Source organism: Streptomyces sp. NPDC091376 (assembly GCF_044757085.1).
GTDB classification, from domain to species: Bacteria; Actinomycetota; Actinomycetes; order Streptomycetales; family Streptomycetaceae; genus Streptomyces; species Streptomyces pratisoli.
In genome coordinates this window covers 346,029-460,110 of the sequence record NZ_JBIVUF010000003.1, presented here as the reverse complement: position 1 = coordinate 460,110, position 114,082 = coordinate 346,029, and the positions used below count along the sequence as shown (strand labels likewise).

97 protein-coding genes, 1 tRNA gene and 2 pseudogenes (2 of these 100 only partly in view) are annotated in these 114,082 nt (G+C 71.8%); 52 read left to right on the top strand and 48 right to left on the bottom strand.

Annotated features, from left to right (window positions below):
• Together ACIQMR_RS09820 and ACIQMR_RS09815 are read left to right on the top strand one after the other, a co-directional pair.
• A protein-coding gene (locus tag ACIQMR_RS09820) for an MFS transporter (RefSeq protein ID WP_401384883.1) crosses the window boundary here: on the top strand, positions 1–342 show its final stretch. It extends 1,344 nt beyond the left edge of the window; 342 of the gene's 1,686 nt are visible here — the last part of the coding sequence; its start codon lies beyond the left edge, outside the window; the stop codon is at positions 340–342.
• A gap of 81 nt (positions 343–423) precedes the next feature.
• A complete protein-coding gene (locus ACIQMR_RS09815; protein ID WP_401384882.1) occupies positions 424–1,614 on the top strand; it encodes an acyl-CoA dehydrogenase family protein in 1,191 nt (396 codons plus the stop codon).
• A 39-nt stretch (positions 1,615–1,653) separates the two neighbouring features.
• Here ACIQMR_RS09815 and ACIQMR_RS09810 read toward each other — a convergent pair whose 3' ends face one another.
• Entirely contained in the window at positions 1,654–2,088 is a 435-nt protein-coding gene (locus tag ACIQMR_RS09810; protein ID WP_266375301.1) for a cell division protein SepF, read from the bottom strand.
• 288 nt (positions 2,089–2,376) lie between these two features.
• On the opposite strand from ACIQMR_RS09810, the gene ACIQMR_RS09805 reads away from it, so the two are divergent.
• The 5 genes and pseudogenes from ACIQMR_RS09805 (at position 2,377) to ACIQMR_RS09785 (ending at position 6,760) form a co-directional block, all read left to right on the top strand.
• Positions 2,377–3,615, top strand: coding sequence for a DUF5685 family protein (locus tag ACIQMR_RS09805; RefSeq protein WP_401384881.1), 1,239 nt, complete (start codon positions 2,377–2,379; stop codon positions 3,613–3,615).
• A gap of 105 nt (positions 3,616–3,720) precedes the next feature.
• Positions 3,721–4,120: pseudogene (locus ACIQMR_RS09800) on the top strand (F420-dependent methylene-tetrahydromethanopterin reductase); the annotation flags it as partial.
• Positions 4,117–4,923 (top strand): DUF1684 domain-containing protein, encoded by an 807-nt coding sequence (locus tag ACIQMR_RS09795; protein WP_401384880.1) that lies wholly within the window; start codon positions 4,117–4,119, stop codon positions 4,921–4,923. The pseudogene ACIQMR_RS09800 and the gene ACIQMR_RS09795, both read left to right, overlap by 4 nt.
• 248 nt (positions 4,924–5,171) lie before the next feature.
• The gene (locus ACIQMR_RS09790) at positions 5,172–6,077 is read left to right on the top strand and encodes a S1 family peptidase (protein ID WP_401384879.1); all 906 of its coding nucleotides are present in this window, start codon (positions 5,172–5,174) and stop codon (positions 6,075–6,077) included.
• A gap of 203 nt (positions 6,078–6,280) precedes the next feature.
• Positions 6,281–6,760 (top strand): hypothetical protein, encoded by a 480-nt coding sequence (locus tag ACIQMR_RS09785; RefSeq protein ID WP_401384878.1) that lies wholly within the window; start codon positions 6,281–6,283, stop codon positions 6,758–6,760.
• Between the two features lie 22 nt (positions 6,761–6,782).
• Here ACIQMR_RS09785 and ACIQMR_RS09780 read toward each other — a convergent pair whose 3' ends face one another.
• A complete protein-coding gene (locus ACIQMR_RS09780) occupies positions 6,783–7,685 on the bottom strand; it encodes a DUF4231 domain-containing protein (RefSeq protein WP_401384931.1) in 903 nt (300 codons plus the stop codon).
• Between the two features lie 233 nt (positions 7,686–7,918).
• Between ACIQMR_RS09780 and fxsA the strand changes: the two genes are divergently transcribed.
• The 5 genes from fxsA to fxsT all read left to right on the top strand — a co-directional run bounded on the left by fxsA (position 7,919) and on the right by fxsT (position 16,509).
• A complete protein-coding gene (gene fxsA / locus ACIQMR_RS09775) occupies positions 7,919–8,083 on the top strand; it encodes an FxSxx-COOH cyclophane-containing RiPP peptide (protein ID WP_401384877.1) in 165 nt (54 codons plus the stop codon).
• A 58-nt stretch (positions 8,084–8,141) separates the two neighbouring features.
• Positions 8,142–10,364 (top strand): radical SAM/SPASM protein FxsBH, inactivated beta-hydroxylase extension form, encoded by a 2,223-nt coding sequence (gene fxsBH, locus ACIQMR_RS09770; RefSeq protein ID WP_401384876.1) that lies wholly within the window; start codon positions 8,142–8,144, stop codon positions 10,362–10,364.
• Positions 10,345–11,121: an aminoglycoside N(3)-acetyltransferase gene (locus ACIQMR_RS09765; protein ID WP_401384875.1), complete on the top strand. Its 777-nt coding sequence runs from the start codon at positions 10,345–10,347 to the stop codon at positions 11,119–11,121. Before fxsBH ends, ACIQMR_RS09765 begins: the two co-directional genes overlap by 20 nt.
• Before the next feature lie 80 nt (positions 11,122–11,201).
• Positions 11,202–12,596 carry an FxsC protein gene (gene fsxC, locus ACIQMR_RS09760; protein ID WP_401384874.1) on the top strand — a complete coding sequence of 465 codons (1,395 nt, stop codon included), beginning with the start codon at positions 11,202–11,204 and terminating at the stop codon, positions 12,594–12,596.
• Positions 12,580–16,509 carry an FxSxx-COOH system tetratricopeptide repeat protein gene (gene fxsT / locus ACIQMR_RS09755; RefSeq protein WP_401384873.1) on the top strand — a complete coding sequence of 1,310 codons (3,930 nt, stop codon included), beginning with the start codon at positions 12,580–12,582 and terminating at the stop codon, positions 16,507–16,509. The genes fsxC and fxsT overlap by 17 nt, the downstream gene beginning before the upstream one ends.
• A gap of 148 nt (positions 16,510–16,657) precedes the next feature.
• Here the strand turns inward: fxsT and ACIQMR_RS09750 are convergent, their stop codons facing one another.
• A complete protein-coding gene (locus ACIQMR_RS09750; protein ID WP_401384872.1) occupies positions 16,658–17,542 on the bottom strand; it encodes an alpha/beta fold hydrolase in 885 nt (294 codons plus the stop codon).
• 432 nt (positions 17,543–17,974) lie between these two features.
• On the opposite strand from ACIQMR_RS09750, the gene ACIQMR_RS09745 reads away from it, so the two are divergent.
• Positions 17,975–19,060 carry a S1 family peptidase gene (locus ACIQMR_RS09745; RefSeq protein ID WP_401384930.1) on the top strand — a complete coding sequence of 362 codons (1,086 nt, stop codon included), beginning with the start codon at positions 17,975–17,977 and terminating at the stop codon, positions 19,058–19,060.
• A gap of 32 nt (positions 19,061–19,092) precedes the next feature.
• Here ACIQMR_RS09745 and ACIQMR_RS09740 read toward each other — a convergent pair whose 3' ends face one another.
• Positions 19,093–20,400, bottom strand: a complete 1,308-nt coding sequence (locus ACIQMR_RS09740) for an AI-2E family transporter (protein ID WP_401384871.1) — start codon at positions 20,398–20,400, stop codon at positions 19,093–19,095.
• A 211-nt stretch (positions 20,401–20,611) separates the two neighbouring features.
• On the opposite strand from ACIQMR_RS09740, the gene ACIQMR_RS09735 reads away from it, so the two are divergent.
• From ACIQMR_RS09735 to ACIQMR_RS09725, 3 genes are all read left to right on the top strand, one after another.
• Positions 20,612–24,055, top strand: coding sequence for a DNA polymerase III subunit alpha (locus ACIQMR_RS09735; RefSeq protein ID WP_401384870.1), 3,444 nt, complete (start codon positions 20,612–20,614; stop codon positions 24,053–24,055).
• Between the two features lie 206 nt (positions 24,056–24,261).
• Entirely contained in the window at positions 24,262–25,218 is a 957-nt protein-coding gene (locus tag ACIQMR_RS09730; RefSeq protein ID WP_401384869.1) for a DNA polymerase thumb domain-containing protein, read from the top strand.
• A gap of 218 nt (positions 25,219–25,436) precedes the next feature.
• Positions 25,437–26,297 carry a triacylglycerol lipase gene (locus ACIQMR_RS09725; RefSeq protein WP_266375332.1) on the top strand — a complete coding sequence of 287 codons (861 nt, stop codon included), beginning with the start codon at positions 25,437–25,439 and terminating at the stop codon, positions 26,295–26,297.
• A gap of 90 nt (positions 26,298–26,387) precedes the next feature.
• On the opposite strand, the gene ACIQMR_RS09720 is transcribed toward ACIQMR_RS09725, so the two are convergent.
• From ACIQMR_RS09720 to ACIQMR_RS09700, 5 genes are all read right to left on the bottom strand, one after another.
• On the bottom strand, positions 26,388–27,398 hold the full coding sequence (locus tag ACIQMR_RS09720; protein WP_401384868.1) for a lytic polysaccharide monooxygenase: 1,011 nt from the start codon (positions 27,396–27,398) through the stop codon (positions 26,388–26,390).
• Between the two features lie 374 nt (positions 27,399–27,772).
• Positions 27,773–28,180, bottom strand: a complete 408-nt coding sequence (locus ACIQMR_RS09715) for a hypothetical protein (RefSeq protein ID WP_401384867.1) — start codon at positions 28,178–28,180, stop codon at positions 27,773–27,775.
• Between the two features lie 86 nt (positions 28,181–28,266).
• Positions 28,267–29,430 (bottom strand): hypothetical protein, encoded by a 1,164-nt coding sequence (locus ACIQMR_RS09710; RefSeq protein WP_401384866.1) that lies wholly within the window; start codon positions 29,428–29,430, stop codon positions 28,267–28,269.
• Between the two features lie 149 nt (positions 29,431–29,579).
• A complete protein-coding gene (locus ACIQMR_RS09705) occupies positions 29,580–31,310 on the bottom strand; it encodes a trypsin-like serine protease (RefSeq protein WP_401384865.1) in 1,731 nt (576 codons plus the stop codon).
• A 253-nt stretch (positions 31,311–31,563) separates the two neighbouring features.
• Positions 31,564–32,250, bottom strand: a complete 687-nt coding sequence (locus tag ACIQMR_RS09700) for a response regulator (protein ID WP_401384864.1) — start codon at positions 32,248–32,250, stop codon at positions 31,564–31,566.
• 130 nt (positions 32,251–32,380) lie between these two features.
• On the opposite strand from ACIQMR_RS09700, the gene ACIQMR_RS09695 reads away from it, so the two are divergent.
• The 5 genes from ACIQMR_RS09695 to ACIQMR_RS09675 all read left to right on the top strand — a co-directional run bounded on the left by ACIQMR_RS09695 (position 32,381) and on the right by ACIQMR_RS09675 (position 37,154).
• The gene (locus ACIQMR_RS09695) at positions 32,381–33,364 is read left to right on the top strand and encodes a Bug family tripartite tricarboxylate transporter substrate binding protein (RefSeq protein WP_401384863.1); all 984 of its coding nucleotides are present in this window, start codon (positions 32,381–32,383) and stop codon (positions 33,362–33,364) included.
• A gap of 101 nt (positions 33,365–33,465) precedes the next feature.
• The gene (locus ACIQMR_RS09690) at positions 33,466–33,948 is read left to right on the top strand and encodes a tripartite tricarboxylate transporter TctB family protein (RefSeq protein WP_401384929.1); all 483 of its coding nucleotides are present in this window, start codon (positions 33,466–33,468) and stop codon (positions 33,946–33,948) included.
• A 3-nt stretch (positions 33,949–33,951) separates the two neighbouring features.
• The gene (locus ACIQMR_RS09685; protein WP_401384862.1) at positions 33,952–35,448 is read left to right on the top strand and encodes a tripartite tricarboxylate transporter permease; all 1,497 of its coding nucleotides are present in this window, start codon (positions 33,952–33,954) and stop codon (positions 35,446–35,448) included.
• Positions 35,445–35,891 (top strand): GNAT family N-acetyltransferase, encoded by a 447-nt coding sequence (locus ACIQMR_RS09680; RefSeq protein ID WP_401384861.1) that lies wholly within the window; start codon positions 35,445–35,447, stop codon positions 35,889–35,891. The genes ACIQMR_RS09685 and ACIQMR_RS09680 overlap by 4 nt, the downstream gene beginning before the upstream one ends.
• 99 nt (positions 35,892–35,990) lie before the next feature.
• Positions 35,991–37,154: a methyltransferase domain-containing protein gene (locus tag ACIQMR_RS09675; protein ID WP_401384860.1), complete on the top strand. Its 1,164-nt coding sequence runs from the start codon at positions 35,991–35,993 to the stop codon at positions 37,152–37,154.
• Here ACIQMR_RS09675 and ACIQMR_RS09670 read toward each other — a convergent pair.
• A complete protein-coding gene (locus ACIQMR_RS09670) occupies positions 37,135–37,629 on the bottom strand; it encodes a DUF402 domain-containing protein (RefSeq protein WP_385472448.1) in 495 nt (164 codons plus the stop codon). The genes ACIQMR_RS09675 and ACIQMR_RS09670 overlap by 20 nt on opposite strands.
• Positions 37,610–38,533 carry a GNAT family N-acetyltransferase gene (locus tag ACIQMR_RS09665; protein ID WP_401384859.1) on the bottom strand — a complete coding sequence of 308 codons (924 nt, stop codon included), beginning with the start codon at positions 38,531–38,533 and terminating at the stop codon, positions 37,610–37,612. The genes ACIQMR_RS09670 and ACIQMR_RS09665 overlap by 20 nt, the downstream gene beginning before the upstream one ends.
• A 100-nt stretch (positions 38,534–38,633) precedes the next feature.
• Between ACIQMR_RS09665 and ACIQMR_RS09660 the strand changes: the two genes are divergently transcribed.
• Positions 38,634–39,008: a GntR family transcriptional regulator gene (locus ACIQMR_RS09660; RefSeq protein ID WP_401384858.1), complete on the top strand. Its 375-nt coding sequence runs from the start codon at positions 38,634–38,636 to the stop codon at positions 39,006–39,008.
• Between the two features lie 88 nt (positions 39,009–39,096).
• Here ACIQMR_RS09660 and ACIQMR_RS09655 read toward each other — a convergent pair whose 3' ends face one another.
• The 5 genes from ACIQMR_RS09655 to ACIQMR_RS09635 all read right to left on the bottom strand — a co-directional run bounded on the left by ACIQMR_RS09655 (position 39,097) and on the right by ACIQMR_RS09635 (position 43,687).
• A complete protein-coding gene (locus ACIQMR_RS09655; RefSeq protein ID WP_266375360.1) occupies positions 39,097–40,191 on the bottom strand; it encodes a DUF5925 domain-containing protein in 1,095 nt (364 codons plus the stop codon).
• A 73-nt stretch (positions 40,192–40,264) separates the two neighbouring features.
• On the bottom strand, positions 40,265–41,062 hold the full coding sequence (locus ACIQMR_RS09650) for a polysaccharide deacetylase family protein (protein ID WP_401384857.1): 798 nt from the start codon (positions 41,060–41,062) through the stop codon (positions 40,265–40,267).
• Positions 41,059–42,081 carry a glycosyltransferase family 2 protein gene (locus ACIQMR_RS09645; protein ID WP_401384856.1) on the bottom strand — a complete coding sequence of 341 codons (1,023 nt, stop codon included), beginning with the start codon at positions 42,079–42,081 and terminating at the stop codon, positions 41,059–41,061. The genes ACIQMR_RS09650 and ACIQMR_RS09645 overlap by 4 nt, the downstream gene beginning before the upstream one ends.
• On the bottom strand, positions 42,078–42,959 hold the full coding sequence (locus tag ACIQMR_RS09640) for a glycosyltransferase family 2 protein (RefSeq protein WP_401384855.1): 882 nt from the start codon (positions 42,957–42,959) through the stop codon (positions 42,078–42,080). Before ACIQMR_RS09640 ends, ACIQMR_RS09645 begins: the two co-directional genes overlap by 4 nt.
• Before the next feature lie 326 nt (positions 42,960–43,285).
• Positions 43,286–43,687, bottom strand: a complete 402-nt coding sequence (locus ACIQMR_RS09635; protein ID WP_401384854.1) for a hypothetical protein — start codon at positions 43,685–43,687, stop codon at positions 43,286–43,288.
• A gap of 194 nt (positions 43,688–43,881) precedes the next feature.
• On the opposite strand from ACIQMR_RS09635, the gene ACIQMR_RS09630 reads away from it, so the two are divergent.
• Positions 43,882–44,691: an SGNH/GDSL hydrolase family protein gene (locus ACIQMR_RS09630; protein ID WP_401384853.1), complete on the top strand. Its 810-nt coding sequence runs from the start codon at positions 43,882–43,884 to the stop codon at positions 44,689–44,691.
• On the opposite strand, the gene ACIQMR_RS09625 is transcribed toward ACIQMR_RS09630, so the two are convergent.
• The 4 genes from ACIQMR_RS09625 to ACIQMR_RS09610 all read right to left on the bottom strand — a co-directional run bounded on the left by ACIQMR_RS09625 (position 44,661) and on the right by ACIQMR_RS09610 (position 50,977).
• Positions 44,661–46,394 carry a serine/threonine-protein kinase gene (locus ACIQMR_RS09625; protein WP_401384852.1) on the bottom strand — a complete coding sequence of 578 codons (1,734 nt, stop codon included), beginning with the start codon at positions 46,392–46,394 and terminating at the stop codon, positions 44,661–44,663. The genes ACIQMR_RS09630 and ACIQMR_RS09625 overlap by 31 nt on opposite strands.
• A gap of 58 nt (positions 46,395–46,452) precedes the next feature.
• Positions 46,453–47,964 carry a sulfite exporter TauE/SafE family protein gene (locus ACIQMR_RS09620; RefSeq protein WP_401384928.1) on the bottom strand — a complete coding sequence of 504 codons (1,512 nt, stop codon included), beginning with the start codon at positions 47,962–47,964 and terminating at the stop codon, positions 46,453–46,455.
• Between the two features lie 164 nt (positions 47,965–48,128).
• Positions 48,129–49,448 (bottom strand): tetratricopeptide repeat protein, encoded by a 1,320-nt coding sequence (locus ACIQMR_RS09615; protein ID WP_401384851.1) that lies wholly within the window; start codon positions 49,446–49,448, stop codon positions 48,129–48,131.
• Positions 49,445–50,977: a DUF4331 domain-containing protein gene (locus ACIQMR_RS09610; RefSeq protein WP_401384850.1), complete on the bottom strand. Its 1,533-nt coding sequence runs from the start codon at positions 50,975–50,977 to the stop codon at positions 49,445–49,447. Before ACIQMR_RS09610 ends, ACIQMR_RS09615 begins: the two co-directional genes overlap by 4 nt.
• Positions 50,978–51,256: 279 nt before the next feature.
• Between ACIQMR_RS09610 and ACIQMR_RS09605 the strand changes: the two genes are divergently transcribed.
• Positions 51,257–51,523, top strand: coding sequence for a hypothetical protein (locus ACIQMR_RS09605; protein WP_266375378.1), 267 nt, complete (start codon positions 51,257–51,259; stop codon positions 51,521–51,523).
• Positions 51,524–51,715: 192 nt separating this feature from the next.
• Here ACIQMR_RS09605 and ACIQMR_RS09600 read toward each other — a convergent pair whose 3' ends face one another.
• The 6 genes from ACIQMR_RS09600 to hmgA form a co-directional block, all read right to left on the bottom strand.
• Positions 51,716–53,023: a M1 family metallopeptidase gene (locus ACIQMR_RS09600; protein ID WP_401384927.1), complete on the bottom strand. Its 1,308-nt coding sequence runs from the start codon at positions 53,021–53,023 to the stop codon at positions 51,716–51,718.
• A gap of 134 nt (positions 53,024–53,157) precedes the next feature.
• The gene (locus tag ACIQMR_RS09595; protein ID WP_401384849.1) at positions 53,158–57,060 is read right to left on the bottom strand and encodes a Pls/PosA family non-ribosomal peptide synthetase; all 3,903 of its coding nucleotides are present in this window, start codon (positions 57,058–57,060) and stop codon (positions 53,158–53,160) included.
• Between the two features lie 297 nt (positions 57,061–57,357).
• Entirely contained in the window at positions 57,358–58,581 is a 1,224-nt protein-coding gene (locus tag ACIQMR_RS09590) for a CaiB/BaiF CoA transferase family protein (RefSeq protein WP_401384848.1), read from the bottom strand.
• 111 nt (positions 58,582–58,692) lie between these two features.
• Positions 58,693–59,859 carry a type ISP restriction/modification enzyme gene (locus ACIQMR_RS09585; protein ID WP_401384926.1) on the bottom strand — a complete coding sequence of 389 codons (1,167 nt, stop codon included), beginning with the start codon at positions 59,857–59,859 and terminating at the stop codon, positions 58,693–58,695.
• A gap of 8 nt (positions 59,860–59,867) precedes the next feature.
• Positions 59,868–60,617, bottom strand: a complete 750-nt coding sequence (locus ACIQMR_RS09580; RefSeq protein WP_401384847.1) for a GntR family transcriptional regulator — start codon at positions 60,615–60,617, stop codon at positions 59,868–59,870.
• A 24-nt stretch (positions 60,618–60,641) separates the two neighbouring features.
• On the bottom strand, positions 60,642–61,970 hold the full coding sequence (gene hmgA, locus ACIQMR_RS09575) for a homogentisate 1,2-dioxygenase (RefSeq protein ID WP_401384846.1): 1,329 nt from the start codon (positions 61,968–61,970) through the stop codon (positions 60,642–60,644).
• A 130-nt stretch (positions 61,971–62,100) separates the two neighbouring features.
• Here hmgA and ACIQMR_RS09570 point away from each other — a divergent pair, with 130 nt between their 5' ends.
• The 7 genes from ACIQMR_RS09570 (at position 62,101) to ACIQMR_RS09540 (ending at position 70,988) form a co-directional block, all read left to right on the top strand.
• Positions 62,101–62,709, top strand: coding sequence for a TetR family transcriptional regulator (locus ACIQMR_RS09570; protein ID WP_401384845.1), 609 nt, complete (start codon positions 62,101–62,103; stop codon positions 62,707–62,709).
• 163 nt (positions 62,710–62,872) lie between these two features.
• The gene (locus tag ACIQMR_RS09565) at positions 62,873–65,113 is read left to right on the top strand and encodes a molybdopterin-dependent oxidoreductase (protein ID WP_401384844.1); all 2,241 of its coding nucleotides are present in this window, start codon (positions 62,873–62,875) and stop codon (positions 65,111–65,113) included.
• A 121-nt stretch (positions 65,114–65,234) separates the two neighbouring features.
• Entirely contained in the window at positions 65,235–66,689 is a 1,455-nt protein-coding gene (locus tag ACIQMR_RS09560; protein ID WP_401384842.1) for a CitMHS family transporter, read from the top strand.
• Positions 66,689–67,912, top strand: coding sequence for an MFS transporter (locus tag ACIQMR_RS09555; protein WP_401384840.1), 1,224 nt, complete (start codon positions 66,689–66,691; stop codon positions 67,910–67,912). The genes ACIQMR_RS09560 and ACIQMR_RS09555 overlap by 1 nt, the downstream gene beginning before the upstream one ends.
• Positions 67,909–68,256 carry a hypothetical protein gene (locus ACIQMR_RS09550; protein WP_266375396.1) on the top strand — a complete coding sequence of 116 codons (348 nt, stop codon included), beginning with the start codon at positions 67,909–67,911 and terminating at the stop codon, positions 68,254–68,256. Before ACIQMR_RS09555 ends, ACIQMR_RS09550 begins: the two co-directional genes overlap by 4 nt.
• Positions 68,257–68,421: 165 nt before the next feature.
• The gene (locus ACIQMR_RS09545) at positions 68,422–69,813 is read left to right on the top strand and encodes an aldehyde dehydrogenase family protein (protein WP_401384838.1); all 1,392 of its coding nucleotides are present in this window, start codon (positions 68,422–68,424) and stop codon (positions 69,811–69,813) included.
• 95 nt (positions 69,814–69,908) lie between these two features.
• Entirely contained in the window at positions 69,909–70,988 is a 1,080-nt protein-coding gene (locus ACIQMR_RS09540) for a Zn-dependent alcohol dehydrogenase (RefSeq protein WP_401384836.1), read from the top strand.
• 259 nt (positions 70,989–71,247) lie between these two features.
• On the opposite strand, the gene ACIQMR_RS09535 is transcribed toward ACIQMR_RS09540, so the two are convergent.
• Complete coding sequence (locus ACIQMR_RS09535; RefSeq protein ID WP_401384834.1) at positions 71,248–71,466, bottom strand: hypothetical protein; 219 nt, start codon at positions 71,464–71,466, stop codon at positions 71,248–71,250.
• A 145-nt stretch (positions 71,467–71,611) separates the two neighbouring features.
• Here ACIQMR_RS09535 and ACIQMR_RS09530 point away from each other — a divergent pair, with 145 nt between their 5' ends.
• On the top strand, positions 71,612–72,946 hold the full coding sequence (locus ACIQMR_RS09530) for an MFS transporter (protein ID WP_266378190.1): 1,335 nt from the start codon (positions 71,612–71,614) through the stop codon (positions 72,944–72,946).
• Here the strand turns inward: ACIQMR_RS09530 and ACIQMR_RS09525 are convergent.
• The gene (locus tag ACIQMR_RS09525) at positions 72,909–73,877 is read right to left on the bottom strand and encodes a DMT family transporter (RefSeq protein ID WP_401384831.1); all 969 of its coding nucleotides are present in this window, start codon (positions 73,875–73,877) and stop codon (positions 72,909–72,911) included. The genes ACIQMR_RS09530 and ACIQMR_RS09525 overlap by 38 nt on opposite strands.
• 96 nt (positions 73,878–73,973) lie before the next feature.
• The gene (locus ACIQMR_RS09520) at positions 73,974–74,651 is read right to left on the bottom strand and encodes a TetR/AcrR family transcriptional regulator (protein WP_401384829.1); all 678 of its coding nucleotides are present in this window, start codon (positions 74,649–74,651) and stop codon (positions 73,974–73,976) included.
• A gap of 65 nt (positions 74,652–74,716) precedes the next feature.
• Here ACIQMR_RS09520 and ACIQMR_RS09515 point away from each other — a divergent pair, with 65 nt between their 5' ends.
• Together ACIQMR_RS09515 and ACIQMR_RS09510 are read left to right on the top strand one after the other, a co-directional pair.
• A complete protein-coding gene (locus tag ACIQMR_RS09515; RefSeq protein WP_401384925.1) occupies positions 74,717–75,868 on the top strand; it encodes an acyl-CoA dehydrogenase family protein in 1,152 nt (383 codons plus the stop codon).
• Positions 75,869–75,988: 120 nt separating this feature from the next.
• The gene (locus ACIQMR_RS09510) at positions 75,989–76,612 is read left to right on the top strand and encodes a TetR/AcrR family transcriptional regulator (protein WP_401384827.1); all 624 of its coding nucleotides are present in this window, start codon (positions 75,989–75,991) and stop codon (positions 76,610–76,612) included.
• An 11-nt stretch (positions 76,613–76,623) separates the two neighbouring features.
• Here ACIQMR_RS09510 and ACIQMR_RS09505 read toward each other — a convergent pair whose 3' ends face one another.
• The 4 genes from ACIQMR_RS09505 to ACIQMR_RS09490 all read right to left on the bottom strand — a co-directional run bounded on the left by ACIQMR_RS09505 (position 76,624) and on the right by ACIQMR_RS09490 (position 80,032).
• Complete coding sequence (locus ACIQMR_RS09505; RefSeq protein WP_266375410.1) at positions 76,624–77,085, bottom strand: MaoC family dehydratase; 462 nt, start codon at positions 77,083–77,085, stop codon at positions 76,624–76,626.
• A gap of 111 nt (positions 77,086–77,196) precedes the next feature.
• The gene (locus tag ACIQMR_RS09500) at positions 77,197–77,904 is read right to left on the bottom strand and encodes a YoaK family protein (RefSeq protein WP_401384825.1); all 708 of its coding nucleotides are present in this window, start codon (positions 77,902–77,904) and stop codon (positions 77,197–77,199) included.
• Between the two features lie 159 nt (positions 77,905–78,063).
• Complete coding sequence (locus ACIQMR_RS09495) at positions 78,064–79,164, bottom strand: RNA ligase (ATP) (protein ID WP_401384823.1); 1,101 nt, start codon at positions 79,162–79,164, stop codon at positions 78,064–78,066.
• Positions 79,165–79,420: 256 nt separating this feature from the next.
• Positions 79,421–80,032 (bottom strand): hypothetical protein, encoded by a 612-nt coding sequence (locus ACIQMR_RS09490; RefSeq protein WP_266375418.1) that lies wholly within the window; start codon positions 80,030–80,032, stop codon positions 79,421–79,423.
• Positions 80,033–80,264: 232 nt separating this feature from the next.
• On the opposite strand from ACIQMR_RS09490, the gene ACIQMR_RS09485 reads away from it, so the two are divergent.
• Positions 80,265–83,078, top strand: a complete 2,814-nt coding sequence (locus tag ACIQMR_RS09485) for a penicillin acylase family protein (RefSeq protein ID WP_401384820.1) — start codon at positions 80,265–80,267, stop codon at positions 83,076–83,078.
• A 46-nt stretch (positions 83,079–83,124) separates the two neighbouring features.
• On the opposite strand, the gene ACIQMR_RS09480 is transcribed toward ACIQMR_RS09485, so the two are convergent.
• Complete coding sequence (locus ACIQMR_RS09480; RefSeq protein ID WP_401384817.1) at positions 83,125–84,375, bottom strand: exo-beta-N-acetylmuramidase NamZ domain-containing protein; 1,251 nt, start codon at positions 84,373–84,375, stop codon at positions 83,125–83,127.
• A gap of 168 nt (positions 84,376–84,543) precedes the next feature.
• Between ACIQMR_RS09480 and ACIQMR_RS09475 the strand changes: the two genes are divergently transcribed.
• From ACIQMR_RS09475 to ACIQMR_RS09465, 3 genes are read left to right on the top strand one after another with little or no spacing between them, the layout of a single operon-like run.
• Positions 84,544–85,308 (top strand): SDR family oxidoreductase, encoded by a 765-nt coding sequence (locus ACIQMR_RS09475; RefSeq protein ID WP_401384814.1) that lies wholly within the window; start codon positions 84,544–84,546, stop codon positions 85,306–85,308.
• Positions 85,305–86,960, top strand: coding sequence for an AMP-binding protein (locus ACIQMR_RS09470; RefSeq protein WP_401384811.1), 1,656 nt, complete (start codon positions 85,305–85,307; stop codon positions 86,958–86,960). The genes ACIQMR_RS09475 and ACIQMR_RS09470 overlap by 4 nt, the downstream gene beginning before the upstream one ends.
• A 47-nt stretch (positions 86,961–87,007) precedes the next feature.
• A complete protein-coding gene (locus ACIQMR_RS09465) occupies positions 87,008–87,601 on the top strand; it encodes a TetR/AcrR family transcriptional regulator (protein ID WP_401384808.1) in 594 nt (197 codons plus the stop codon).
• A gap of 51 nt (positions 87,602–87,652) precedes the next feature.
• Here the strand turns inward: ACIQMR_RS09465 and ACIQMR_RS09460 are convergent, their stop codons facing one another.
• Positions 87,653–88,867, bottom strand: a complete 1,215-nt coding sequence (locus ACIQMR_RS09460; protein ID WP_401384805.1) for an acyl-CoA dehydrogenase family protein — start codon at positions 88,865–88,867, stop codon at positions 87,653–87,655.
• 7 nt (positions 88,868–88,874) lie between these two features.
• A complete protein-coding gene (locus ACIQMR_RS09455; RefSeq protein WP_401384802.1) occupies positions 88,875–89,897 on the bottom strand; it encodes a phosphotransferase family protein in 1,023 nt (340 codons plus the stop codon).
• A gap of 135 nt (positions 89,898–90,032) precedes the next feature.
• Between ACIQMR_RS09455 and ACIQMR_RS09450 the strand changes: the two genes are divergently transcribed.
• A complete protein-coding gene (locus ACIQMR_RS09450) occupies positions 90,033–91,328 on the top strand; it encodes an enolase C-terminal domain-like protein (protein WP_401384799.1) in 1,296 nt (431 codons plus the stop codon).
• Positions 91,329–91,471: 143 nt separating this feature from the next.
• On the opposite strand, the gene ACIQMR_RS09445 is transcribed toward ACIQMR_RS09450, so the two are convergent.
• A complete protein-coding gene (locus ACIQMR_RS09445; RefSeq protein WP_401384796.1) occupies positions 91,472–92,383 on the bottom strand; it encodes an MBL fold metallo-hydrolase in 912 nt (303 codons plus the stop codon).
• 75 nt (positions 92,384–92,458) lie between these two features.
• Positions 92,459–92,755, bottom strand: a complete 297-nt coding sequence (locus ACIQMR_RS09440) for a hypothetical protein (protein ID WP_401384793.1) — start codon at positions 92,753–92,755, stop codon at positions 92,459–92,461.
• A gap of 196 nt (positions 92,756–92,951) precedes the next feature.
• Between ACIQMR_RS09440 and ACIQMR_RS09435 the strand changes: the two genes are divergently transcribed.
• Positions 92,952–93,887, top strand: a complete 936-nt coding sequence (locus ACIQMR_RS09435; protein ID WP_401384790.1) for an NADP-dependent oxidoreductase — start codon at positions 92,952–92,954, stop codon at positions 93,885–93,887.
• A gap of 18 nt (positions 93,888–93,905) precedes the next feature.
• Here the strand turns inward: ACIQMR_RS09435 and ACIQMR_RS09430 are convergent, their stop codons facing one another.
• From ACIQMR_RS09430 to ACIQMR_RS09420, 3 genes are read right to left on the bottom strand one after another with little or no spacing between them, the layout of a single operon-like run.
• Positions 93,906–94,211: a DUF202 domain-containing protein gene (locus ACIQMR_RS09430; protein ID WP_401384787.1), complete on the bottom strand. Its 306-nt coding sequence runs from the start codon at positions 94,209–94,211 to the stop codon at positions 93,906–93,908.
• 14 nt (positions 94,212–94,225) lie between these two features.
• Positions 94,226–94,615, bottom strand: a complete 390-nt coding sequence (locus tag ACIQMR_RS09425; protein ID WP_401384784.1) for a YidH family protein — start codon at positions 94,613–94,615, stop codon at positions 94,226–94,228.
• Between the two features lie 10 nt (positions 94,616–94,625).
• Positions 94,626–95,288 (bottom strand): NUDIX hydrolase, encoded by a 663-nt coding sequence (locus tag ACIQMR_RS09420; protein ID WP_401384782.1) that lies wholly within the window; start codon positions 95,286–95,288, stop codon positions 94,626–94,628.
• Between the two features lie 112 nt (positions 95,289–95,400).
• Here ACIQMR_RS09420 and ACIQMR_RS09415 point away from each other — a divergent pair, with 112 nt between their 5' ends.
• Positions 95,401–97,056, top strand: a complete 1,656-nt coding sequence (locus ACIQMR_RS09415; RefSeq protein ID WP_401384779.1) for an FAD-binding dehydrogenase — start codon at positions 95,401–95,403, stop codon at positions 97,054–97,056.
• A gap of 145 nt (positions 97,057–97,201) precedes the next feature.
• On the opposite strand, the pseudogene ACIQMR_RS09410 reads toward ACIQMR_RS09415, so the two are convergent.
• Positions 97,202–97,339, bottom strand: a pseudogene (locus ACIQMR_RS09410) (RNA-binding protein); the annotation flags it as partial.
• Positions 97,340–97,478: 139 nt separating this feature from the next.
• Here ACIQMR_RS09410 and ACIQMR_RS09405 point away from each other — a divergent pair.
• The 4 genes from ACIQMR_RS09405 to ACIQMR_RS09390 all read left to right on the top strand — a co-directional run bounded on the left by ACIQMR_RS09405 (position 97,479) and on the right by ACIQMR_RS09390 (position 101,539).
• Positions 97,479–98,444, top strand: coding sequence for a hypothetical protein (locus ACIQMR_RS09405; protein WP_401384776.1), 966 nt, complete (start codon positions 97,479–97,481; stop codon positions 98,442–98,444).
• Positions 98,445–98,473: 29 nt separating this feature from the next.
• Positions 98,474–100,048, top strand: coding sequence for an APC family permease (locus ACIQMR_RS09400; protein ID WP_401384773.1), 1,575 nt, complete (start codon positions 98,474–98,476; stop codon positions 100,046–100,048).
• 218 nt (positions 100,049–100,266) lie between these two features.
• Positions 100,267–100,932, top strand: coding sequence for a molybdopterin-dependent oxidoreductase (locus ACIQMR_RS09395; protein WP_401384924.1), 666 nt, complete (start codon positions 100,267–100,269; stop codon positions 100,930–100,932).
• Positions 100,874–101,539 carry a cytochrome b/b6 domain-containing protein gene (locus ACIQMR_RS09390; protein ID WP_401384771.1) on the top strand — a complete coding sequence of 222 codons (666 nt, stop codon included), beginning with the start codon at positions 100,874–100,876 and terminating at the stop codon, positions 101,537–101,539. The genes ACIQMR_RS09395 and ACIQMR_RS09390 overlap by 59 nt, the downstream gene beginning before the upstream one ends.
• Positions 101,540–101,557: 18 nt before the next feature.
• On the opposite strand, the gene ACIQMR_RS09385 is transcribed toward ACIQMR_RS09390, so the two are convergent.
• Together ACIQMR_RS09385 and ACIQMR_RS09380 are read right to left on the bottom strand one after the other, a co-directional pair.
• Positions 101,558–102,955: a gluconate:H+ symporter gene (locus ACIQMR_RS09385; protein ID WP_401384768.1), complete on the bottom strand. Its 1,398-nt coding sequence runs from the start codon at positions 102,953–102,955 to the stop codon at positions 101,558–101,560.
• A gap of 9 nt (positions 102,956–102,964) precedes the next feature.
• Positions 102,965–103,483: a gluconokinase gene (locus ACIQMR_RS09380; protein ID WP_401384765.1), complete on the bottom strand. Its 519-nt coding sequence runs from the start codon at positions 103,481–103,483 to the stop codon at positions 102,965–102,967.
• 153 nt (positions 103,484–103,636) lie between these two features.
• Between ACIQMR_RS09380 and ACIQMR_RS09375 the strand changes: the two genes are divergently transcribed.
• The 3 genes from ACIQMR_RS09375 to ACIQMR_RS09365 all read left to right on the top strand — a co-directional run bounded on the left by ACIQMR_RS09375 (position 103,637) and on the right by ACIQMR_RS09365 (position 107,250).
• Positions 103,637–104,338: a FadR/GntR family transcriptional regulator gene (locus ACIQMR_RS09375; protein ID WP_401384763.1), complete on the top strand. Its 702-nt coding sequence runs from the start codon at positions 103,637–103,639 to the stop codon at positions 104,336–104,338.
• A gap of 221 nt (positions 104,339–104,559) precedes the next feature.
• Entirely contained in the window at positions 104,560–106,023 is a 1,464-nt protein-coding gene (locus ACIQMR_RS09370; protein WP_401384762.1) for an amino acid permease, read from the top strand.
• A gap of 138 nt (positions 106,024–106,161) precedes the next feature.
• The gene (locus ACIQMR_RS09365; RefSeq protein WP_401384759.1) at positions 106,162–107,250 is read left to right on the top strand and encodes an S-(hydroxymethyl)mycothiol dehydrogenase; all 1,089 of its coding nucleotides are present in this window, start codon (positions 106,162–106,164) and stop codon (positions 107,248–107,250) included.
• Positions 107,251–107,260: 10 nt separating this feature from the next.
• Here ACIQMR_RS09365 and ACIQMR_RS09360 read toward each other — a convergent pair whose 3' ends face one another.
• Positions 107,261–108,172, bottom strand: a complete 912-nt coding sequence (locus tag ACIQMR_RS09360) for a pseudouridine synthase (RefSeq protein ID WP_401384923.1) — start codon at positions 108,170–108,172, stop codon at positions 107,261–107,263.
• A gap of 91 nt (positions 108,173–108,263) precedes the next feature.
• A tRNA-Leu gene (locus tag ACIQMR_RS09355) sits at positions 108,264–108,351 on the bottom strand.
• A gap of 207 nt (positions 108,352–108,558) precedes the next feature.
• Here ACIQMR_RS09355 and ACIQMR_RS09350 point away from each other — a divergent pair.
• From ACIQMR_RS09350 to ACIQMR_RS09340, 3 genes are all read left to right on the top strand, one after another.
• Positions 108,559–109,884, top strand: coding sequence for a M20/M25/M40 family metallo-hydrolase (locus tag ACIQMR_RS09350; RefSeq protein ID WP_401384756.1), 1,326 nt, complete (start codon positions 108,559–108,561; stop codon positions 109,882–109,884).
• Positions 109,885–110,021: 137 nt separating this feature from the next.
• On the top strand, positions 110,022–110,255 hold the full coding sequence (gene chpH / locus ACIQMR_RS09345) for a chaplin ChpH (protein WP_266375486.1): 234 nt from the start codon (positions 110,022–110,024) through the stop codon (positions 110,253–110,255).
• Between the two features lie 134 nt (positions 110,256–110,389).
• Positions 110,390–111,112: a chaplin gene (locus ACIQMR_RS09340; RefSeq protein ID WP_401384753.1), complete on the top strand. Its 723-nt coding sequence runs from the start codon at positions 110,390–110,392 to the stop codon at positions 111,110–111,112.
• Between the two features lie 73 nt (positions 111,113–111,185).
• On the opposite strand, the gene ACIQMR_RS09335 is transcribed toward ACIQMR_RS09340, so the two are convergent.
• The gene (locus tag ACIQMR_RS09335) at positions 111,186–111,374 is read right to left on the bottom strand and encodes a DUF5703 family protein (RefSeq protein WP_266375488.1); all 189 of its coding nucleotides are present in this window, start codon (positions 111,372–111,374) and stop codon (positions 111,186–111,188) included.
• A 47-nt stretch (positions 111,375–111,421) separates the two neighbouring features.
• Between ACIQMR_RS09335 and ACIQMR_RS09330 the strand changes: the two genes are divergently transcribed.
• Positions 111,422–112,093 (top strand): hypothetical protein, encoded by a 672-nt coding sequence (locus ACIQMR_RS09330; protein WP_401384751.1) that lies wholly within the window; start codon positions 111,422–111,424, stop codon positions 112,091–112,093.
• Positions 112,094–112,246: 153 nt separating this feature from the next.
• On the opposite strand, the gene ACIQMR_RS09325 is transcribed toward ACIQMR_RS09330, so the two are convergent.
• Positions 112,247–114,082: the 3' portion of a helix-hairpin-helix domain-containing protein gene (locus ACIQMR_RS09325; protein ID WP_401384748.1), read on the bottom strand. 417 nt of this gene lie beyond the right edge of the window; only the last 1,836 of its 2,253 coding nucleotides appear in the window; its start codon lies off the right edge, out of view; the stop codon is at positions 112,247–112,249.

The window sequence follows — 114,082 nt, the reverse complement described above, 5'->3', positions numbered from 1 at the left end:
GCCGCGACCAATTCCCTCGGCGAGGCCTACCAGGTGGCGAACCAGCTCGGCGGCCCCGTCGGCGAGGCGCTGCGGCTCGCGGCCCGGCATGCGTTCGTCCACGGGCTGCATGTGACGCTCGTCGTCAGCGCGGGGCTGCTGCTGCTCGGAGCGCTGGCGGCGCTCCGGCTGCCGAAGGTGATGGAGTGCGCTGCGCCGCAGGAACCCCCGAGTACGGCGGACACCTCGGCGGACGCACCGGCCGACACACCGGCGCAGATGTCGGCGGAGGCGCCGGTCCCGGCATGCCGCAGGCCCGCCGAGGCGGCGGGACCGGTCCGATCTGGACGCACGGCACACTGAGCCGTAACGTCGGCGCCGAGCATTGACTAACGCCGCTAGGTTGTGACACAGCGCCGTGCGAGCCGCCGGAGGCACACCCCCATGTCCGCACCCTCGAAGCTGCCGCCCTTCGACCCCGCCGACCCTCTCGGCATCGACGACCTCCTGGACCCGGAGGACCTCGCGGTCCGCGACACCGTCCGCTCCTGGGCCGCCGACCGGGTCCTGCCGCACATCGCGGACTGGTACGAGCGCGGCGAACTCCCCGGCATCCGTGAACTCGCCCGTGAGCTCGGCTCGATCGGCGCACTCGGCATGTCCCTGACCGGCTACGGCTGCGCGGGCGCCACCGCCGTCCAGTACGGACTCGCCTGCCTGGAGCTGGAGGCCGCCGACTCGGGCATCCGCTCCCTCGTCTCCGTCCAGGGCTCGCTCGCCATGTACGCGATCTGGAAGTACGGCTCCGAGGAGCAGAAGCAGCAGTGGCTGCCGTCCATGGCGGAAGGCTCCACCATCGGCTGCTTCGGACTGACCGAGCCCGACCACGGCTCCGACCCGGCCGGAATGCGTACGTACGCCAAACGCGAAGGCTCCGACTGGGTACTGACGGGCCGCAAGATGTGGATCACCAACGGCTCGGTCGCCGGGGTCGCCGTCGTCTGGGCCCAGACCGACGAGGGCGTCCGCGGCTTCGCCGTCCCCACCGACGCACCAGGCTTCTCGGCCCCCGAGATCAGGCACAAGTGGTCGCTGCGCGCCTCCGTCACGAGCGAACTCGTCCTCGACGAGGTCCGGCTGCCCGCGGATGCCGTACTCCCGGCGGTCACCGGACTGAAGGGGCCCCTCAGCTGTCTGTCGCACGCGCGCTACGGCATCGTCTGGGGCGCGATGGGCGCGGCCCGCTCCAGCTTCGAGACGGCGCTCGACTACGCGCGGACACGGGAGCAGTTCGGGAAGCCCATCGGAGGCTTCCAGCTCACCCAGGCCAAGCTCGCCGACATGGCGCTCGAACTGCACAAGGGGATCCTGCTCGCCCATCACCTCGGGCGACGCATGGACGCGGGGACACTCCGCCCGGAGCAGGTCAGCTTCGGAAAGCTCAACAACGTACGGGAGGCGATCGAGATCTGCCGCACCGCGCGGACGATCCTCGGCGCCAACGGGATCTCGCTCGAGTACCCCGTGATGCGGCACGCCACCAACCTCGAGTCGGTGCTCACCTACGAGGGCACCGTCGAGATGCACCAGCTCGTGCTGGGCAAGGCGCTCACCGGCCTGGATGCGTTCCGGTAGTCCGACCGGCGCTTTCCGGTGGGCCGGCGAGCGCCCTGCTCAGCTCTGGTTGAAGAAGCCGTCGGTGGCGCGGCCGGCGGACTCGCCGGTGACGATCTCGGTGTCGGCGGGGGTCAGCAGGAAGACCCGCGTCGCCACCCGCTCGATCGAGCCGCGCAGACCGAAGGTCAGCCCGGCCGCGAAATCGACCACGCGCTTGGCGTCGGCGGGCTCCATGGCCGTCAGGTTGACGATGACCGGGACGCCGTCCCGGAAGTGCTCCCCGATGCCGCGCGCGTCACGGAAGCTGTCCGGGGCGATGGTGGCGATCCGGCGACCCTGCTCCTCGGCCGACTCGGAGGCCACCCGCACCCGCGGGTCGGTCACCCACTGGTCGCCGGATCCCGAACCCTCGGCGTACTCGTCGTCGTAGTAACGCTCGTCGTTGTCCTCGACGAGACCCAGCCATGCACTCGCCTTGCGCACCGATCCCATGGACGCCTCCTTTCAACCGCGGTCACTTGTGGTTCCGCATCCCTATGGTCGTCCATAATGCGGATCGCGCGCCAAGTGGATAGTCGCCGCGCAGGGGATTCGTGACGGTACTGGTGCAGAAGATGTGGCGATTCGTCAAGGTTCTTCCAGCGTAGGGGCCCTGAGGGGGCTCATATCGAAGCAAAATATGAATGTCGGGCCAGATGGGTGAGGCTCGGAGCGTACGGGTGAACGGACCGGCCGGATACGATGCGGGCCGCGCACTCGAACGACTCACGGGGGGACGTCGTGTTCGGAATCGTCAGGCCCTGCACACACCGGCTCACGGACGGCCTCAAGACCGAGTGGATGGCCCATCTCTGCGGGCTCTGCCTGGCACTTCGCTCGGACCACGGCCAGTTCGCCAGGGTCGTCACCAACTACGACGGGCTGATCGTCTCGGTTCTGACGGAGGCTCAGGCGGAACGCACTCCCGAGCAGCGCCGCACGGCCGGCCCCTGTCCGCTGCGCGCCATGCGCACCGCTCCCGTCGCGAGGGGCGAGGGAGCCAGGCTGGCCGCGGCCGTCTCGCTCGTGCTGGCGTCGGCGAAGGTAAGGGACCACGTGGCCGACCGTGACGGGGTGTTGGCGCGCAAGCCGGTGGCCGTGGCCGCGCGCCGTGTCGCGGCGGGCTGGGACCGCGCCGGGGCGCGCGCCGGCGCGGCGCTGGGCTTCGACACGGCGGTGCTCGTCGACGCCGTGGACCGGCAGACCGGGATCGAGTCGCTCGCCGGTGCCGGCACGTCGCTGCTGCTCGTGACCGAGCCGACGGAGACGGCGACCGCGGCCGCCTTCGCCCATACCGCGGTTCTGGCCGGACGGCCACAGAACGTCGCCCCGCTCGCCGAGGCCGGCCGGCTCTTCGGACGGCTGGCGCACCTGCTGGACGCGGTGGAGGACCGGCAGGCCGACGCGGCGTCAGGAGCATGGAACCCGCTCACGGCGACCGGCACGGCGCCTGCCGAGGCGCGCCGGCTCGCCGACGACGCCCTGCACGGCATCAGGCTCGCGCTGCACGACGCCGAGTTCGTGGACGACCGGCTGCTGCACGTGCTGCTCGTGCACGAGCTGAGGCGGTCGGTGGACCGGGCGTTCGGCACGGCGGCCTGCTCGCACCAGGGGTACGGTCAGCAGCCGCCGGCGCAGGGCGGCGGCGCGTACGGGAGTGCGGCCGGGGGCGGAGCCGCGGGACCGTACGGGTCGGACAATCCCTACGGAGGCGGAAACCCCTACGGCGGCGGCGCGGGCGGGAACGGCGGCGTCCCGCCGCAGTTCGGCTTCGGCGGTGAGCCCCCGAAGCCGAAGCCCCGTGGCTTCTGGGCGGGCTGCGCGGCCTTCGTCGGCCTCTGCTGCACCTGCCGGATCTGCTGCGCCAAGGAGTACGAGGGCCCCTGGTCCCGCAAGAAGCGCGAGGGCTGCTGCCAGAAGTGCGACTGCGACTGCACGCCCAGCGGCTGTGACTGCTGCTGCCCCTGTGACGGCTGCTAGAGCGCGCGCCGCCGAGTTCGTACGGACCGCCCGTGCGCTGTGGGGCATCGATCCCGTCCCGGAGCGCGTGCTCGACCGGAGCCGGAGCCGGAGCCGGAGCCGGAGCCGGAGCCGGAGCCGGAGCCGGAGCCGGAGCCGGGTCGGGGCGTGGGCCGGGGCCGGGTCCCGCGACCCGCTCGCCGTCGCCGCCGAGTGGCGGGCGCTGTCGGAGGCCAAGGGGCTGTCCATCCGCGAGACGGTGATCGAGACCACCGGCAGGCAGACCTTCGTCGGCACCCCGTCCGGCATCGCCGCCGCCCTCGACGCGTGGGTGCAGACGGACGCCGCCGACGGCTTCCTCCTCGTACCGCATCCGGACCCGGGCGGCCTCGACGACTTCGTCGACCAGGTCGTGCCGCTCCTCCAGGAGCGCGGCGCCTTCCGTACCGAGTACGCCGGTGCGACCCTGCGGTCGCACCTGGGCCTCCCCGAACCCGTTGGGCGATCCGGAAAGGTTGATCCATGAGCAGCGACCCGCAGAGCGATCCGCGGCAGAACTGGCAGAACTGGCAGGACTGGCACGAGCGCCGTGTCGCCTCGGTCTCGGCGCCGTACGGACCACTGTCCCTCAGCGGCACCCATTGGCTCTCCGACCACCCGGAAGGGCGAATTCCGGTCATCCCGGGCCGCTGGCGCGAGGACGGTGACGAGGTGGTGCTGACCGCCGCCGCCGAGGACGGCCTCTTCGTCGACGGCAAGCCGCTGACCGGTGACGTCCGTCTCACCGCGGACAACGCGCCGGTGGCGGAGTCACGGGTCTCGCACGGGGAGCGGCGGCTCGTCGTCCTGCGCCGCGAAGGGCTCTGGGCGGTACGGGACTTCGACCCCTCGGCGCCCGCACGGCAGGCTTTCCTCGGCATCGACGCCACACCGTACGAGCCGCGCTGGGCGGTGCCGGGACGGTTCGTTCCGTACGAGCACCGCAGCGTCCGCGTCCGCAACGCCGACGGCCGGGAGCGGGGTCTGGGACTGTCCGGCGAGATCCTCTTCGAGCTCGACGGCACGGAGCACCGCCTTCAGGCGGCGGTCGAGGCGGACGGTTCGCTGTGGGCCGTCCTCGCCGACGCGACCAGCGGGAAGAGCAGTTACCGCTTCCGCTTCCTGCGGCCCGCCGCGCCGGACGCGGACGGCTCCGTGCTCGTCGACCTCAACCGGGCGCTGCTGCCCCCGTGCGCCTTCGCGGATCACTTCATCTGCCCCTTCCCGCCGCCCGGCAACACCCTGACGACCGACATCGCGGCCGGCGAGCGGAACCTCCTCACCCGCTGACCCGTCCTACCCACGACGGACACTCCAGCCCCGGCGGCCACCGAGCCCCCGGGGCCGTTCGGCATACGCACGCGCCGCACGGCCGAAAGGCGCCCTTGCGCGGCCGGTTGACGCGCCGAATACTCCCGAACAGCGCTTGTCAGGGGCACGGCGTGACCGAAACCGAACACTCCGCCGGTCTTCTGACTGCGCCTCACGGGCCCGTCACCCCACAGCGGGTCCCCGATTCCCCTCGGGAGGAACGAGAAGTGAGGATCAAGCGCACCAACCCCACCCATGGCGTCGCGAGACGGACCCGTCTGCTCGCCATGACCACCGGCCTTGTCGCAGCCGCCGCGCTGGCCGTCCCCGCAGCCAGTGCCGACGAGGCTCCTGTCACCTTCAGCGCGACGCAGCTCTCCGCCGCGAGCGACGCCGTGCTCGACGCCGATGTGGCCGGTACCGCCTGGCACATCGACAAGGCGGCCAACACCCTGGTCGTCACCGCCGACTCCACCGTCTCACCGAGCGAGATCGCCCAGATCAAGCGGGAGGCGGGCGCCAACGCAGGCGCGATCCGCGTCGAACGCACTCCCGGCAAGTTCTCCAAGCTGATCTCCGGCGGCGACGCCATCTACGCGAGCAGCTGGCGCTGCTCCCTCGGCTTCAACGTCCGCAACAGCGCCGGTACGCAGTACTTCCTGACGGCCGGCCACTGCACCGACGGCGCGGGCACCTGGTGGTCCAACTCCGGGCGCACCACGGTCCTCGGCACCACCTCGGGCTCCAGTTTCCCGACGAACGACTACGGCATCGTCCGCTACACCAACACCTCCGTCGCCAAGCCGGGCACCGTCGGCAGTGTCGACATCACCAGCGCGGCCAACGCCACCGTCGGCATGTCCGTGACCCGTCGCGGCTCCACCACCGGCATCCACAGCGGATCGGTCACCGGTCTCAACGCCACGGTCAACTACGGCGGCGGAGACATCGTCTACGGCATGATCCGCACGAACGTGTGCGCGGAGCCGGGCGACAGCGGTGGCCCGCTCTACTCCGGCAGCCGGGCCATCGGCCTGACCTCCGGCGGAAGCGGTAACTGCTCCTCCGGCGGCACGACGTTCTTCCAGCCGGTCGTCGAGGCCCTGAACGCCTACGGCGTCAGCGTCTACTGACCTCCGGCCGAACCGGCTCGCGGCCGGACCGACGCAAGGGGCGAACCGGCCTTCGGCAGAACCGGCCTCAGGTAGAACCGGCCTTCGGCAGAACCGGCCTCCGGTCAACAAGAGCCCCCGCCCGCACCCCGGGCGGGGGCTCGACGTATTGCACACTTTTGAGAGGATGGCAGGGCGGTCGGCCACAACGGATCGGGGGGCGGATGAAGCGCATCGGAGTGACCGGCCACAGAAGTATCCCGCCCGAAGCCCTGCCCCATGTGCTGGCCGCCATGAAGGCACTGCTGTGCCGCCAGGAAGGGTCGCTGGAGGCGCTCTCCAGCCTCGCCGAGGGGGCCGACCAGCTCTTCGCCGACATCGCCCTGGACTGCGGCGCCGAGCTGACCGTGGTCATCCCCAGCGGGGACTACGAGGAGGGCTTCGACGATCCCGAGGCGCTGGCCTGCTATCTGCGGCTCAAGGACCGGGCCAGCCAGGAGGTGCGGATGGCCTTCCCGCACTCCACGGACGAGGCCTACTACGCCGCGGGTGCCTATATCGCCGACAACTGCGACCGGCTGCTGGCGGTCTGGGACGGCCGTCCGGCCCGGGGGCTCGGCGGTACCGGCGACATCGTCCGGTACGCGCGCGAGCGCGGCAAGCCGGTGACGGTGATCTGGCGCGACGGGGTCGAGCGGGCCTGACGCCCGGCAGCGGCAGCCCGGCTCAACTCCGGTGCTGGACGAGCCAGTCCGTGTGCTGGGGCGAGACGATCCGCTCGGTCTCGTACACCGCGGACGGCCACTGCTGTTCCGTCACGGAGGTCTCCATCGCGATGTGGATCGCCGCCAGATCCTCCTCCACCAGCGAGTGGGCCGCGATCAGCGGCTGATGGCGGCGGATCTCGCTCCAGGCCAGACAGGCCGCCGCGGCGGCGGACAGCAGCCCGGCCGGCTCGGCCGAATCGGTGACCGAGAACGTGCGCAGCGTCCCGAACAGCAGCGCGAGCACGGTGAGCAGTCCGATCGTGACCGTCCACAGCGTGGTGGCCCGCCGGGAGATCTCGGCCCGCCTGTGGTACCAGTTGCGCTGCTCGATGAGCCGGTCCCGTACGTACGTCTCCTTGCGTACGCTGAAGGCCTTCTCCCGCAGCAGTCGCATCGGCGTGGTGATGAGCTCGGCGGACGCCGCGCTCTCACCGTTCTCCCGCGGGTCCACCCAGCCGACCTTCCGTAACTCCTGCAGTCCCTCTTCCAGCCGGTCGGTGAACAGCCGGTCCGCGTCGGGGGAGTTGGAGTCGAACGGGGCGCCGTGCACGGCGTAGCGCCAGCACATGGAGCGGATGAACTCGGCTGCGGAGCGGTTGAGTTGCCAGTGCGACTTTGCTCGGCTGCGGGACCCGCGGAAGCTGACGACGAGAACCCCGGCGTACGCCAACGCGCCCAGGAAGCCGACGAGTTGGAAGGAGTCGCCGATCCTGCCCCGCCACGGCAGCGCTGCCAGCGCGGAGCCCATGACCAGGAGGAGCAGCTGCAACCGGGTGCCGTTGATCGCCTGCCGCTGGCGCGAGATGGCCGTCTCGTCCGTGCGGTGGAAGAGAACCGGCAGATCAGCGTTTCGAAAGACCATGCTTTGCAGATGGCCCGGAATAGCGGTCATGCGCACCCCCCTCTGCGGATTTGGCTTCACTCGTTCGATGGAATGGCTTGTTCCGTTCGGAGCGGGGCATACTCGCGCAACGCTTTTGTCTCAGCTCTACGTGCCGAGTTGCTGCGGGTGGCCATGAGAGTAAAGTCGTGCCGCCGACACTGCAACGGTGCCCGGTGCTCCCCGTTAGCACAACATGACCTAGGACGGCCGTCGTGACCTTCCAGACTTCAGTCACCTTTGCTTCTGTGAAGAAGAATCGGGTGCCTCTCACCGAGATCGATGTACGTGACGCCGACGCCGCCAAGAAGCTGGGTCGTGTGCGCCCCGCCGACGGCGACCGTTCCGCACGGATGTCCACCTTCAACTCCGCGCTCTAGTCCGGCTGGTCCGGTTTCAGCCGTCCGGTACCGACCCGGACTGCCCTAGACTGGCGGAATGACCGGCCCCGTGGTCCCATTCCGCGAGATCGTACTGAAGGTCCACAGCAGATGTGATCTTGCTTGCGACCACTGCTACATCTATGAACACGCTGATCAGAGCTGGCGTACCCGCCCGAAAGCAATCTCTGACGAGGCGATTTTCTGGACAGCTCTGCGACTGGCCGAGCATGCGAAGAAACATGCCCTGCCCTCCGTGTCAGTGATCCTGCACGGAGGGGAGCCTCTGCTCGCCGGCCCCTCCCGGTTACGCCGGATCTGCGAGGAGCTCACCGCGGCCCTCGACGGCGTCGCCGCACTCGATCTGCGGATCCACACCAACGGTCTTCAGCTCAGCCCCCGCTATCTCGACCTCTTCGACGAGTTCGGGGTCAAGGTCGGCATCTCCCTCGACGGTGACAAGGCCGCCAACGACCGCCACCGCCGCTTCGCGGACGGCCGCAGCAGCCACCCCCTCGTCCTGAAGGCCGTCGAACTGCTCGGCCGGGACCGCTACCGCCATCTCAACCTCGGCCTCCTGTGCACCGTCGACGTCGCCAACGACCCGGTCGCCGTCCATGACGCCCTGATGGAGCTCGACCCCCCGCGCATCGACTTCCTGCTGCCGCACGCCACCTGGGACGAACCGCCGCCCCGGCCCGACGGCTCCCCGACCGCGTACGCGGACTGGCTCCTCACGGTCTTCGACCGCTGGGAGCGCCACGGCCGCCGCGTGCCGGTACGGCTCTTCGCCTCGGTCCTGTCCACCCTCTCCGGCGGTCCCGGCCTCACCGAGTCGCTCGGCCTCACCCCCACCGACCTCGTCGTCGTGGAGACCGACGGTGCCCTGGAGCAGGTCGACTCGCTCAAGACCGCCTACGAGGGCGCCGCGGCCACCGGGTTCAACGTCTTCGACCACTCCTTCGACGAGGTCGCCTCGCACCCGGGCGTCCGGGCCCGCCAGCTCGGTCTCGCCGGAGTCGGTGAGACCTGCCGGCAGTGCCCCGTCGTCCGCTCCTGCGGAGGCGGCCTCTACACCCACCGCTACCGCTCCGGCACGGACTTCGACAACACCTCCGTCTACTGCACGGACCTCGAGGCCCTCGTCCGCGGCATCGAGCACCGCACCGCCGCCGGCGCCGTACCGGCCGCCGTCACCGACGACGGCGACCTGCGCACCGAACAGCACGAGCTGACCCGGCTGCTCCTCGCCGACCTCAACCGGGAGCTGGACGGGCGCGGCGGCGAGGAGTGGGCCCACGCCTGGGAGCTGGCCGGCGCCGTCGACCGCCGGCCGGGCGGCCTCGACGACGTGCTGACCCACCCGTACACCCGGGGCTGGCTGCTCGGCGCCCTGGACGCGCTGCACGAGGACCTGCCGGGCGCCGCACTCGCGCCCGCCCGCCGGCTGGCGTCGTCGGTCGCCGCCGCCGTCGTGCGCGGCGGCCTCGACCTGCCGGTGCGCGTCACCTACGAGGACGGCGTCCTGCTGCTGCCGACCCTCGGCGAACTACGGCTGACCGGGGCCGGACCGCGGGGCACCGCCGAGGTGCAGCCGGTCGAGAAGGGCTTCCTCGTACGGACCGCCGGAGGCGAGCGGCGGGTCGCCCGGCTCGACGAACCGGGCACCGGCTGGCGGCCCGTCCGCAGACTCGGCCGCGACGGGGCTCCCGATCTCGCGATCGACGACCTCGACCCGTACCGGGACTGCTTCGGTGTCCCGGCGCTGCCCCGGCTCGGCCTCACCGAGGCCGCCGACTGGAGCGGGCGGCTGGCCCGCGCCTGGGGCGTGCTGCGCGGGCGCGCACCGGAACAGGCAGCGGCCGCCGCCGGATCGCTGACCACCCTGACCCCGGTCGCCGGCCCCGGGCCCGCGCTGGGGCGCCACGGCCTCGGCGCCCTCGGCATCCCGCTGCACGGGGACGCGGGGGAGTTGGCGCCGCTGCTGCTGCGCGGCTGGCGCCGGGCGCGCTTCCAGGCCCTGCTGGAGGTCACCGACCTCTATGCCGACGACGGCTGGTGGAGCCACGAGGCCCCCTGGCAGGAAGCCCCCGTTCCGGTGTCCGAGCTGCTGGCGGGGGCGTACGAGAGGACCGGCCTGCGGGCCTTCGAACCGGACAGCGCGGAAGCGGCCAGGCGGGCGCTGGACACCCTGGACCGCGCCGCGGAACTCACCGTCGGCGGGAAGCGGCTGCTGGCGCAACTGTGGGAAGAGGCGGACCGTGACCGACACGGCCGATGAGCGGGACGGGCTCGTACGACAGCTGACGGAACTCGGGTTACGGCAAGGGGAGACGGTCCTCGTCCACGCCGGACTCGGCAGCACCGGTCTGGACGCCCCGACGCTGCGCGACGCCCTGCTGACGGCGCTCGGCGCGGACGGCACGCTCGTGGTGCCCGCCTTCACCACGGAGAACTCGGACACGTCCACCGCCCATCTGCGGCTGGTCGCCGGGATGACACCCACTCAGGCGGCGGCCTTCCGGGCCACGATGCCCGCCTTCGATCCCGCCGCGACGCCGTGCACCGCTATGGGCCGGTTGGCCGAGTCCGTACGGACCGCCGGGGGCGCGGTGCGCAGTGCCCACCCGCAGACGTCGTTCGCCGCGCTCGGCCGGCGGGCGGGGGAACTGCTCTCGGCGCATCCCCTTTCCTCGCACCTCGGCGAGGAATCCCCGCTCGGGGCGCTCTACCGCGCCGGGGCACGGGTATTGATGATCAATGTGGGTTTCTCCGTCTGCACCGCCTTTCATCTCGCGGAGTACCGCACCGGCGCGCCCCTGCGGCGGTATGCCTGTGTGGTGCGTGGGACGCACGGGCCGGAATGGACGGAATACCTGGACGTCACTCTGGACGACAGTGATTTCGAGGCGATCGGCGCCGCCTTCGGCTGGAATCTGGAGCAGAAGGGACAACTGGGAGGAACGGTCGCAACCTTGTTCTCGATCAGGGACGCGGTGGACCATGCGGTGAGATGGATGTCCGAAAAGCGGTGTTGATTGACTGAACGTCGTGGGGATGGAGTGAGGTCGGCTCCGGAATGATTGTTTTGCTCGCACCTCATCAGCTGTGAGTGCGAGTGTTCATACAGGACGGGGGTCGTGTGCACGCGTCATCGCAGCAGCGAGCGGCGGACCAGCGGCCGTATTTCTTCTTGAGCTACGCGCACACGCCGAGGTACGGAGCCGGAGGCCCCGACCCCGATATGTGGGTCGAGCGGCTGTTCCGCGATCTGTGTGGTCATGTGATGGCCCTGACCGATCTGCCGGCCGGTGCACCGGCCGGTTTCATGGACCGTGAGATACGGTCCGGCGAGGGCTGGTCGGAGCGCCTGGCGGAAGTGCTCGCCACCTGCCGGGTCTTCGTACCGCTCTTCTCGCCCCGCTACTTCGCCAGCGAGATGTGCGGCAAGGAGTGGTACGCGTTCGCCCAGCGCGAGATCTACCACCAGGCCAAGAGCAACCGGCCGGCCGAAGCCATAGTGCCCGCCCTGTGGGTACCGGTGCCGCCCGAACAACTCCCCGGCCCCGCCGAGCGGTTGCAGTTCAACCACCGGGCCTTCGGCGACCGCTACGTCACCGACGGGCTCTACGGACTCATCAAACTCCGCATATTCGCCGAGGAGTACGAGCGCGCGGTCTACGAGCTGGCCAAACGCATCGTCAGTGTCGCCGACACCGCCGCGATGGGCCCCAGCAGACCGCTCGACTACCGGCAGGCCCCCAGCGCCTTCGGCACCCAGGACCCGGCCGGCGCCACGGCCCGGGGCGCGGTGCGCAGCAGCGGCCCCCGTCCCATCCAGGTCACCGTCGCCGCCTCCACCAGACACGACCTGCCACCGGGACGCGACGCCGAGTACTACGGCGACATGCCTCAGGACTGGAACCCGTACTACCCGGACGCCCACCGGCCGCTCGCCTACGTCGCCCGCGATCTGGTCCGCGCCCTCAACTACCAGGCCACGGTCGGCTCCTTCGACCACGACACCACCCCGCTGGACAGCAAACAGCCCCCGACCAGACCGGAGTTGCTCATCATCGACCGCTGGGCACTGGAGGACGAGGAACGACGCGAACGGCTCGCCGCCTTCGACGCCGAGAACCGCCCCTGGGTGAGCGTCGTCGTCCCCTGGAACCGCGACGACCACCAGAGCCGCGCCGCCGAGAGCGAACTGAGCGCCACACTCGAACAGACCCTGCCGACCAAACTCAGCCAGGGCCGTGCCGCCTGCCGCGCCGCGGCCCGCGGCGTCCCGAGCATGGAGGCCTTCGGCCAGATCCTCCCCCAGGTGGTGGAGGCGGCCGCCCAGCAGTACCTCAGACACGCACAGGTCTATCCGCCCGCCGGCGGCAGCCATACCGAACGTCCCCGGCTGCGCGGCCCCATGGCGGCCGAGTACGCCACCACGCATTTCATCCCCGACATGCTCGACCAGGCGCCCGATGCGGAGGACACGGATGACAGCCAGTCGTGACGGACGCATCGTCACGTTCTACTCGTACAAGGGAGGCACCGGGCGGACCATGGCCATGGCCAACACCGCCTGGATCCTCGCCGCGAACGGAAAGCGGGTCCTCGCCGTCGACTGGGACCTGGAGGCCCCCGGTCTGCACCGCTTCTTCCATCCCTTCCTCGACCCCTCCACCCTCGGCGCCACCACCGGTGTCATCGACCTGATCACCGAGTACGCCTGGGCCGCCACCAGCCCCGTGCAGCGCCCCGACGACTGGCACCGGGACTACGCCCGGATCCAGCCGCACGCCGTCTCCCTCACACCCGAGAGCCTCGGCTGGGAGTTCCCCGAGGGCGGCACCCTCGACTTCGTCTCCGCCGGCAAGCAGAACCGCGAGTACTCGGCGACCGTCTCCACCTTCGACTGGGACAACTTCTACGACCGCCTCGGCGGCGGGCACTTCTTCGACGCCCTGCGCGACGACATGAAGGCCAACTACGACTACGTCCTCATCGACAGCCGCACCGGCCTCAGCGACATCGCCGACATCTGCACCGTCCATCTGCCCGACGTCCTCGTCGACTGCTTCACCCTCAGCGACCAGTCCATCGACGGCGCCGCGGCCGTCGCACGGCAGATCGACGAACGCTACGGCGGCCGGGGCATCCGCATCTTCCCCGTCCCCATGCGCATCGACGAGGGCGAGAAGGAGAAGGCCGACGCCGGACGGGCCCTCGCCCGGCTGAAGTTCGACCGCTTCCCCACCGGACTCGCCGGCGAGGACAGCACCGCCTACTGGGGCGCGGTGGAGATCCCCTACCGCCCCTACTACGCCTACGAGGAGACCCTGGCCACCTTCGGCGACGAGGCGGGACTCACCAACTCCCTGCTCTCCGCCTTCGAACGGCTCACCGCCGTCGTCACCGACCAGGAAGTCACCTCCATGCCGGCCGTCGGCGAGGAGACCAGGCTGCGCATCAGGGACGCCTTCACCCGCCGCCGCCCCGCCATGCCCGCCGACCTCTTCCTCAGCTACGTGGCCGAGAACCGGATGTGGGCCGACTGGATCGAGTCCGTCCTCACCCGCGCCGGCTTCCGCGTCGTCCCGCGCGACGTCTCCGCGGAACCCTCCCCGGACGGCTCCGGCACGCTCGTGCCCGAGACCGCGGCCCGCACCGTCGTGCTGCTCTCCAGCGCGTACCTCAAGTCCGCCCGCGCCGTGGAGGTGTGGGAACGGGCCGCCTCCGAGGACCCCGGCGGCGGACGGCGCCAGCTGCTGCCGCTGCGCGTCGGCGACGTACGCCTCACCACTCCCTACATCGACCGCAACCCCGTCGACCTCTTCCGCCTCGACGAGGTGCACGCCACCAGCGCCCTGCTGCGCGCTCTCGACCGGCCCATCCAGCTCACCGACGGGGTCGCGCCCGGCCCGCGGTTCCCCGGCACCGTCCCCAAGATCTGGAACGCGCCCGCCCGCAACCCCGGCTTCACCGGCCGCTCCGTCGTCCTGGAGCGGATGCGCGACCAGCTCGGTGGCGGCATGGCCGTCGTCCTGCCACAGCCCCAGACGCTGTACGGGCTCGGCGGCGTCGGCAAGACCCAGGTGGCACTGGAGTACGTGCACCGCTTCATGGCCGACTACGACCTGGTGTGGTGGATCTCCTCCGAGCAGTCCGACGACGTCGTCGCCGGACTGGCCGAACTCGCCACCCGCCTCGGCGCCCAGGGCGGCGAGGACATGGCCGCCGCCTCCCAGGAAGCCGTCGACCTGCTGCGGCGCGGCGTACCGACCTCGCGCTGGCTGCTGGTCTTCGACAACGCCGACGACCCCGAACAGCTCAAGCGGTTCTTCCCCACCGGCGGGCACATCCTCGTCACGTCCAGGAACCAGACGTGGTCGCAGTACGGCGACTCGCTGCCCGTCGACGTCTTCCTGCGGGAGGAGTCCGTCGAGCACCTCCAGCGCCGGGCGCCCGGACTCACCCTGGAGGACGCCGACCAGGTCGCCGCCGCCGTCGGTGACCTGCCGCTCGCCGTCGAGCAGGCCGCGGCGTGGATCGCCGAGACCGCCACACCCGTCGCCGCGTACCTGGAACAGCTCGGCCGGCAGGCGCCGAGCGTCCTCGCGCTCAACCAGCCCGCCGGCTACCCCGAGCCGGTCGCCGCGACCTGGAACGTCTCCATCGAACGGCTCAAGGAACGCTCACCCGCCGCCGTACGGCTGCTCCAGCTGTGCGCGTTCTTCGCACCGGAACCGATCTCCGCGAACCTGCTCTACAGCAAGGAGATGATCGAGGCGCTCAAGCCCTACGACTCCTCCCTCCAGGAGAAGCTCGTACTCGGCCGGGTCATCCGCGAGATCGGCCGGTTCGCCCTCGCCAAGGTCGACCAGGTCTCCAACTCCATCCAGGTGCACCGGCTGGTGCAGGCCGTCATCCGGGCCCAGCTCAGCGAGCAGGAGCAGCAGGACGCCCGGCACGCCGTCCACCGCATCCTCGCCGGCGCGCGCCCCGACGACGACGAGCCGATCGACAACCCCGAGACCTGGCCGCGGTTCACCACCATCTGGCCCCACCTCGGACCCTCGGAGGCCCGCTTCTGCAAGGAGCCGGAGACCCGCCGGCTCCTCATCGACCGGGTGCGCTACCTCTGGAAGCGCGGCGACTGGCAGGCCGCCGGGGCGCTCGGCGACGAACTGCGCGAATCCTGGCGGGAGATGCTCGGGAACGACGATCTGCAGTACCTGTACCTGCGCTTCCACCTCTCCAACATCTTCCGCTCCCAGGGCCGTTACGTGGAGGCGCGCGAGCTCGACGAGGTCACCCTGGAACGCCAGCGTATCGTCCTCGGCCCCTCCCATCCGCACACGTACATGACCACCAGCGGTCTCGCCATGGACCTCGGCACCCTCGGCCAGTACGGCAAGGCCATGGAGCTGGCCACCGAGGCCCACGAGGGATTCAGCCAGATCTTCCACGAGTCCCACCCGCGCACCCTGGCCGCCGCCAACAACCTCGCGCTCAACCTGCGCATGGTCGGCCAGTACGCGCGCGCCCGCGAGATCGACCAGGACGTCTTCGACCGCCGTACCGAAGTGCTCGGCCCCGAGCACCCGTACACGCTGTCCTCGGCCACGTCGCTCTCCCGTGACCTGCGGGAGGTCGGCCGCTACGAGGACTCGGTCGGCCTGCTCAGCCGCACCTACGACATCTACAAGCAGACCCTCGGCCGGACCTTCCCCGGCACCCTTGCCGCGGCCAAGTCCCTCGCCGTCTCACTGCGGCGGGCCGGCCTGCTGGAGGACGCCCGCAGGCTGACGACGGCCACCCGCAACCGCTACCGCGCCAAGTACACCTCGGCCAACCCGGACTCGCTCGCCTGCGATCTGAACCTGGCGGCCGACCTGTTCGCCGCCGGGGAGCCGGTGGCGGCCCGGGACCTGGCCCAGGAGGTCGTGGACCAGTACATGAAGGTGCCGGGCGAGAAGCATCCGTACACCCTCGCCGCGCTCAACAACCTCGGCATCTACCAGTGGGGCTGCGGCGACCCCGAGGCGGCGGAGCAGGTGCTGCTGCCCACCGTCCGCAGGATGACCGACGTGCTCGGCACCGCCCATCCGCACACGCTGTTCTGCACCGTCAACCTCGCCAACGCCCGTGCGGACCTCGGCGAGCTGGAATCGGCGCTGGACACCGAGCGGCGGGCCGTCATGAAACTCCGCGAGGTCCTGGGCTCCCACCACCCCGAGGTCCTCGCCGTCTCCTCCAACATGGCGGTCACGCTCGGCGCGCTGGGACGCAAGGACGAGGCGGCGCTGCTGCGCGCCGAGACCGTGGAGGAACTGGGGCGGCTCCTCGGGGAGGACCACGCGATGACCCGCATCGCCCGGGACGAACGCAGGATCCACCGGGACCTGGAGCCGCTGGCGGTGTGACGCGGGGCTCCGCACCCGAGCCTCCGCACCGAGGGACTTCAACGAGAGCCCTCGGTGCGGGTTGTCGGGTGCGGGGGCTGGTGCGGGTTCCTCGGATGCGGGTCCTCGGATGCGGGGGCTCTGGTGCGGGGGCTCTGGTGCGGGTCCTCTAGGGCGGGTCCTCCAGCGACGGGGCGAGGAGCCAGGTCAGGACGCGGGGCAGTGCGTGCAGCGCGTCGAAGTGCGCGGCGGCGGGCTCCAGGACCGCCGTCGCGCCCGGGATGCGCTGCGCGAGCCACCGCGAGTGGCCGACCGGAGAGAAGACGTCCTTCTCGCCGTGCCACAGCAGCACGGGCGCGGTGATCTCCGCGGGATCGAATCCCCAGGGACTGCAGAAGGCGAGGGCGTCGTCGATCCAGCCGTACGCCGACGTCCGCAGCGCCTCCTGGTAGTTGCGCAGCAGCATCGTCCGTACGCCGGCGTCCGCGACGACCATCCGGTCCGAGTCCGTCAGCTCCCGGCGCAGATCGTTGAGCAGCCGGAACGGATCGCGCCGGATCTCCGCCGAACGCAGGATGAACCGCGCGGTGAGCCCGTCCGGGTCGACCGTGGCCCTCGTGTACTCCAGGACGTTGGACGCGGCCATGCCCTCGAACCAGTCGAGACCGTCCGCGTCCCGCGGCGCGAGCGTCACCAGGGCCGCGGCCCTGGTCACCCGGTCGGGCATCAGCGCGGCACAGGCCAGGGCGTGCGGCGCGCCCCCCGAGCGGCCCACCACGGCGAACCGGTCGAGCTCCAGCGCGTCGGCGATCGCCCGTACGTCCTGGACCACATCGGCCACGCTGCGCCCCTCCAGCCGGTCGGAGCCGCCGTAGCCGGGCCGGTCGTACGCGATCAGCTGCATCCCGCGCTGGTACAGCACCATGCCGCGCGGGGCCGGGCCCAGCCTGCTGCCGGGGGTGCCGTGCAGCAGGAACACGGGCCTGCCCCGCGGGTCCCCCAGGCGCTCCACCATCAGATGCCGCCCGTCCGACGCGCGCACCCGACGTCGCACCGCCCCTCCTTCGCCATGGGGTTCCATTTATCCCCGTATGCCGGGTAATTCCTGTCAGTCGTACACATGGGTCATGCACATGTGCCATGTGCAGCAATACTGTCCTGGCATTCCCCTCCCCCTTGATGATTACCCATCAGGGGGTGGTCGGCGAAAGGCTTCAATGAGCCCGTTCGGCCTGATTCCGCGTGAAGAACCGGACAGGACTAGTCCTTACCCGCCGCACATGGCCCGGTAGCACGGGGTGTTCGCAATCGAAACCGACCTGTGGTGACCTCCGGTAGTGAAGGTGCAGAGGGCGCATTGGAGGTTTCGTGTGCGCGTCCTGAACTCGACCTTGTGTGCTACCGGCGCGTATCGGAATAGTGGGCGCCCCATCCTCCGTGTCCGGGCACCCCACTGCCCGCACGCGGCCCCCACAGGAGGTCGATGTTGAACCACCGACGGATACCCAAGAGGCGCGCGGCGATGGCGGGCGGTGCCGTCGTCGCTCTCGTTGCCGCTGGAGTCACCTTGCAGACTGCGAACGCCAGCGAGGAGAAGCCCGCGTTCACCGTCAAGCAGCTGTCGGCGTCGGCGGCCGGAGATCTCGCCTCGACGCTCGGTAAGGACCTGGGCGTTGACGCGGCCGGCGCGTACTACGACGCCGACGCCAAGGCGCTCGTGATGAATGTGGTGGATGAGGCGGCCGCCGAGTCCGTGCGCAAGGCCGGAGGCAAGGCCAGAATCGTCGAGCACACGCTCGCCGAGCTGAAGACCGCCCGGCAGACCCTCACCGAGCGTGCCACCATCCCCGGTACGTCCTGGGCGACCGACCCGGTGACCAACAAGGTGGTCGTCACGGCCGACCGTACGGTCAAGGGCGCGAACCTGACGAAGCTCCAGGAGGTCGTGAAGGGCCTCGGCGCGAAGGCGGAACTGAAGAAGACGGCGGGGGAGTTCAAGCCCTTCATCGCCGGTGGTGACGCCATCCACAGCGGCGGCGGCCGCTGTTCGCTCGGCTTCAACGTCGTCAAGGACGGCGAGCCGCACTTCATCACGGCGGGTCACTGCGGTGAGACCGGAAGCGAGTGGTCGGACTCCGCGGGCGGCGCCGCGATCGGCAGCATGGTCGACTCGCAGTTCCCCGAGAACGACTTCGCGCTCGTCAAGTACAGCGGCGACACCGCCCACCCGAGCGAGGTCGACCTCTACAACGGCAGCGCGCAGCAGATCACCAAGGCGGGTGACGCCACCGTCGGTATGCAGGTGACCCGCAGCGGTTCCACCACCCAGGTCCACGACGGCGAGGTCACCGGCCTCGACGCCACCGTGAACTACGGCAACGGCCAGATCGTCAACGGCCTCATCCAGACGAACGTCTGCGCGGAGCCCGGCGACAGCGGCGGCTCGCTCTTCGCCGGCGACGCCGCGATCGGTCTGACCTCGGGCGGCAGCGGTGACTGCTCCGCGGGCGGCGAGACGTTCTTCCAGCCGGTGACGGAGGCGCTGCAGGTCTTCGGCGCCGAGATCGGCTGATCCTTCTCCACTTCCCGGGCCCGGGCCGTCCCTCAGGGGCGACCCGGGCCCGGGTCGTGCCCGGGGCCGGGTCCCGGGTCGGGCGCGAGCTCGGGTCCCGGGTTGTGCCCTGGGCCGGGTGCGAGGTCCTGGCCCGGGTCCTGGCCCAGGCCCTCGCCCTGGTGGTGCAGGGCGCGCAGCGCCTGGCGCACCGACCAGAGGACGGACACGATCGGTACGGCCACCACCGCGCCGATCACCCCGGCGGCGATGGCACCGCCGATGACCGAGAGCGCGACGACGAGCGGATGCAGCCGTACGGCCCAGCTCATCACGACCGGGTGGAGCACATGCCCCTCGAGCTGGCCGATGACCACGATCAGCGCGACGACGACGGCGGCGACGACCGGGCCCTTGGCCGCCAGTGCCACGATCGCGGCGACGGCGAGCGCGATGGGCGAGCCGATGAGCGGAATGAAGGCGGCGAAGAACTCCAGCAGCGCCAGCGGCACGGCCAGCGGGACCCCGAGGGCGTAGAGCGCCACACCGACGAGGATCGCGTTGGTCGCCGCCACCAGCACGATGCCGTGCGTGTATCCGGTGAACGTCCGCCACGCCGCACGGCCCGCCACCGACACCCGCTCCCGCGCGGACGGCGGCAGCTGGTCGCAGAACCAGTTCCACTGACGGTCGCCCGAGTGCAGGAAGAACACCGAGGAGAACAGCGCGAGCGCCAGCGTCGTCAGCACCTCCACCAGCCGGCCCGCGCCGCTGAGCGCCGTACTGATCACGGTGGACCGATGGCTGGAGAGGAACCGGCCGATCCATGACTGGACGTCCCTGAGCGCTTCCGGGTTCACCCGGAACGGAGGCCGCTCCAGCCAGCGTTCGATCCTCTCGACCCCCGCGCCGAACTCGCGCTGCAGCACGGTCAGCTCCCCGGCGACCGTCTCACCGACCAGGGCCAGCACCCCGAGGATCAGGGCGATGCTGCTGATCAGCGCCATGGCCACGGCGAGCGGCCGCGGAATCCGGCGGGCCAGCAGATCGGTCACCGGCCGGAGCATCGCCGTGCCGACGAGACCGAGGAAGACGGCCACCGCGATCTCGTGGAAGCGCCCGAGGACCGAGAAGACGGCGTACACGACGGCTCCGACCACCAGGAGCCGCCAGGCATAGGCGGCGGCGGCCCGCAGGGCGGGCGCCACCCGCGATTCCGTGTACCGGTCGGTGGCGGCCTCCCCGGCGGGAGCCTCCCCGGCGGCGGCTTCGTCGAGACGGGACCCGGGGCGGACGGGACCGCGCACGGAACGCCGCGCCGCGCGGATCCGGTGCCGTCGCTGATCGGATTGCCTGGGCATCGCCCGACTCGTACCACCGGCGGCCGCGGGCCCAACGCGGCCCACCGGACATTAGCCCGAAGGCACCCGGTGGGCGCCTGCCGGGCACCCGGTCGGCGCCCACCGGGACCTTCCGGCATGTGCCCCACGCATCAATCGTACGAACGTTCGAAACTTGGTCTATGGTGGAGGCGAGGGGGAGGTGAGAACGGATTTGAGCCAGGAGGTGCGGGTGCCCGGTTTCACGCATCTGCACACCGTGTCCGGATTCTCCGTGCGGTACGGGGCCTCGCATCCGGAACGGCTGGTCGAGCGCGCCGCCGAGCGGGGGATGGGGGCCCTCGCGCTGACCGACCGCGACACGGTCGCGGGGGCGGTCCGCTTCACCAAGGCCTGCGTCAAGGCCGGGGTGCGCCCGCTGTTCGGGGCCGATCTCGCCGTACGGGAGCGTGCCGAGGGGGCGGACGGAACCGGCCGCCGGCGCACTCCGGTGCGGGGCGGGGCCTTCATCGACGAGTCCGCGCCGCGCGTCACCTTCCTCGCCCGCGACGGCGCCGCCGGCTGGGCGGAACTCTGCCGGCTGATCACCGCCGCCCATGACGGCACCGACCGGCCCGTCGTCGGATGGGACGCCCTGGACGGCGGCCCCGCCGGGCTCACCGTGCTGCTCGGGCCCGCCTCCGAGGTGGGCAGGGCACTGGCCGCGGGCCGCCCCGACCGGGCCGCCCGGCTGCTCGCGCCCTGGCGGGAGCGGTACGGCGACGCGCTGCGTCTCGAAGCCGTGCACCACGGGACCGGGGGCACCGGCCCCGGCTCGCTGCGGCTCGCCGCCCGTACCGTCGGCTTCGCCGCCGAGCAGGGCGTACGGGCCGTGCTCAGCAACGCCGTGCGATACGCCGACCCGGATCAGGGCCCCGTCGCCGATGTCCTGGACGCGGCCCGCCGGCTCGTCCCCGTCGACCCGGCCAGGGGGCTCGACAGCGGTGAGCGCTGGCTCAAGGGTGCGGACGACATGTCCCGTACGGCCGAGCGGGTCGTCGAGGTCGCCGGTCTGCGGCGTGACGCCGCGCACCGGCTGCTCGCCGTCACCGAGGAGACCGCCGCCGAGTGCCTCGTCGACCCGGGGGACGGCCTGGGCATGGGCTACGCCTACTACCCGGAGCCGCGTCTCGTCGGCGCCGGCCGGCGCACCGCCCAGCGCGTCCTCGCCTCCCGCGCCGCCGCCGGCATGGTGCTGCGCGGCTACGACCGGAGGCCCGACGCCCGGGAGTACTGGGAGCGGATGCGCTCCGAGCTGGACATCATCGACTTCCACGGAAACGCCACCTACTTCCTGACGGTCGCTCAGGTCGTCGACGACACCAGGGGAATGGGCATCCGGGTCGCCGCGCGCGGCTCCGGCGCCGGCTCCCTGGTCAACCATCTGCTCGGCATCGCGCACGCCGACCCGGTCGAGCAGCATCTGCTGATGGAGCGCTTCCTGTCCAAGCGCCGGTTCGCGCTGCCCGACATCGACATCGACGTCGAGTCCGCACGCCGGCTGGAGGTCTACCGCGCGATCATCGACCGCTTCGGCGAGGAGCGGGTCGCGACCGTCGCCATGCCCGAGACCTACCGGGTGCGGCACGCGATCCGGGACGTGGGCGCCGCGCTGAGCATGGACCCGGCCGAGATCGACCGGCTCGCCAAGGCCTTCCCGCACATCCGCGCCCGCGACGCCCGCGCGGCGATGGAGGAACTGCCCGAACTGCGCGAGGTGGCAAAGGAGAAGGGCGGACACCACAGGCTCTGGGAACTGGTCGAGGCGCTGGACGCGCTGCCGCGCGGTGTCGCCATGCACCCCTGCGGGGTGCTCATCTCGGACTCCTCGCTGCTGCGGCGTACGCCCGTGATGCCGACCAGCGGTGAGGGCTTTCCCATGTCGCAGTTCGACAAGGACGACGTCGAGGACCTCGGGCTGCTCAAACTCGACGTGCTGGGCGTGCGGATGCAGTCCGCGATGGCGCACGCCGTCGCCGAGGTCGCACGGGCGACGGGTGAGCGGATCGACCTGGACGACCCGGGGCGGGTGCCGCCGGGTGACCCGGCGACGTACCAGCTCGTCCGTTCCGCCGAGACGCTCGGCTGCTTCCAGATCGAGTCGCCGGGCCAGCGCGATCTCGTCGGCAGGCTGCAGCCCGCGAACTTCCACGACCTGGTCGTCGACATCTCGCTGTTCCGGCCGGGGCCGGTCGCGGCGGACATGGTGCGGCCGTTCATCGAGGCCCGGCACGGCCGGGCACCGGTCCGCTTCCCGCACCCGGACCTGGCCGGGCCGCTGGGGGAGACGTACGGGGTCGTCGTCTTCCACGAGCAGATCATCGAGATGGTGAACATCCTGACCGGCTGCGGCAGGGACGAGGCCGACCGGGTGCGCCGCGGGCTGTCCGATCCGGAATCGCAGGAACGGATCAAGGTGTGGTTCGCCCGGCAGGCGGAACGGAAGGGGTACGCGGCCGAAGTGATCGCGCGGGCCTGGGAGATCATCGAGGCGTTCGGCTCGTACGGCTTCTGCAAGGCGCACGCGGTCGCCTTCGCCGTACCGACCTACCAGTCGGCGTGGCTCAAGGCGCACCATCCGGCGGCCTTCTACGCCGGGCTGCTCACGCACGATCCCGGGATGTACCCGAAGCGGCTGCTGCTGGCGGACGCGCGACGGCGGGGGGTGCCGGTGCTTCCGCTGGATGTGAACCGGTCGGCGGTCGCCTATCAGATCGAACTGGTGTCCGACGAAGTGTGGGGCATACGGCTCGCACTCGCCGATGTTCATGGCATCAGCGAGACGGAAGCGGCACGGATCGAGGCGGGGCGGCCGTATACGTCCCTGCTGGACTTCTGGGAGCGGGCGCGGCCGTCGCGGCCGGTCGCCGAACGGCTCGCACAGGTCGGCGCGCTGGACGAATTCGGCGCGAACCGCCGCGACCTGCTGCTGCACCTCGCCGAACTCCACCGCACGCAGCGGGGCATGGCCTCCCACGGTGGCCAGCTCCCGCTCGGCGGCGGCCGCAGGACCGCGTCCGTCGGGCTGCCCGACCTCAGCGAGGCCGAGCGGCTCAGCGCCGAACTGGGCGTCCTCGGCATGGACGCGTCCCGCCATCTGATGGCGGACCACCACGCCTTCCTCGACGAACTCGGCGCGATCCCCGCGCGGCGGCTGCGCGATGTCGAGCACGGTGCGACGGTGCTGGTCGCGGGCGCCAAGGCGGCCACCCAGACCCCGCCGATCCGCTCCGGGCGGCGGGTCGTCTTCACCACCCTGGACGACGGCACGGGCCTGGTCGACCTCGCCTTCTTCGACGACAGCCACGAGGCGTGCGCCCACACCGTCTTCCACTCCTGGCTGTTGCTGGTCCGCGGGGTCGTCCAGCGCCGGGGCCCGCGCAGCCTCAGCGTGGTCGGCTCCGCCGCGTGGAACCTCGCGGACCTGATCGAGATCCGGCGCACCGGCGGCCTGGACGCGGTGGCCGAGCGGCTCATCACGACCGACCCGGACGAGCCCACCGCTCCGGCCGCCGGCCGCAGCATCCGGATGTCCACCGGCTACGAGCTGAACGCCTGGGCGGACCTCCGCCCCGCGGGCGAAGGGGCCGTGCCGGCGAGGAAGTTGTGGCACCAGAGTCCGGGGAGTGCGGGATGACGACGGAGCACGGGCGGGTTGAGACCGGGGCTGAGGCCGGGGCCGGGGCCGGGGCCGAGCCTGAGGGCACGGCGGTTCTGCGCGCGGGGCTGGGTGGACCGGGCGGACCGGGTGGGGCGGTCGGGGCGGTCGGGGATGCAGAGGGCGCCGGGGGCGTCGGGGGCGAGCGGGCCAGGCCGGGGCCGCCCGGGACGACCGTTCTGTACGTGCGCTTCCGGGGAGCCGGCGGAGGCCCGCCCGACGGAGCCGCCTACGCGGGACTGCTCGGGCTGCTCGCGGCGTTCACGCCGGTCGTGGAAGCGGTCGGGCAGGACGGCGCGCTCGTCGATGTGCGGGGCGCGCTGCGGTACTTCGGCCGGGACGCCGCCGGACTCGCCGCGCTGATACGGGTACGGGCCCTCGCCCTGTACGGCGTGGACTGCGTGATCGGGGCCGGGCCCAGTCCGCTGCTCGCCCGGATGGCGGCACGGGAGGCCGGACCGGGCACGACACTGGTCGTGGGCGACGTGGCGGAGTTCCTCGCCGGGCGTCCGGTCGCCGCACTGCACGGTGTCGGCCCCTCGACGGCCCGCGCCCTCTGCGGCTACGGGCTCGACACCGTCGACCGGGTCGCCGCCGCACCCCTTGCCGTACTCCAGCGGATCCTCGGCGCCCGCGCCGGGCGTGAGGTGTACGAGAAGGCCCACGGCATCGACCGCACCCGGGTCGTCCCGAACGCGGCCGCCCGCTCCGTCGCCGCCGAACGCACCTTTCCCCGCGACGAGTTGGACCGCGACCGGCACCGTCGCGCCCTGCTCTCGCTCGCCGGGGAACTGGGCGCGCAGATGCGCGGCGAAGGCCAGGTGTGCCGTTCCCTGACGCTCACCGTGCGCTACGCCGACCGCACCACGACCATCAAGTCCCGTGCCCTGGCCGAGCCGACCGCCCACTCCGCGGCGCTCACCGGCGCCGCGTACCGGCTGCTGGACGCGCTCGGCCTGCAGCGCGCCCGGGTGCGCGCCCTCGCGCTGCGCGCCGAAGGGCTGGTCTCCGCCGAGCGGGCCGCACACCAGCTCACCTTCGACCCGGCCGACGAGAAGGCCCGCCGCCTGGAGGCGGTGGCCGACCGGGCCCGCGCCAAGTACGGCCCACGGGCGGTCATTCCGGGCTCGCTCGCCGCGTAACGCCCGGCAACGGATGATCGGGATGTCCGTGAGTAACCGCTCCATCACGGATCTTGACGCCGTTTCAGTTTTTACCGACGCGTAACTTCCCAGACTTAGTTACTCGTGCGTACGTTGACATGAGCACAGCTGTTCTACTTGTGGTCCGGGCCGCAGGGCGAATCCCCACATCCCCATACCAGCCTCGCATTTCCCTTGAGCCGCAAGGAGAACGCACGATGCTGTCCTGGAAGCGTGCCCTCAGACCACTGACCGCCGCCCTGTTGGCGGTGGCGATCGGCCTCGCGCCGGCCGCCACCGCCAACGCAGCCGCCGCCCCCACGAGCGGCTGGAACAACTACTCCTGCAAGCCGTCCTCCGCCCACCCCCGCCCGGTGATACTCGTCCACGGCACCTTCGGGAACTCCGTGGACAACTGGCTCGCCCTGGCTCCGTACCTGGTCAAGCGCGGCTACTGCGTCTTCTCGCTCGACTACGGCCAGCTGCCCGGCGTCCCGTTCTTCTACGGCCTCGGCCCCATCGACAAGTCGGCCGAGCAGCTCGACGCGTACGTCGACAGGGTCCTCGCCGCGACCGGGGCGAGCGAGGCCGATCTCGTCGGCCACTCGCAGGGCGGCATGATGCCGCGCCACTACCTCAAGTTCCTCGGCGGCGCGGACAAGGTGAACGCCCTCATCGGCCTCGCACCCGACAACCACGGCACGACGCTGAACGGGCTCACCGGCCTGCTCAAGTACTTCCCGGGCGTGGCGGACCTGATCAGCTCGAACACGCCCGGCCTCGCGGACCAGATGGCCGGCTCCGCGTTCCTCACCAAGCTGAACCAGGGCGGTGACACGGTCCCGGGCGTGCGCTACACCGTGATCGCCACCAAGTACGACGAGGTCGTCACCCCGTACCGCTCCGCGTTCCTCAGTGGGCCGGACGTCCGGAACGTGACGGTCCAGGACCTGTGCGCCATCGACTTCTCGGAGCACGTGGCGATAGGGCTGTTCGACCGGATCGCGTACCACGAGGTGGCCAACGCGCTGGATCCGGCGCGCGCCACTCCGACGACGTGTGCGTCGGTCTTCGACTGACGAGGTGACGGGGAAGGGCGCCGCCGCGGTGTGCAGTCCGCGGCGGCGCCCCTCACGCAGGATCAGCGACTTCGGCTCAGCGACTTCGGCTCAGCGGCGCATGGCCTTGCGGCGCGTCGTCGCGAACATCACGGCCGCACCGGCCGCGAGCACCGCGGCACCGCCGATGGCAACGTACGCGGTGTTCCCGTCACCGCCGGTCTCGGCCAGGTTCTCACCGGCGCCGTTGGCCTGGGGGGTGTTACCGGAAGCCGTTTCGCCCTTGGTCTCCGGCTGTGCCGCGGTCTCCGGGGTGCCGGTGCCGGTGTCGTCGCCCGTGGAGGTCGAAGGAGCCTCGGAGTGGTCGTCGCCACCGTGACCGCCGTGGTCGACCGTGGAGTTGTCGGCGCCCTCCTCGATCTGCTCCTCGGACGGCGCGGACGCGACCGGCGCCGGCTCCGAACCGCCGGGCGTGGAACCGCCGTTGTCCTGGCCGAAGACCACGTCCGAGCAGGTGTAGAACGCCTCGGGGGAGTCCGAGCGCTGCCAGATCGAGTAGATCAGATGCCGCCCGGACCTGCTCGGCACGGTGCCGTCGAAGACGTACTCCCCGTTCACCAGCTGCGGGTCCGTGACCTTGGCGAACGGCTGCGCCTCCAGGTCCGACCACTTCAGCGGCTTCGACGGGTCGTACCCCTCCTTGGTGATGTACAGCTCGAACGAGCCCTTGTGCGGGGCGGTGCCCTTGTAGTGGAACGTGTGGTTGCCGGCCCCGAGCTTCGACGCCGGCCAGTCCGCGCGCGGCAGATCCAGGCCCTTGTACTTGTCCCGGTTCGCGCTGCACAGCTTGCCGTCCGGGATCAACGACTTGTGGTTGCCCGCCGCGTTGGCGATGTTGACCTCGTTCCAGTCGTAGAACGCCTGCGCCCCACTGGCCGCGACCGCAGCCTTGCACGCCGCCGACTTCGGGCTCTCCGGCCCCTCCGCGTAGCACGCGGACACCCGGCTCACCGGATCCGTCATCGACCCGTGCGCAACGGCCGGCGATGCGGCGAGCCCGGCCAGCGCGAGCGGGGCTATCCCGAGCGTGGCGACGGTGGCGGCCCTACGGCGAGCGGTCATGGTGACGATCTCCTTCAGCAACGGCACATATGAGGGGGACGGAAGACCGGGGTACGGGGCCCGCTCCGGCGGCGCAGCCCCCCGAAGCGTCAGCAGCACCGACGCTCGAACCCCGCCCCGGCGATCAGAAAGCTAGCCCCTCGGAACCGCGAAATCGCCTGCTGGGACAGGGGGATGCCGATCCTTATGGCCGCTTTAAGGGTGGGGTAAGAAGGGGCTCAGGAACGCTGCGGAGCGTGCCCGTCCGGCCACCGGATTCGGGCGCCGGCGTGCGTGGTCCCGTCCACGCTCGGGTCGGCTGGTTGACGGTGTCCCGTGGTCGGGGGCGTCCCGGATCCCGGCCGAGATGTGCTCTCGGGTCGACGAGGAGTCGGTCAGACGGAAGGCTCCGGCAGGTGACCGAGGTGCTTGACGACACGTTCACGCAGGAGGAGGTACTCCTCCCGGCGACGAGGCAGAGGCCCCGGCGGACGGGTGACGGAACGAGCTGCGGTGATGGTCTGGCCATGCTGGAACTGCTCGCGTGTCAGGTCGAGTTCGATGCCACTGGGCAGCCGATTCCACCAGTGAAAGCCGTGCTGCTCCCCGTTGAGATGGACCTCGCCGACCACGAGGTCGCCGCCGAAGATGTCGTTGACGATCAAGGCCGTGATGTCGCAGTGGCCCCAGGCAGGGTTGCCGGGCTGCCAGTCGGCGCGAATGAGGTCGTCCGGGGAGCAGGTGTCAGCGGCCCAACTGGCGCGCAGGGCGTTGTCGAGGGCGATCAGATTCCACGGGACCATGCCTGCAGCATCGCAGCCACCACTGACAGGGGCCCGCCCGAGCAACGAGCAGCGGGCAGCGGGCGGTCGGCTCGTCCTGGCCCGTTCTAGAGGCGGGCGGTGTCCTCGACGGTGGTCGTGGTGTCGGCGGACTCCGTACGGCCCGCCGTCACCCGCAGTGTCACGGCGGCCGCTAGTCCCGCCACCAGGCCCCAGGTCAGGGCGGCCGGGACGCCGCTGCCGAGGACGCCGGATAGGTGCAGCAGCCCCCAGCGCAGGCCTGAACCGTCCGTCGCCAACCTCAGCAGCTGGCTCGCCAGCAGCCCGAGGACGGTCGCGCAGACCGCGCCGACCGCCATCGCCGGAACGGTGACCCGGGTGAGCAGCCCGGGCAGCCGTCGCAGTGCCCACCACACCACGGCGAGCAGCAGCACGTCGGCGGCGCGATACAGGAGCCAGCTGCCGATCGGCCCGCCCTCGGGGACCGCCCACGCCCCGAGCAGCAGCCACACGCGCAGGAGTTCGCCCGGTTCGGCGAAGAACCCGCCGTCCGGAGAGACCGTCTGGATGGCCGCCGCGACCGGATGGTACGAGAGGACCACCAGGGACACGGCGATCACCACGGTCCCCGCGGTGGCGGCCGACCGGGCGGCCCGCGCCGGGACGACCGCCTGCGGAAGCGGACCGGCACCCTTGGCGGTGACCCGCGCGGCGAGCACCGTCACCGTCGCCGCGACCAGCGCGGTCGCCACCAGGACCTGCCGCCCACTGGAGATCATGCCCGCCAGCTGGGGCAGGAAGCGGTAACTGCCGCGCCCGTACGAGGCGATCAGCCACGGAGTGGAGACGGTCACCGCCAGCGTCCCGGCCACCATGCCCCAGGCCCACAGCGCGAGCAACGCGGCCGGCATCCGGCCGTGCACCGGCGGCAGTCTGCGGACGAGGAGCAGCGCCCCGGGTACGAAGAAGGCGAAGACCGCGCCGAACCGGATCTGCATGGCGGTGGCGTGCAGCGCGAGGTAGCGGCTGCTGTCGGCCTCGGCTGCTTCCCCGATCCCGGCGGACGTCCCCGCGCCGATGCGGAGCGCGGCCGGCGGGTCGTACGACCAGGGGACGAGCCAGGTCGTGAGCTCGGCGGTGGCCCGGCCGCCGAGCACGCCGGTGGCGCCCGGCAGGTGCAGTGCGTTCGTACTCGAACCCGCCCACCACAGGAGCGCCGTGAGCAGCAGACCTCCGGCCAGTGCCGGTATCGCCGCGCGCCGGTATGTCATGAGCCGTCCTCGTCTTCGGTTCGTTTCGGCTTCCGGGAACAGTGCGCAGGCCGAACAGCGCGCAGGCCGAACGGTGCGCAGGCCGCGTTGACGCGGGGACGGGGCCCGGGGTGTCGCCCGGGCCCCGTCTCGTGGCGTGCGCGGTGGGGTCAGCCGAACAGGTTGTACGCCTGCCAGCCCGTACCGAACGCGACGCGTGTGTTGAAGCCGCCGTTGCCCTTGGCCGGGTAGAGCCAGAGCTTGCCCGTGGTGTCGCGGGTGAGGACGTCGGCGTGGCCGTCGCTGTTCACGTCGCCGGTGGTGACGATGGCGTTCATGGACTGGAAGGCGCCGACCAGCACGGGCGCCGACCACGGACGGGTGGCGACCCCCGTGCCCTTGTAGAGGTACGTCTTGCCGTCCTTGGCGCGGGCGAAGATGTCGGCCTTGCCGTCGTTGGTGAAGTCACCGTGGCCGCGGATCATGGTGAAGGACTCCCAGGCGGTACCGGTGACGACCGGCGCCGCGAGGGCGCCGTTGCCCTTGCCCGGGTAGACGCGCATGGTGCCGGCCGGGTCGACCGTGATGACGTCGGTGAGTTCGTCGCCCGTGACGTCGCCGGGGATCAGGATCTGCTTCTGCGTGTTCCAGCCCGTGGAGACGAGCTTGCGCTCCCACGTGCCGGACACCACCGAGAAGTGCTCCCAGTACACGGAGCCGTTGCTCGCGCGGACCAGCAGGTCCTCCCAGTCGTCGCGATCGAGGTCGCCCTGGACGAGCAGGTTGTAGCCGCCGAAGTAGCCGTGGTCGAACGTACGGCTCAGCGAGGTGACCTTCGAGGTCCAGCCGAAGAGCGTGCCGTCCGAGGCGCGCCGCGCCAACAGGTCGGCCGTGTGGTCGTAGTTCCAGTTGGCGTCGTCGACACGGGCCTGGATCGGTGCCGAGTACGTGGAGACCTTCGCGTACAGGCCGTACTTGCCCGCGGTCGCGCAGTTCTCCCCGGAGACGATGCCGGCCAGCCTGCCGCCGACCACCAGCGGGCCGCCCGAGTCACCGGCGCACGTCGTCTCGCTGGTGCCGTCGTCACCCGTCGGCGCGGCGCCGGCACAGAGCATGTGGCCCTTGACGAAGCCCCCGGGGTACGCGGCCGCGCACGAGGTGTCGGCGACGACGTCCGCGTCGGCCACCTTCAGCGTCTGCGCGCGCCCGCCCGGACCCGAGGTGGTCTTGCCCCAGCCGTACACCTTGCCGTCCAGGCCCGCCTGGTAGAGCGCGGAGTCGGTGGGCTGCGCGAGCGGCAGCGGCTTCACGGTGGCGGGGACCGGCCTGGTCAGCGTGAGGACGGCCACGTCGTTGTCCAGGCCGGCCGACCAGCTGAAGCCCGGGTGGTTCCACTGCCGGTAGGCGCCCAGCAGCGTGCCGTTGTGCCAGTTCCACGTCCCGTCGGTGTTCTGAGTGGGCGTCTGGTCGGTACCGACGACGACGGTGCCGCCCGCGTACCACTTGGCGCCCTTGACGCACTGGGCGGCGGTCGCGACCTTCGTCGGGGCGATGACCACGCCGCCGCACAGGAAGCCGGTGTTGCTGGCCTCGTCGTAGTAGTGCAGCTGCGCCATCCACGGTGCAGCCGAGATGGTGGTCTCCGAACCACCGATGATGCGCGCGCTCGGCGCGCCGCCGGCCCTGCTGCCGGCCCCGTTCCCGGCCCCGCTGTCCGCCACGGCCTCCATCGCCTGGCCGACGCGCTGTCGCAGTTCGGCCTGTGACGGCTGCGCGGGCTTCTGCGACTCGACGCCGAGCCTGAGTCCTTCACCCGCCTGCGCCGTATCGGATCCGCTGAACGCGATCCCCGCCCCTGTGAGCGCCATGACCGCGGCCACGGCCGGAAGCGCCGGCTTCATACGGCGCCTGTGCCGGCCACCACGCAAGCGAATCTGCACTCGGTAACCCACCCCTCGGGTTGTCGAACCGGCGGAGCACGAACGCCCGCCGGATTCGTCATTGGTGATGGTGGGGGCACCATGCTTCTGGGCAGCACGCCTCGACAGGCCCCCCGACCTCGGCCGATGCTGCGAAGCGGAATCCCCCACCTCGATCGGCAGATAATACGAGTCTCAACTAACGGTTGACCAGTGAGAAACGCGGGAGGGAGCCTCAGCCGAGGCGCCGGTAGCGCCGCTCGGGGCGTCCCGTACCCCCGTACCGCAGCGTCACCTCCGCGCGCCCCGTCTCCGCGAAGTACTCCAGGTAACGGCGGGCGCTGACGCGGGAGAGAGAGCCGGCCTCGGCGCATTCCGAGGCGGACAGGCCCTCCGGGTGGGCGCGCAGAACACGGTCGACCAGGTCCGCCGTATGGGCGGCGAGGCCCTTGGGGAGTTCGCGGGAGCCGGGCGGCCGGGTGCCGAAGATCTGGTCGACGTCCTCCTGCCGGGCCTCGTGGAGCGACGCGAGGCGGGTCCGGAGCGAGGCCACGTGCCGCAGTTGCTCCTGGAGCGCGGCCTGGCTGAAGGGCTTGATCAGATAGTGCAGGGCGCCGGCGCGCAGGGCCGCGCGGACCGTGCCCGCGTCCCGGGCCGCGGTGATGAAGAGGACGTCGGTCGGCTGCCGGTCCGTGTCCCGCGCCTCAGCCGCACGCAGTTCGCGCAGTACGCCGATGCCGTCCATATCGGGCAGATAGATGTCCAGCAGGACCAGATCGGGCCGGATCCGGTCCGCCGCGCGCAGGGCGTCGGCGCCGCTGTGCGCCACCCCGGCAACCGTGAAACCGGGCACCGCCGACACATAGCGGCCGTGCAGCTTCGCGACCATGAAGTCGTCGTCCACCACCAGCACCGTCGTCACGCCGACACGCTAGGCGCCGACCACAACGACCACAACGTCCGTTGATTCCGGAAGAGAGACAGCTTCTTAACGCGCAGGCAACATGTGGGCCACATCACCACCCCCCTGACCGGACCGAAAGGCGGCTCACGTGCGATTGCGCACCCCCCTCGCCCTGCTCGGGGCGGCGCTGCTGGTGCTCGTGGGGCCTCCGCTGCTCACCACGGGCAGCGGCGCCGACACCGGCACCCAGATCCCCGGCCTGCGCCTCATGGTCCCCAACTCGCCCGGCGGCGGTTACGACATCACGGCCCGTACGGCGGCCAAGAACGCCGAGGAGGCCGGGCTCACCCACAACATCGAGGTGTTCAACCTGCCCGGCGCGGGCGGCACCGTCGGACTGACCCGGCTCGTCGGCGAGCACGGCAACGGAAAGCTCGCCATGTCCATGGGCCTCGGAGTCGTCGGCGCCGTCCACACCAACAAGTCGCCGAAGACCCTCGCCGACACCACCCCGATCGCCCGGCTCACCGAGGAGCAGGACATCGTGGTGGTCGCCAAGGACTCCCCGTACCGGACCATCCAGCAGCTCGTGGACGCCTGGCGGAAGAACCCGGGCAAGCTGCCCGTCGGTGGCGGTTCCTCACCCGGCGGACCCGACCATCTCGCCCCCATGCTGATGGCGCAGGCCGCGGGCATCGCGCCCAAGTCCGTCAACTACGTCCCCTTCGACGGCGGCGGCGAGCTGCTCGCCTCCATCCTCGGCAACAAGATCGCCTTCGGCGTCTCGGGCGTCGGCGAGTACCTCGACCAGATCAGGTCCGGAGAGCTGCGGCTGCTCGCCGTGACCGGCCCCGAGCGGGTGCCGGGCCTGGACGCGCCCACCCTGCGCGAGGCCGGGCTCGACACCGACTTCACCAACTGGCGCGGCGTCGTCGCCCCGCCCGGACTCTCCGACGCCGAACGCGACAAGCTCGTCGGCCTCGTCCGCAAGCTCCACGACTCCGAGCAGTGGCAGGACTCGATGCGCAAGAACGGCTGGGACGACGCGTTCCTGACCGGTGACGAGTTCGGCGAGTTCCTGGACGAGCAGGACACCCGCGTCGACTCCGTACTGAAGGAGCTGGGGCTGTGAGCACAGAAGCGGGAGCGGGAGCGGGAACAGGAACGGGAGCGGGAACAGAAACGGCGACGGAGACGGAGACGGACGCAGGCGGGTCCGCACGCACGTCCTGGCTGCGCGAGCACTCCGAACTCGGCGTGAGCGTGCTCCTCTTCGTCATCGGCCTGCTCGTCCTGACCGACGCGCTGACGATGCACGTGGACATCGCCCAGCGCGGCCCCGTCGGCCCGAGGACCGTCCCCGTCGTCGTCGGCGCCGGACTGCTCCTCGTCGCCGTACTCCTCGCCGTCGACGTGCTGCGCGGCGGCCGCGGCGAATCCGAGAGCGGCGAGGACATCGACCTCTCCGAGCCCGGCGACCGGCGAACCGTACTGCTTCTCGCCGGAGTCTTCCTCGCGAACGCCGTCCTCATCGGCCCGCTCGGCTTCCCCGTCTCCGGGGCGCTGCTCTTCTGGGGCTCGGCCTACGCGCTGGGCAGCCGCCACCACCACCGAGACCCGCTGATCGCGGCCGCTCTCTCCCTCGTCACCTTCTTTGTCTTCAACAACCTGCTCGGGGTGCCGCTGCCCGGTGGCCCGCTGATGGGGGTGCTCTAGCCGATGGATTCGCTCAACTCCCTCCTCGACGGCTTCGGGACGGCGCTGACCCCGGTCAACCTGTTCTGGGCGGCGCTCGGAGTGCTGCTCGGCACGGCGATCGGCGTGCTGCCGGGAATCGGCCCGGCCATGGCGGTGGCACTGCTGCTCCCCGTCACGTACGGGCTCGAACCGACCGGCGCCTTCATCATGTTCGCGGGCATCTACTACGGCGCGATGTTCGGCGGCTCGACCACGTCCATCCTGCTCAACACGCCCGGTGAGAGCGCGGCCGTGGTCGCCGCCATGGAAGGCAACCCCATGGCCAGGGCGGGCCGTGGCGCGCAGGCGCTCGCGGCGGCCGCCGTCGGCCACTTCGCGGGCGGCATGATCGGCACGATACTGCTCGTCGCGCTCGCCCCGACCGTCGCCGCACTCGCCGTCGACATCGGCGCACCCGACTACTTCGCGATCATGGTGCTGGCCTTCATCGCCGTCACCTCCGTCCTCGGCTCGTCCCGTATCCGGGGGCTGGCCTCGCTGCTCATCGGTCTCACCCTCGGGCTCGTCGGCCTGGACCAGATGACCGGACAGCAGCGGCTCACCTTCGGCTCGCTCCAGCTCGCGGACGGCATCGACGTCGTCATCGTCGCGGTCGGGCTCTTCGCGATCGGCGAGGCGCTGTGGGTCGCAGCCCATCTGCGGCGTACGTCCGAAGAGCCGATACCCGTCGGCCGGCCCTGGCTCGCCAAGTCCGATGTGAGGCGCACCTGGAAGTCATGGCTGCGCGGACCGGTCATCGGTTTCCCGTTCGGCGCCGTACCTGCCGGCGGCGCGGAGATCCCGACGTTCCTGAGTTACGTCACCGAGAAGCGGCTCTCCCGGCACAAGGAGGAGTTCGGCAAGGGCGCCATCGAGGGCGTGGCGGGACCGGAGTCCGCGGCGTCCGCGTCGGCGGCCGGCACGCTCGTGTCGATGCTGACCCTCGGCCTGCCGACCACGGCCGTCGCGGCCGTCATGCTCGCCGCCTTCCAGCAGTACGGCATCCAGCCGGGACCGCTGCTCTTCGAACGCGAACCCGACCTGGTCTGGGGCCTGATCGCCTCGCTCTTCGTCGGCATGGTCCTGCTGCTCGCGCTCAACCTGCCGCTCGCACCGCTGTGGGCGAAGCTGCTGCGGATCCCCCGGCCGTACCTCTACGCGGGGATCCTGTTCTTCGCGGCGGTCGGCGCGTACGCGGTCGGTGGAGAGGCGCTCGACCTGGTGATCCTGCTGGTCATCGGACTGATCGGGTTCGGTATGCGGCGCTACGGGCTGCCGGTGCTGCCCGCGGTGATCGGTGTCATCCTCGGCCCGGCCGCGGAGCAGCAGTTGCGGCGCGCCCTGCAGATCAGTGACGGCAGTGTCACCGGGCTGGTCGACACCCCGTTCTCGGTGACGGTGTACGCCGTGATCGTGGTGCTGCTGGCCTGGCCATGGCTGAAGAGGCTGGTTGCGCGCGGTCGTAGGGTGAGTGGATGACCGACGACATCCGGCTCGCCGCCGAGGACGACATCACCCGTGTGAAGGCCGTGACCGACGCGGCCTACCACCACTACATCGAACGGATCGGTCTCGTACCGGCCCCGATGCAGGCGGACCACGCGGCGAACGTGGCGGCGGGCCGGGTGTACGTGACGGGCGACCCGGTGATCGGCGTCCTGGTGCTGATCCCCGCGGCCGACCACCTCTACCTGGACTCGATCGCCGTCGACCCCTCCGCCCAGGGCGCGGGACTCGGCCGCCGGCTGCTGGCCTTCGTCGAGGAGCACGCGCGCCGGCTCGGACTGCCCGAGGTACGGCTGCTCACGAACGCCATGATGTGGGAGAACCGGAAGATGTACGAGCGGTACGGCTATGAGGTCGTCGAACGCCGCATGGAGGGCCGGTACGACCGCATCCACTACCGCAAGCCGCTGAACTGACGCGCTGCCGCAAGCCGATGGACTGACACGCTGCCGCAAGCCGATGGACTGAACCGCGTGGAGGGGCCGTTGTCAGTGGCGGCTGCGACGATCGGACGCATGACGACGATCGACTGGGACGCAGCCGCCGACACCTTCGACGAGGAGCCCGACCACGGACTGCGCGACCCCGTGGTGCGCGGTGCCTGGGCGGCGCGCATGGCGCGCTGGCTGCCGCACGAGCCGTCCGATGTGCTCGATCTCGGCTGCGGCACGGGCAGCCTCTCCCTCGTCGCCGCCGAGCAGGGCCACCGTGTCACCGCGGTGGACCTCTCGCCGCGCATGGCCGCGGCGGCGCGCCGCAAGCTCGCCGGTACCGGCGCCGAGGTGCTGGTCGGACCGGCGGACCGGCCACCGGTGGGGGAGCGGCTCTTCGACGTCGTGCTCGTGCGCCATGTCGTCTGGGCCCTGCCCGACGCCGAGTCGGCGCTCGGCCACTGGGTGTCCCTGCTGCGGCCCGGCGGGCGACTGGTGCTGGTCGAGGGGGTGTGGGGCGGCGCAGGAGTGCCCGCGCAGCGGCTCATCGGCGCGCTCACGCCTCTCGCGGGACGGATCGACCACGAACGGCTGTCGGACGATCCGGCCCTGTGGGGCCGCCCGGTCGACGACGAGCGGTACGCGGTGGTGGCCCGGCTCGCGCCCGTTGCCCCGGCCCCGCGGCACAGCGAGGTCGTCGACGTCCATCTCGTCCTGCGCCGCGGCGACGAGGTCCTGCTCGCCCGCCGGGCGAACACCGGCTACGGGGACGGGTTGTGGAACGGGCCGTCGGGGCATGTCGAGGACGGCGAGGACGTGCGCGCGGCCATGGTGCGCGAGACGTCCGAGGAGATCGGCGTCGAGCTCGGGCCGGAGGATCTGCGCGTGGCGCTCGTGATGCAGCACCGGGGGCCCGGCGACCCGCCCCGGACGGGCTGGTTCTTCGAGGCGGCGTACGGGACAGGCGGCGAGCCGTACAACCGGGAGCCGCACAAGTGCTCCGAGCTCGCCTGGCATCCCCTCGCCGCGCTCCCGGACGACATGGTCGCGTACTGCAGGGCCGGGTTCGAGGCGTACCGGGCCGGTGAGCGCTTCGTCGTCCACTGGCACGAGGACGACGACACCATCGCCCACGACCCCGGCGCACCGGATCGGGCGGTGCCTCTCCCCGTCTCGGTCCCGGACTCGCTCCCCGTCTCGGTCCCGGGCTCGGTCCCGGTGCCGCGCCTCAGACCAGGAGCTCCGTGAACCGCCCCTCGCGGGCGAGGAGTTCCAGGGCGTCCAGCGCCCGGGCGGCCTCCTCGGCCGCCCGGGGATCGCTGTCGGCGAGACCGCTCGCGGCGAACTCGTCCTCGTCCAGCCGCAGGATCTGCGTACCGTCGGCCGACACCCACAGATCCAGGTCCAGATCCTCGACCACGACCTCGTCACGCGAGACCTCGGCCGGGCGGGTGATGTCGGTGTACCAGCCCTTCAGCGCCCCGTCACCGGCCCGCACCTCTTTCACGGCGTACCAGCGGTCGCGCCAGTAGTACTCGGTGAAGATGTCACCCGGCTCGAAGCGCACGAACCCGAAGTCCCGTACGTCGTCGCCCGCCCACGGCGCGCGGACGGTGAGCCGCGTGCCGTCGTCGGCGACGACCTCCGCCGGGTAGCGGATCTTCGTACGCCCCGCCTTGATCAGCGCTACATCGACCCAGGACTCACCCCAGCGTGCGGACATGACGTACCTCCGTCGCACAGATCTCGTAACCGAACCACTTGTTGATCGCCAGCATCGGACCGTTGCCGGCGTCGTTGCCGGTGAAGGCCTCCGTGAACCCGGCCGCGCGCGCCCGGTGCAGCGAGTCGTTCTTGGCGAGCTTGGCGAGGCCCCGGCCGCGAAAGTCGCCGGCGGTGCCCGTCATCGACGTGCCGTAGCGGGTCGAACCGTCCGTACGTGCCGCGCTGAAGGCCACCGGTCGGCCGTCCACGACGGCGACGGAGGTGAGTTCGCGGCTGAACAGCGGATGGCCCCAGGTCTCCGCCAGCCAGTGCTCGTAGTCGGTGAACTCCGCGTCCACGTCGCCCGGCTCGTCCGTGGTGGTCTCCGCGTCCAGCTCGAAAAGCGGCCGCGGATCGTCCGCGAACGCGGACCCCGGGACGATCCGCACCCCTTCGGGCGGTGTCCGCAGCCGCGGCAGCTCCGCCGACGCCAGATCGAGCCTGAGGAAGTACGCCGGGCGGCTGGGCCGGTAGCCGAGGCGCTCGGCGAAGGCACGGTGGGCCGACTCGTCCAGCACCCAGGAGTACACGCTCGTGGCCCCGGCAGCCGCGAGATACTCCTCGGCGGCACGCACGATCGACGACCCGGCGCCCCGGCCACGGTGCTCCGGGTGCACGAAGACGTTCGCGTAACCGACCCCCGGCTCCGGACTGTCGTGCGCGAGCCCCACCTGCGCCGTGCCGACGATCGCGCCGCCCTCCTCGGCGACGAGCGGACGGAAGCGCGCGAGCGGATGCGCGTGGGCCAAGTCGAAGGCCAGGGACTCGGCACTCACGAGCATGAACGGCAGCGCGGCGCGCTGGGCCCGGGCGGCGCCCGCGGCGTCCTGGGGGGCGCGGAAGTCACGGACGATCACTGTCATGATTCCGCACGCTACGCGTGCGCCTCGTGCGCCCGCCTCTCATTTTCCGGCGGGTCCCAAGCGGCGTGCCCGCGGCACCGAAGTGGGAGACAATCATTTTGTGACCTTGAAGATCGTCATCGATACGGACGCCGCTTCCGCGCCCTACGAGCAGCTGCGTTCCCAGATCTCGGCCCAGGCCCGTTCCGGCACGCTGCCCGTCGGCTACAAACTCCCGACGGTCAGAGGTCTGGCGGAGGAACTCGGCCTGGCCGCCAACACCGTCGCGAAGGCGTACCGCGCCCTGGAGGGCGACGGGGTGATCGAAACCCGTGGCCGCAACGGCACGTTCGTCGCGGCGGCGGGTGATGCGGCGGAGCGTCAGGCCGCCTCGGCCGCCCAGGCGTACGCCGAGCAGGTCCATCGCCTGGGGCTGTCCCGCGAGGACGCGGTCCGCGCGGTGCGGGACGCGCTGCGGGCGGCGTACGAAGCCTGAAGCGCCGAGCCCGTCCGTTCCTCACCCCCCAGGACCTCGTCCTGGGGGTACCGGGAGAACTGCGGGGAACCGGGGGAGCTGGGGGACGTCAGAGATACAGTCCCGCGTCCGCGCCGTCGTGCTGCGCCGGGACCGACGCCGGATTCGTGCCCCGCCGCAGCGCGTACAGCTCGGCCAGGGTCGCACCCTCGCGGCCCACACCCTCCTCGGTGCCCAGCCACGACACCGCCTCCTTGCGGGTGAGCGAACCGACCTCGATACGGGCCAGACAGCGGCCCGGCCGGACCACCGCGGGGTGCAGCCGCTCCAGATCCTCGTTGGTGGTGACGCCCACCAGGACGTTGCGGCCCTGTCCGAGCAGCCCGTCCGTCAGGTTCAGCAGCCGGGACAGCGCCTGGCCCGCCGTGTGGCGGGCCTCGCCGCGGATCAGCTCGTCGCAGTCCTCCAGGAGCAGAAGCCGCCACCGGCCCTTCGCCGTGCCCTCGTCCTCGCCGATCGCGATGTCCATCAGATAGCCGACGTCGTTGAAGAGCCGCTCCGGGTCGAGGACACAGTCCACCTGGCACCAGTCCCGCCACGAGCGCGCCAGCGTGCGCAGCGCCGATGTCTTCCCGGTGCCCGGCGGGCCGTGGAGCAGGAGCAGCCGGCCCGCGATGTCGTCCGGGGTCACCTTCATCAGCCGGTCCATCGCCTCGGCCACCGGCGTCGTGTAGTTGGGCCGTACCTCCTCCCACGTGCCGGCGCTGATCTGGCGGGTGGTGCGGTGCGGGCCACGACGCGGGGACACGTACCAGAAGCCCATCGTGACGTTCTCCGGCTGGGGTTCCGGCTCGTCCTGGACGCCTTCCGTGGCTTGCTTGTGGATCTTCTCCGCGAGTTCGGAGCTGACCGCGGTGACCGTGACGTCGGCACCGCGGTTCCAGCGGGAGATCAGCAGGGTCCAGCCGTCGCCGTCGGCGAGCGTCGCGCTGCGGTCGTCGTCGCGCGCGGCACGCAGCACCCGGGCGCCCGGCGGCAGCAGTGTGGCGCCGGGCTTGACCCGGTCGATCGTCGAACTGTGCGAGTACGGCTGCTCGCCCGTCGCGAAGCGGCCGAGGAACAGCGCGTCCACGACGTCCGACGGCGAGTCGCTGTCGTCGACGTTGAGCCGGATCGGCACGGAGTCCTCAGGGTTGGCAGTCATGGCGCCATGATCCGGCACGGCAGCCCTCCGTGCACGGCCTTTTGACGTGTGCCGTCGCGGACCGGTCTCGAACTCATGTGCGCAGTAGTCGCACCGCCCTCCGGGTCCGGCGCACCACGGCGTACCCCTTGGTCAGCGCCCGGTCCCTGGCGAAGCCGCGGGCGATGCCCCGGCCTTCGACGAGCCGCTCGAATTCCTCGATGCCGGTGGAGCGCCGCACGGTCACCCGCTCCAGCCCGTACGGGCCCTGGCGCCGGCGTGCCAGCGCGTTGCCCACCGCCAGTGACTGGGCGAAGCCGGCCGCGCGCACGGCCTGTCTGACGCGCCGGCTGGAGTAGCCGTACGGATAGGCGAACGAGAGCGGTGCCGCGCCCAGTTCCCCGGCGATGATCTCCCGGCAGTGCAGGGTCTCGTGGCGCAGCCGCAGGTCGTCCAGCTGGTCGAGCTGCGGATGGGTGTGCGTATGGCCGCCGATCTCCGTGCCCGCGGCGGCCAGTGCCCGTACCTGGTCCCAGTCCAGCATCGTGTCGAGCGCGCCGCCCGCGTCGTGCGCGCCCCGCAGCCAGCCCGTCGACACGAACAGGGTCGAGGAGAAACCGTGCTTGGCGAGTACGGGGAGGGCGTGCCGGTGCACGCCCTCGTAGCCGTCGTCGAAGGTGATCAGCACCGGCCGTGGCGGCAGCGGGACACCGTGCCGCCACGCCCGCCCGAGCTCCGCGGTGGTGACGGGCGTGAACCCGCGCCCGCCGAGCAGTTCCATCTGCTCGGCGAACGCCTCCGGCGCCACGGACAGTCCGTGCGTCGCCGGAGCGGTCCGGTGCCCGATCGCGTGGTACATGAGGATCGGCACGGCCTGGTTCACGGCGGTCATGGCGTGCCGCCCTCCGCTCCCGGCGCGTACGCGGCGATCGGGCCGTGGGAGAAGGCCACCCCGGACCGGGTGCGGACGCTCGCCATCGCGTACCCGGCCGCGGCCGTGGCGACGCCGGTGACGATCGCGCCGGCCCGGCCCGCGCCGCCCGGGCGGCCCAGCAGTGCGTCGCGCAGCCCTCGCGCGACGCCTGCCGGGAGCACCCGGGTGGTGTACCGCCGTTCGGTCTCCAGCCCCTTCGCGCTGCCGACGCTGTGGGTGACCAGTGCCTTGGACAGGCCCTCCGCGTAGGTACGCGTACGGAAGTAGCGGAAGCGCTCCCGTCCGGCGGGGACCTTGTGGTGGATGACGGCGCGGTCGTCGATCAGCAGGACCGCGTCCGGCAGGGCCCGGCCGAGCCGGATGCAGAGCTCTGTCTCCTCGCACCCCAGTGGCCGTCTGTCGCCGTCACGGCCGATGCCGGTGGCGAATCCTCCGGTGGCGTCGAAGGCGCTGCGGCGGAACGACGCGTTTCCGCCGAGGACGTTGCGCACCGGGACGCGGCCGTGCGGCAGCCCCCGGTACGTACAGCCGACGACCCAGTCGAACTCCTCGGGGAACCAGGCCGGTCTGCGGCCCGAGGCCCAGGCCGGCTGGGTCCTGCCGCCGACGGCCATCACCCGCGGGTCGTCGTAGGACTCGGCGAAGTACCGCAGCCAGTCCCGCTCGGCCACGGCGTCGTCGTCGAGGAAGGCCACGAACTCACCGCGGGCGGCGGCGATTCCGGTGTTGCGGCCGGCGGAGAGGCCGCGGGGGCCCGCGTTGGCGAGCACCCGCACCTCCTCTCCCCGTGTCCGGAACTCCTTGAACTCCTCGGTGAGGCGGTCCCGCAGCGCCGGGTTGTGGTCGACGACGAGCAGCGTCTCCAGCGCCGGGAGCGACTGTTCGCGTACGGATCCGACGGCCGCGAGTATGTCCTGCCAGCGGTCCTCCGTGTAGACGCAGATCACCACGGAGAACGCCCGGTGGTACCGGCTCAAGAGACCTCTCCCCGCGGCATGTTGAGGGTGAGGACGGGGCTCCGGCGCGCGGCGCGGCGGACTCCCTTCTCCTTGAGGATCACCTTGAGGACCCGCAGCCCGTCCCGGACGGCGCGCAGGTTGCTGACGCCGTGGATGCGCAGGTACTCGTGGCTGGGCACTTCCTGGACGCGCAGTCCGGCCTTGACGACCCGGATGTTCATCAGGGTCTCGATCTCGAAGCCGGTGCAGTCCAGGGCGATGCTGTCCAGGCAGTGGCGCCAGAACGCGTTGTAGCCGTAGCAGAGGTCGGTGTAGCGGGCGCCGAACTTGGCGTTGACGATGCCGCACAGGACGCGGTTGCCGAGCTTGCGGATGGGGGTCATGTCGTCCGTGCCGCCGCCGTTGGCGAAGCGCGAGCCCTTGGCGAAGTCGGCGCCGCCGACCAGGGCGGAGACATAGCTGACGATCTCCTGGCCGTCCGCGGAGCCGTCCGCGTCGACCATGACGATGATGTCGCCGGTGCAGACGGCGAAGCCGCTGATCAGGGCGTCCCCCTTGCCCTTGCCGGCCTGCGCGACGACCTTGACACCGGGCCACAGCTCCCGTGCGACGTTCACCGTGTCGTCCGTCGAGTTGCCGTCGACGAGGACGACCTCATGGATCCATTCGGGCAGTGTCCCGAAGACGTGCGGAAGGTTCTCCGCCTCGTTCATGGCGGGGATCACGACGCTGACCGGTGGTGCGATGGCGAGATGAGAGGAGATCGGGCGGTACTGGGCCGGTATCCGGCCGAGTGTGGCGGTGGCCGTTGCCGTGGCGGTGGCCGAAGCGATGGCTGTGGCCGTGGTCATCGGATCATGAGGATCCGGGACCGCCGGGCGCAGGAACGAGCTCATGAGTCGGTTTCCCTCTCGTCCGGTGGACCGCCCGCCCCCGGGCGGTCCGGATGAGTGTCCGGTTCGAAAGGGGGGCATCTCGCCCCGGCCATGACGGCATGGATCTCCGTACAGGCTGGGCGAGCTGGCATAGCTGGCCGCGCGGTACGCGACTCGGCACAAGTGCGACCGAGCGCGGCACCCCCCTACCGCGCCCCGCCACGGTCCGTCGCGACGAATGACCCCTCCCCAGGAGTCGCCTTGAAAGATGGACCGTTGCGGGTGGATGTACGACGGTATTGATGATTAGGACTGTATGACAAGACCTGGTCCGACGACTCCGCTTTTTACAACTTTTTCCAGCGCGGGCTGAAATGCGCAGGCCTGTTCCACATTGCGATGACAAAGAGAAAGAAAGTGATCGCAGCGACGGCTGTGACTCCGCTTTCCATGGACCACAGGTCCAGTGCGCGCAATGACCGGGCGACCAGAAGATCGACGAGGATCGCGCCGGCCGACGAGAGCGTGATACGGGCGCAGGTCCCGGCTGCCAACGGGCGCAGCGCCGCGGCGAGTCCGGCCGCCGGCGCGACGGTGAGGCAGAAGAGCGCGAACGGCGCGCGAAGCGGAGATTCGAGCCCCGCGAGCGCCAGGGCTGCGCCGGTCGCGGACACGGTGAGCGCCATACCTGCGAGCACCGGCAGGACATCCGTCCGGAGCAGGGCAGGTTTGCTGAAGATCGTCTGCATGGGCGTGTTTGCCCCCGGAGGAACCGGATTGCCTGGATGCTGAGGCCTGTCATGGTCGAGCCTCGTCCGACGGTCCGTCAAGAAGCGCGTCCCCGGGCTCCTTGCTGCGCAGACTGTTCTTGGCATGGACACTTCCGGTGAACTGAGGGACATGCTACGACAGTTGAGCAGAGATCCTGCTAATGGGAGGTTCCATGAAACTGTCCCGAATCGCGGCAATCTCATCCTCACTCCTCCTCGGCGCAGTCCTCGCCCTCACCGGAACGGGCCAGGCCCAGGCCGCCCAGTCCGCGGCAGCCGTCGACTACGTGGCCCTCGGCGACTCGTACTCCTCGGGCCTCGGCGCCGGCGCCTACATCAGCGGCAGCGGCGACTGCAAGCGCACCAACAGGGCCTACCCCGCCCTCTGGGCAGCAGCCAACGCACCCTCGTCGTTCGCCTTCACCGCCTGCTCGGGTGCCCGTACGAATGATGTGACGGCGGGCCAGCTCGGACCGCTCAACTCCGCGACCGACCTCGTGTCCCTCACCATCGGCGGCAACGACGCCGGCTTCGCCGACGTCATGACGACCTGCGTCCTGCAGTCCGAGAGCACCTGCGTCGCGCGCGTCGCAGAAGCGAAGCGCTATGTCGACACGACCCTGCCCGGCCGCCTCGACTCGGTGTACTCGGCGATCAGGACCAAGGCCCCCTCGGCCCGTGTCGTCGTCCTCGGCTACCCGCGCTTCTACAGACTCAACGGAAGCTGCATCACCGGACTCAGCGAGAACGAACGCGCCGCGATCAACAGTGGTGCCGACCACCTCAACGCCGCCATCGCCAAGCGCGTCGCCGACCACGGATTCACCTTCGCCGATGTCGCCCCGGCGTTCACCGGGCACGAGATCTGCTCGGGCTCCGCATGGCTGCACAGCGTCAACTGGCTGAACATCGGCGAGTCGTACCACCCGACCGCCTCCGGACAGTCCGGCGGCTACCTGCCCCCGTTCCGTTCGGCGGCCTGACCCCCGTCGGCTCCGTCACCCCCGTCCGCCGCGTCCGACGGATAGCCCGGCGAGGAAGGGGTGTCCGTCGGGGGCTCCTCCTCGTCACAGGTCACCGAGAACGCCACCCAGTTCGACCGCGCCGCGACCGGACTCCGGACCTCCACCCGGATCTGGTCGTGGTGTGTCGTACCCGGTGCGTACGTCAGCTCGACATGATCGATCTGCCGCGACTTCCCCTCCCCGGAGGGGAAGTCGAGTGCTTTCCAGCCGCCGTCCGAACTCCTGCCGCTCCTGGTCACCCAGCGGTAGCCGACGGAGACCGGGGTACGTCCCACGGTCACCGTCGCCCGGAAGGAGGGCGCCTCGGCCCCGGGAGCCGGGCAGGCCCCGCGGTAACTGCCGTGCACCGCACGGACGTACACGTGCACGCTCTGCGGAGGCTTCTGAGTCGCCGAGCCGTGCCCACCGGTCGCCGCGCCCCCGCTCTTCGACGGGGACGAACTGGCGCCGGGCGTCGCGGGGACGCCGTCCGTCGCGCCCCCGTTCGCGGAACCGCCCCCGCTCGCCGAACCGCCGGTCGCGGAGCCGCCGCTGCCCTTGTCGCCCCTCCCGCCGGTGCCGCCCGGGCCACCGTTGTTCAGCAGGGCGTACGTGAGGCCGCCGATCGAGAGCAGCAGCGCCGCGATCCCGGCGATCAGGACGACGACGGCACTGCGCGGACGCTCCGGAGGAGAGGCGCCGGTCCCCAGGGAAGGCGCCGTCGTGGCCGTGGGGGTGGGGGGTCCGAAGACCCCGGCAGGTGTGGCCGGGGTCGCGGGTGTCGCGGAGGTGACCGTGACCGCCCGGGGGCCCGAGGCCGGCGGGGGATCGGCCCGCGGTGTGCCGCCGGCTCCGAGGATCCGCAGCTGCCGCTCGGCCTCCCCGGCGGACAGCCGCTCCGCCGGATCCTTCCGCAGCAACCCGGCGATCACGGGTTCCAGCGCGCCCGCCCTGCGCGGTGCGGGCAGTTCCTCGTCGACGACCGCGCGCAGCGTGCTGAGCGGCGTGTCCTGACGGAACGGCGACTGCCCTTCCACCGCCGCGTACAGCAGGACTCCGAGCGACCAGAGGTCCGACTCGGGCCCGGGTGTGCGGCCCAGCGCCCGCTCGGGAGCCAGGAACTCCGGTGAGCCGACCAGCTCGCCGGTCATCGTCAGGTTGGACGTGCCCTCCACCATCGCGATCCCGAAGTCCGTGAGGACGACGCGGCCGTCGTTGGCGAGCAGCACGTTCCCGGGCTTCACGTCCCGGTGGAGCACTCCCGCCTCGTGGGCGGCGCGGAGCGCGGCCAGCACCTCCGCCCCGACGTGGGCCGCCCGCTGCGGGGCCATCGGGCCCTCCGCGGCGAGCGCTTCGGAGAGGGAGAGGCCGCGGACCAGCTCCATCACGATCCACGGCCGCCCGTCGTGGGAGGCCACGTCATAGACCGTGACCACATTGCGGTGCGAGATCCGGGCGGCGGCCCAGCCCTCACGCTCCAGGCGCGCGTAGAGCCGCCGCACATCGGTGCTGCCGAGCGCGTCGGGCGCGCGGACCTCCTTGACCGCGACGTCCCGCGCCAGCAGCTCGTCGCGGGCCCGCCACACGACACCCATACCGCCCTCGCCGAGGCGACCGAGCAGCCGGTACCTCCCCGCGACCAGCGTCTCGTCGTCCCGGCCGCCGCCCGGCACTTCGCTCATCACGAGCCCCCCATCCGCAGCAGAGCGACCATCACGGTGGAAACCCCTCCAAGCTAGCTCAACTCATGGCTCCTGCGGCCCCCCTGAACACCAATCCGCATCCCAGTACGAGAACGGCGACGGAGGTGCTCAGCGGCGCGGTCCGCCGGACGAAGCCGGCCAGCCGTCCCGCGGACCGCTGCCGGATCAGCCACGCCGTCACCCGCGCCCCGATCCGTACGACGGCGAAACCGGCCGCGGCGAGGGTGAGGGCCAGGCCGGCTCCGTACGCGACGACGAGCAGCAGCCCGAACCAGGCGTGGCCGAGCGCGGCGGCACCGACCAGCACGACCACGGCGGACGGGCTGGGGACGAGGCCGCCGGCGAAGCCGAGGAGCACGCTGCGGCGCAGCGGTTGGCCCTTGCCGTGCCCCTTCCCGAGGCCCTTGCCCTGCTCCTTGCCGTGGCTGTGGTGCTCGTGGCCATGGCTGTCGCCCTCGTGGTTGTCGTGGCTGTGGCTGTGGCTGTGGCTGTGGCTGTGGTCGTGGCTGTGGTCGTGCTCGTGTGAATGCCCGTGCCCGTGCCCGCCGCCCGGCCAGTGGACGTGGGTGTGCCCGCGCCCGTGCGCCCGGTCGTGCCATGCCCTGCGGACCAGCAGTGCACCGGCCACGGTGACCAGGACCCCACTCGCCATGCCCAGCCAGCCGACGATCGTCGGGGTGACCGCCGACCCCGCCGCGATGAGGGCGCCGAGAGCGAAGACCCCGAGCGTGTGGGTCACGGTCACGGAGGCGCCGAGGGCCAGCACCTCGCGAAGCGAGTTCCGGCCGCCGGCGGCCGCCGCCGCGGCCATCAGCGTCTTTCCGTGGCCGGGGGCGAGAGCGTGGAGGGCGCCGAGGGCCAGGGCGATCAGGAGGGCGAGCGCGCCGAACGACACGGTGAGGTCGCGTCGTTCGACCAGACCGGTCAGGGCCTGGGTCCACCGGTCGGCGCCGCGCGGCAGCACGGAGGGGGGCGCCGCCGACGCCGGCCCGTCGCCCAGGGCGGGTCCGCCAGGGACGACGGTGAGGGACGCCGCCGTGCGGTCGGGAGGGGAGTCGAGAAGCCCTTCCGGGTACGCGGAGAGTCTGCGCGACACGGAGTCCCGCGGGACGTCCGACGAGGACAGCGTCGTACGGTCGCCCCGGGCCGTGACCTCCCGCCAGCCGGAACCCTCGCCGCCGCCGGCCCGGAAGGCCAGGCTCGCCTTCCCGTCCGGCAGCGGCGCCCGCATCGCACACTCCACGCGCAGCGTGGGCAGCCCGGCCTGCCCCGGACGGACCTCGGCACCTGCGGATGCGACGCCGAGCGCCACCGGCCGCCCGTCCACCATCAGCCGCGCCCCGCCCGCCGCGGCCGCGCACCGCTCCTTCGCCCAGGCGGCGAGGCGGCCCGCCGGCATGGCCTCCGGGTGGACCCTGGCGGTCGGGATCTCCGCCAGGTCCTCGACGTGGTCGATCCTCAACTCGCCCTCGGCGACGACGAGCCCGTCGTAGCGGTTCACCGAGAAGTTCCCCAGCGGATGCGCCGCGGCGCTCCCGGCGGCCCCCATCACGAGGGCGCCGACCCCGACCACGACCGCCGCCACCCGCGCCGCTCGCCCCCGGCCGAGGTCCCGGCCGAGGTCCCGTATGCCGGACAGGCACCCCCGTGCTCCCGTCAGCACCACCACGGCGGCGGCGATCAGGGCGGCGGGTCCGGCTTCGAGATGGGTCGTCATGACGCCTCCAGAGCGTCCAGCGCGCGGCGCGCCTCGCGGGCGCCGAGCGGGGAGAACGCGGGGTTGAGTGCCAGGGCGCGGGTCAGGGAGGCACGGGCGGCGGGGCCGGCTCCGGTGGCGCGTTCGATCATGCCGCGGTGGTAGAGGAAGGCGGCGTTGCGGTATCCGGTCGCGGTCGCGGCGCGCGCGTGGGGGAGGGCCTCCTCGGAGCGGCCCGCCCGGTGCAGTGCCCAGGCGAGCGCGTCCTCGGTGTGCACGGTGCGGCGGCGCTGCCATTCGGCGCGGGCCGAGCGCAGGGCCTCGGCCCGGTCGCCGTGGTCGGCCGCGGCCAGGGCGGTGTCCAGGTCGGGGTTCACCCCGCCCGCGCGGGCGAGCCCCGTCCACGTACCGACGACCGCGTACTGCTGCCGTGCGGGTCCGGGCCTGCCGGTCGCGTCGTACAGCTCGCCCAGGGCCATCAGCCGTCCCGGCAGCGGTGATTGGTCCACGATCGCCTCGAACTCCCGAACCGCACCGGCGAGGTCGCCCTTTCCGGCGACCGAGCGCGCCCGGCATTCCCGCGCCTCCAGATTCCCCGGCGCGGCCCTCAGCGCCTGCGCGCAGTGCCGCAGCGCCCGGTCGTACTCGCCCTGGGACCAGGCGAGTTGCCCGAGAGCCGTCTCCGTGTAGGCGATGTCGGCCCGGGTGCTCGCCGATCCCCGGGCGAGCTCCAGCACCCGTCGTGCCTCCATCGCGTCGCCGCGCAGCTCGTGGACGTAGGCGAAGCGCGTGAAGACGGGAATGCCGGGCCGTCGTGCGTCCGCCAGCTTCGCCGCGTCCAACGCCTGCGGGTAGCGGCCGAGTTCGACGAGTGCGTCGATCCGTACGGACAGCCCGCGCTCGCTGTACGGATTGACCGCGAGGGCCCGGTCCGCGTCCCCGAGTGCCGCCGTGAAGTCGTGCCGCGCCGCGGCGAGGGCGGCGCGGCCCGCGAGCGCCTCCGCGTTGTCGTCCGCCCGTAGCCGCAGCGAGCGGGCGAGAGCCTGCTCGGCCTGCGGATAGCGCGACGGATCGCCGCTGACCCTGGCCTCCTCGACGTACGCCGCGCCGAGCGCCGCCCAGGCACCCGCGTCCTTCGGCTGTGCCTTGAGATGCGCCTGCAGGGGACGGACCCCGAGGCGGGCCGCGGCTCCGGGTGCCACCGCCGCCCCCGCGGCGGCCGGAGCCGCGGGAGCCTCACCCGTGTCGCCCATCACCGCTCCCGCGGCGGTCAGCACGAACGCGAGCGCCACGACCCCGGCCCCGAGCCGCCACGCGGACCCCGTGGGGTGTGTCATGACCACCTGCCGCGCCGCCGCATCCGCCACCACGCCAGGCCGAGTCCGACGAGGACGGCCCCCGCCACAGCGGAGCCCACCGAAGCCGCCAGCACCGTGCGGTTGTCCGTGGCGTCACCCGAGGTGAGCTCCGCGCCGCCGCCGAGCTGGGTGCGGTCGCCGCCCTGTCCCTTCGCCGCCGGCCCGTTCGAGCCGGACGTCGGCAGCGCCACATACGGGAAGGTCTTGCCGAACTCCTGGTCGTTGGCGTCGACCGCGTCGCCCAGATCGTTCTTCGCGCCCAGCAGTTCGCCCTCGACGACCTGGAGAGAGATGTCCAGGACGTCGTCGGCGAGCCGGCGCCCGTTCGGGAATCCCGCGTTGTCGCCGTCCAGGACGCCGAGCCGCTTGGGCGCGGCCGTGGGCGGGATCGCCGTGTTCAGGCGCAGGGCCTCGGCCGGCCGGACCTTGGGCGGCTGGTTGAGGTCCTTCACGCCGGTGAGGAACACGGACACGAGGTCGTCCCGCGGCTCGTCGGGAGCGTCGATCTTGTAGATGCCCTCGATCAGCTTGGGCAGCTCCGGGTTGGTGACGGACGGCAGGAAGTCGGCGTCGTTCCACGGCGCGGACGCGTTGAACTTGTCCTTGTCCTTGAGCGGAATGACCACCTCATTGACGAGGGGCATACCGAGCCGCGAGACCTGGGTCCAGTCCCCGCTCGCGCTCTTGCGGTGCGTGGTCGTCCAGACGCCGACCACGGGCTGGCCGGCCGACTGCCGGATGTGCTCCGTGGGCACCTGCAGCGCGATGCTGTTGACGTTGTAGCCCTTCAGCGTGTCCCGGCCGACCTCGGACAGGTCGCCCCCGTACAGCAGGTCGAACACCCGAAGGTCGAGGAAGAACGGGTCGTCGGCCTGGCCGGCGAAGACCGTGCTGCCGTCCTGGAGTTTGCGTACGGCGTCGTTCCGGAGCTTCGCATAGTCGGGCATGGATGCTTTGCCCACATTCGACGGTGCGACCGGCACATCGTTCGCGATCTTGGTGGTGGAGATCACATGCTGGTCCCGCAGTCGTAGCAACTCGACGTCATAGGTCTGCGTGATGTTCAGGTCCGGGTCGTCCAGACTCGTCACGGGACCGGTGTTGAACAGGAACGTGTCGCCGTTCTTGACCTGGTCGTGGAACGTCCAGCGGTAGAGCAGGTCGCCCTGGGCGTCGCCGTCGGAGTCGATGTGCACGTCGTAGCGGGCGTCGTCGGCGAAGCGGTAGAAGTTCGGCCCGCCCGCCGGTTCCTCGAACGGCAGCCAGTTCGCGACGATCGTCGTCGTGTCGGGCCGGTCGGGGCTGACGAACGCGTAGACGTCCGTCGTGTCGTACTGCGGCTGTCCGGAGATCAGCGGGGCCTCGCGATGGCTCGACGCGTTGGCGGCGCCCGGCGCGAGCGCGGCGCTCACTCCGGCGGCCGCGAGCCCCCCTGCTGCCAGCGCACCACAGATGAGCGCGGCGAGGCTCCCGCGCCCCCGTGCGCTCCTGTTGAGATGAGAGATCATGTCGGTCCCGTCCTGTCGTGGACTGTCGTGAACTTCCGCGGACTGTCGTGAACGAGGAGTTCCGTACTGCCTGGTGACAGGTGTTCGGGGCCGGGTGCCGCAAGGTTTGGTCGAGTTCGAAGACTGTCCAACTCGCCCTGGAATCAGCCGGATTCGCCGCGTGGTCGTCAACCCCCGTACGTGTGTGCTGAATCCTGCGGGCGGGATACACGAGTGTGTGGACGGGGCGATAGGGTTAACCTGCCCGGGCCGGGTGCCCTCGTACGGGTGGGGAGTGACATGGAACAGATAACGGTGCGCAGCAGGGCGCGAGTCCCTGCGATCACATGCGGGACGAGTGCGACCAGCACGCGTCTCGACCGCCATCTCGCGGTGCTCGGCGGACCCGCCGTGCCGCAGCGCGAGGCGGCCGAGGCGACCACGCTGATGCGTGAGCTGACGACACGTGATGTCGCGCACACCCGTCGCAGCAAGAGCGCGCGCGTCTCGCTCTTCGCGCCGTTGCGGCGGCTGCGCCGCTCGCTGTTCGGCAGCAGAGGACAGTAACCGGCGGGGTGGCCGGCCGGCGGCACCGGGTTCGCGTGACCGTTCACGCGCACCCGTCCCCCTCGCACCCGCCCGGCCGCCGAGGTCCGACCACCCCGCCGCGTCGTACGAGCGCGGCCCCGACCGCTCCGGGGCCCGCGTCCCGTCCGTCACGGGTTCCGGGCCGACCCCTACCCGGCCAGGGGCTGCCCCTCAGCGGCGCTGCTGCGGCAGGGCCGGGAGCTTCGTCTCGTACAGCCACATCGTGAAGAGCTTGTCCAGCGGCCGTGCCGAGTGCCGCCGGGCCAGTGCGATGAACTCCTCCGTGGTCACCACCCCGTGCCGGTGGGTCGCGGTCCACTCCCGCAGCAGGCCGACGAAGGCCGCGTGCCCGATCTCCGTACGCAGCGCGTGCAGCGTCAGTGCGCCCCGCTCGTAGACCCGGTCGTCGAACAGCCGGCGCAGCCCCGGATCGGCGACCCGCAGATCCTGCCGCATCATCGCGAGCCGGGCGCGCGAGGTGGCCGCCATGCCCGCCGCCGACGGCCCGCCGGAGATCTCGGACCACAGCCACTCCGCGTACTTCGCGAAGCCCTCGTTGAGCCAGATGTGCCGCCAGTCGGCGACGGTCAGGCTGTTGCCGAACCACTGGTGCGCCAGCTCGTGCGCGACCAGCCGCTCGCTTCCGCGCCGTCCGTCGACGTGGTTGGCCCCGAAGATCGACAGGCCCTGTGCCTCGACCGGTACGTCCAGCTCCTCGTCGACGACCACCACCGCGTAGTCGTCGAAGGGGTAGGGCCCGAAGAGGTCCTGGAAGACCGTCATCATCTGCGGCTGACGGGCGAAGTCGTGCTCGAAGCGGCCGAGCAGCGCCTGCGGGACCGCGGCCGGCTGCGGCACCGGGCCGGCGTGCGGCACGTCGACCAGCTCGTAGGGGCCGATCTGGACGGTTGCCAGATACGTCGCCATCGGGGCGCACTGCTCGTACACCCAGGTCGTCGTGGAGGCGCTGATCGTACGGGAGACGAGGGCACCGTTCGCGACGACGGTGTACGGCGAGGGCGCGGTCACCGCGAACCGGTAGACGGCCTTGTCGTCGGGCCGGTCGTTGCAGGGGAACCAGGACCTGGCGCCGTGCGGCTGCGAGGCCACCAGCGCGCCCTCCTCCAACTGCTCCCAGCCGAGGTCGCCCCAGTCACGGGTCCGCACCGGGTGCGGCACACCGGTGTAGCGCACCTCCAGGGTGAAGCCTGCGCCGGGGCGCAGCGGCCGCGCCGGGCGTATCCGGAGCTTGTCCCCGCGATGGGTGTACTTGGCCGGGCGGCTGCCGTCGACGAGGACCTTGGTGAGGCGGAACTGTCCGAGGTCGAGCGCGACCTCGGACAGCGCGCGCTCCGCGACGCCGGTGATCCTGGCCCGGCCGGCGAGCCGGCCGGTGTGCGGGAGATAGTCCAGCTCCAGGTCGTACTCCGTCGTGCGGTAGCCGCTGTCGCCGTGCTGCGGCAGGTACGAATCCGTCACCGTCGTGCGTCCTCCGGTCTTGCCCTGTGCTGTGCCGTCGTGCTGTGCCGTGGCGTCGTGCCGTGCCGTCGTGCCGTGAACGTTCCCGGTCGCCGGTGCGGGGGTGGTGCGGGTGCGGTGGGCCGCACCCGCGGTCACTGCCGCCACGCCGCGATCGGGTTGCCCAGCCACCGGGTGTCCGCGGGCACGCTCTCCCCGCGCATCACCAGTGACGCCGGCCCGACCGTGGCCCGGTCCCCGATCACCGCGCCGGGCAGCACGATGCCGTGCGGACCGAGTGTCGCACCCGCTCCGAGGACGACATTGTCCATGCGCATGATCCGGTCGTGGAAGAGGTGTGTCTGCACCACACAGCCGCGATTGACACTCGCGCCCCGGCCGATGGTGACGAGATCGGCCTCCGGCAGCCAGTACGTCTCGCACCAGGCACCCCGCCCGACCCGGGCACCGAGACCGCGCAGCCACAGGTTCATCAGCGGCGTACCCGCTGTCGCGCCGACCAGCCACGGCACGGCGAGCACCTCCACGAAGGTGTCGGCCAGCTCGTTGCGCCACACGAACGACGACCACAGCGGATGCTCGACCGCCCGGAACCGGCCCACCAGCAGCCACTTCATCGCGATCGCGACCAGACAGGCCACCAGACCCCCGGCCGCGAGCAGCAGCCCGCCGCACAGCACCGCGACCACGGCGCCGAAGCGGCCGGCCAGCAGACCGAACCCCGCGAGCGCGAGCACCGCGAGCGCCGCACCGCAGATGACCGGCACGATCCGGCACAGCTCGACGCACGCACGCGCCCACTTCAGCCGCAGCGGCGGGGCGAAGGTGCGGCTCTGGTCGGTCTCCTCCACCGCACGGGGCAGCTTCATCGGCGGCATGCCCAGATACGAGGAGCCCGCCTTCGCCCGCTTCGGCGCCGCCGACAGCACACCGACGAGACCGCGCTTGGGCACCCGGCGGCCCGCGGCCGTCATCCCCGAGTTGCCGAGGAAGGCCCGCTTGCCGACCCGGGCCTCCGCGATGTGGAGCAGGCCGCCGCCCAGCTCGTACGAGCCGACCATCGTGTCGTCGGCGAGGAAGGCGCCGTCACCGACCGTCGTCATCGCGGGCAGGGCCAGCACGGTCGACGCCTCGACCCCTCGGCCGACCTTCATCCCGAGCGCCCGCAGCCACACGGGAGTGAACAGGCTCGCGTACAGGGGGAAGAGATGCACGCGTGCCATGTCCATCAGCCGTTCGGTGGCCCAGGCCTGCCAGGCGATCCGGCCGTGGACCGGGTGGTAGCCCTCGCGCAGGCCGATCGACAGCGCGCGTACGCCGCCGACGACGAGCAGGGCGTACGCGACCACGGCGGTGACTGTCGCAAGCGGTACGGCGGCCAGCGCGGCCGTCAGCACCTCGCCGAGGCCCGTGCGGCCGTGCAGGAAGGCGCCCACCACCAGGAGGCCGGGCAGTGCCGCGAGCGCCGGAAGCAGCCCGAGGACCAGCGAGGTCACCGAGTAGACGGCGGTCCAGCGGCGTCTGCGCGGCGGCCGGCCCGGGAGGCGGCGGCCGGCCTTGCCCTTGCGGGTGGCGGGTGCGCCCGACCAGCGCTCGCCCGCCGGGACCGCGCCGGTCACACCCGAACCGGGCGCGATCTCGGCGCGCTTGCCGATCCTGGCACCGGGGAAGAGCGTGCTGCGGGCGCCGACCGTGGCCCCCGCGCCGATCCGTACGGTGCCGATGTGCACGCGGTCGCCGTCCAGCCAGTGGCCGGACAGATCCACCTCCGGCTCGACGGCCGCGCCCTTGCCGAGCCGCAGCATGCCGGTCACCGGGGGCAGGGCGTGCAGATCGACGCCCTCGCCGAGCTGCACACCGAGCGCCCGCGCGTAGTACGTGAGCCAGACGCCGGCGAGGCCCGTCGCGCCGCTGAGCTCGGCGAGCCGCTCGGCGGCCCACAGGCGCAGATGAGTGCGGCCGCCGCGTGGGTAGGTGCCGGGGCGCACGCCGCGCAGCAGCAGCCGCGCCCCGCCCGCCGCGATCACGATCCGCCCGGGCGGGCTGACGACGAGCAGCCAGCCGAGCGCGACCCACCACCAGGAGACGGTGGGGGCCCAGGGCAGCATGAGGACGTTGTTGACGGCGGCGGCGACGACGCTCCAGCGCAACCCGGCGACCGTGAGCAGCGGCAGCATGAGCAGCAGCTGCACGATCTTGGTGCGGCGGGCCACCGGCCCTACCTCGCGTGCCTTCGTACCGCCCGTCGAGGCGGCCTCCAGCGTGCGCGCCAGCGCACCGAGCTCCGGGTTCTGGTAGATGTCGCCGACGGACCCGGTGGCGTACCGCTCCCGGATCCGGGACACGAGCTGCGCGGCGGCGAGACTGCCGCCGCCGTTCGCGAAGAAGTCGGCGTCGGGCCGCGTGACCGGCATGCCCAGCAGCTCGGCCCACTGTTCGGCGAGCCAGGCCTCGGTCGCGGTGAGCTCCGGTCCTTCGCCGGCCGTGTCCTCGCCCGTGCCGGGCAGCGGCCACGGCAGGGCGGCCCGGTCCACCTTGCCGGAGGTCCGGGTCGGCAGATCGTCCACGACCGCGAGGACCGGCACGAGTGCGGCGGGCAGTTCCTTGCGCAGCCGCGCGAGGGAGTCGGCGACGTCGAACGCGGCGCCGTCGGCGTCCTCGGACGCCGACGCGGCCGGGACGACGTACCCCACCAGCAGCTGGTGGCCGGCCCCTGTCGTACGGACCGCGGCCGCGGCGCCGGAGACCCCGGGCAGGGCCTGCAGAGCGGCGTCGATCTCCCCGAGTTCGATCCGGCGGCCGCCGAGTTTGATCTGTTCGTCGGCCCGGCCGACGAAGAAGAGGCCCTCCGCGTCCGCGCGGACCAGGTCGCCGCTGCGGTAGGCGCGGTCCCAGCCCAGCGCGGGCAGGGGCGCGTACTTCTCGGCGTCCTTGTCCGCGTCCAGATAGCGGGCCAGGCCGACGCCGCCGATGACGAGTTCACCGGTCTCGCCCAGGGCCACGATCTCACCTCGGGCGTCCACGACGGCGAGCTCCCAGCCGTCCAGCGGCAGACCGATCCTGACCGGTCCCTCGCCGGCCAGCCGGGCCGCGCAGGCGACGACGGTGGCTTCGGTGGGTCCGTAGGTGTTCCAGACCTCGCGGCCGGCGACGGCCATGCGCTCGGCCAGCTCGGGCGGGCATGCCTCACCGCCGAAGATCAGCAGCCGTACGGCGTCGAGCGCGTCGGCGGGCCAGAGCGCGGCGAGGGTGGGGACCGTCGAGACGACGGTGATGCGCTGGTCGACGAGCCACGGCCCGAGGTCGAGCCCGGTGCGTACGAGGGAGCGTGGCGCGGGCACGAGACAGGCGCCGTGCCGCCAGGCCAGCCACATCTCCTCGCAGGAGGCGTCGAAGGCCACGGACAGCCCGGCGAGCACCCGGTCGCCCGTCCCGAGCGGGGCGTCCGCGAGGAAGAGTCCGGCCTCCGCGTCCACGAAGGCGGCGGCACTGCGGTGCGTGACGGCGACGCCCTTGGGCTTTCCGGTGGAACCGGAGGTGAAGATGATCCAGGCGTCGTCGTCGGGGGAGGGGCGGCGTCCGGTGACGCCGCCGGGCGTGGCGCCCGGCGTGAGGGTCCGGTCCGCGCCGATCACCGCGGCGACCGTGGCCTCGGTGAAGACGAGTTCGGCGCGCTCGTCGGGGTCCTCGGCGTCGACGGGTACGTAGGCGGCGCCCGCCGCGAGCACGGCGAGGATCGAGACGTACAGATCGGCGGTTCCCGACGGGACGCGGACGCCCACCCGGTCGCCGGTGCCGATCCCCGTGTCGGCGAGACGCTGCCGCAGTGCTTCGACCTCCCGCAGGAGGGAGCGGTACGTGAGGGGCGCGATGCCGTCGTCGACGGCGAGGGCGTCCGGGTGGCGGTGTGCGGTCTCGTCGAGGATGTCGAGGAGGGTGCGTTCGGCGTGGGCACTCCCGGCGGCGAAGAGCGCCGGCGCGGGGGTGTCGTCGAGCAGCGGGTCCAGCAGGGCCGCGGGATCTGGGGCGACGGTCATATATCTCGCCCGTCGTCGGCGGTCGCTGCGCGGGGCTCGTTCATACGCATCTCTCACTCTCCGTCGGTCGGAGTGCGCTTCGGGTCCTGGTTCCGCGCACGGCAAACGAGGAGTTTATCCAGCGTTCACTTGACTTGCCTGTTGTGCGCCGGAAGGCGGACGCGGCGAGGCAGGTTGTGCCGGGGTCGGCAGGCTCGGCATCGTCGCAGTTCAGAGGCGTACGAAGCGGACAGTGACGTGTCGGTTACCTGTCGGTAGAGGAACATTCCGCTGTGGTGAAGGGCACGGATAAAACGGTCACTCCGGGCGGTCGGAGGGAACGCGGTGCGTGACCACCACCCCGTCCCGGTGCAGTTGCGTCCTCCGCTGCGGCGTCAGCCCCGCCTCGCGCAGCAGCGCGTCCGTGTGCTCGCCGAGCTCCGGGATCGCACCCATGCGCGGTTCCGGACCTTCGGGGAAGGTGATCGGCGGCATCATCGCCCGCAACGGCCCCACGGGCGACGCGACGTCGCGCCAGCGGTCGCGGGCCGCCAGCTGAGGGTGGGCGGCCAGATCCGCGACGGTGTTCAGCCGCGCGCAGGCGATGCCCGCCGCCTCCAGCCGTGCCACGGCCTGCCCGGTGTCCAGCCGGGCCAGCGCCTGCGCGACCACCGCGTCCGTCCTGCCGCGGTTGGCCGTGCGCGCCTTGTTGGTCGCGAAGGCCGGATCGGCGCCCAGCTCGGGGCGGCCCAGCACCTGCTCGGCCAGCCGCTGCCACTCACGGTCGTTCTGCACCGAGAGCAGCACCTGGCCGCCGTCCGCCGTCGGATACGCGTCGTAGGGCGAGATGACCGCGTGGGCCACACCCGTACGCGCCGGGGCCTCACCCCCGTGCATCCCGTGGTGCAGCGGATGCCCCATCCACTCCGCGAGCGACTCCAGCATCGAGATCTCCACCGGCCCGCCGCGCCCGGTCGTGCCCCGCCGCAGCAGCGCCGCCAGCACCCCGGAGAAGGCGTACATCGCCGCCGCGACGTCCGCCGCCGGAATGCCCGCCTTCACCGGCTGCTCCGCGGTGCCGGTCACGGACACCAGCCCCGCCTCGCACTGGACGAGCATGTCGTACGCCCGCTTGTGCGCGTACGGCCCGTCCGCGCCGTATCCGGAGATGTCCACCGCGACCAGCCGTGGATGCGCGGCGCAGAGCGTGGCGGCGTCCAGGCCGAGCCGGGCGGCGGCGCCCTGCGCCAGGTTCTGCACGAAGACGTCCGCGTCCGCGATCAGCCGGCGCACCACCTCCAGGCCGCGCGGGTCCTTGAGGTCCACGGCGAGGGACTCCTTGCCGCGGTTGCACCAGACGAAGTGTGACGCGAGCCCGTTGGCCGCGGTGTCGTAGCCGCGGGCGAAGTCCCCGCCGTCGGGGCGCTCCACCTTGATGACACGGGCGCCGAGGTCGGCGAGCTGGCGGGTGGCGAACGGAGCCGACACGGCTTGTTCGACAGCGACGACGGTGATGCCTTCGAGGGGCAGCGGCTGGCTCATGACAGCCGTACCTATCGTGTAGACGACACCTTTGTCATCCCCGTGTCATCGCGGGCGGTTCGGCCGGGGCTCGCGTCGTCCTGGCGGCCACCCGCGCCCAGGTGTTTCGACCTAGAGCAGCGCGAACTGCCCCTCCGGGCCCTCCTCGTGGTGGTCGAGCACAGAGGCGGGCCGCCTGGCGGCCTCCGGCACCGGCGCGAGGCGCAGGTCGCCCGGCTCGGTGCGGTCGATCTCCTCGGCCAGCGCCGGCCGCCGGTCCTCCAGCGGGGCCAGCAGCGCGAGAACGGTGATCAGCTCCAGCAGCTCCGACGTCCACTCCTGGGGCCATACGGCGGGCCGGATCGCCTCCAGCGTGCCCGGCTCGGGCTCCGTCGTACGCCGCTCGAACCAGTGCTCGAGCACCCGCACCCCGCCCACCTGGAAGTCCCAGGCCTCCGCCGGCACCGGAGAGATCCGTCCCTCGCCGAGGAGGAGCGCCTCCTCGTCGGAGTCGTACGCCATCGCCTTCGGCCGTGCCGGGAGCGCGGCCCGCACATAGGGCCGCCGGCCGCCGGGGAGCCTCGGCCGCTCGCCGTCCCGGGCGCCTCTGAGCTGGATGCCGACGAGGCGCCGCCCCAGCTCCACGCCGCGCCCCCAGACCGCGGGGTCCGAGGTGAAGGGCACCACACAGCCCTTGGCGGTGGAGCGGCCGGCGGCGGCAGTCCACGCGAGCACGTCCTCGGGCCCGACGCCGGCGCCGTAGCGGTCCCGGAGGGCCTCCAGCACGCCCGGCGCGAGATTGGGTTCACGTCCGCCGGGCCGCCGGTACAGGGGGCGTATCCGCCCGGGCCGTCCGGCCGGCGAGCGCCCCTCGGGAAGCGCGCCGCTGACCAGTACGGCGGGCCCGCCCGCTCCCGGCACATGGCCCTGTTCGACGGCGAAGAGCTGCTGCCCGTCGGCGACCCGCCACAACTCCGGCCTGGCGACGTCCACCAGCCGGTGGTCCGGGACGATCCACTGCTCGTCGAACGCCCCGTGCGCGATCCGCACCGGCTCCGGGCAGTCCCCGTGCTCCTTCGCGAACCGCCCGGTCCCGGTCACCTGCCCCGGCAGGGCGGCCACCGAACTGTCCAGGCTCCGCGCCCGGGTCTCCCCGAACAGCGCCGCCCGCTCCTCGCCCGTGGCCGCGACCAGCGTGTCCCAACGTGACCTGAGCGTCCGGGCGTCGGGGGCGACCACCCAGCCGCGGCCCAGCCGCAACGGCCCGGTGGACCAGGGCATGAGGTCGTCCAGCAGCATGGTGGCGCTCACTGCGCCTCGACGGTCACCGAGAACGAGAACCGGTCACCCCGGTACCGGATCCGTGCCACGTCCACCACCCGCCCCTCCTCGTCGTACGTCACACCCGTGTAGTGGAGGATCGGGGACAGCAGGGGCACCTGAAGCAGCTCCGCCGTCTCCGGGTCGGCGAGCCGCGCCTCCACCGTGTCCGTGATGCGGCTGATCCGTACCCCGACGGCATCGCGCAACACCTTGGTCATCGGCCAGCGTTCCAGGTCCGCGACCTCCAGCCGCGCCGCGACGTCCGGCCGTACCGCGTTCTCCGCCCAGTTCGTCGGCTCCCCGCTGTCGCCGTCGCACCGCAGCCTCCGGTACGTGACGACCTCGTCCGTGTCGGGGAAGTACTCGGCGAGGCCGCCGGGCACGGGCTCGGTGGCGTGCCCCAGGATCGTCGTCCGCTCGCCCGACTGCTGGGCCACGATCGCGTCGATCGAGCCCAGCAGCCGCCTGGGCGCGCCCCGCCGCGCCCCCGGTTCGATGAAGGTGCCGCGCCGGCGGTGCCGGCTGATCAGGCCTTCCGTCTCCAGCTCCTTGAGCGCCTGCCGCATGGTCAGCACGCTCACCCCGTAGTGCTCGGCGAGCTGCTCCTCCGTCGGCAGCCGCAGCGGGTCGTGCGGTCTGCGGCCCAGTATGGAGGCGCGGAGCGACTGCGAGACCTGGTACCAGAGCGGCAGCTTGCGGTTCAGGACGAGCGAGTCGGGGGCGAAGGCGGTCACGGCAACTCCGTATCAGATCCGGCCTCAGGACCGGAAGTGGCGCTCCAGACCCTGCCACACGTCGTCGTACGCCCTCTGCAGGTGGTCCGCGTTCGCCGCTTCGGCGGTCGCGGTCACCGGCCAGCGCGTCTCGAACATGAACGCCAGGCCGTCGTCGATCTTCTGCGGCTTCAGCTCGGCCGCGCTCGCCCTGTCGAACGTCTCCCGGTCGGGGCCGTGCGCGGACATCATGTTGTGCAGCGACCCGCCGCCCGGGACGAAGCCTCCCTTGCCGGCGGTCTTGGCGTCGTAGGCGCCCTCGATGAGCCCCATGTACTCGCTCATCACGTTGCGGTGGAAGTAGGGCGGGCGGAAGGTGTCCTCGCCCACCAGCCAGCGCGGGGCGAACACCACGAAGTCCACGCCCGCCAGCCCCGGGGTGTCGCTGGGGGACGTCAGCACGGTGAAGATGGACGGGTCGGGGTGGTCGTAGGAAATGGTCCCGAGGACGTTGAACGCCCGCAGGTCGTAGACGTAGGGCACATGGTTCCCGTGCCAGGCGACGACATCGAGCGGGGAGTGGTCGTAGGTGGCGGTCCACAGATTGCCGCAGAACTTGTTGACGACCTCGACCTGCCCCTCGACGTCCTCGTACGCCGCGACCGGTGCCCGGAAGTCCCGTGCGTTGGCGAGCCCGTTGGCGCCGATCGGCCCGAGGTCCGGGAGCTGGAAGGCCTGCCCGTAGTTCTCGCAGACGTAGCCGCGGGCGCTCTCGTCGAGCAGCTCGACACGGAAGCGCACCCCGCGCGGCACGAGCGCGACCTCGCCGGGCCCGACGCACAGCAGCCCCAGCTCCGTACGGAGCAGCAGCCCGCCCCGCTCGGGCACGATCAGCAGCTCGCCGTCCGCGTCGCTGAACACCCGTCGTTCCATGGACGCGTTGGCGTGGTACAGGTGCACGGCCATGCCGGTGCGCTGGGTGGCGTCCCCGTTCCCGCCGAGGGTCCACAGACCGGCCAGCCAGTCGGTGCCGGGCGCGGGCTCCGGCAGCGGATCCCAGCGGAGCCGGTTCGGGTCGGGCACGGTCTCGGTGAAGGGAGCGGTGTGCAGGGCGCCGTTGCCGCTGCGGACGAACGGCGGGTGCGCGGCCGAGGGCCTGATCCGGTAGAGCCAAGAGCGCCGGTTCTGGGCGCGCGGCTCGGTGAACGCGGTGCCGCTGAGTTGCTCCGCGTACAGCCCGAGCGGGGCCCGCTGGGGGGAGTTCCGCCCGTACGGCAGGGCGCCGGGGACGGCCTCCGAGCTGTGTTCATTGCCGAAGCCCGACAGGTACTCCAGCCCTTCGGCCGTCTTCCGTGCCTGCTCGATGCCGCTCATCCGCACTCCCGATGCGTCGGTCCCAAGGAATCCTATGGTCGACAGTAGGATTCCGGCGCGGCCCCGTCAACGGGACCACTCGGCCATCCGGCGACACCCCACGGCCGCGCGGGGGCGGCATCATGGGGCGATGCCCTCAGGTCACTCCCTCCGCCGTACGCCCGTACAGCAGCGCAGCGCCGAGCGGCTGACCCGGATCCTGGACGCCTGCGCCCAGCTCCTCGACGAGACCGGCTACGAAGGGCTGTCCACGCGCGCGGTCGCGGCCCGCGCCGAGGTGCCCATCGGCTCCGTCTACCGCTTCTTCGGCAACAAGCGGGCCATGGCCGAGGCCCTCGCCGCGCGCAACCTCGACCGGTACGCCGAGCGCGTCGGGGCGCGGATCGCCGGGATGCCGGCCGCGGACTGGCGGGGCGCGGTCGACGCCGTGCTCGACGAGTACCTGGCCATGAAACGGGCCGTGCCCGGCTTCGCGCTGATCGACTTCGGCTACCGGATCCCGGTGGCCGCACCCGCCTCGGGCGCCAACCACGAGGTCGCCGACCGGCTCACCGACCTGCTCGCCGCACACCTCGGCCGCAGCGCGGACCCGGTGCTGCGCCGCACCACGCTCGTCGCGGTGGAGGCGACGGACGCGCTGCTGCAACTGGCCTTCCGCGTCGACCCGTCGGGCGACGCGGGGATCATCGCCGAGACGAGGGAGCTGCTGTACGCGTATCTGGCCCGGGTGCTGGACTGATCCCCCTCCGGGCCTCGACGGGTGAGTTCCGCCGCTTGCCACACACGTCGCGCGCCCCTGCGGTTCACCGCCGGGGCGCCCCAGGGCCTCCCCAGCATGCGTACCGGTCGGTATGCTCAGGGGCGCCCGCGCGTCACCGCTGCCGCCGCCCCGGGAGGGCTCCATGACAGGAACCGACGCCACCCGCACGGCCCCGCGCATCTGCCCCCTGTGCGAGGCCACCTGCGGACTGACCCTCACCATCGGACGCGACGGAACGGGGGAGAAGGTCACCGGCGCCCGCGGGGACCGCGACGACGTCTTCAGCCGGGGATTCATCTGCCCGAAGGGCGCCTCCTTCGGGGAACTGGACTCCGACCCCGACCGGCTGCGGACCCCCCTCGTCCGTGACGAGCACGGCGAACTGCGCGAAGCCACCTGGGACGAGGCCTTCGACGCCGTCGCCACCCGGATACGCCCGCTGATCGAGCGGTACGGACCGAACGCCGTCGGCGTCGTCCTCGGCAACCCGAACGTCCACACCATGGCCGGCGGGCTCTACCCGCCCGTCCTGCTGTCCACGTTGCGCACCCGCAACCTCTTCACCGCCAGCACCCTCGACCAGATGCCCAAGCACGTCTCGAGCGGACTGCTCTTCGGCAGCGCGGGCGCCATCCCCGTACCCGACCTGGACCGTACGGACCATCTGCTGCTCCTCGGCGCCAACCCGCTCGACTCCAACGGCAGCCTGTGCACCGCACCCGACTTCCCGGGCAAGCTCAAGGCACTGCGCCGGCGCGGAGGCCATCTCACCGTCGTCGACCCGCGCCGTACCCGCACCGCGCGGCTCGCCGACCGCCATGTCGCGATACGCCCCGGCACGGACGCGCTTCTGCTGGCCGCCCTCGCCCAGGTCCTGTTCGAGGAGGACCTCACCGATCTCGGGGCGCTCGCCGCGCAGGTCGAGGGCGTCGACGAAGTCCGGGAGGCCGTAAGGGCGTTCACTCCCGAGGCGGTCGCCGAGGCGTGCGACATGGACGCCGGGGCGATCCGGACGATCGCGCGCGAGCTCGCCGCCGCCCCGACCGCCGCCGTCTACGGCCGCATCGGCAGCTGCACCGTCGAGCACGGCACCCTCGCCAGCTGGCTCGTGGACGTCCTCAACATCCTGACCGGCAACCTCGACCGGCCCGGCGGTGTCCTGTTCCCGCTCGCCGCCCACGACCGGGCACCCCGGCCCGCCGGCCTGCCGGCCGTCCCCGGCAAGGGATTCGCACTGGGCCGCTGGAGCAGCAGGGTCGCCGGCCACCCCGAGGCCAAGGGAGAACTGCCGATCACCGTGCTCGCCGAGGAGATCGAGACACCCGGCGAAGGCCGCATCCGCGCGGTGATCGCGATCGCCGCCAACCCCGTGCTCTCCGCACCCGACGGCGACCGCCTCGACCGCGCGCTGCCCGGACTCGACCTCATGGTCAGCATCGACCCGTATCTGAACGAGACCTCGCGCCACGCCGACGTCGTGCTGCCCCCGCCGCCGCCGTCCCGCAGCGCGCACTTCGACTTCGCCTTCAACGCCCTCGCCGTCCGCAACCAGGTCCGCTACACGCCCGCCGCCGTTCCCCTCGACGCCGGCGCGATGGACGAGTGCGAGATCCACGCCCGGCTGATCCTCGCCGTGAGCGGGATGCACGGGGCCGACCCGTCGGCCGTCGACGACATGGTCGTCGCGGGCTCACTCGCCAAGGCCGTCGCAGACCCCCACTCGCCGGTCCATGGCCAGGACCCCGAGGAGCTCGCAGCCGGGCTGGGCGGCCGCAGCGGCCCCGAGCGGAGGCTTGACATGATGCTGCGCCTCGGCCCGTACGGCCTCACCCTCGACGACCTGCTCGCGCAGCCGCACGGCATCGACCTCGGCCCGCTGCGGCCCCGGCTGTCCCAGGTCCTCAGGACCCGCAGCGGACGCGTCGACCTGCTGCCCGCGCCCATCGCCGCCGATCTGCCGCGACTGCGGCGCGCCCTGGGGGTGCGGGACGACCGGCTCGTCCTGGTCGGCCGCCGTCATCTGCGCTCCAACAACAGCTGGATGCACAACGTCGCCACCCTCAACGGCGGTTCCAACCGCTGCACCCTCCAGGTCCACCCGGCCGACGCGGCCCGCCTCGGACTCGACGACGGGGCCACCGCCCGGATCAAGGCGGCCGGAGGAGAGCTGGAGGTCCCCGTCGAGATCACCGACGACGTACGCACGGGAGTGGTGAGCCTGCCGCACGGCTGGGGCCACGACCGCGCCGGCACCCGGATGTCGGTGGCGGCGGCTCGCCCGGGGGTCAACGTCAACCAGCTGCTCGACGGCTCGCTGCTCGACCCGCTGTCCGGCACGGCCGTCCTCAACGGCTTCGCCGTGGAGCTGGCCCCTGCCCGATGACCTGGGGTTTTGCGCTTATTGCTCACACGTCAACGTCTTGTTAACGCGGAAGAACGGCACCTAACGTCATCCGGACCGCCGGCTCCGGTGGGAGTTCAAGGATGAACGTGAGGTGCCCCCCATGCTGACAATCCTCGGCTTCGCCATGATCGCGACCTTCCTGGTCCTGATCATGATGAAGAAGATGTCGCCGATCGCGGCGCTCGTTCTGATCCCCGCGCTCTTCTGCGTCATCGTCGGACAGGGTGCGAAGCTCGGGGACTACGTCCTGGAAGGGGTCGGCAACCTCGCGCCCACCGCGGCGATGCTGATGTTCGCCATCGTCTACTTCGGCGTGATGATCGACGTCGGCCTGTTCGACCCGATCGTGCGGGGCATCCTGCGCTTCTGCAAGGCGGACCCGATGCGTGTCGTGGTCGGCACGGCCCTGCTCGCCGCGATCGTGTCGCTGGACGGCGACGGCTCCACCACGTTCATGATCACCGTCTCGGCGATGTACCCGCTCTACAAGCGCCTCGGGATGAGCCTCGTGGTGATGACCGGCGTCGCCGCCACCGCGAACGGAGTGATGAACACCCTGCCGTGGGGCGGGCCGACCGCCCGTGCCGCGACCGCGCTCAAGCTCGACGCCGGTGACATCTTCGTGCCGATGATCCCCGCGCTCGGCGTCGGACTGCTCTTCGTCTTCGTCCTCGCGTACGTTCTCGGCCGCCGCGAGCGCAAGCGCATCGGCTATCTGACGCTGGACGAGGCGCTGGAGCCGGAGACCGAGACCGTGCTGGTGAAGGCGGGCGGCGCAGGCGACCGTACGACGACGGACCAGGCGTCCGCCGCGAGCGGGGTCGAGGGTTCCGCCACCTCCGGCACCGTCGCCGCCGGTACCGGTACCGCCACCTCCGGCACCGGCAGCGGGGACTCCGGCGACGACGAGGGCTTCCAGGGCCTGGACCCCAGGCGCGGGACCCTGCGCCCGGGCCTGTACTGGTTCAACGCCTCGCTCACCGTCGTCCTGCTCGCCTCGATGATCATGGAGCTGCTGCCGATCCCCGTGCTGTTCCTCCTCGGCGCCGCCCTCGCCCTCACCGTCAACTTCCCGAAGATGGCCGACCAGAAGGCCCGTCTCGCCGCCCACGCGGACAACGTCCTCAACGTCTCGGGCATGGTCTTCGCCGCCGCCGTCTTCACCGGAGTCCTCACCGGCACCGGCATGGTCAAGCACATGGCCGACTGGCTCGTCGGCGCCATCCCCGCGGGCATGGGCCCCCACATGGCGCTCGTCACCGGTCTGCTGAGCCTCCCGCTCACCTACTTCATGTCGAACGACGGCTTCTACTTCGGCGTCCTCCCCGTCCTCGCCGAAGCCGGCGCGGCACACGGAGTCTCCCCGCTGGAGATCGCCCGCGCCTCCCTCGCCGGCCAGGCGCTGCACATGTCCAGCCCGCTCGTCCCCGCCGTGTACGTCCTCGTCGGCATGGCCAAGGTCGAGTTCGGCGACCACACCAGGTTCACGGTGAAGTGGGCCGCGCTCACCTCCCTCGTGGTGCTCGGGGCCGGAATCCTCTTCGGCATCATCTGATGCGACGCGGCTGGCTCCTGCGCCTCGTCATCGCCTTCGGCTTCGCGCAGGGGGCGGTGTCGATGGCCCGCCCGGCCGTCTCGTACCGGGCCCTCGCCCTCGGCGCCGACGAGCGGGCGATCGGTGTCATCGCGGGGGTGTACGCCCTGATCCCGCTGTTCGCCGCCGTACCGCTGGGCCGCCGCACCGACCACGGCCGGTGCGCACCGCTCCTGCCCCTGGGCGTGGCGCTGATCTCCGGTGGCTGCGCGCTGAGCGGCCTGGCCGGTTCCCTGACCGCCATGGCGGCCTGGAGCGGCGTCATGGGCCTCGGTCATCTGTGCTTCGTGATCGGCGCCCAGTCGATCGTCGCCCGGCAGTCCGCGCCCGACGAACAGGACCGTAACTTCGGCCACTTCACGATCGGCGCCTCGCTCGGCCAGCTCGTCGGCCCGATCGCCGCAGGGGCGCTGATCGGCACCGACATGGCCCGGACGAGCGCACTGGCCCTGCTCGTCTCCGCGACGGTGGCGGCGGCCGCCGCCACCTCGCTGTGGCGGATCGAGCACCGCACGGCCGGCGTTCGCCGTACGGCGCGCACCTCGGTGCCGTTGCACCGCATCCTGCGGACGCGGGGTGTACCCGCCGGAATCGTCATCAGCCTGGCCGTGCTGTCGGCGACCGACATCCTGACCGCCTACCTCCCGGTGATCGGCGAGCACCGGGGCATCGCCCCGTCCGTCGTCGGGCTGCTGCTGAGTCTGCGGGCGGCCGCGACGATCGCCTGCCGGCTGGTCATGACCCCGATGATCCGGATCATGGGCCGCACGGTCCTGCTCACCGTGACCTGCCTGCTCGCCGGGCTGTTGTGCGCGGGCCTGGCGCTGCCCGTTCCGGTGTGGGCGCTCGCCGCGATGCTCGCGGTACTCGGCTTCTGCCTCGGCGTCGGCCAGCCGCTGTCCATGACGACCGTCGTGCGCGCCGCCCCGGCCGGTGCCCGCTCCACCGCGCTCGCACTGCGCCTCACCGGCAACCGCCTCGGCCAGGTCGCGGCTCCCGCCTCCGCCGGTCTGGTCGCGGGATTCGCGGGCACGGCCGCGCCGTTCGTGATGCTGGGACTGCTCCTCGTCGCGGCGGCGGGGCTGGGGCTACGGGCCGGACGCGACGCTGAACACGGCGGCCGAACGGTACGTACTACCGGGCACCCGGGAAAGCGTCTGCCTCAACGACAGGAGCGGCAATGAGCGATGGTGACGGGCCGATCATGAAGGGCCTCCCGGACGGTGGGGCCGAACTGTCCGTGGTGCTGAGGCTCCGCTGGGACGACGTGGCCGCGCTGGGCCGCGAGGCCAGCCGGCTGGCGGAGCAGCGGGGGGAGCCGGTGAGCCTCGACGAGGCGGCCAGCCACCGGCTGCGTACCTGGTCCTCGGTGGCGAAGTCCCCCGAGGACAAACCCCAGCCCGCCCAGGCGGCGATCCCCGCGGCCCAGCAGGTGGACCGCACCCGCGCCCAGGTCGCGTCCATCTCCCCGCCGGTCGCCCGCCAGATGCAGGCACCCCCGTCGGCCCTGGGCCAGACCCCGGCCTGACCTGCCGGCCACGGGCACCGCCCTGACCGCCGAGCGGCCCGGTCACGGCTGGGCGGGGTGGGGGGAGAATCACACCCTCCGCCCCCGCCCACCCTGGCGCCCAAAAACTAACACCGCTAGTTTGGAGCGTGGACGGACCCCGCCACGCCCGAAGGAGACTCGCGGATGAAGGCCCACGACGGGATGTACATCGGCGGCACGTGGCGCCCCGCCGCCACCGCCGACACCATCGCGGTGGTGAATCCCGCGGACGAGCAGATCATGGCCCACGTCCCCGCCGGCACCCCGGACGACGTCGACGCCGCCGTACGAGCCGCCCGCGCGGCCTTCCCCGGCTGGGCCGCCACCGCGCCCGCCGACCGCGCCGCACGCCTCGCCGCGCTCCGGGACGTCCTCGCCGCCCGCCAGGGAGAGATCGCCGAGACCGTCACCACCGAACTCGGCGCCCCGCCGAAGCTCGCCGCGACCGTCCACGCGGGCCTGCCGCTCCTCGTCGCCGGCTCGTACGCCGAGCTGGCCGCCACGTATGCCTTCGAGGAGGAGGTCGGCAACTCCACCGTCCTTCACGAACCCGTCGGCGTCGTCGGCGCGATCACGCCCTGGAACTATCCGCTCCACCAGATCGTCGCCAAGGTCGCCCCCGCGCTCGCCGCCGGCTGCACCGTCGTGCTGAAGCCCGCCGAGGACACCCCGCTCACCGCACAGCTCTTCGCCGAGGCCGTCGACGAAGCGGGGCTTCCGGCCGGGGTGTTCAACCTCGTGACCGGTCTCGGCCCCGTCGCCGGCCAGGCCCTCGCCGAGCACCCGGACGTGGACCTGGTCTCCTTCACCGGCTCCACCGCCGTCGGCCGGCGGATCGGCGCGACCGCGGGCGGAGCGGTCAAGCGCGTCGCCCTGGAGCTCGGCGGCAAGTCCGCCAACGTCATCCTGCCGGGCGCCGACCTCGCCCGCGCCGTCGCCGTCGGCATCGCCAACGTGATGGCCAACTCCGGCCAGACGTGCAGCGCCTGGACCCGGATGCTGGTGCACACGGACCAGTACGACGAAGCCGTGGCCCTGGCCGCCGAGGCCGTCGCCAAGTACACGCCCGGCGACCGTCTCGGACCGCTCGTCAACGCCCGCCAGCAGCAGCGCGTCCGCGGCTACATCGAACAGGGCGTCGCCGAGGGCGCCCGCCTCGTCGCCGGCGGCCCCGAGGCCCCGCGCGAGACGGGCTACTACGTCGCACCGACCGTCTTCGCCGACGTCACCGCGGAGATGACCATCGCCCAGGAGGAGATCTTCGGCCCGGTCGTCTCGATCCTGAGGTACGAGGACGAGGACGACGCCCTGCGGATCGCCAACGGCACGGTCTACGGGCTCGCGGGCGCCGTGTGGGGTCCCCGGGACGAGGCCGTGGCCTTCGCCCGCCGCATGGACACCGGACAGGTCGACATCAACGGCGGCCGCTTCAATCCGCTGGCCCCGTTCGGCGGTTACAAACAGTCCGGAGTGGGCCGTGAACTGGGCTCCCACGGCCTCGCCGAGTATCTGCACACCAAGTCACTGCAGTTCTGAGCCCCCGCCCCGCCCCGCCCCCGCCTGAACCCCTCACTCCGTACTCCGTACTCCGAGCTCCGATCTCCGCATCGGCAAACCGGGAGACAACCACCGTGGTCCGTGCCGCCGTCCTGCCCGCCGTAGGTGCTCCGCTGGAGATCACCGGCATCGAGCTTCCCGAGCCGGGTCCCGGCCAGGTGAGGGTCCGCCTCGCCGCCGCCGGGGTCTGTCACTCCGATCTGTCCCTGTCCAACGGCACGATGCAGGTGCCGGTACCCGCCGTCCTCGGCCACGAGGGCGCGGGCACGGTTGTTTCCGTCGGTGACGGCGTCACCCAGGTCGCCCCGGGCGACCGCGTGGTACTCAACTGGGCCCCGTCCTGCGGTACGTGCCACCACTGCACGATCGGCGAGGTCTGGCTCTGCTCCTCCGCCCTCAAGGGCGCCGGCCGCATCCACGCGGTCGCCGAGGACGGGACCGAGCTGCACCCCGGCCTCAACGTCGCGGCGTTCGCCGAGGAGACCGTCGTGGCGGCCAACTGCGTTCTTCCGCTTCCGGACGGCGTTCCGCTCACCGACGCCGCGCTGCTCGGCTGCGCGGTCCTCACCGGCTTCGGCGCCGTCCACCACTCGGCCCGGGTCCGTGAGGGCGAGTCGGTCGTGGTCTTCGGCGCCGGCGGTGTCGGCCTCGCGACCCTTCAGTCGGCCAGGATCGCCGGGGCGTCGACGGTCATCGCCGTCGACGTGTCACCGGAGAAGGAGGAGCTGGCCCGCCGTGCCGGGGCCACCGAGTACGTCGTCGCCTCCGCCATCACCCCGAAGGAGATCCGCAAGCTGACCGGCGGTCAGGGTGCGGACGTGGCCGTCGAATGCGTCGGCCGCGCCGAGACGATCCGTGCGGCCTGGGAGTCGACGCGCCGCGGCGGCCGCACGACGGTCGTCGGGATCGGCGGCAAGGACCAGCAGGTCACGTTCAACGCCCTGGAGCTGTTCCACTGGGGCCGGACGCTCTCGGGCTGTGTCTACGGCAACTCCGACCCGGCCAGGGACCTGCCGGTGCTCGCGGAACACATCCGCGCGGGGCGGCTGGACCTGAGCGCCCTCATCACCGGGCGGATCGGACTCGACGGCATCCCGGCGGCCTTCGAGGCCATGCTCGCGGGCAAGGGCGGCAGGGCGCTGGTGGTCTTCTGACGGCCCGCTGACGGGGTCTTCCGGGAGGGGGGCCTCCCGGCAGGGTCTTTCGGGAGGGGTGAGCCTCTCGGCAGGGGTCTTTCGGTAGGGGAGTGCCTCCCGGCAGGGGTCCGCCGCGTAGGGGGCCTCCCCGCAGGGACCGGCGCGGCCGTCAGCGGCACGAACGGCGATTCCCGCATGCCCAGGCGTCGCCGGCGCCGGTCCGGCCTCGTCGTGGACGAGGCGGCACGCGCCGTCGAAGGCCGCCACCGGGTGGTCGTCACGGCGACCGGCCGCGGAACGCACGCGACCCGGGTTCGCCGGCCCGCGTCGGGCCCGATGCGTGCTCGACCGCGAACGCGTCGCCGCTCTCCAGCGCGGCCGTCGGCCCGTCGATATGCCGTCCACCGCCGCTGACCTGTAAGAACGCGACCTCGAAGCCCGGCCTGATGTCCTGCTGCCGGCAGGCCGCGGTCGCGGGCGGGTGCGAGAATGTCACGGCGCCCGCCCTCGCGCGGCCGGCGTACTACTGGCGGGTAATGATCGAGCAAAAACTCCTGCTGCGCGACCCGTTGACCGTCATACCACCCGGTCGGTACGGTCCCCGCACTCCTCGTCCCCCGCACCCATCGGAGTGTGCACGCATGGACACGGCACCCCCTTCCCCGCGCGCCGGCAAGCCGCAGGTGACCGCTCCCACCGACCGGCACCGTCGCCGCGTGGCCACCGCCGCCGCGCTCGCCTCCGCCGTCGAGTGGTACGACTACTTCGTCTTCGGCATCGCCGCCGCACTCGTCCTCGGTGATCTCTACTTCCCCGCGGGCAGCCCCTCGGCCGGAGTGCTCGCCGCCTTCGCGACCTTCGCGGTCGGCTTCCTCGCCCGTCCCGTGGGCGGCATCATCGCGGGCCACCTCGGCGACAAGCGCGGACGCAAGCCGATGCTCGTCCTCGCCCTCACCCTGATGGGCCTCGCCACCACCGGCATCGGCCTCCTGCCGACGTACGAGACGATCGGCATCGCCGCGCCGCTGCTGCTCGTGCTGCTCCGCGTCATGCAGGGCATCGCGGTGGGCGCCCAGTGGGGCGGCGCGATGCTGATGGCCACCGAGTACGCCCCGGAGGGCAAGCGCGGGCTGTACGGCAGCCTCGTCCAGCTCGGCGTGCCCATCGGTGTCGTCACCGCCAACACCGTGTTCCTCGCCGCCGGCGCCTTCACCGACGACTCCGCCTTCGCGTCCTGGGGCTGGCGGGTGCCGTTCCTGGTCGGCTTCCTCGTCCTCGGTCTCGCCTGGTACATCCACGCCCGCGTCGAGGAGACCCCCGAGTTCCGCGAGGCCGAACAGGCCCTTGCCGAGCAGGAGAAGGGCGAGCCGCGCTCCCCGCTGCGGACGATCCTCCGCAAGCACCTCGGCACGGTGTTCCTCGCCGGCGGCTCCTTCGCCGTGAACACCGCCACCTTCTACATCATCATCACCGGCGTACTGGACTACTCGACCCGTGAACTCGGCATGGAGCGCGACGCGGTGCTCATGGTCTCGCTCTGTGTGAGCCTCACCCAGCTCGCGCTCATACCCGCCGCCGCCGCACTCTCCGACCGCATCGGACGGCTGCGGATATACGCGGCGGGCGCGGTCGGCCTGCTGGTCTGGGCGGTCCCGCTGTTCCTGCTCATCGACACCAAGTCGCTGCTGTGGCTGGCCGTCGGCACCTTCGTCACCAGCTGCTTCCTCAGCATCATGTACGGGCCGCAGGCCGCGCTGTTCGCCGAGCTGTTCACCGCCGAGATGCGGTACACCGGCGCCTCGCTCGGCTACCAGATCGCCGCGGTGTTCGGCGGCGGCCTGGCCCCGTTCATGATGGTGCTCCTGCTGGAGGCGACCGGAACCTCGATGGCCGTCTCCGCCTACATCATCGGTCTCGCCGTCATCGCGCTCGTGTCGATCAGGGTTCTCGCGAAGCGCGCGGCTGCGCGGGCCTGACGCCGTCGTCGGCCCGGTCCCCCGCGGCGTCCGTCACGCCGGTCCGGTCCTCCCGGGCCGGCGTGCGGGACCTCGAACGCGACACGGCCACGCCCGCGAGGCAGATCGCGCCGCCGAGCATCGTGAGCCAGCCCGGCACCTCGTCGAGCAGGAGCCACGACATGAGCACCACGATCGCCGGCACCGCGTAGGTGGTCGCGCCCATCTTCCCCGCGGTGGTACGGGCCAGGGCGTACGCCCACGTCGTGAACGCCAACGCGGTCGGGAACACGCCCAGATACACCATGTTGAGCGTCGCCGACACGGGCGCTTCCGCGGCCTCGCGCACCAGCACCCCGGCGAACGGCAGGCAGGCCACCGCTCCGATCGCACAGCCCCAGGTCGTCACCTGCAGCGCGGACGCGTGCCGCAGCGCGGGCTTCTGGGCGACGACACCGCCCGCGTACGACACGGCGGCCAGCAGGCACAGCAGCACCCCCAGCACCGACGCCGAACCCTCGCCGGACATCGACAGGCCGACGACCACCGCACCCGCGAAGGACACGCCCATCCCCGCCAGCAGCCGCGGCGACAGCCCCTCCTTCAGCAGCCATCCGGCGAGCAGCGCCATCACCAGCGGCCCGACGTTGACGACCAGCGCCGCCGTGCCCGCGTCGACCTTCTGCTCGCCCCAGTTCAGGACCACCATGTACAGCCCGAACCAGAGCAGTCCGGATATCGCGATCCCGGGCCAGGCGGCCCTCGGCGGCGGTCCCTCCCTGCGTACGGCACAGATCACGCCCAGCACGAGGACCCCGGCGAGGAGCCGGCCGAGGGCGAGCGCACCGGGTGAGTACTCCGCACCGGCGCTGCGGATGGAGACGAAGGCCGAGGCCCAGAGGACGACGGTGGTCGCGGCCGCGGCGAAGGCGCGCCACTGGGTCGATGTCATGCCGCGACCGTACGCCGCCGGCGCTTGCGTGCCCACCGCAATATCCACCGGCCCGTACCCGCCCCTCCCGCATCGGGTCCGCAGCCCGCGCCGGCGCTACGGACCGTCCGCCGGGCCCTTCGGCGCCCGCGCGCCCCGCGCCCCCGCCTCGTACCGCACCGCAAGTCCGTCCAGCAGCGCCCGCAGCCCCGTCTCGAAGGCACCGTCGTCGACCTGCCGCTGCCGGTCGGCGAGGAGATGGGCCTGACCGAGGTGCGGGTAGTCGGCCGGGTCGTAGGCGGTCTCGTCGTCGACGAAGCCGCGGGCGAAGGAGCCGAGGGCCGAGCCGGTGATGAAGTAGCGCATCAGGGCGCCGATATGGGTGGCCTGGGCGGGGGGCCAGCCGGCGCGGACCATGGCGCCGAAGACGGCGTCGGCGACCTTGAGGCCGGCCGGGCGGCGGCCGGGGCCGCGGGCGAGGACGGGGACGACGTTGGGGTGGTCGGTGAGGGCCGCGCGGTAGGAGAGCGCCCAGTCGTGGAGCGCGGTGCGCCAGTCGCGGCCGTCCGTCTCGTCGAACATCGACAGATCGACCTTGGCGCTGACCGCGTCGGCCACGGCGTCCAGGATCTCGTCCTTGTTGCGGAAGTGGTTGTAGAGGGACGGGCCGCTCACGCCCAGTTCGGCGGCGAGCCGGCGGGTGGAGACCGCGTCCAGGCCCTCCGCGTCCACGAGCGCGCTCGCCGTCCCGACGATGCGGTCGCGGCTGAGGAGGGGCTTGCGCGGTCGGGCCATGCGGCACATAGTAGGCCCTGCCGAACAGAAACTAGCAGTGATAGTTAAAGGCGGGATGGTCCGTGGTGAACCTGGAACTGAGCGGGGAGCAGCAGGCCGTCCGCGATCTCGCGCGCGACTTCGTCGAGCGCGAGATCAGCCCGCATGCCGTCGACTGGGACCGGTCCGAGAGCGTCGACAGATCGATCGTGAAGAAGCTGGGCTCGGTCGGCTTCCTCGGGCTCACCATCGACGAGGAGTACGGCGGCTCGGGCGGCGACCATCTCGCGTACTGCCTGGTCACGGAGGAGCTCGGACGCGGCGACTCATCGGTCCGCGGCATCGTCTCGGTCTCCCTCGGCCTCGTCGCCAAGACGATCGCGGCCTGGGGCGGCGAGGAGCAGAAGCGGCGGTGGCTGCCGCGGCTGACGGCGGGCGAGGCCCTCGGCTGCTTCGGTCTCACCGAGCCCGGCACCGGCTCCGACGCGGGAAATCTGACCACCCGGGCCGTGCGGGACGGCGGCGACTACGTGATCAACGGCTCGAAGATGTTCATCACCAACGGCACCTGGGCCGATGTCGTGCTGCTCTTCGCCCGCACCGACGACACCCCCGGCCACCGGGGCGTCTCCGCCTTCCTCGTACCCGCCGACACCCCCGGCCTGACCCGGCGCACCATCCACGGCAAGCTCGGCCTGCGCGGCCAGGCCACCGCCGAGCTGGTCCTCGAGGACGTCCGGGTGCCGGCCGGCGCTCTGCTCGGCCCGGAGGGCAAGGGCTTCTCGATCGCCATGTCCGCGCTCGCCAAGGGCCGGATGTCGGTCGCCGCGGGCTGTGTCGGCATCGCCCGGGCCGCGCTCGAGGCCGCCGTCGGCTACGCCGGCGAGCGTGAGCAGTTCGGCAAGCGGATCGCCTCGTACCAGCTGGTCCAGGAGCTGATCAGTGACACCGCCGTGGACGTGGACGCGGCGCGGCTGCTGACCTGGCGGGTCGCCGATCTCGTCGACCGAGGGGAGGACTTCGCCACCGCCGCGTCCAAGGCGAAGCTCTTCGCCTCCGAGGCGGCCGTCCGCGCGGCGAACAACGCGCTCCAGGTCTTCGGCGGCTACGGCTACATCGACGAGTACCCGGTGGGCAAACTGCTCCGCGACGCACGGGTGATGACCCTGTACGAGGGCACCAGCCAGATCCAGAAGCTGATCATCGGCCGGGCCCTGACCGGAGTCTCGGCCTTCTGACCGGCGGCCCCGATTCCGGGCCCGCACAAGAAGCCCCGACCGCGTTCTAAGCGCTTGCTCAGCTTCGGGGTATGGTGTTCGTCCCGCACTCACCGGGACGGCGGGCGGAAGGGGCGAGCCATGACTGCGGCGCAGGACACGACGAGCGAGGACATGCCCTGGGGTGAAGTCGCACCCGAGGCCGCGCGGAAGCTCCTCGTCGCCGCCGTGGAGGCCTTCGCCGAACGTGGCTACCACGCGACCACGACACGGGACATCGCGGGCCGCGCGGGGATGAGCCCCGCCGCGCTCTACATCCACTACAAGACCAAGGAAGAGCTGCTCCACCGGATCAGCCGGATCGGGCACGACCGGGCGCTGGAGGTCCTGTCGGCGGCCTCTGACGGCGGTGGCACGCCCAGCGAGCGGCTCGCCGAGGCGGTGAGCTCCTTCGTCGGCTGGCACGCCCGCCGGCACGACACCGCGCGGGTGGTGCAGTACGAGATCGACGCGCTCTCCGAGGAGCACCGCACCGAGATCGTGGAGCTGCGCCGCCGCAGCGACGCCGTCGTGCGCGAGATCCTGTGCGACGGTGTGGAGACCGGGGAGTTCGACGTCCCCGATGTGCCGGGCACCACGCTGGCCGTGCTGTCGCTCTGCATCGACGTGGCGCGCTGGTTCAACGTCCGGGGTCACCGGACGCCGGAAGAGGTCGGCGAGCTCTACGCCGACCTCGTCCTGCGGATGGTCTCCGCGCGCGCGTAGGGCCGTCGGGCTCAGAAGAAGTAGCGGGAGACCGACTCGGCCACGCACACCGGCTTGTCGCCGCCCTCGCGCTCCACGGTCACCAGGGCCGTCACCTGCACGCCGCCGCCCGCCTCCTCGACGCTCTTGAGGACGGCGGTCGCGCGCAGCCGCGAGCCGACCGGGACGGGGGCGGGGAAACGGACCTTGTTGGTTCCGTAGTTGATGCCCATCTTCATGCCCTCGACCCGCATGATCTGCGGGACGAGCGTCGGGAGCAGCGACAGCGTGAGATAGCCGTGCGCGATGGTCCTCCCGAAGGGCCCGGCCGCGGCGCGCTCGGGGTCCACGTGGATCCACTGGTGGTCGCCGGTCGCCTCGGCGAAGAGGTCGATGCGCTTCTGCTCGATCTCCAGCCAGTCGCTGTGGCCCAGTTGTTCGCCGACTCCGGCGGTCAGTTCCTCGGCGGACGTGAAGATCCTCGGCTCGGCCATGTCCCTGTTCCCTGCCTCTCACCCGGTCCGTGTGTGTCTAAGCGACTGCTTAGCATGGTCGGGGCGGCGGCGTCTGTCAACGCATCCGGCCGGCTCCTGCCGGGCCGGCGGCTATTCGGCCACGGACTCACGGGGCAGGAAGGTGGCGCCGATCGCGACGATCACCACCAGCGCCGCGATCACCAGCAGCACCACGGCCGGATCGAGACGCTCGTCCCGGATCATCCAGGCGCCGAGCAGACCGCCCGTGAACATTGCCGCCACCGAGGCGGCGCGCCGGATCTCGTTGCGCGCACCGGGCGCGATATGGCTGTCGAGGGCGAGGGGGGAGCCGCCGATCAGGGCGGTGAACGCCCGGGTGGTGACCGTGGTGGGCATACCCGGCACCCCCGCCCGCAGCGTGGAGACGTTCCGGACCCCCATGGCCAGCGCGACCAGCGCGGCCACCATGTAGTGCCGGTCGGTGAGCGACTCACCGCGCGATTCGATCTGCCACGCGGCCACCGCGGCGGTGGCCAGCAGCGCGGCCTCGACGACCAGCGCCTCCCTGAACCACCGGCGGCCGCGCACCTGTGCGCGCGACTCGTACCGGGAGGCGAGCACGGTACCCACGGTGAACCCCACCAGCGAGGCGAGACACGGGGCCACGGACAGGCCGGTGACTCCGGCGAGCGCGAAACCCATCAGCAGCATGTTGCCCGTCTGCACAGCGGTGAAGACCGGCCCCAGCACGAGGAAGCTGACCGCCTCGACCATTCCCGTCGTCATGGTGAGCGCCACCATCACCGAGGTCAGGAGCGAATCTCGTTTCGGCTTCACGGGCCGAGTCTCGGCCGGTGAAGTGGTCCGTACGGCCGATTGCGCCGACCGTGGGCCGGGCGGCCGGCCGGGTGGGCCCCGCGCACACGCCGGTGGCCCGGCGACGCCGGAACGCCTGGTGGCCCGCACCCCCGTGACGGGCCACCAGGCGCCGGACGGTCACTCGTACTCGGTGCCGCCCTTGCGGGTCAGATACGCCGGGCTGACGGCCTTGGCCATCGCCCGGCCGCCCACCACCGGGCTGTAGCGCCCGGTCGCGGACCGTATGACGAGGCCCTCGCGCAGATGCAGGTCCCGGCCCGAGACGGTTTCCCGGCCGCTCGCGAGCTCCAGGACCTTCTCCAGCGAGAAGGGGCCCTCGTACAGCCGTGGAACCAGGGGCAGTTCGCCGTCGAGCAGCTCCACCGCGTCCAGCCAGCGGACCTGGCCGTCGATCTCGGCCGACACGTCGAACACCGCGTAACCGAGCTTCGTGGAACGGGCGTCGGCACCGTACGACAGGTCCTGCACCCCCGCCCCGAACACCTCACCGAAGATGCCGACCCGGCGCGCCCCCAGCTTCGCGGCGAGCCGCGCGGCGACCTCCGCCACCGCGTGGCCGTGCACAGCGCGCCAGTACAGATTGCGCGGATCCTCCTTCAGCGCCAGGCCCTTCGCGCCGAACCCCTTCGACGACACCAGCACCTTCCCCCGCGGCTCGCCGGGCACGGCAGGGGCACCCGCCTCGTCGGCGACGTACGTCACCAGGCAGGCCGTCCCGTGGAGCTTCTCCGTCAGGACGACCGGCTCGCCCGGCTCGAAGATGTCCGGATAGCGCTGCAGGTTCTCGATGTCGACCCAGGGCAGCAGATCGGCCGCGGACTCCACGTCACCGCTCATCGTGGGCGGGATCGGCGGCGACCACTTCGTGATGCCCAGGAGCGCGGCGAAGTCGGTGCCGTCGGCGGCAGCGCGCTCCAGGTCGGTGCCGTCGAGCGCCCTCGGCCGGCACACGATCCCCTGCGACAGCTCGCCGCGCAGCCGCACCGCCTTGACTCGGTCCGAAGCCTTCCCGGCCAGCCGCCCGGTCAGCCCGAGCTCGTCGACCAGCGTGGCCGGCAGCACGGACTGCTCCGGGATGTAGACCGCGAAGTCCCCACTGCGGTAGGCACCCTTGGCGACCACGGCGCGATAGAGGCCCACCTGGGCCAGCTCGAGGGCGTCGGCTCGGGGATGCTCATGGATCGTCAGCGGCTCGGCGGTGACGCGCAGCGTGGACATGGTCGGGCTCCTCGGTCGTGTCTCACATCGCGCCCCACTGTGTCCGCGCGGAAACCCGATGGGCCACCGGATTTCGCGCTGGTAGCGTTGCGGCCCGCACCCGCACCCGCACCCGCACCCGCGGCCGGCGTCAGGCCGCGACCGAAGACGCAGGCCGCGACCGACGGCGCCAGGCCGCGACCGACAGCGCGGGGCGCCACCGCGGCGCGGGGGCCCGCGGCTCCACGGCCGAGGACCGGCCCCCGCGCGCATCGCGCTATGCCACCGAGGCCAGTTCCCAGCCCCGCACCCGCTTGGCGGCTCGCAGCGCGTCGTTCGTCAGCACCGGTTGGGGGACCACGACCCCGCACCCCGTGCACACCGGTCCGAACCACGGCTCGTTGTGAAGATCCTGCCGCCACACGATCCGGCGGCCCGCGCACACCGGACAGGCCGCCGCGGGCGCCGCACCCAGGGCGGCGATCAGCCGGCGCAGCACCTCACCCAGCGGATCCGACGGATGCACCCTCGGGTTGTCGCACCGGGCGATGCCGTTGCCGCCCCAGGTGCGCCGGTGCCAGTCGTCGATCGACCCGGGCCGCCGCAGCCCGTCGTGCTTCTCGCGCCTGCGCCGCTCCGCGAAACTCTTCTCGTACGCGAGCCACACGGCCCGCGCCTCCTCCAACTCGTCGAGCGCGGCCACCAGCCGCGCCGGATCGGGCTCCCGGTCGTCGGGCCCGAATCCATGCCTGGAACACAGATGGTCCCAGGTCGCCCGGTGCCCGTAAGGGGCGAACCGCTCCAGGCACTTGCGCAGTGAGTAGCGCCTGAGCGCCAGATCACCCCGCGGGTCGCGCACCTGTCTCGCAAGACTCCGGAAACCGGCCATCGCACTGCCACCTCCGTCGCTCGAACATCGTCGCTCGTACTTCCGCGTCGAGGAATGGACGTACGACTACCCCATCCGGCTCCCTCGAAAATTCGTCGGAACGCGGACCACCAACCGGAACAAGCCGGTCCAGACGCTGTGGCGATGCGGGAAAAGTGACGGGTGTTCATCTTACCGATGAGTCATACCGCCAGTAACCTGCGCCGGACCGGCCTCTGACGAGGAGATCCCCATGCGACGACGCACCGGACACCACACCGGACGCCACACCGGACGAATCAGAACAGCCTGCGCGACTCTCGTACTCGCAACGGCCCTGCTGGCACCGCTGCCGCAGGCCGCCGCCGAGGAACCCGCACCGGTCACCGACCACTGCCTGAACCAGGGGCAGAGCCAGTGCGCGGACATCCTGCCGCCCGGGCAGAACGGCAACGCCACACTCGCCGACATCCTCGCCCACCGCGTGTTCGGCACCCGGCCCGGCCACAGCTCCGACCAACTCGGGCGCTACGGCTCGCTGGTGGGCGGATACGGCGGCCTGACCGACGCCAGGCTGACCGAGTTCTTCAACGACGCCTCCTTCGGCGTCCCGGCCGGGCAGGCCGAATCCGTCACCTCCCCACGCCCCGACGTCACCATCACGCGCGACAGGAAGACCGGCGTCCCCCACATCAAGGGCACCACCCGCTACGGCACGGAGTTCGGCGCCGGGTACGCGGCCGCGCAGGACCGGCTGTGGATGATGGACCTGTTCCGGCACATCGGACGGGGCGAGCTGACCTCCTTCGCCGGCGGCGCGCTCGCCAACCAGGGCCTGGAGCAGCAGTTCTGGCCACAGGCCCCGTACACCGAGGCCGACTACGAGGCCCAGATCGCCCGGATCCGCAGCACCGAGGGCGCCCGCGGCGAGCAGGCCATGGAGGACGCGCAGGCGTACGTCGACGGCATCAACGCCTACCGGCAGCAGTCCAAGGACGGCCGCTACTTCCCCGGCGAGTACGTCCTCACCGGCCACATCGACTCGATCACCAACGTCGGCGAGATCCAGCCGTTCAGGCTCACCGACCTGATCGTCATCGCCTCCGTCGTCGGCGGCCAGTTCGGCGGCGGAGGCGGCGGCGAGGTGCAGGCGGCCCTCTCCCTGCTGGCCGCCCAGCAGAAGTACGGCGTCGTCGAAGGCACCAGGGTCTGGGAGTCGTTCCGCCAGCGCAACGACCCCGAGGCCGTCCTCACCGTCCACGACGGCAGCTCCTTTCCGTACGCGCAGAAGCCCGCGAGCCCCCGCGGCACGGCCCTGCCCGACCCGGGCTCGGTCCGTCCCGAGCAGCTCGTGTACGACCGCACCGGCTCGGCGGTCACCGGCGCCAAGGCCCCCGTCCGCGCGCCGGCGAACCTCCGGCCGGCGCAGGGCATGTACGACGACGGCGTCCTGCCGCCGGGCGCGCTCGACCCGAAGCGCGGCATGTCCAACGCGCTGCTCGTCTCGGGGGCCCACACCGCGAGCGGACACCCCGTCGCCGTCTTCGGCCCGCAGACCGGCTACTTCGCCCCCCAGCTGCTGATGCTCCAGGAGCTCCAGGGCCCCGGGATCTCCGCCCGCGGCGTCGCCTTCGCCGGTGTCGGCATGTACGTCCAGATGGGCCGCGGCCAGGACTACGCCTGGTCCGCCACCTCCGCCGCCCAGGACATCACCGACACCTACGCCGTCGAGCTGTGCCAGGACGACACCCACTACCTCTACCGGGGCACCTGCACCGCCATGGAGAAGCTGGAGAAGCGCAACTCCTGGAAGCCCACCGTCGCCGACGGGACCGCGGCCGGCTCCTACCGCATGCAGGTCTGGCGCACCAAGTACGGCATCGTCACCCACCGCGCCACCGTCGCGGGCAAGCCCGTCGCCTACACCTCGCTGCGCTCCACCTACCGCCACGAGGCCGACTCGATCATCGGCTTCCAGATGCTCAACGACCCGTCGTACGTCAAGGACGCCTCCTCCTTCCAGCAGGCCGTCCACACCATCGACTACGCCTTCAACTGGTTCTACGCGGACTCCCGCACGACCGCCTACTACAACAGCGGGATGAATCCCGTGCGGGCGTCCGGCATCGATCCGGCCCTGCCCGTGAAGGCGGAACAGCCCTTCGAGTGGCAGGGCTTCGACCCGGCGGCCAACACGGCCGCGTACACGCCCTTCGCGCAGCATCCGCGCTCCAGCGGCCAGGACTACTACATCTCGTGGAACAACCGGCAGGCCGCGGACTACAACACGGCGGGCTTCGGCTTCGGTTCCGTGCACCGCGGCGATCTGCTCGACGACCGGGTCGCGAAGCTCGTCGCGGACGGGGGCGTGACCCGGGCCTCGCTCACCCGTGCCATGGCGGAGGCGGGCCTCACCGATCTGCGCGGGGAGCAGCTGCTGCCCGAGCTGCTGAAGATCGTACGGAGCGCCCCGGTCACCGATCCTCGTCTGAACACCGCGATCCAGCAGCTCGACTCCTGGCGCGCGGCCGGTGCACAGCGCAAGGAGACCTCGCCCGGCTCGCACACCTACGGGCACGCCGACGCCGTACGGATCATGGACGCCTGGTGGCCGCTGCTGGTGGAGGCCGAGTTCCGGCCGGGCCTCGGTGACGACCTCTACCGGTCGCTGACGGCGAGCATCGCCGTCGACGAGTCGCCGGCAGCCCACCACGGGCCGGCGGGCGGGCACAGCGGCTCGGCGTTCCAGTACGGCTGGTGGGGCTTCACCGACAAGGACCTGCGGCAGGTGCTGGGGGAGCAGGTCGGGGGCCCGCTGGCGAAGACGTACTGCGGCGGCGGGCAGCTCACCGCCTGCCGTGACGCACTGCTGACGACGCTCGGGCAGGCCGTGGTGAGGCCTGCGACGGAGGTCTATCCCGGCGACGACACCTGCGGCGCCGGCGACCAGTGGTGCGCCGACGCGCTCGTGCACCGTGCCCTGGGCGGCATCACGCATCCGACGGTCCACTGGCAGAACCGCCCGACGTACCAGCAGGTCGTCGAGTTCCCCTCGCACCGCCCGTAGCCGGCACCGTGCCCTGCGGGGGAGAGTCCCCCGCAGGGCACGCGCATCACCGGTACAGCAGATACTCCCGGCGTACCGCGCGGAACGCGGCCAGGTCCTGCTGCCAGGCCCGGACGACGTCGTCGGGGCCGGCGCCCGCGTCGATCAGTGTGCGCACCCGTGTGGAGCCGGTGAGTTTGTCGATCCAGTTGTCGGAGCGCCAGGCGAAGCCGCTCCAGCTGCGCTTGGCCGTCACCAGCAGCGCGATGCCGGTACGGACCGGGTCGAAGACGTCCCGGTCGTGGACGTGCAGCTGCACGCCCCCCACGGTCTTGCCCTGGAACTTGGAGAAGGTCGGCGCGAAGTACGCCTCCCTGAACCGCACTCCGGGCAGTTCCAGTGCGTTCGCCGCCTCCGCCCAGGCCCGGTCGATGCCCTCGGCGCCGAGCAGTTCGAACGGGCGGGTGGTGCCCCGGCCCTCGGACAGGTTCGTGCCCTCGAACAGACAGGTACCGGAGTAGACGAGCGCGGTGTCCGGCGTCGGCATGTTGGGGCTCGGCGGCACCCAGGGCAGCCCGGTCGCGTCGTAGAAGTCGTCACGCCGCCAGCCCGACATCGGGACCACGTCCAGCTCCACCGGCGTGGCCAGGAACTCGCCGTTGAAGAGCCGCGCGAGTTCGGCGACGGTCATGCCGTGCGCCTGGGCGATCGGCTCACGGCCCACGAAGGTCGCGAACGCCTTGTCCAGGACCGGCCCGAGCGCCGCCCGCCCCGTGACCGGATTCGGCCGGTCCAGCACGACCAGCCGCTTTCCCGCGAGCGCGGCCGCCTCCATGCAGTCGTACAGCGTCCAGATGTAGGTGTAGAAGCGGGCGCCGGCGTCCTGGATGTCGAACACGATCGTCCCGACGCCGGACGCGGTGAAGATGTCGGCGAGCGGCTGTCCGCTCTTGAGGTACGTGTCGTACACGGGCAGCCCGGTCGCGGGATCGTCGTATCGGCCCTCGGAGCCGCCCGCCTGGGCGGTGCCGCGGAAGCCGTGCTCCGGTCCGAAGACGGCGACGAGGTCCACCCGGTCGTCGGCGTGCATGACGTCGACGATGTGGCGGGCCTCGCGGGTGATGCCGGTCGGGTTGGTGACGACGCCGACCCGCTCGCCGGACAGCAGCCGGTACCCGTCGGCGGAGAGCCGTTCGAAGCCGGTGCGCAGCCGGCTCCGACCGCTGTGCGCCGCGGCGGGTGAGACGGCGGAGGCGGTCGCGGCCAGGGCGCCTGCCGCGCCTCCCGCCGCCAGCAGGCCCCGTCTGGACAGGCTCATCGCACAACCTCCGTGATCGCTACATCTGTCATGGCCACGCACGGTAGCGCGGGCTCCGGCCGCGCGGAACGTGCCGGACGCCACGGTTCGCCGCGACCCTCTTCCGTGCACACATACCGACTGGTTAGTCTGCCGTCTTGAGTGAGCCGCAACGGAGAGGCAGGTCCGATGAGCACGGTGCAGGGCGCGAACGTGGTGGTCACCGGCGCGGGCGGCGGAATCGGCGCCGCCCTCGCCCGGCGGTTCGTAGCGGAGGGCGCACGCGTCGCCGTCAACGACATCGACCCCGGCAGGACCAAGGCCATAGCCGACGAGATCGGCGCCCTCGCCGTCCCCGGCGACGCGTCCGCCATCGTCGAGGAGGCCAGGGACGCGCTCGGCGGCACCGTCGACATCTACTGCGCCAACGCCGGACTCGCCTCGCCCGGCGACGGATTCGCCGGCGAGGACGTCTGGGCCGCCGCCTGGGACGTCAACGTCATGGCACACGTACGGGCGGCGCGCACCCTGCTGCCCCACTGGCTGGAGCGCGGCAGCGGCCGCTTCGTCTCCACCGTCTCCGCGGCCGGACTGCTCACCATGATCGGCGCGGCCCCGTACAGCGTCACCAAGCACGGCGCGCTCGCCTTCGCCGAATGGCTCTCGCTGACGTACCGTCACCGCGGCCTGAAGGTCCACGCCATCTGCCCGCAGGGCGTCCGTACGGACATGCTCACCGCGGCCGGATCGGCCGGCGAACTCGTCCTCGCCCCCAGCGCCATCGAGCCCGAGGACGTCGCCGACGCACTCTTCGAAGGCATCGAGGCCGACCGCTTCCTCATCCTTCCCCACCCCGAGGTCGCCGGCTTCTACCAGGCCCGCGCCGCAGAGCCCGACCGCTGGCTGGCCGGCATGAACCACCTCCAGCAGAAGTGGGAAGGAGCCGGCGAGTGAGCGCGTCCCCCTACGCGGCCCGGCCCTGGCTCGCCCAGCTCACCGAAGCCCAGCGGGCACCCGTGCGCCCGCCCGCGACCGTCGTGCACTCCTTCCGCGCCGCCGTCGAACGGGCCCCGGACCACACCGCGCTCGCCTACTTCGACGGACGCCTCAGCTATCGCGAGACGGACGAGCTGTCCGACTCCGTCGCCGGCACCCTCGCGGCCCGCGGCGTCGCACGCGGCGACCGGGTCGCCCTCATGCTCCAGAACACCCCGCACTTCGTGCTCGCCCTCCTCGGCGCCTGGAAGGCCGGGGCCACCGTCGTCCCGCTCAACCCGATGTACAAGTCCTCCGAGGTCGCCCACGTCCTCAAGGACTCGGGCGCGACGGCGCTGATCTGCTCGGACCGCGCCTGGGAGACGTATCTGCGCGAGACCGCCGGGGCCTCGCCCCTGCGGTTCGCCGTCACCGCCTGCGAACTGGACCTGCAGTCACGCGACGACAACCGCGTCCTCGGCTTCGAACGGCTGCCCGCGCCCCACGACACCGACGACCTCCTCACCGCCGCCCGGGCCGGCCTGGCCGCACCCGAGGGCCGTGAACTCGGCGCCGCCGACGTGGCGTTGATCAGCTACACCTCCGGCACCAGCGGCACCCCCAAAGGCGCCATGAACCTGCACGGCGGCATCACCTACAACGCCGAACGCCAGCGCACCGGCCACCCCGTCCCCGAAGGCGCCTGCTACTTCGCCCTCGCCCCGCTCTTCCACATCACCGGCATGGTCTGCCAGCTCGCCGCCTGCCTCGCCAACGCCGGCACCCTCGCCCTCGCCCACCGCTTCGACGCCGGCGTCGTGCTCGACGCCTTCGCCGAGCACCGGCCCGCCTACACCGTCGGCCCCTCCACCGCCTTCATGGCGCTGGCCGCCCACCCCGCCGTCACCCCAGGCCACTTCACCTCCTTCGACGTCATATCCTCAGGCGGCGCGCCCGTGCCACCGGCCCTCGTCGAGAAGTTCCGCGCGAGCCTCGGCCCCTACATCCGCAACGGCTACGGACTCACCGAGTGCACCGCGCCCTGCGCGTCCGTACCGCCGGAGCGCGAGGCCCCGGTCGACCCGGCCTCCGGCACCCTCTCCGTCGGCATCCCCGGCCCCGACACGGTCGTCCGGATCCTCGACGACAGCGGTGACGAGGTGCCCTTCGGCGAGCACGGCGAGATCGCCGTCCGCGGACCGCAGGTCGTGCCCGGCTACTGGCAGCTGCCCGACGCCACCGCCACCGCCTTCCCCGAGGGCGAGCTGCGCACCGGGGACATCGGCTTCATGGACGCCGACGGCTGGCTGTACGTCGTCGACCGCAAGAAGGACATGATCAACGCCTCGGGCTTCAAGGTCTGGCCGCGTGAGGTCGAGGACGTCCTCCACACCCATCCCGCGATCCGCGAGGCGGCCGTCGTCGGCGTCCCGCACCCCTACCGCGGTGAGACCGTGAAGGCGTACGTCAGCCTCCGCCCGGGCGCCTCCGTCGGGCCCGACGAACTCGCCGGATACTGCGCCGACCGCCTCGCGGCGTACAAGTACCCACGGCAGGTCGAGATCCTGGACGAGCTCCCGAAGACGACTAGTGGGAAGATCCTCAGGCGGGAACTGCGTTCCCGGTCATAGACACGAGGAACGAGAAGACGATTCCGAGCGAAAGGCGGGTGGCGGCAATGGCCAGGACGACGGACGGGAACGGCACCCCCGTCCCCCAGAGGCTGCTGGCCGCCGCCACCCGGCTCTTCGCCGAGCAGGGGTACGACCGCACGTCCGTCCAGGAGATCGTCGAGGCGGCGGGCGTCACCAAAGGCGCGCTCTACCACTACTTCGGCTCCAAGGAGGACCTCCTCCAGGAGGTCTACTCACGGGTGCTGAGGCTCCAGCAGGAACGCCTCGACGCCTTCGCGGACGCGGACGCGCCCGTCGAGGAGCGCCTGCGGTCCGCCGCCGCCGACGTCGTCGTGACCACGATCGACAACCTCGACGACGCGGCGATCTTCTTCCGCTCCATGCACCACCTCAGCCCGGAGAAGAACAAGCAGGTCCGCGCGGAACGCAGGCACTACCACGAGCGCTTCCGCGCCCTCATCGAGGAGGGGCAGCACAGCGGAGTGTTCTCCGACGCGACCCCCGCGGACCTGGTGGTGGACTACCACTTCGGCTCCGTCCACCACCTGTCCACCTGGTACCGCCCGGACGGACCGCTGACCCCGCAGGAGGTCGCCGACCACCTCGCCGACCTGCTGCTCAGGGCACTGCGCCCCTGACCGCGGCCCGGGGCGGCGAAGCCCCCGGGACGGCCCACAGCTACGGGACGGCTACAGGTACTTCTTCAGCTCACGCCGCGCCAGCGACCGCTGGTGCACCTCGTCCGGCCCGTCCGCCAGCATCAGCGTCCGCGCCCCCGCCCACAGCTCGGCCAGCGGGAAGTCCTGGCTCACCCCGCCGGCGCCGTGCACCTGCACCGCCCTGTCGAGGATGCCCACGACCGCACGAGGCGTGGCGATCTTGATCGCCTGGATCTCGGTGTGCGCACCGCGATTGCCGACCGTGTCCATCAGCCACGCGGTCTTCAGCACCAGCAGCCGCAGCTGCTCCACCGTCACCCGGGCGTCCGCGATCCAGTTCTGCACCACGCCCTGCTGGGCGATCGGCTTGCCGAAGGCGGTACGGGACACGGCGCGGCGGCACATCAGCTCGATCGCCCGCTCCGCCATGCCGATCAGCCGCATGCAGTGGTGGATGCGGCCCGGTCCGAGCCGCGCCTGGGCGATCGCGAAACCGCCGCCCTCCTCGCCGATCAGGTTGGACGCCGGTACGCGGACGTCGTTGAAGACGACCTCCGCATGGCCGCCGTGGGAGTGGTCCTCGTACCCGTACACCTGCATGGCGCGCCGGACCTCGACGCCGGGAGTGTCGCGCGGGACGAGGATCATCGACTGCTGGCGCCGGATGTCGTCCCCGTCCGGGTCGGTCTTGCCCATCACGATGAAGATCCGGCAGTTCGGGTTCATCGCGCCGGAGATGTACCACTTGCGGCCGTTGACGACGTACTCGTCGCCCCGGCGCTCGATCCGCGTCTCGATGTTGGTCGCGTCGGAAGAGGCCACCTCGGGCTCGGTCATCGCGAAGGCCGAGCGGATGTCCGCGGCCAGCAGCGGCTCCAGCCACTGCTTCTTCTGCTCCTCGCTGCCGAACTGGGCCAGCACCTCCATGTTGCCGGTGTCCGGCGCCGCGCAGTTCAGGGCCGTGGGGGCCAAGTGCGGGCTGCGTCCGGTGATTTCGGCGAGCGGCGCGTACTGGAGGTTGGCCAGGCCACCGCCGTGCTCCGCGTCCGGCAGGAAGAGGTTCCACAGGCCCTGCTTACGGGCCTCGGCCTTCAGCTCGTCCATGATCGCCGGGGTGTCCCACGGTGAGGCGAGCTTCGCGCGCTGCTCGTGCTCGACCGCCTCGGCCGGGTAGACGTACTCGTCCATGAAGGCGAGCAGCCTGGCCCGCAGCTCCTCGGTGCGGGCGTCGAATGCGAAGTCCATGGGGTGATCAGCCTTCCTGGAGAGTGGTGAGGCCGTGCTCGATGAAAACAGGAACGAGATCGCCGATCCGGTCGAAGCCGGCGCCGACGGTCTGGCCGAGGGTGTAGCGGTAGTGGATGCCCTCCAGGATCACGGCGAGCTTGAACCAGGCGAACGCCGTGTACCAGGAGATGGCGGAGACGTCCCGGCCGGACCGCGCGGCGTAGCGCTCGACCAGCTCGGCGGCGTCCGGATGGCCCGCGGCCCCCGCGGTCGTGCTGATGGGGGAGTCGGGCAGCTCCAGCTTCTGGCTGTACATCACCAGCAGTCCGACGTCGGTGAGCGGATCGCCGAGCGTCGACATCTCCCAGTCGAGGATCGCCCTGATCCGCTCGTCGTCGCCGACCAGGACGTTGTCGAGGCGGTAGTCGCCGTGGATGACGGCGGGCGCCGGGGAGGTGGGCAGTGCGCGGCCGAGGGCGGCGTGCAGCTCGTCGATCCCGGCGAGGTCGCGGCCCCGGGAGGCGTCGAGCTGCTTGCCCCAGCGGCGCAGCTGCCGGTCGAGGAAGCCCTCCGGGCGGCCGAAGTCGCCGAGGCCCACCGATCCTGGGTCCACGGCGTGCAGCTCGACGAGCGTGTCGACGAGGCCGAGCAGGGCGTTGCGGGTGCGCTCGGGCCCGAGCGGGGCGAGCTGCTCGGCCGTACGGTACGGAGTGCCCTCGACGAACTCCATGACGTAGAACGGCGCACCGAGCACGGACTCGTCCTCGCACAGCAGCACCGGCTCGGGTACCGGCACGGCCGTGGGGTGCAGCGCGCTGATGACCCGGTGCTCACGCTTCATGTCATGGGCGGTGGCGAGCACATGCCCGAGCGGCGGCCGACGGACCACCCACCGGTGGGTGCCGTCGGTGACGGCGTAGGTGAGGTTCGAACGGCCGCCCTGGATCAACCGGGCGCTGAGCGGTCCGCTCACCAGGCCCGGCCGCTCGCGGTCGAGATGGCCGCGCAGCGCTTCGGGGTCGAGGCCCGGGGGGTGGACTGAGCTCATCGGGGTACCTCCGGTGGGGCGGCAGATCGGCTCCGCACATGATGACCGACCAGTCGGTATGTCGTCCAGGGCGGGTGGGGGAAAGCGTGCTCCGCGCTCTGGCCTCAGGATCGTATTCTTGAATAGAGTTCACGTATGGATACAACTGCTGCGCTGATTGTCGACACGGTCCGGCTCACTCCGATCCTCATGGCCGATCCACCGCTCCTCAACACCCAGGGCGTCCACCAGCCGTACACCCCGCGACTCGTCGTGGAGGTCGTCACGCGAGGCGGGGTGACGGGCGTGGGAGAGACCTACGGCGACGGGAAGTACCTGGAGCTGGCCAAGCCGCTCGCCGAGGCGCTGCCCGGCCGCTCGGTCACCGATCTGAACGGACTCTTCGGCCTCGCGGACGAGGTGTGCGGCGATTCGGGAGCCGCCGACGAGCGGGTGGACGCGGGCGGACTGCGAGGTGTCCAGACCGCCGACAAACTCAGGCTCTCGGTCGTCTCCGGCTTCGAGGTCGCCTGTCTGGACGCCCTGGGCAAGACGCTGGGGCTGCCCGTGCACGCCCTGCTCGGCGGCAAGGTCCGCGACTCCGTCGAGTACAGCGCCTATCTCTTCTACCGCTGGGCCGCCCACCCGGAGGGCGGCGAGGCCGATGACCGGGGCGCCGCGCTCGACCCGGCGGGAGTCGTCGCACAGGCGCGCCGGTTCGAGCGCGAACACGGCTTCGGCTCCTTCAAGCTCAAGGGTGGTGTCTTCGAACCCGACCGGGAGATCGCCGCGATCCGGGCGCTCGCCGACGCCTTTCCCGGCCGGCCGCTGCGGCTCGACCCGAACGGCGCCTGGTCCGTCGGCACGTCGCTGTACGTCGCGGAGGAGCTCAAGGGGGTCCTGGAGTACCTGGAGGACCCGGCGTCCGGAATCGACCGGATGGCCGAGGTCGCGGCGGGCACGGAGCTGCCGCTGGCGACCAACATGTGCGTGACGACGTTCCCCGAGATCCCGGAAGCCTTCGCCCGTGACGCCGTACAGATCGTGCTGTCCGACCATCATTACTGGGGCGGTCTGCACAAGACCCGTGAACTGGCCGCGATCTGCCGGACGTACGGGGTGGGACTGTCGATGCACTCCAACACCCATCTGGGGATCAGCCTCGCCGCGATGACGCATGTCGCCGCGACCGTCCCGGACCTCCGGCACGCCTGCGACAGCCACTACCCGTGGCAGACCGAGGACGTCATCACCACCCGCCACGTCTTCAGGAACGGCCGGCTGACCGTCTCCGACGCGCCCGGCCTCGGTGTCGCACTGGACCGCGAGCGGCTGGAGGTGCTGCACCGGCGCTGGCTGGAGGACGACGGCACGATGCGCGACAGGGACGACGCGGCCGCCATGCGCAAGGCGCAGCCGCAGTGGCAGAGCCCGCCCACCCCGCGCTGGTGAACCCCCCGCGCCGGCGAACGCCCTGAGTGCCGCCGGGCCACCGCCCGCACGGGGCGCCCGCGCCGGCCACGCCCGCACCCGTCACGCGTGACATGTCACCGAACGCCGTCATGCGTCACGCGTTACTCGTTGCGCGTCGCCCGTCACGCGTGACATGCCACCGGAACACCGCCGTTCATCACCGTCATGTCCCCGAAGACCGCGGCGATGTCCAGCGGTGAGCCCTCCGGCAGCCCGTCCAGTTCGGCGTACGCGCGATGGAGATTGGCCACCAGCCGCTCGCTCTCGCGCAGCGCGGCGAACTCCCCGAGGTCCGCGCCCTGTGCGGCCTCCAGCGGGGTGAGGCCCTTGGCGCGCGCGGCCTCGGCGAGCTCGGCGACGTACAGCAGATACCGTTCCGTCGCGTCGTACGCCGACGGATCCGTGACCGGGCCGTGGCCCGGGACGACCGTCCCGGCGTCCAGGGAACGCAGCAGCCCGAGCGCGCGCAGCGAGCCGCTCAGCGAGCCCATGGGGATGAACGGCGTGCCGCCCTGGAAGATCAGGTCGCCGGTGAAGACGACCCCGTGCTCCGGGAGATGGACGATCGTGTCACCGACGGTGTGGGCGGCGCCCGGGTGGATCAGCCGTACCTCCGTCCCGCCGGCGCGGAGCGTCAGCCGCTCGCTGTACGTCGTGCCGGGCGGGGTGATGGTGATGTCGCCGAAGTCGGTCTCCGGCCAGATGAGATGGAGCTGGTGTCCGGCCGCGATCACCTCCTGCCGGCAGGACTCGTGACCGACGACGACCGCCTCGGGCGTGAACACACCGTTGCCGTATGTGTGATCGCCGTGGTGGTGCGTGTTGACGAGCGTACGCGGCAGCGGCGCGCCGGTCGCCAGGAGCGCCTCGCGCAGCAGCCGGGCCCGCTCCTCGGTGGCGGCGGTGTCCACGAGCAGCGTGGACTGTCCGTCACTGACGAACCCGGCGTTGTTGAGGCACCAGCCGCCGTCCGGCTGCACATAGGCGTGCACGGACGGAGCGAGGCGGACCGTGTACGGCTCGGTGGCGGGCACCGCGACTCCCGGAGATGGTGGTCGACTGACGGGGCAAGCCTGCCGGCCGGCCGCCGCCGCGCGGAAGCGGGCCCGTCAGTGATCGTCCCAGTGCCCGTCGTGCGCGGCGTGGCGGTGTCCGTCGTGCACGTAGTCGACATGGTCGCCATGGCGAACCGACACGTGCCCGCAGCCGTCGCCGTGCTGATGGGCGTGCTCGTCGTGGGCGACGTGCCCGCCCGGTTCGCACTCGTCCCAGTGGCCCTGGTGCGACCGGTGCAGATGACCGTCGTGCGCGTAGTCGATGTGATCGCCGTGCACGATCTCGGTGTGCCCGCAGCCCGGTCCGTGGGCGTGCTCATGAGTGGGGTGTTCCTGGTGGAGAACGGTCATGTCGCTCACCTTCGAGGTGGTTCGGGAGGGATCAGGGCGCCGGGCTGCGCCGGCCGGTCCCACGCTAGTCCGGAATGCCCCTTTGTTCCGGCTTCTGTCGCTGCGCCGCCCGCGTGGTGACTCCCTGTGAGGGCATCGCGTGTGCGCGGGCCGCTCCGGCTTGCGCAAGCCCCGGGCGGGCCGGAGGGTCGGACGTATGAAGGCGATCAGCTACCGCCGCTACGGCGGTCCCGAGGTCCTGGAGTACGGCGAACTGCCGGAGCCCAAGGTCGGCCCGGACACCGTCCTGGTCGGAGTGCGGGCGGCGGCCGTCAACCCGGTCGACTGGAAGTGCCGCGAAGGCTACCTGGACCCCGTCCTCGACGCCGTCTTCCCGGTGGTCCCCGGCTGGGACGTCGCCGGGACCGTCGTCCGCACCGGTGCCTCCGTCCCGGAGTTCGACGTCGGCGACGAGGTGATCGGCTACGTCCGGGAGGACCTCCTCTGCCACGGCACCTTCGCCGAGTACGTGGCCGCCCCGGTCCGCACCCTCGCCCGCAAACCGCGCAACCTGAGCTTCGAGGAGGCGGCCGGACTGCCGCTGGCCGGTCTCACCGCGTACCAGGTGCTCACCCAGGCGCTCGGCGTCGGACACGGCGACACCCTTCTCGTGCACGCCGCCGCCGGCGGGGTCGGATCGATCGCCGTGCAGCTCGCCCGCCACTTCGGCGCGCGGGTCATCGGCACGGCCAGTGAGCCCTCCCACGAGCATCTGCGCGATCTGGGCGCCGAGCCGGTCACCTACGGCGAGGGGCTGGCCGAGCGGGTACGGGCCCTGGCCCCCGGCGGCGTCGACGCGATCTTCGACAGCGTGGGCGGCGAGGCCCTGAGCGTCTCGGCGGAGCTGCTCGCCGACGGCGGAAGGCTCGCCTCCATCGCCGACCCCGCGGTCACCGCACTCGGCGGACGCTATGTCTTCGTACGGCCGAACACCGCGGACCTCTACCGGCTGAGCGAACTCGCCGAGGAGGAGATCATCTCCGTCCACGTGGCCCGTAGCTTCCCGCTGGAGAGGACGGCCGACGCACACCGGCTCAGTCAGGAGGGCCACACCCGCGGAAAGATCGTCGTCACCCTCGACGGCGAGGACTGACACCCACCGGGCAGCGGCTCACCACACGATCGCGACGGCGAACGCGGCGAGCGCCAGCGTGCAGGCGGTCGCGGCCAGCGCCTGGCCGAAGGGCATCGCGCCCGGCGGCCGGAGCACGGCCATCGCCCTGATGCGCCGGTGCGCCAGCGACAGGAACGCCAGCCACACCAGTGCGCTGAGCGCGAAGGCGACGGCATCGCTCCCGCCGAGCCCCTGGTGGTGCACGACCTGCCGGGCCGCCAGCACCGCCGCCACCGTGAACGCGAGCGTCGTCCGACGCCATGCCAGCCGGGTCCGCTCCGGCTGCAGCCCGGGATCGCGCACAGCGGGACCGGAACTCACCCGCGCCCCCACGCCACGACCACCACCATGGTGACCGAGACGGCGGCCACGACCAGCGCCAGGACCGAGGGGAAGCGCGACACGGGCAGGTCCTCGCCGCGCCGCATCGCCCGTTCGCAGCGCACCCAGTGATTGACCGCCCGGAACGCGCAGAGCACTCCCGCCCCGATCAGCGCGAGCGACAGCCCCACCCGCACACCCCACCGCAGATCGGGCAGGAACTGGTCGACGGCGAAGCCTCCGGCGATGAGCGCGAGCGCGGTCCGGATCCAGGCGAGGAAGGTGCGCTCATTGGCGAGCGAGAAGCGGTAGTCGGGCGTCTCGCCCTCGTCCCGGATCCGCCCGGGCGCGAACCACAGCCGCAGACTCCGTACCCAATCGCTCACCCGCCGCAGCCTACTGCCCCGTGGGGCGGGCGCCGCCGTGCCCCCGCGCAGGCGGCCGGAGCCCGCGGAGCCGCTCGTACGCGGCGAGGCCGTCCGGTACCCACTGCCACTCGCCGAGCCGCGCCACCAGCTCGGACTCCGGGAGGAAGGCGTGCCAGGCGACCTCCTCGGCCTGCGGGTGCACCGGCAGCTCGCAGCGGACCTCGTACACCGCGGACCACCAGGTCTGCGGGATCGCGTCCGGGTCGGCGTCCGGGGCCTCGTACAGGAACGTGAAGAGCGGTACGGGGCGGGGGAGTCCGACGACGCCCAGCTCCTCCTCCGCCTCGCGCAGCGCCGCGTCGTCGTACGACTCGCCCGCGCCGACGACACCGCCGACGAACATGTCGTACAGGGACGGGAAGACGAGCTTCGTCGGGGTCCGGCGATGCACGAAGATCCGGCCCCGCGCATCCCGGGCCTGGACGAAGACGCAGCGATGGCGCAGACCGCGTGCGTACGCCTCGCCGCGCGGGGCCTGGCCGATGACCTCGTCGTTCTCGTCGACGATGTCGAGGATCTCGTCGGCGGGGCCCGAAGCGGGGCCCGGAGCGGGGCCAGGGCGGGGGCCCGAGGCGGGATCCGGCCCCGGACGGGACTCCGGATGCGGCTCCGGACGGGAAGCGGTGCTCATGCGGCCATGAAATCACCGGGCCGTCGTGCGGGCCGAACTGTTGACGAGTTACCGCCGCGTACAGAAGATCGGAGCCATCCGACAGCCCGCCGCTCCGAGAGGGACGTGACCCATGCCGTACGACACCGATGTCATCGTGATCGGGGCAGGACTGGCGGGCCTCGTGGCCACCGCGGAGCTGGTCGACGCCGGGCGCAGGGTCATCCTGCTCGACCAGGAGCCCGAGCAGTCGATCGGCGGACAGGCCCACTGGTCGTTCGGCGGCCTCTTCTTCGTCGACTCGCCGGAACAGCGCCGGATGCGCATCAAGGACAGCCACGACCTCGCCCTCCAGGACTGGCTCGGCACCGCCGGCTTCGACCGCGAGGAGGACCACTGGCCACGCCGGTGGGCCGAGGCGTACGTCGACTTCGCCGCCGGTGAGAAGCGGTCCTGGCTGCACGCGCAGGGGGTCAGGTTCTTCCCGGTCGTCGGCTGGGCCGAGCGCGGCGGCTACGACGCCAACGGGCACGGGAACTCCGTGCCGCGTTTCCACATCACCTGGGGTACCGGCCCGGGCCTCGTCGAGCCCTTCGAGCGCAGGGTGCGTGAGGGCGTCGCGCGCGGACTCGTCGAACTGCGCTTCCGGCACCGGGTGACCGGCCTCGCACGCACGGCCGGGGCCGTCGACACCGTGACCGGCGAGATCCTTCAGCCGTCCGACGCCGAGCGCGGCAGTGCGAGCAGCCGCGAGGTCGCCGGGTCCTTCGAACTCCGCGCCCAGGCCGTCGTCGTCACCTCCGGAGGCATCGGCGGCAACCACGACCTCGTCCGCTCCCAGTGGCCCGAGCGGCTCGGCACCCCGCCACAGAAGATGCTGTCCGGTGTCCCGGCCCATGTCGACGGGCTGATGCTCGGCATCGCGGAGACGGCCGGCGCCCGGCACATCAACCGCGACCGCATGTGGCACTACACCGAGGGCATCGAGAACTGGAACCCGATCTGGGCCCGGCACGGCATCCGTATCCTGCCCGGTCCCTCCTCGCTCTGGCTGGACGCGCGCGGACGGCGGCTGCCCGTACCGCTCTTCCCCGGCTTCGACACCCTCGGGACGCTGGAGCACATCACCAAGTCCGGCTACGACTACACCTGGTTCGTCCTCGACCAGCGCATCATCGGCAAGGAGTTCGCGCTCTCCGGCTCCGAGCAGAACCCGGACCTGACGGGCAGGTCAGTGCGCGGTGTCATCGACCGGGCACGCGCCGAAGTGCCGGGCCCGGTCAAGGCGTTCATGGACAACGGAGCGGACTTCGTCGTCGAGAAGGACCTCGGCGCACTGGTGCGCGGCATGAACGCGCTCACCAAGGAGCCCCTCATCGACGAGGCCGCGCTGCGCCGCGAGATCACCGCCCGCGACCGGGAGATCGCCAACCCGTTCACCAAGGACCTCCAGATCACGGCGATGCGCGGGGCCCGCAAGTACCTCGGCGACAAGCTCATCCGCACCGCGTCCCCGCACCGCATCCTCGACCCCGCGGCCGGGCCGCTCATCGCCGTACGGCTCAACATCCTGACCCGGAAGTCCCTCGGCGGCCTGGAGACGGACCTGTCCTCCCGTGTTCTCACGGAGGGCGGCGAGCCGCTGCCGGGGATGTACGCGGCGGGCGAGGCGGCGGGCTTCGGCGGCGGCGGCGTCCACGGCTACCGGTCGCTCGAAGGCACCTTCCTCGGCGGCTGCATATTCTCCGGCCGCGCGGCGGGCCGGGCGGCGGCCGAGGCGGTCGCCTGACCCCGGTCCCTTCCGCGTGCGGCGAGGGGCAGGTCCTGACCCGCGGCCGGACCCGGGGTGCGCGGACCACACCCCGGGCCGGCCCGTTCGCCCCGGGTTCCGGCCCGTGCGCTTCGGGCCGGCCCGTGCGCTCCGGGGAGCGTGGCTAGGGGGTGTCCAGGCGGCGGACCACGCGGAAGCGTTCCGCCACGAGCATGGTCGTGTCGTCGACCGTGAAGTCCGGGGCGCCCAGGGCCTCGCGCATCTCCTGGCTGTGCCAGAAGCGTTCGTGGGCCGCGCGCCAACCATCGTTCCGGCACCGGGTGTTCGCGCTCGCGGACCCGTACCGCAAACCGCTCTTGACGTGGAGCCATGCCTACCGCTTTGCTGTGCGCGACCACTCGGTCACATCCAGATGTGAGAGATGTGAAAGAAGCACGCGGGTGCCCCCACCTCCGCCTCCACCCCCGCTCGGCCGCGGACGCCGCCGTGCCGGGCGCTCCGGCCAGACCCTCGACCCGGCGCTCGACGACACCGAACTCATCGCGACCCGCGGCCAGTTGGCCCAGGGCCGCTGGGCAGCCGCACGCTCCCTGATCGTCGCGACCGGCGACGACTGGGACCGCCGGGGCCACCGTCTCGTCGTTCTCGGAGAACCCCAGTCGAGCGCCGCCTGGGCGAGCGACTGGCTGCTCGCCGAGCCCGCCAGCCCCGACGCCACCATGCTCCTCGCCTGCGCCGGCGTGCACGCGGCGCTGGGCGGCCGGGAACGTCCGGAGACGGCCCGTACGGCCTGCCTGGCCGCGGCCGAACTCGCTCCGCACGACCCGACCCCGTGGCTCGCGCAGCTCCTCCTCGCCCGCACCCTGGGCACCGAGGAAGAGGTCGTCCACCTCTTCGACGAGGTCCGGGTCCGGCACCCCGAGCACCACCACGCCCACCATCTGATGGTCGCCAGACTCGCCGAACGCCACGCCGCCGCCGGACAGGACCCGCTGCACGAGGTGTACGACTTCGCCTCCTGGGCCGCCGAACAGGCCCCGGCCGACTCCCCCCTGGCGGTCCTCCCCGTCGTCGCGCACGCCGAGCGCTACCGGGTGCTGGCCGCGGCCGGCAGCGAACCCGCCGATCCCCTCGCCTCCGGTCACTGGTCCGGCCGCCGCGCCCGACAGGTGATGAAGGCCGCCTTCGACTGGTGGCTGGAATGGGAGCGCGAGGACCACCCCCGCAACCGCGTCGACCTCAACTTCCTCGCCCACGCCAAGTACTGCGAGGGCCGCTCCGCCGAGGCCGCCGCCCTGTTCCACCGCATCGGCGCCCACGCCACCCCCGCCCCCTGGTCCTATCCGGACCAGGACCCGCACCACGCCTTCCAGGCCGCGCGCGCCGCAGCGCTCGGCACCGCCTGAACGACCATCCCCGAAGGGACCGCCCCGCCATGCCGCCGGCCAGTTCGAGCACGAGCAACACCAGAACGAGCGCCACCAGCACGAGCGACATCAACACCTACAAAGGGCAGGAACGCGCGCTGCGCGCCGACCGGCTCGGCACCCCGGGTCTGCTGCTCTCGGTGCTCGCCGCCAGCGCACCGCTGATGGTCGTCGCCGGAGTCATGCCCACCGTCTTCGGTGTGATGGGCATCGTCGGCCAGCCCCTGCTGTACGTGATCCTCGGCGTCGTGCTGATGCTGTTCAGCGTCGGCTACGCCGAGATGAGCCGCCACGTCCACAACGCCGGTGCCTTCTACGCGTACATAGCCCGGGGCCTCGGCCCCACCGCCGGCGCCGGCGCCTCGCTCGTCGCCCTCGTCGCGTACAGCGCGATGCAGGTCGGCATCTACGGCATCCTCGGCTTCGAGGTCGCCGGGCTGCTCGCCACCCATCTCGGTCTGACCGTCGCCTGGTGGGTCCCGGCGCTCGCGGCCGCCGCGGTCGTCGCCGTGCTCGGCTGGCTGAAGATCGACCTCAACGCCAGGGTGCTCGGCGTGCTCCTCGTCGTCGAGTGCGCGCTCGTCGTCATCTTCGACATCGCGGCCATCGCAGAACCGGGACCGGAGGGCCTCTCGCTCAGCGCCTTCAACCCGGACACCCTCACGGGTGCGGGCCTCGGCACCGCGCTGTGCTTCTGCATCGCCGCGTTCGTCGGCTTCGAGCAGTCCCCGGTGTACGCGGAGGAGACCAGCCGCCCCCAGGTCGTCGTCTCACGCGTGATGTTCCTCGCCGTCGGGTACGCGGCGCTGTTCCTCGCGCTCAGCGCCTGGGCGCTGACCGTGGCCACCGGTCCCGGCTCCATCACCGGACAGGCGGCCAAGGAGGGCCCCGGGCTGCTGTTCACCCTCACCGGCAGCCGGCTCGGCGGCACCTTCACCGACGTCCTGCACGTCCTCTTCGTCACCGGCATGTTCGCGGCACTGCTCAGCTTCCACAACGTCGTCGCGCGGTACGCGTTCGCCATGGGCCGCGAAGGACTGTTGCCGGCCGGCTTCGGCCGGACGAACAAGACGAGCGGCGCCCCCGCCACCGGGTCCGTGCTCCAGTCCGTGGTCTCCGTCCTGGTGATCGGGGCCTTCGCCGTCACCGACTCGATGCCGGCCGGCGATCCGACCACGCCGGTGCTCCGCCTGTTCACCTGGATGGGCAACATCGGGGCGCTCGGTGTGATCCTGCTGATGGCGGCGGCCTCCTTCGCCGTGATCGCCTTCTTCGTGCGCCGCGGCGCGGCCGGACCACAAGCCTGGCGCCTGGTCTGCTCCGGCCTCGCCGGTCTCGCGCTCGTCGCGATCGCCGTGTACACGGTCAAGGACTTCGACGTCCTGATCGGCGCCGGCCCCGGCTCCTCGCTGAGCTGGATCCTGCCCGGCATCGTCGGCGCCGCCCTGGTCGGCGGCCTGCTGTACGGCGCGGTCCTGCGTTCCGTACGACCCGAGGTGCACGCCCGTATCGGCCTCGGCAACGAGGCCTTCCGGCTGGAGCAGGCCGCGGCGCCGGAGGAGCCGGCCGGCACCAAGGCGTGAGGTCCTCGTGACCTCGGGTACCGGTCACATTGCGACGTCACATGTGACGGATGTCTGACGGACACCCGCGGCCCCTGGATTCCGGCGGTCGCGGGTGCTCGAATCGACATGTGAAGGATCCCACCACCCCACCGGACCCGGCCCCGGCCCCGGACGCGGCCCCGGCCCTGGCCCCGGACTCCGAGGGCACGCCCGTCGGACGGCGCCTCGTGCTCGGCGTGCTCGGCCTCGGCGCCGCCGGAGTCGCCACCGCGCCGTACCTCCAGCGCGGCCTCGAAGGCTTCCTCGGCGCGGTCGCCGACAAGGACCCCACCAAGCTCACCGGCCTGCTCCCCAACGGCGGCGGCTTCCGCTACTACTCGGTCGCCGCGTCCGTGCCCCGCAGGACCGCGGCGGACTACCGTCTCACCGTGGACGGACTGGTCGAGCGGCCCGGGTCGTACACCCTGGACGCGCTGCGCGCGCTGCCGCAGACCCGTGTCGTGCGCGACGTCCAGTGCGTCACCGGCTGGCGCGTCCCCGGCACCGCGTTCGAGGGGGTGACCCTGTCGGCCCTGCTGGACGCCGCCGGGGTACGGCCGGAAGCCCGGGCCATCCGGTTCACCTGCTTCGACGGCACGTACAGCGAGAGCCTCACCCTCGACCAGGCACGCCGCTCCGACGTCCTGGTCTGTCTGCGGATGCAGGACGAGCCGCTCAGCCACGCGCACGGCGGCCCGGTGCGGCTCTATGTCGCGCCCATGTACTTCTACAAGTCCGCGAAGTGGCTCTCCGGGATCTCCCTGACCCGTGAAGTGCGGCCCGGGTACTGGGAGGAGCGAGGTTATGACGTCGACGCCTGGGTCGGCCGGTCGAACGGCCGCGACGACACCCCGACCGTCTGAACGGCCCGCCCGCGTACGGCGCTTCAGCCGCGCCGAGCGCTGGGTGCACCGCACCACCGCGGCCCTGATGCTGCTGTGCGTGGTGACCGCGGCCTGTCTGTACGTACCCGACCTCGCCGAAATCGTCGGCCGCCGCTACCTCGTGGTGACCCTGCACCAGTGGTCGGGCCTGCTGCTGCCCGTGCCGTTCCTGCTCGGGCTGGCCTCGCGTCCGTTCCGCAAGGACCTGCGCCGGCTGAACCGCTTCGGGCCGCACGACCGCCGGTGGCTGCGGGCCGTGCGGCGCCGGGACCGCGCGCCCGGGGCCCGGCCGGCGGGGAAGTTCAACGCCGGGCAGAAGCTCTACGCCGGCTGGATCGCGGGCGCCGTGCTGGTGATGCTCGGCACCGGGCTGCTGATGTGGTTCACGCATCTCGCCCCGCTGGTGTGGCGTACCGGAGCGACGTTCGTGCACGACTGGCTCGCGCTCACCATCGGGATCGTCCTGATCGGCCACATCAGGATGGCGCTCGCCGACCCGGAGGCACGCCGTGGCATGCGCACCGGGTCGGTCGAGCGCCCATGGGCCCGGCGGGAGCACCCGCTGTGGGACCCGGATGAGGACTGACCGTGCGGCGACCGGCCGCTACAGGACCAGGGACAGCAGCAGTACGCAGACGATGCCGACCACCGAGATGATGGTCTCCATCACCGACCAGGTCTTGACGGTCTGGCCGACGCTCATCCCGAAGTACTCCTTCACCAGCCAGAATCCGGCGTCGTTGACGTGGCTGAAGAAGAGCGAACCGGCACCGATCGCCAGCACCAGCAGCGCGGTCTCGGCCGTGCCCATGCCGGCGGCGAGCGGGGCGACCAGACCGGCCGCGGAGATGGTCGCGACGGTCGCGGAGCCGGTGGCCAGCCGGATCGCTACCGCGATCAGCCAGGCCAGCAGCAGGGTCGGGATGGCCCAGCTCTTGGAGATGTCCATGATCATCTGACCGACGCCGATGTCGATCAGCGTGGTCTTGAAGCCGCCGCCGGCGCCGACGATGAGCAGCACGCCCGCGATCGGGGCGAGCGACTTCTCGACGGTGGTGGCGATCCGGTCCTTGGTGAAACCGGCGGCGCGGCCCAGCGTGAACATGCCGACGATCACGGCCGTGAGCAGCGCGATCAGCGGGGAGCCGATGACCGCGGTGACCCGCTGCAGCGGGTTCTCGGGGTTGTCGACGACGATCTCGACCAGCGCGTGGGACATCATCAGGACGACCGGCAGCAGGACGGTGGAGACGGTGGCGGCGAAGCTCGGACGCTTCTCCAGGTCCTCCGTCGCCCGCTGCGGGATCATGCCGCCGGGCGCCTCGATGTCCACCCAGCGGGCGGCGTACTTGGAGAACACCGGACCGGCGATGATCACGGTGGGTATCGCCACGACGAGGCCCAGCGCCAGGGTGACGCCCAGGTTCGCGCCGATGGCGTCGATCGCCACCAGCGGGCCGGGGTGCGGCGGGATGAGGCCGTGCATCACGGACAGGCCGGCGAGGGCGGGGATGCCGATCCGCATCAGCGAGTAGTTGCCCCGCTTGGCGACCATCAGGACGACCGGGATCAGCAGGACGATGCCGACCTCGAAGAAGAGCGGCAGTCCGATGATCGAGGCGATGAGGACCATCGCCCAGGGCATGGACCGTCCGCTCGCCTTGGCGAGGATCGTGTCCACGATCTCGTCGGCGCCCCCGGAGTCCGCGAGCAGCTTGCCGAGTATCGCGCCGAGCGCGATGAGCACGCCGACGCCCGCGACGGTGGTGCCGAGCCCCGTCGTGAACGACACGATGGTCTTGGCCAGCGGAGCACCGGCGAAGGCGCCCAGCGCCAGCGAGCCGATCGTCAGCGCCAGAAAGGCGTGGAGCTTGAACCTGGTGATGAGCACGACGATGACGGCGATGCCGGCGAGGACGGCTATGCCGAGCTGTGCGTTGCCCGCCGAGGTGATCGGTTCGGTGGCGTCCGCTGCCAGCATCTCGACGCTGAGACGGGTCACGGTGATTCCTTAGCTTTCTGCGCTGTCGAGCCGGCGCAGTGCGGCGACGGCTCGCTCGGTGATTTCTTCGGGGGAGCCGGACACGTCGACGGAGACGCCGGCCTCGTCCTCCTGCAGCGGCTGCAGGGTGGCGAACTGCGAGTCGAGCAGCGCCGTGGGCATGAAGTGGCCCTTGCGCTCGGCCATGCGCCGCTCGATCAGCGCGCGGTCGCCGGTCAGATGCAGGAACACGGCGTCCGGGGCGGCGGCCCGCAGCCGGTCCCGGTAGGCGCGCTTCAGCGCGGAGCTGCTGACGACACCGCCGAGCCCGGCCCGGCCGTGTGCCCATTCCCCTATGGCGTCCAGCCAGGGCCAGCGGTCCGAGTCGTCCAGCGGGATGCCGGCGGACATCTTGGCGATGTTCTCCGCGGGATGGAAGTCGTCGCCCTCGGCGTAGGGAACGCCCAGTGCGTCGGCGAGCAGGGGACCGATCGTGGTCTTGCCGGTTCCTGACACGCCCATCACCACAACGACGTGGGGAGTGCTCATTGGTGCCTCGCTGTCTTCGTCGGCGCCGGACCGGGCATCGGTCCGACGTCGAGCCGTCGCGCTACTGAAACCTATTAGGTACGACGTATTCAAGAGTCCGAGACATAAACGTCATACTTTTTCTTCCCGAACGTTGCCCCGTACCCTTGCCCCATGACCACAGAGGGCCACGGGCTGCACACACATGTCCTCGACAGCCTCGGCCTGGAGATCACCGCAGGCGAGTACCCGCCGGGCAGCGTGTTGCGCACCGACGAACTGGCCCAGCGCTTCGACGTCTCACGCACCGTCGTCCGTGAGGTGATCCGCGTCCTGGAGTCGATGCACCTCGTCGAGTCCCGGCGCCGCGTCGGGGTGACCGTGCGCCCCACCGAGGAGTGGAACGTCTACGACCCGCGCGTCATCCGCTGGCGGCTGGCCGGCGCGGACCGCCCGCGCCAACTGCGGTCCTTGACCGTGCTCCGCTCCGCGATCGAGCCCGTCGCCGCCGGGCTCGCCGCCCGCCACGCCACGGCCGAGCAGTGCGCCGCCCTCACCGAATGCGCGCTCGGCATGGTCGCCACCTCCCGCGGCCACCAGCTGGAGGGCTATCTGAAGCACGACGTCGCCTTCCACCGGATCGTGCTCAACGCCTCCGGCAACGAGATGTTCGCCCGGCTCGGCGATGTCGTCGCCGAGGTCCTCGCCGGCCGTACGCACCACCAGGTGATGTTCGAGGACCCGGACCCGGCCGCCGTCACCCTGCATGTGCAGGTCGCCGAAGCCGTTCGCGAAGGCGATGCGGACCGGGCGGAGCGGCTGACCAGAGAGATCGCCGTCGGGGCCCTGCAGGAGCTGGACGTACTCGCCCCCTGAGGATCATGACATCCTTGCTTCACCTTGTCGTAACCTCTGAAATACCTCAGATTTGTGTCTGAGTGAGGTTCGCCACTGCCAAAATCCCAGGGTTGCCGTGACTATGTCCTTTCGGGCCTTCTGCGCCCCCAAGGCCGGCCGCGGCGACTGTCCTCCCCCCGCGGAAGGCCGCCGGCAATCCGGCCGGGTACCGCACATCCCCTCACGAAGGCGAACCCTCCATGAGTGACCGCACCATGACTGCGGCCGATACGCCCGTAGCCGGACCTCCGGCCACCGGCACCCCCCACGTAGACGCCGGTGACGCCGGGTACCGCAAGGACCTGAAGTCGCGGCACATCAACATGATCGCCATCGGCGGCGCCATCGGTACGGGCCTCTTCCTCGGAGCGGGTGGCCGGATGGCCAACGCCGGTCCGTCGCTCTTCATCGCGTACGCCGTCTGCGGCGTCTTCGCCTTCTTCGTCGTGCGCGCGCTCGGTGAGCTGGTCCTCTACCGGCCCTCCTCCGGCGCCTTCGTCTCCTACGCCCGTGAGTTCATGGGCGAGAAGGGCGCCTACACGGCAGGCTGGCTGTACTTCCTGAACTGGTCGACGACCGCCATCGCCGACATCACCGCGGCCGCGACCTACGCCCACTTCTGGGCCATGTTCAGCGACATACCGCAGTGGGTGCTCGCCCTCATCGCCCTCGCCGTGGTCCTCACCGCCAACCTGATCTCGGTGAAGTACTTCGGCGAGATGGAGTTCTGGTTCGCGATCATCAAGGTCGCCGCGCTGGTGATCTTCATGCTCGTCGGCATCTTCCTCGTCGTCACCCAGCACGAAGTCGGCGGCCACACCCCGGGCCTGTCCACGATCACGGACAACGGCGGCGTCTTCCCGGTGGGCGTCATGCCGATGCTGCTGCTCATCCAGGGCGTCGTTTTCGCCTACGCCTCCGTCGAGCTGTGCGGCGTCGCCGCCGGCGAGACCGAGAACCCCGAGAAGATCATGCCGAAGGCGATCAACTCGATCATGTGGCGGGTCGGCCTCTTCTACGTCGGCTCCGTGGTGCTGCTCGCGCTGCTGCTGCCGTACACGGCCTACTCCGGCGACGAGAGCCCCTTCGTCACGCTCTTCGACAAGCTCGGCATCCCCGGCGCCGCGGGCGTGATGAACCTCGTCGTGCTCACCGCCGCCCTCTCCAGCCTCAACTCCGGCCTCTACTCGACCGGCCGCATCCTGCGCTCCATGTCGATGTCCGGCTCCGCGCCCAAGTTCACCGGCGTCATGAACAAGGGCGGCGTGCCCTACGGCGGCATCCTGCTCACCGCGGGCTTCGGCGTCCTCGGCGTCGTCCTGAACTACGTGATGCCCGGCGAGGCCTTCGAACTGGTGCTGAACTTCGCCTCCATCGGCATCATCGGCACCTGGGGCATGATCATGGTCTGCTCGCTGCTGTTCTGGTACCGCTCCAAGGACGGCCGCGTCACCCGCCCGGGCTACCAACTCCCGTGGGCCCCGTGGACCCAGATCACCACGCTGGTGTTCCTCGCCTCCGTCCTCGTCCTCATGTGGATGGACGACGGCATCAGCCGCACCACCGTCAACTGCCTGCCGCTGATCGCGCTCGCCCTCGTCGGCGGCTGGTTCGTGGTCCGCAAGCGGGTCCGCACCCTCGCCACCGAGCGCCAGGACGCCTGACACCCGTCGCTCCCGCACCACGACGAGGCCCCCCGCCGGGAAGATCCGGCGGGGGGCCTCGCCCATATCGCCCGCCACGGGCATGGTGGTGCCGTACACATGCGGTGCACACCTGTCCCGAGGAAGGGAAGAACTGCGATGGCGCAGCAGGTCCAGGGGGTCGTCGCCCCCGGCAGGAACGAGCCCGTCCAGGTCGTGGAGATCACCGTCCCCGACCCGGGACCCGGTGAGGCCCTGGTGAGGATCCAGGCGTGCGGGGTCTGTCACACCGACCTCCACTACAAGCAGGGCGGCATCAGCGACGACTTCCCGTTCCTCCTCGGGCACGAGGCCGCCGGCATCGTGGAGTCCGTCGGCGCCGACGTCACCGATGTCGCCCCGGGCGACTTCGTGATCCTCAACTGGCGTGCGGTCTGCGGGCGCTGCCGGGCCTGCCGGCGCGGCCGGCCCTGGTACTGCTTCGACACCCACAACGCCCGCCAGAAGATGACCCTGGCCGGCTCCGGGGCCGAGCTGTCCCCGGCCCTCGGCATCGGCGCCTTCGCCGAGAAGACCCTGGTGGCCGCCGGCCAGTGCACCAAGGTCGACCCGGCCGTCTCCCCGGCCGTGGCCGGCCTGCTCGGCTGCGGCGTCATGGCTGGCATCGGCGCCGCGGTCAACACGGGAGAGGTCGGCCGCGGGGACTCCGTCGCCGTCATCGGCTGCGGCGGAGTCGGCGACGGGGCGATCGTCGGCGCCCGGCTCGCCGGAGCGGCCCGGATCATCGCCGTCGACGTCGACGACCGCAAGCTGGAGACCGCCCGCACCATGGGCGCCACCCACACGGTCAACTCCCGTTCCACCGACCCCGTCGAGGCGATCCGCGAGCTCACCGGCGGCTTCGGCGCCGACGTCGTCATCGAGGCCGTCGGCCGGCCCGAGACGTACGAGCAGGCCTTCTACGCCCGCGACCTGGCCGGCACGGTGGTCCTCGTCGGCGTCCCGACCCCCGACATGAAGCTGGAACTCCCGCTGCTCGACGTCTTCGGCCGCGGCGGCGCGCTCAAGTCGTCCTGGTACGGCGACTGTCTGCCGTCCCGCGACTTCCCCATGCTCATCGACCTCCACCAGCAGGGCCGGATCGACCTCGGCGCCTTCGTCACGGAGACGATCGGCCTCGCCGACGTCGAGAAGGCCTTCGCCCGGATGCACGAGGGCGACGTCCTGCGCTCGGTGGTGCTGCTGTGACCGCTCCCGGTCACCAGGCCGAGAGCCGCAGCCGGCTCTCGAAGCGGCACTCCCGCCCGCTCACCGGATCGGTGAACTCCAGGCTCCGGGCGAGCAACTGCAGCGGCCGGCCGTAGTCCGTACCGCGCACGAGCTCGTCCTCCATGACCACCGGATACAGCGGGTCGTCGAGGATCGGCAGCCCCAGGCCGTTCATGTGCACCCGCAGCTGATGGGTACGGCCGGTGGCCGGCAGCAGCCGGTACCGGCCGAGCCCGTCCCGGTGCTCCAGCAACTCGACACGGCTCTCGCTGTTCGGCTCGCCCGCCGTCTCCCGGGCCGCCTGCACCCCGCGCTCCTTCTCGATCCTGCTGCGCACGGTCACGGGCAGGACGACCGCCGGGTCGTACGGCGCCACCGCCTCGTACTCCTTGCGCACCCGCCGGTCGCGGAACAGCGTCTGGTACGCGCCACGGTCCCGCGGCCGTACGACGAACAGCGCGAGCCCCGCCGTCAGCCGGTCCAGCCGGTGCGCGGGCTGCAGCTCCGGCAGTCCCAGATCATGCCGCAGCCGGGCCAGCGCGGTCTCCGTGATGTGCCGGCCGCGCGGAGTCGTCGCCAGGAAGTGCGGCTTGTCGGCGACCACCACCCGCTCGTCGCGATACACGATCCCGACCTCGAACGGCACCCGCTCCTCGGCCACGAGATCCCGGTGGAACCAGAGGTGGCGCCCGGCGTCGTACGCCTCCCCGGCGGCCACCGGCCGCCCGTCCGCCCCGACGAACCGGCCCTCCCGCAGCATCGCCTCGACGCGCTCGGCCCCGACCGCGCCGCCGAAGCGTGCGACGAGATGGTCCCCCACGGTCGCCCAGGCACCTTCCGGGTCCGCGGGCAGCCGCACCCGCACGGGATCGATCCCGTCACGCTGGGGGAGCGGCGCCACGAGCGCCGCCACCCGCCGTCTGCGTCCCACGGCTGCTCCCGCACTCATTCGTGGACAAACAAAAAACCCCAGCTCAGCTGGGGTTCTCTGGTGGTGTCCGAGGGGGGACTTGAACCCCCACGCCCGATAAAGGGCACTAGCACCTCAAGCTAGCGCGTCTGCCATTCCGCCACCCGGACCAGGTGTCTGTCTTCCGGCCCTGGGCCGTTCCGACGAGGAAAACCATAGCAAACATTCGGAGGTGCTCGATCACGCCCCCGCTCCCGCAGGCAGCCGCCCGGCCCCGGCTGTGACGGGCATGTGTCGGTGTGCGACTGCCCTTGGGGTGCGGCTCCCGGCGCGGGAGGATGTGGGTGACCACCAGAGCGACAGCGGGAGGAAACAGCGTGAGCGAGACGGACACCGTCCGGAAGATCTCCGGCGAGGACGAGGTCGTCGACCTCTGTCGCGATCTGATCCGGATCGACACCAGCAACTACGGCGACCACTCGGGACCCGGGGAGCGGGCGGCCGCCGAGTACGTGGCCGAGAAGCTCGCCGAGGTCGGTCTGGAGCCGAAGATCATCGAGTCGCACCCGGGCAGGGCCTCCACCGTGGCGCGCATCGCGGGCGAGGACCCCTCCCGCCCGGCGCTGCTGATCCACGGCCACACCGACGTCGTGCCGGCCAACGCCGACGACTGGACCCACCACCCCTTCTCCGGGGAGATCGCCGACGGCTGCGTCTGGGGCCGTGGCGCCGTGGACATGAAGGACATGGACGCGATGACGCTCGCCGTCGTCCGTGACCGGCTGCGCAGCGGCCGCAAGCCGCCGCGCGACGTGGTGCTGGCGTTCCTCGCGGACGAGGAGGCGGGCGGTACCTACGGGGCCCGGCACCTCGTCGACAAGCACCCGGACCTCTTCGAGGGGGTCACGGAGGCGATCGGCGAGGTCGGCGGCTTCTCCTTCACCGTCAACGAGAACCTGCGGCTCTATCTCGTCGAGACGGCCCAGAAGGGCATGCACTGGATGCGCCTCACCGTCGAGGGCACCGCAGGACACGGCTCGATGACCAACAACGACAACGCGATCACCGAGCTCTGCGAGGCCGTCGGCCGGCTCGGCCGCCACACCTGGCCGGTACGGGTGACGAAGACCGTACGGTCCTTCCTGGACGAGCTGTCCGACGCGCTCGGCACGCCGCTCGACCCGGAGGACATGGAGGCGACCCTGGCCAAGCTCGGCGGCATCGCCAAGATGGTCGGCGCGACGCTCCGCAACTCCGCGGCGCCGACCATGCTCGGCGCCGGCTACAAGGTGAACGTGATCCCGGGACAGGCCACCGCACACGTCGACGGACGCTTCCTGCCGGGCTACGAGGAGGAGTTCCTCGCCGACCTCGACCGGCTGCTCGGGCCCCGGGTGAAGCGCGAGGACGTCCACGCCGACAAGGCGCTGGAGACGAGCTTCGACGGCGATCTGGTGGACGCCATGCAGTCGGCGCTCCGCGCCGAGGACCCGATCGCGCGGGCCGTGCCGTACATGCTGTCCGGCGGCACCGACGCCAAGTCCTTCGACGACCTCGGCATCCGCTGCTTCGGCTTCGCTCCGCTGAAGCTGCCGCCCGAGCTGGACTTCGCCGGCATGTTCCACGGCGTGGACGAGCGCGTCCCGGTGGACGGTCTGCAGTTCGGCGTTCGCGTGCTGGACCGTTTCCTCGACGCGAGCTGAGGACGCCAACATTCGTCCGCACGTGCGTATTTGACTGAAAAGAGTGAATGGGCTCATACGCTAGTAGCCCCAATAGGTCCTCCTCGTTACAGGTGTGCGGTCCGCGGTTGGGATCGCATTGCCAACAAGGAGGAATAATGATCAAGAAGGTCGTCGCTGCTGCGGCTGCCACCGGTGGTCTGGTTCTCGCGGGTGCGGGGATGGCCGTCGCCGACTCGGGTGCTCAGGGTGCCGCCGTGCAGTCCCCGGGCGTGCTGTCGGGCAATGTCATCCAGGCGCCGATCCACGTGCCGGTGAACGTCTGTGGCAACACGGTCTCCGTGATCGGGCTGCTGAACCCCGCCTTCGGCAACGTCTGCGTCAACGACTGACGTCGAGTCTTGCCCTGTGAGGGATTGATCCCGGCGGCCCCGGAGTGCGCGCCATGCACTCCGGGGCCGTCCCCATTCCACCCCCTGGCGAGGCGCCCGGGGGTATTCCGGAAGTCAGAAGGCAGGAAGTAGCTATGCGACAGGTCACTCGTAAGGGCCTGATCACCGTGGCGGCCGCGGGCGGCGTACTCGTCCTCAGCGGCGGCTACGCCCAGGCGCACGGTGGCGCGGGCGCCCATGGGAGCGCCTCGGATTCCCCGGGTGTGCTCTCCGGGAATTCGATCCAGGTTCCGGTGCACGTCCCGGTCAATGTCTGCGGCAATACCGTGAACGTCGTCGGACTGCTGAACCCCGCGTTCGGAAACGACTGCGCCAATACGTCGCAGAACGGTGGCGGCGCCCACGCCGAGGGTTCCACGTCGAACTCTCCCGGCGTCGCCTCCGGCAACACCGTCCAGGTGCCCGTCGAGGTGCCGGTGAACGCCTGCGGCAACACCGTGACGGTCGGCGGCCTCGGCAACGGCGCACTCGGCAACGACTGCACCAACGGGCCGGACGACAACGACCCGGGTGAGCCCTCGGAGCCCGGCGAACCGGGAGAGCCCGGCGAACCGGGCGAGCCGGGAGAGCCGAACGAACCGGGGGAGCCTGGTGAACCGAGTGAGCCCGGTGAGCCGGGAACGCCGGTCGAGCCCTCGACCCCGAACACGCCGGGTACCAGCACCGTCACCCCGCCCCAGGGCACCGAGGAACTCGCGCAGACCGGTGCCGGCCCGCTCGGGACCGTGCTCCCGGCGGCCGGTGGACTGCTGCTCGGCGGAATGCTCCTCTACCGCAAGGCCCGCGCCCGCGCCTGAGCGTGAGTGTGCGGTGACGCGACGGAGCGGGCCCGCGACCGCGGGCCTGCTCCGTCCTTCGTGGGGCGGTCACTCACCATGTGGCGCGCGCCTGACGGATGATGCGACGGCGCAACCGCACCCTGCGGCTGCCGTCGCGACGCAGAGTGAGCCTGTCCAACTCCCAGTGCCCGTACTCGGCGTGCTCGGTCAGCAGTCGGGTCGCCTCCTTGCGGGAGACACCGCGAGGGACGTACACATCGACAAATTCGTATTCCGGCATCGCATCTATTGTGCGGGCACAGCCCGAGTACGGATAGCGTCTGCACTATGTCTGATGCATCCGCTCCTGCGCAGCCCACGGCTGCCGAGGTTCGCGCCGCCGCCGAGGCGGTCAAAGCCGCGCTGGACCGTCACCTCGAAGCGGTCGAACGCCGCACGGGAGAGGACGACCCGGCGGTGTACGCGGCGTTCAACGCCCTTGCCGCCGCGGCCGAGGCGTACGACGAGCGGCTCTACGACCGCTACGACGAGGTCACTCCGTTCGAGATCCCCGGAGCGGACGACTCGATGCCGCCGTACACGGGACCGGACGAGCCGAACGCTCTGAGTGTCCTCATTCGCCGCGACTACGCGGTCGTGGAGCCGCAGCGGCTGCTCGCGCAGGCGCAGCGCATTGCGGATCTGGACCGCGACGAGACCGCGGACGAGGTGTCGGGGGCGGTCGTCGGGGCGAGCGTGCACGCCGCGCTCGGCGTGCTCTTCGGTGAGTTCGAACCGGACGAGATCGCCTCCCGGCACAAGGAGTTCGGCCTCGAGGAGGGCGACTCGACGCTGTGGGTCGCCGCCGCGGACGAGCCCTCCGAGCCGGGCGAATGGCTGGCCACCCCCTTCGACCAGGCCGACCCGGAGCGCGTCGTGTGCCGCTTCGACGTCAGTTCGGTGTTCGACGAAGACGACGTGGAAGAGGACCTGGACGACCTGAACACGGCGGACCGTTAGCCGATCGGGCGAGAGCGGATCAGAGGAGAGGACCGGGGTCCGTGCCCCGGTCCTCTTCTCGCGTTCTCCCTTGATTCCCTGATCCCTCGATCCCAGGTGCGCTGATCCCGGTGCGCTGTTCCCTGGCGCGCTGCGGGACCGCGCCCCTGCCCGTCAGCGTCCCGGCGCGAGAAGGCCGCTCAGCAGCGGGCACAGCCGGGTCGTGCGGTGCTGCGACGGAATCTCGGCGACGGCGCGCGGCAGAGCCTGGTCGACGCCGTGGACCACGGAGAGATGCCGCTCACCGCGGCCGAACGCGGTGTAGACCCAGGGCCGGCTCAGGCCCTGCGCCGCGTCGCCCGGCAGCACCACGACCACCGCCGGCCAGCGCATCCCGGCCGCCTGGTGCGCGGTCAGCGCCCAGCCGTGCCGCACCGACGACTCGACCTGCTCCCTCGCCACCACGACGGGCGCGCCCTCGCAGTCGAGCCGCAGGCCCTCCTCGTCGGCGGAGACCACCGTGCCGGCCAGGACCCGGCCCGGCGCCGGGGTGTAGGCGATCCGGTCGGCCTCGTCGAAGCCGCCGAAACGGCCGGGTCCCGGGTTGAGCCGCTGCTTGAGCGCGGCGTTCAGCGCCCGTGTGCCCGCGGAACCGCCATGGCCGACCGTGATCACCTGCGTCTCGGACGCGGGCACCCCGATCGCCCGTGGCACCGAGTCCGCGACCAGCTGGACCGTGCGGTGCACGGCCTCGCCCGCGTCCCGCACCGGAACGATCACGACCTCCTTGCCCGGCGCGTCCACCTGGGCCAGCTCACCGATGCCGATCCCGGAGACCAGCTCGCCGAGCGGTCCGGGATCGGGCGTACGGGACGCGACCTGCGGGCACACCCGGGCGGCCAGCACATCGGCGAACACCCGTCCCGCGCCCGCCGACCACAGCACACCGGGGTCGCCGCTCAGCACCAGCCGGCATCCGTCCGGGAGGGACTCCACGAGCATCGCGGCGGTCTCGACGTCCAACTGAGGCGCGTCGAGCACCGCGAGCAGATCCAGGGCCAGCGTGCCGTCCCCGTCCCGGCCGGGACCCTGCGCACCCGTGAGCAGCCCCTGCACCGTGACCGCGTCGGCGCCCAGCCTCCGCCGGCCGTTCTCGCCGTGGGCCGCGGCCACCGCGCGCAGACCGAGGGAGCGGGCCGCCTCGACCAGGGCGGCCGGCTCGGCGCGGGCCGCCTCGCCGCCCGTGTGCACGACGAGGCCGTGCGCGGCGGCGGCGCGGATCAGCTCGGCCGCCGACGGTGAGCCCGCGGCCGCCGCGGCGCCCTCCCAGGCCGCCGGCCGGCCGGCGGCCGCGTCCGTCCCGTCCGCCTGGACGGTCTTGACCAGCCGGGCAAGACCGTCCGCGAGACTCTCCTCCGCGAGCGCGTACCGGTCGAGGCCGAGCAGGACCGGAACCGGCTCCGCCGCCTCGGCGCCGGGCCCGCCCTCGCTCTCCTGTGTCGCCTCCGCGTCCTCCCGCGTCTGTGCCGGCTCCTCGGCGCCGTCCTGGAAGACCAGCACCGCACCTTCGGCGATCGCCTCCTGCAGCGCCTCGTCCGGCTCGGGCACGGAGCGCGCGGCGAGCGCGCTGCGCACGGACGCGGACTCCAGCGCGGTGTGGCCCTGCAGCGCGGCGCGCTCCAGCAGCCAGGTCACCAGCGCAGTGGCCCGCCGTGCGTCTCCGGGGCCGCACTCCGGTCCCAGCAGGGCCCGCGCGAATCCGTCCGCCTGCTCCGGCTGCACTCCGGGCACGGCCAGCAGGCGCCAGGGATCCTCCCGAAGCGCCTCCGCGGCCTGCTCCCCGAGCACCCCGGCGACCCGCGTGGCGAGTTCCTCCGGCGCACCGCCCGACACGAGCACCTCCAGCACGGCCGCCACGGCCCCCGGATCGGCCGGCTGCGGGCCGCGCCCCGGCTCCGGCACGCGCGGCCGCTCCGGCGCGGGCACGGACGACGGCGCCGGGCGCCGAGG

Bases quoted from the DNA above. Each gene is read 5' to 3' on its own strand.
- ACIQMR_RS09485 (WP_401384820.1), top strand. From the start codon at position 80,265: ATGCGACGACGCACCGGACACCACACCGGACGCCACACCGGACGAATC.
- ACIQMR_RS09440 (WP_401384793.1), bottom strand. From the start codon at position 92,755: ATGACCGTTCTCCACCAGGAACACCCCACTCATGAGCACGCCCACGGA.
- ACIQMR_RS09625 (WP_401384852.1), bottom strand. From the start codon at position 46,394: ATGAGCGAAGTGCCGGGCGGCGGCCGGGACGACGAGACGCTGGTCGCG.
- ACIQMR_RS09705 (WP_401384865.1), bottom strand. From the start codon at position 31,310: ATGAAGCCGGCGCTTCCGGCCGTGGCCGCGGTCATGGCGCTCACAGGG.
- ACIQMR_RS09810 (WP_266375301.1), bottom strand. From the start codon at position 2,088: ATGGGATCGGTGCGCAAGGCGAGTGCATGGCTGGGTCTCGTCGAGGAC.
- ACIQMR_RS09560 (WP_401384842.1), top strand. From the start codon at position 65,235: ATGCTGACAATCCTCGGCTTCGCCATGATCGCGACCTTCCTGGTCCTG.
- ACIQMR_RS09715 (WP_401384867.1), bottom strand. From the start codon at position 28,180: ATGGTCCCGTGGAATCTGATCGCCCTCGACAACGCCCTGCGCGCCAGT.
- ACIQMR_RS09710 (WP_401384866.1), bottom strand. From the start codon at position 29,430: ATGACATACCGGCGCGCGGCGATACCGGCACTGGCCGGAGGTCTGCTG.
- ACIQMR_RS09605 (WP_266375378.1), top strand. From the start codon at position 51,257: ATGGAACAGATAACGGTGCGCAGCAGGGCGCGAGTCCCTGCGATCACA.
- ACIQMR_RS09550 (WP_266375396.1), top strand. From the start codon at position 67,909: ATGAGCGATGGTGACGGGCCGATCATGAAGGGCCTCCCGGACGGTGGG.
- ACIQMR_RS09740 (WP_401384871.1), bottom strand. From the start codon at position 20,400: ATGCCCAGGCAATCCGATCAGCGACGGCACCGGATCCGCGCGGCGCGG.
- ACIQMR_RS09365 (WP_401384759.1), top strand. From the start codon at position 106,162: ATGGCGCAGCAGGTCCAGGGGGTCGTCGCCCCCGGCAGGAACGAGCCC.
- hmgA (WP_401384846.1), bottom strand. From the start codon at position 61,970: ATGAGCGGCATCGAGCAGGCACGGAAGACGGCCGAAGGGCTGGAGTAC.
- ACIQMR_RS09780 (WP_401384931.1), bottom strand. From the start codon at position 7,685: ATGGTCTTTCGAAACGCTGATCTGCCGGTTCTCTTCCACCGCACGGAC.
- ACIQMR_RS09475 (WP_401384814.1), top strand. From the start codon at position 84,544: ATGAGCACGGTGCAGGGCGCGAACGTGGTGGTCACCGGCGCGGGCGGC.
- ACIQMR_RS09795 (WP_401384880.1), top strand. From the start codon at position 4,117: ATGAGCAGCGACCCGCAGAGCGATCCGCGGCAGAACTGGCAGAACTGG.
- ACIQMR_RS09370 (WP_401384762.1), top strand. From the start codon at position 104,560: ATGAGTGACCGCACCATGACTGCGGCCGATACGCCCGTAGCCGGACCT.
- ACIQMR_RS09635 (WP_401384854.1), bottom strand. From the start codon at position 43,687: ATGCAGACGATCTTCAGCAAACCTGCCCTGCTCCGGACGGATGTCCTG.
- ACIQMR_RS09490 (WP_266375418.1), bottom strand. From the start codon at position 80,032: ATGGCCGGTTTCCGGAGTCTTGCGAGACAGGTGCGCGACCCGCGGGGT.
- ACIQMR_RS09340 (WP_401384753.1), top strand. From the start codon at position 110,390: ATGCGACAGGTCACTCGTAAGGGCCTGATCACCGTGGCGGCCGCGGGC.
- ACIQMR_RS09725 (WP_266375332.1), top strand. From the start codon at position 25,437: ATGCTGTCCTGGAAGCGTGCCCTCAGACCACTGACCGCCGCCCTGTTG.
- ACIQMR_RS09450 (WP_401384799.1), top strand. From the start codon at position 90,033: ATGGATACAACTGCTGCGCTGATTGTCGACACGGTCCGGCTCACTCCG.
- ACIQMR_RS09335 (WP_266375488.1), bottom strand. From the start codon at position 111,374: ATGCCGGAATACGAATTTGTCGATGTGTACGTCCCTCGCGGTGTCTCC.
- ACIQMR_RS09665 (WP_401384859.1), bottom strand. From the start codon at position 38,533: ATGACAGTGATCGTCCGTGACTTCCGCGCCCCCCAGGACGCCGCGGGC.
- ACIQMR_RS09720 (WP_401384868.1), bottom strand. From the start codon at position 27,398: ATGACCGCTCGCCGTAGGGCCGCCACCGTCGCCACGCTCGGGATAGCC.
- ACIQMR_RS09640 (WP_401384855.1), bottom strand. From the start codon at position 42,959: ATGAGCTCGTTCCTGCGCCCGGCGGTCCCGGATCCTCATGATCCGATG.
- ACIQMR_RS09480 (WP_401384817.1), bottom strand. From the start codon at position 84,375: ATGAGCCTGTCCAGACGGGGCCTGCTGGCGGCGGGAGGCGCGGCAGGC.
- ACIQMR_RS09680 (WP_401384861.1), top strand. From the start codon at position 35,445: ATGACCGACGACATCCGGCTCGCCGCCGAGGACGACATCACCCGTGTG.
- ACIQMR_RS09670 (WP_385472448.1), bottom strand. From the start codon at position 37,629: ATGTCCGCACGCTGGGGTGAGTCCTGGGTCGATGTAGCGCTGATCAAG.
- ACIQMR_RS09650 (WP_401384857.1), bottom strand. From the start codon at position 41,062: ATGACCGCCGTGAACCAGGCCGTGCCGATCCTCATGTACCACGCGATC.
- ACIQMR_RS09655 (WP_266375360.1), bottom strand. From the start codon at position 40,191: ATGACTGCCAACCCTGAGGACTCCGTGCCGATCCGGCTCAACGTCGAC.
- ACIQMR_RS09465 (WP_401384808.1), top strand. From the start codon at position 87,008: ATGGCCAGGACGACGGACGGGAACGGCACCCCCGTCCCCCAGAGGCTG.
- ACIQMR_RS09420 (WP_401384782.1), bottom strand. From the start codon at position 95,288: ATGAGCACCGCTTCCCGTCCGGAGCCGCATCCGGAGTCCCGTCCGGGG.
- ACIQMR_RS09620 (WP_401384928.1), bottom strand. From the start codon at position 47,964: ATGGGGGCCGCCGGGAGCGCCGCGGCGCATCCGCTGGGGAACTTCTCG.
- fxsBH (WP_401384876.1), top strand. From the start codon at position 8,142: ATGACCGGCCCCGTGGTCCCATTCCGCGAGATCGTACTGAAGGTCCAC.
- ACIQMR_RS09510 (WP_401384827.1), top strand. From the start codon at position 75,989: ATGACTGCGGCGCAGGACACGACGAGCGAGGACATGCCCTGGGGTGAA.
- ACIQMR_RS09555 (WP_401384840.1), top strand. From the start codon at position 66,689: ATGCGACGCGGCTGGCTCCTGCGCCTCGTCATCGCCTTCGGCTTCGCG.
- ACIQMR_RS09585 (WP_401384926.1), bottom strand. From the start codon at position 59,859: ATGCTGCTGGACGACCTCATGCCCTGGTCCACCGGGCCGTTGCGGCTG.
- ACIQMR_RS09565 (WP_401384844.1), top strand. From the start codon at position 62,873: ATGACAGGAACCGACGCCACCCGCACGGCCCCGCGCATCTGCCCCCTG.
- ACIQMR_RS09495 (WP_401384823.1), bottom strand. From the start codon at position 79,164: ATGTCCACGCTGCGCGTCACCGCCGAGCCGCTGACGATCCATGAGCAT.
- ACIQMR_RS09615 (WP_401384851.1), bottom strand. From the start codon at position 49,448: ATGACACACCCCACGGGGTCCGCGTGGCGGCTCGGGGCCGGGGTCGTG.
- ACIQMR_RS09455 (WP_401384802.1), bottom strand. From the start codon at position 89,897: ATGAGCTCAGTCCACCCCCCGGGCCTCGACCCCGAAGCGCTGCGCGGC.
- ACIQMR_RS09375 (WP_401384763.1), top strand. From the start codon at position 103,637: ATGACCACAGAGGGCCACGGGCTGCACACACATGTCCTCGACAGCCTC.
- ACIQMR_RS09675 (WP_401384860.1), top strand. From the start codon at position 35,991: ATGACGACGATCGACTGGGACGCAGCCGCCGACACCTTCGACGAGGAG.
- ACIQMR_RS09390 (WP_401384771.1), top strand. From the start codon at position 100,874: ATGACGTCGACGCCTGGGTCGGCCGGTCGAACGGCCGCGACGACACCC.
- ACIQMR_RS09380 (WP_401384765.1), bottom strand. From the start codon at position 103,483: ATGAGCACTCCCCACGTCGTTGTGGTGATGGGCGTGTCAGGAACCGGC.
- ACIQMR_RS09590 (WP_401384848.1), bottom strand. From the start codon at position 58,581: ATGAGCCAGCCGCTGCCCCTCGAAGGCATCACCGTCGTCGCTGTCGAA.
- ACIQMR_RS09685 (WP_401384862.1), top strand. From the start codon at position 33,952: ATGGATTCGCTCAACTCCCTCCTCGACGGCTTCGGGACGGCGCTGACC.
- ACIQMR_RS09505 (WP_266375410.1), bottom strand. From the start codon at position 77,085: ATGGCCGAGCCGAGGATCTTCACGTCCGCCGAGGAACTGACCGCCGGA.
- chpH (WP_266375486.1), top strand. From the start codon at position 110,022: ATGATCAAGAAGGTCGTCGCTGCTGCGGCTGCCACCGGTGGTCTGGTT.
- ACIQMR_RS09460 (WP_401384805.1), bottom strand. From the start codon at position 88,867: ATGGACTTCGCATTCGACGCCCGCACCGAGGAGCTGCGGGCCAGGCTG.
- ACIQMR_RS09415 (WP_401384779.1), top strand. From the start codon at position 95,401: ATGCCGTACGACACCGATGTCATCGTGATCGGGGCAGGACTGGCGGGC.
- ACIQMR_RS09525 (WP_401384831.1), bottom strand. From the start codon at position 73,877: ATGACATCGACCCAGTGGCGCGCCTTCGCCGCGGCCGCGACCACCGTC.
- ACIQMR_RS09530 (WP_266378190.1), top strand. From the start codon at position 71,612: ATGGACACGGCACCCCCTTCCCCGCGCGCCGGCAAGCCGCAGGTGACC.
- ACIQMR_RS09330 (WP_401384751.1), top strand. From the start codon at position 111,422: ATGTCTGATGCATCCGCTCCTGCGCAGCCCACGGCTGCCGAGGTTCGC.
- ACIQMR_RS09570 (WP_401384845.1), top strand. From the start codon at position 62,101: ATGCCCTCAGGTCACTCCCTCCGCCGTACGCCCGTACAGCAGCGCAGC.
- fxsT (WP_401384873.1), top strand. From the start codon at position 12,580: ATGACAGCCAGTCGTGACGGACGCATCGTCACGTTCTACTCGTACAAG.
- ACIQMR_RS09815 (WP_401384882.1), top strand. From the start codon at position 424: ATGTCCGCACCCTCGAAGCTGCCGCCCTTCGACCCCGCCGACCCTCTC.
- ACIQMR_RS09545 (WP_401384838.1), top strand. From the start codon at position 68,422: ATGAAGGCCCACGACGGGATGTACATCGGCGGCACGTGGCGCCCCGCC.
- ACIQMR_RS09400 (WP_401384773.1), top strand. From the start codon at position 98,474: ATGCCGCCGGCCAGTTCGAGCACGAGCAACACCAGAACGAGCGCCACC.
- ACIQMR_RS09785 (WP_401384878.1), top strand. From the start codon at position 6,281: ATGAAGCGCATCGGAGTGACCGGCCACAGAAGTATCCCGCCCGAAGCC.
- ACIQMR_RS09630 (WP_401384853.1), top strand. From the start codon at position 43,882: ATGAAACTGTCCCGAATCGCGGCAATCTCATCCTCACTCCTCCTCGGC.
- ACIQMR_RS09610 (WP_401384850.1), bottom strand. From the start codon at position 50,977: ATGATCTCTCATCTCAACAGGAGCGCACGGGGGCGCGGGAGCCTCGCC.
- ACIQMR_RS09520 (WP_401384829.1), bottom strand. From the start codon at position 74,651: ATGGCCCGACCGCGCAAGCCCCTCCTCAGCCGCGACCGCATCGTCGGG.
- ACIQMR_RS09595 (WP_401384849.1), bottom strand. From the start codon at position 57,060: ATGACCGTCGCCCCAGATCCCGCGGCCCTGCTGGACCCGCTGCTCGAC.
- ACIQMR_RS09435 (WP_401384790.1), top strand. From the start codon at position 92,952: ATGAAGGCGATCAGCTACCGCCGCTACGGCGGTCCCGAGGTCCTGGAG.